Source organism: Lentilactobacillus laojiaonis, from assembly GCF_020616595.1.
In the GTDB taxonomy this organism is placed as follows: Bacteria; Bacillota; Bacilli; order Lactobacillales; family Lactobacillaceae; genus Lentilactobacillus; species Lentilactobacillus laojiaonis.
The window spans coordinates 346,029-461,371 of sequence record NZ_CP085278.1 but is presented as its reverse complement, the minus strand read 5'-3'; the positions used below and the strand labels follow the sequence as shown (position 1 = coordinate 461,371).

Annotated in this window: 104 protein-coding genes, 13 tRNA genes, 3 rRNA genes, 1 riboswitch and 1 other annotated feature (2 of these 122 cut by a window edge); of the genes, 30 read left to right on the top strand and 90 right to left on the bottom strand. The window is 32.8% G+C overall.

All coding sequences use genetic code 11. The annotated features are described in order from the left end of the window. The 4 genes in view from murC to LHL71_RS02415 are tightly spaced (at most 34 nt apart) and all read right to left on the bottom strand, a layout consistent with a single transcriptional unit that may run on beyond the window. On the bottom strand, positions 1–1,076 hold the 5' portion of the coding sequence (gene murC, locus LHL71_RS02430) for a UDP-N-acetylmuramate--L-alanine ligase (RefSeq protein ID WP_227361435.1). Its footprint begins 244 nt before the window's first position; only the first 1,076 of its 1,320 coding nucleotides appear in the window; its start codon is at positions 1,074–1,076; its stop codon lies off the left edge, out of view. Positions 1,077–1,103: 27 nt separating this feature from the next. Continuing rightward, positions 1,104–3,185, bottom strand: coding sequence for a DNA translocase FtsK (locus tag LHL71_RS02425; RefSeq protein ID WP_227361434.1), 2,082 nt, complete (start codon positions 3,183–3,185; stop codon positions 1,104–1,106). A gap of 17 nt (positions 3,186–3,202) precedes the next feature. After that, a complete protein-coding gene (gene ytpR, locus LHL71_RS02420; protein ID WP_227361433.1) occupies positions 3,203–3,844 on the bottom strand; it encodes a YtpR family tRNA-binding protein in 642 nt (213 codons plus the stop codon). Positions 3,845–3,878: 34 nt separating this feature from the next. Continuing rightward, positions 3,879–4,199: a thioredoxin family protein gene (locus LHL71_RS02415; protein WP_227361432.1), complete on the bottom strand. Its 321-nt coding sequence runs from the start codon at positions 4,197–4,199 to the stop codon at positions 3,879–3,881. A 126-nt stretch (positions 4,200–4,325) separates the two neighbouring features. On the opposite strand from LHL71_RS02415, the gene LHL71_RS02410 reads away from it, so the two are divergent. After that, entirely contained in the window at positions 4,326–4,637 is a 312-nt protein-coding gene (locus LHL71_RS02410; protein WP_227361431.1) for a hypothetical protein, read from the top strand. Here the strand turns inward: LHL71_RS02410 and trmB are convergent. The 3 genes from trmB to LHL71_RS02395 form a co-directional block, all read right to left on the bottom strand. After that, positions 4,621–5,268 carry a tRNA (guanosine(46)-N7)-methyltransferase TrmB gene (trmB, locus tag LHL71_RS02405; protein WP_227361430.1) on the bottom strand — a complete coding sequence of 216 codons (648 nt, stop codon included), beginning with the start codon at positions 5,266–5,268 and terminating at the stop codon, positions 4,621–4,623. The genes LHL71_RS02410 and trmB overlap by 17 nt on opposite strands. 63 nt (positions 5,269–5,331) lie before the next feature. Next, complete coding sequence (locus tag LHL71_RS02400) at positions 5,332–6,555, bottom strand: ABC transporter permease (RefSeq protein WP_227361429.1); 1,224 nt, start codon at positions 6,553–6,555, stop codon at positions 5,332–5,334. Between the two features lie 3 nt (positions 6,556–6,558). After that, positions 6,559–7,290: an ABC transporter ATP-binding protein gene (locus LHL71_RS02395; RefSeq protein ID WP_227361428.1), complete on the bottom strand. Its 732-nt coding sequence runs from the start codon at positions 7,288–7,290 to the stop codon at positions 6,559–6,561. Between the two features lie 130 nt (positions 7,291–7,420). On the opposite strand from LHL71_RS02395, the gene LHL71_RS02390 reads away from it, so the two are divergent. The 3 genes from LHL71_RS02390 to LHL71_RS02380 all read left to right on the top strand — a co-directional run bounded on the left by LHL71_RS02390 (position 7,421) and on the right by LHL71_RS02380 (position 9,210). After that, the gene (locus LHL71_RS02390) at positions 7,421–7,852 is read left to right on the top strand and encodes an HIT family protein (protein ID WP_227361600.1); all 432 of its coding nucleotides are present in this window, start codon (positions 7,421–7,423) and stop codon (positions 7,850–7,852) included. Between the two features lies 1 nt (position 7,853). Beyond that, the gene (locus LHL71_RS02385; protein WP_227361427.1) at positions 7,854–8,168 is read left to right on the top strand and encodes a hypothetical protein; all 315 of its coding nucleotides are present in this window, start codon (positions 7,854–7,856) and stop codon (positions 8,166–8,168) included. 136 nt (positions 8,169–8,304) lie between these two features. Further along, positions 8,305–9,210 carry a peptidylprolyl isomerase PrsA gene (locus LHL71_RS02380; protein ID WP_227361426.1) on the top strand — a complete coding sequence of 302 codons (906 nt, stop codon included), beginning with the start codon at positions 8,305–8,307 and terminating at the stop codon, positions 9,208–9,210. A gap of 23 nt (positions 9,211–9,233) precedes the next feature. Here the strand turns inward: LHL71_RS02380 and LHL71_RS02375 are convergent, their stop codons facing one another. From LHL71_RS02375 to LHL71_RS02355, 5 genes are all read right to left on the bottom strand, one after another. Continuing rightward, entirely contained in the window at positions 9,234–11,771 is a 2,538-nt protein-coding gene (locus tag LHL71_RS02375) for an AAA family ATPase (protein ID WP_227361425.1), read from the bottom strand. Then, positions 11,761–12,990 (bottom strand): metallophosphoesterase family protein, encoded by a 1,230-nt coding sequence (locus LHL71_RS02370; protein ID WP_227361424.1) that lies wholly within the window; start codon positions 12,988–12,990, stop codon positions 11,761–11,763. Before LHL71_RS02370 ends, LHL71_RS02375 begins: the two co-directional genes overlap by 11 nt. 95 nt (positions 12,991–13,085) lie before the next feature. Further along, entirely contained in the window at positions 13,086–13,430 is a 345-nt protein-coding gene (locus LHL71_RS02365; RefSeq protein ID WP_227361423.1) for a YlbF family regulator, read from the bottom strand. Positions 13,431–13,487: 57 nt separating this feature from the next. Beyond that, positions 13,488–15,617: a PBP1A family penicillin-binding protein gene (locus LHL71_RS02360; RefSeq protein WP_227361422.1), complete on the bottom strand. Its 2,130-nt coding sequence runs from the start codon at positions 15,615–15,617 to the stop codon at positions 13,488–13,490. A gap of 105 nt (positions 15,618–15,722) precedes the next feature. Further along, on the bottom strand, positions 15,723–16,184 hold the full coding sequence (locus tag LHL71_RS02355; protein WP_227361421.1) for a MarR family transcriptional regulator: 462 nt from the start codon (positions 16,182–16,184) through the stop codon (positions 15,723–15,725). A 93-nt stretch (positions 16,185–16,277) separates the two neighbouring features. On the opposite strand from LHL71_RS02355, the gene LHL71_RS02350 reads away from it, so the two are divergent. Further along, complete coding sequence (locus LHL71_RS02350; RefSeq protein WP_227361420.1) at positions 16,278–16,868, top strand: NAD(P)H-dependent oxidoreductase; 591 nt, start codon at positions 16,278–16,280, stop codon at positions 16,866–16,868. Positions 16,869–16,897: 29 nt separating this feature from the next. Here the strand turns inward: LHL71_RS02350 and argS are convergent, their stop codons facing one another. Together argS and LHL71_RS02340 are read right to left on the bottom strand one after the other, a co-directional pair. Then, positions 16,898–18,589 (bottom strand): arginine--tRNA ligase, encoded by a 1,692-nt coding sequence (gene argS / locus LHL71_RS02345; RefSeq protein ID WP_227361419.1) that lies wholly within the window; start codon positions 18,587–18,589, stop codon positions 16,898–16,900. A 240-nt stretch (positions 18,590–18,829) separates the two neighbouring features. Continuing rightward, positions 18,830–18,900 (bottom strand) — tRNA-Gly (locus LHL71_RS02340). Between the two features lie 136 nt (positions 18,901–19,036). Here LHL71_RS02340 and LHL71_RS06470 point away from each other — a divergent pair. Then, positions 19,037–19,375 (top strand): DUF1516 family protein, encoded by a 339-nt coding sequence (locus tag LHL71_RS06470; RefSeq protein WP_227361418.1) that lies wholly within the window; start codon positions 19,037–19,039, stop codon positions 19,373–19,375. Between the two features lie 17 nt (positions 19,376–19,392). Here LHL71_RS06470 and LHL71_RS02330 read toward each other — a convergent pair whose 3' ends face one another. Genes LHL71_RS02330 through asnB form a run of 4 tightly spaced genes read right to left on the bottom strand, consistent with a single transcriptional unit; the run spans position 19,393 to position 24,818 of the window. Then, positions 19,393–20,100, bottom strand: coding sequence for an aspartate/glutamate racemase family protein (locus tag LHL71_RS02330; RefSeq protein ID WP_227361417.1), 708 nt, complete (start codon positions 20,098–20,100; stop codon positions 19,393–19,395). An 11-nt stretch (positions 20,101–20,111) separates the two neighbouring features. After that, a complete protein-coding gene (locus tag LHL71_RS02325; RefSeq protein ID WP_283812382.1) occupies positions 20,112–21,362 on the bottom strand; it encodes a carboxylate--amine ligase in 1,251 nt (416 codons plus the stop codon). Between the two features lie 2 nt (positions 21,363–21,364). Continuing rightward, a complete protein-coding gene (locus LHL71_RS02320) occupies positions 21,365–22,900 on the bottom strand; it encodes a UDP-N-acetylmuramoyl-L-alanyl-D-glutamate--2,6-diaminopimelate ligase (RefSeq protein WP_227361416.1) in 1,536 nt (511 codons plus the stop codon). A gap of 37 nt (positions 22,901–22,937) precedes the next feature. Then, on the bottom strand, positions 22,938–24,818 hold the full coding sequence (asnB, locus tag LHL71_RS02315) for an asparagine synthase (glutamine-hydrolyzing) (protein ID WP_227361415.1): 1,881 nt from the start codon (positions 24,816–24,818) through the stop codon (positions 22,938–22,940). A gap of 231 nt (positions 24,819–25,049) precedes the next feature. Here asnB and LHL71_RS02310 point away from each other — a divergent pair, with 231 nt between their 5' ends. The 3 genes from LHL71_RS02310 to LHL71_RS02300 all read left to right on the top strand — a co-directional run bounded on the left by LHL71_RS02310 (position 25,050) and on the right by LHL71_RS02300 (position 26,961). Next, positions 25,050–25,286: a hypothetical protein gene (locus LHL71_RS02310; protein ID WP_227361414.1), complete on the top strand. Its 237-nt coding sequence runs from the start codon at positions 25,050–25,052 to the stop codon at positions 25,284–25,286. Positions 25,287–25,361: 75 nt separating this feature from the next. Beyond that, complete coding sequence (locus LHL71_RS02305) at positions 25,362–26,198, top strand: TMEM175 family protein (protein WP_227361413.1); 837 nt, start codon at positions 25,362–25,364, stop codon at positions 26,196–26,198. A gap of 130 nt (positions 26,199–26,328) precedes the next feature. Next, entirely contained in the window at positions 26,329–26,961 is a 633-nt protein-coding gene (locus LHL71_RS02300; protein ID WP_227361412.1) for a DUF3862 domain-containing protein, read from the top strand. Between the two features lie 783 nt (positions 26,962–27,744). Here LHL71_RS02300 and LHL71_RS02295 read toward each other — a convergent pair. Next, positions 27,745–28,188, bottom strand: a complete 444-nt coding sequence (locus tag LHL71_RS02295) for a MerR family transcriptional regulator (RefSeq protein ID WP_227361411.1) — start codon at positions 28,186–28,188, stop codon at positions 27,745–27,747. Between the two features lie 110 nt (positions 28,189–28,298). Between LHL71_RS02295 and LHL71_RS02290 the strand changes: the two genes are divergently transcribed. Continuing rightward, on the top strand, positions 28,299–29,318 hold the full coding sequence (locus tag LHL71_RS02290; RefSeq protein ID WP_347339035.1) for an NAD-dependent epimerase/dehydratase family protein: 1,020 nt from the start codon (positions 28,299–28,301) through the stop codon (positions 29,316–29,318). Positions 29,319–29,881: 563 nt separating this feature from the next. Here LHL71_RS02290 and LHL71_RS06465 read toward each other — a convergent pair. The 6 genes from LHL71_RS06465 to LHL71_RS02260 all read right to left on the bottom strand — a co-directional run bounded on the left by LHL71_RS06465 (position 29,882) and on the right by LHL71_RS02260 (position 35,300). After that, positions 29,882–30,487 carry an aggregation-promoting factor C-terminal-like domain-containing protein gene (locus LHL71_RS06465; RefSeq protein ID WP_227361409.1) on the bottom strand — a complete coding sequence of 202 codons (606 nt, stop codon included), beginning with the start codon at positions 30,485–30,487 and terminating at the stop codon, positions 29,882–29,884. Between the two features lie 146 nt (positions 30,488–30,633). Next, positions 30,634–31,299, bottom strand: coding sequence for a DUF2238 domain-containing protein (locus LHL71_RS02280; RefSeq protein WP_227361408.1), 666 nt, complete (start codon positions 31,297–31,299; stop codon positions 30,634–30,636). 107 nt (positions 31,300–31,406) lie between these two features. Further along, positions 31,407–32,411, bottom strand: coding sequence for a DUF1002 domain-containing protein (locus tag LHL71_RS02275; protein WP_227361407.1), 1,005 nt, complete (start codon positions 32,409–32,411; stop codon positions 31,407–31,409). A gap of 86 nt (positions 32,412–32,497) precedes the next feature. Then, positions 32,498–33,202 (bottom strand): CPBP family intramembrane glutamic endopeptidase, encoded by a 705-nt coding sequence (locus LHL71_RS02270; RefSeq protein WP_227361406.1) that lies wholly within the window; start codon positions 33,200–33,202, stop codon positions 32,498–32,500. Positions 33,203–33,231: 29 nt separating this feature from the next. Then, positions 33,232–35,067 (bottom strand): S53 family peptidase, encoded by a 1,836-nt coding sequence (locus LHL71_RS02265; protein ID WP_227361405.1) that lies wholly within the window; start codon positions 35,065–35,067, stop codon positions 33,232–33,234. Positions 35,068–35,084: 17 nt separating this feature from the next. Then, positions 35,085–35,300, bottom strand: a complete 216-nt coding sequence (locus LHL71_RS02260; protein WP_227361404.1) for a hypothetical protein — start codon at positions 35,298–35,300, stop codon at positions 35,085–35,087. Between the two features lie 145 nt (positions 35,301–35,445). On the opposite strand from LHL71_RS02260, the gene mscL reads away from it, so the two are divergent. The 3 genes from mscL (at position 35,446) to pgmB (ending at position 39,379) form a co-directional block, all read left to right on the top strand. Continuing rightward, positions 35,446–35,826 carry a large-conductance mechanosensitive channel protein MscL gene (gene mscL, locus LHL71_RS02255; protein WP_227361403.1) on the top strand — a complete coding sequence of 127 codons (381 nt, stop codon included), beginning with the start codon at positions 35,446–35,448 and terminating at the stop codon, positions 35,824–35,826. Positions 35,827–35,978: 152 nt separating this feature from the next. Next, entirely contained in the window at positions 35,979–38,693 is a 2,715-nt protein-coding gene (locus LHL71_RS02250; RefSeq protein ID WP_227361402.1) for a glycoside hydrolase family 65 protein, read from the top strand. Positions 38,694–38,707: 14 nt separating this feature from the next. After that, the gene (gene pgmB / locus LHL71_RS02245; protein WP_227361401.1) at positions 38,708–39,379 is read left to right on the top strand and encodes a beta-phosphoglucomutase; all 672 of its coding nucleotides are present in this window, start codon (positions 38,708–38,710) and stop codon (positions 39,377–39,379) included. A gap of 41 nt (positions 39,380–39,420) precedes the next feature. Here the strand turns inward: pgmB and LHL71_RS02240 are convergent, their stop codons facing one another. Then, a complete protein-coding gene (locus LHL71_RS02240; RefSeq protein WP_227361400.1) occupies positions 39,421–40,197 on the bottom strand; it encodes a Cof-type HAD-IIB family hydrolase in 777 nt (258 codons plus the stop codon). A gap of 163 nt (positions 40,198–40,360) precedes the next feature. Here LHL71_RS02240 and LHL71_RS02235 point away from each other — a divergent pair, with 163 nt between their 5' ends. After that, positions 40,361–40,993 (top strand): deoxynucleoside kinase, encoded by a 633-nt coding sequence (locus LHL71_RS02235; protein ID WP_227361399.1) that lies wholly within the window; start codon positions 40,361–40,363, stop codon positions 40,991–40,993. A gap of 39 nt (positions 40,994–41,032) precedes the next feature. Here the strand turns inward: LHL71_RS02235 and LHL71_RS02230 are convergent, their stop codons facing one another. Continuing rightward, positions 41,033–41,491 carry a universal stress protein gene (locus LHL71_RS02230; protein WP_227361398.1) on the bottom strand — a complete coding sequence of 153 codons (459 nt, stop codon included), beginning with the start codon at positions 41,489–41,491 and terminating at the stop codon, positions 41,033–41,035. 27 nt (positions 41,492–41,518) lie between these two features. Continuing rightward, complete coding sequence (pepV, locus tag LHL71_RS02225; RefSeq protein WP_227361397.1) at positions 41,519–42,922, bottom strand: dipeptidase PepV; 1,404 nt, start codon at positions 42,920–42,922, stop codon at positions 41,519–41,521. Between the two features lie 117 nt (positions 42,923–43,039). On the opposite strand from pepV, the gene LHL71_RS02220 reads away from it, so the two are divergent. After that, entirely contained in the window at positions 43,040–43,873 is an 834-nt protein-coding gene (locus LHL71_RS02220) for an NAD(P)H-hydrate dehydratase (protein ID WP_227361396.1), read from the top strand. 19 nt (positions 43,874–43,892) lie between these two features. On the opposite strand, the gene LHL71_RS02215 is transcribed toward LHL71_RS02220, so the two are convergent. Continuing rightward, positions 43,893–45,545: a putative polysaccharide biosynthesis protein gene (locus LHL71_RS02215; RefSeq protein WP_227361395.1), complete on the bottom strand. Its 1,653-nt coding sequence runs from the start codon at positions 45,543–45,545 to the stop codon at positions 43,893–43,895. Between the two features lie 202 nt (positions 45,546–45,747). On the opposite strand from LHL71_RS02215, the gene LHL71_RS02210 reads away from it, so the two are divergent. Together LHL71_RS02210 and LHL71_RS02205 are read left to right on the top strand one after the other, a co-directional pair. Continuing rightward, a complete protein-coding gene (locus tag LHL71_RS02210) occupies positions 45,748–46,788 on the top strand; it encodes an acyltransferase family protein (RefSeq protein WP_227361394.1) in 1,041 nt (346 codons plus the stop codon). Further along, on the top strand, positions 46,781–47,701 hold the full coding sequence (locus LHL71_RS02205; protein WP_227361393.1) for an alpha/beta hydrolase: 921 nt from the start codon (positions 46,781–46,783) through the stop codon (positions 47,699–47,701). Before LHL71_RS02210 ends, LHL71_RS02205 begins: the two co-directional genes overlap by 8 nt. A 41-nt stretch (positions 47,702–47,742) precedes the next feature. On the opposite strand, the gene leuS is transcribed toward LHL71_RS02205, so the two are convergent. From leuS to metK, 3 genes are all read right to left on the bottom strand, one after another. Next, positions 47,743–50,163 (bottom strand): leucine--tRNA ligase, encoded by a 2,421-nt coding sequence (gene leuS / locus LHL71_RS02200; protein ID WP_227361392.1) that lies wholly within the window; start codon positions 50,161–50,163, stop codon positions 47,743–47,745. 62 nt (positions 50,164–50,225) lie between these two features. After that, positions 50,226–50,431: a binding site (T-box leader), on the bottom strand. Between the two features lie 96 nt (positions 50,432–50,527). Beyond that, on the bottom strand, positions 50,528–52,003 hold the full coding sequence (locus LHL71_RS02195) for an MDR family MFS transporter (RefSeq protein WP_227361391.1): 1,476 nt from the start codon (positions 52,001–52,003) through the stop codon (positions 50,528–50,530). Between the two features lie 50 nt (positions 52,004–52,053). After that, positions 52,054–53,244 (bottom strand): methionine adenosyltransferase, encoded by a 1,191-nt coding sequence (gene metK, locus LHL71_RS02190; RefSeq protein ID WP_227361390.1) that lies wholly within the window; start codon positions 53,242–53,244, stop codon positions 52,054–52,056. Then, positions 53,242–53,325: riboswitch (SMK box riboswitch) on the bottom strand. It overlaps the preceding gene by 3 nt. Before the next feature lie 205 nt (positions 53,326–53,530). On the opposite strand from metK, the gene LHL71_RS02185 reads away from it, so the two are divergent. After that, positions 53,531–53,878 carry a hypothetical protein gene (locus LHL71_RS02185; protein WP_227361389.1) on the top strand — a complete coding sequence of 116 codons (348 nt, stop codon included), beginning with the start codon at positions 53,531–53,533 and terminating at the stop codon, positions 53,876–53,878. Between the two features lie 84 nt (positions 53,879–53,962). Then, entirely contained in the window at positions 53,963–54,961 is a 999-nt protein-coding gene (locus LHL71_RS02180; protein WP_227361388.1) for a hypothetical protein, read from the top strand. Positions 54,962–55,188: 227 nt separating this feature from the next. Here the strand turns inward: LHL71_RS02180 and LHL71_RS02175 are convergent. The 14 genes from LHL71_RS02175 to LHL71_RS02110 form a co-directional block, all read right to left on the bottom strand. Beyond that, positions 55,189–55,271: transfer RNA gene (locus LHL71_RS02175), tRNA-Leu, on the bottom strand. Between the two features lie 26 nt (positions 55,272–55,297). Beyond that, positions 55,298–55,368, bottom strand: a tRNA-Cys gene (locus tag LHL71_RS02170). Between the two features lie 26 nt (positions 55,369–55,394). After that, positions 55,395–55,467, bottom strand: a tRNA-His gene (locus LHL71_RS02165). 22 nt (positions 55,468–55,489) lie between these two features. Further along, positions 55,490–55,560, bottom strand: a tRNA-Trp gene (locus tag LHL71_RS02160). A gap of 1 nt (position 55,561) precedes the next feature. Then, positions 55,562–55,647 (bottom strand) — tRNA-Tyr (locus LHL71_RS02155). A gap of 5 nt (positions 55,648–55,652) precedes the next feature. Continuing rightward, positions 55,653–55,725 (bottom strand) — tRNA-Phe (locus LHL71_RS02150). Positions 55,726–55,783: 58 nt separating this feature from the next. Continuing rightward, positions 55,784–55,858, bottom strand: a tRNA-Asp gene (locus LHL71_RS02145). A 12-nt stretch (positions 55,859–55,870) separates the two neighbouring features. After that, positions 55,871–55,943, bottom strand: a tRNA-Val gene (locus LHL71_RS02140). 4 nt (positions 55,944–55,947) lie between these two features. Further along, a tRNA-Glu gene (locus LHL71_RS02135) sits at positions 55,948–56,019 on the bottom strand. Between the two features lie 19 nt (positions 56,020–56,038). Beyond that, a tRNA-Ser gene (locus tag LHL71_RS02130) sits at positions 56,039–56,130 on the bottom strand. Positions 56,131–56,143: 13 nt separating this feature from the next. Then, a tRNA-Asn gene (locus LHL71_RS02125) sits at positions 56,144–56,216 on the bottom strand. A gap of 6 nt (positions 56,217–56,222) precedes the next feature. Then, a 5S ribosomal RNA gene (gene rrf / locus LHL71_RS02120) occupies positions 56,223–56,339 on the bottom strand. 81 nt (positions 56,340–56,420) lie between these two features. Next, positions 56,421–59,341 (bottom strand): 23S ribosomal RNA (locus LHL71_RS02115). Between the two features lie 213 nt (positions 59,342–59,554). Continuing rightward, a 16S ribosomal RNA gene (locus tag LHL71_RS02110) occupies positions 59,555–61,127 on the bottom strand. Together the 16S, 23S and 5S rRNA genes with 11 tRNA genes alongside form the textbook arrangement of a ribosomal RNA operon. A 473-nt stretch (positions 61,128–61,600) precedes the next feature. On the opposite strand from LHL71_RS02110, the gene LHL71_RS02105 reads away from it, so the two are divergent. Next, the gene (locus LHL71_RS02105) at positions 61,601–62,239 is read left to right on the top strand and encodes a VTT domain-containing protein (protein WP_227361387.1); all 639 of its coding nucleotides are present in this window, start codon (positions 61,601–61,603) and stop codon (positions 62,237–62,239) included. 251 nt (positions 62,240–62,490) lie between these two features. Here the strand turns inward: LHL71_RS02105 and LHL71_RS02100 are convergent. Further along, positions 62,491–62,578 (bottom strand) — tRNA-Ser (locus tag LHL71_RS02100). Between the two features lie 62 nt (positions 62,579–62,640). Between LHL71_RS02100 and LHL71_RS02095 the strand changes: the two genes are divergently transcribed. Beyond that, entirely contained in the window at positions 62,641–62,961 is a 321-nt protein-coding gene (locus LHL71_RS02095) for a magnetosome magnetite crystal formation protein family (protein ID WP_227361386.1), read from the top strand. 46 nt (positions 62,962–63,007) lie between these two features. Here LHL71_RS02095 and LHL71_RS02090 read toward each other — a convergent pair whose 3' ends face one another. The 3 genes from LHL71_RS02090 to rnz all read right to left on the bottom strand — a co-directional run bounded on the left by LHL71_RS02090 (position 63,008) and on the right by rnz (position 66,867). Next, complete coding sequence (locus LHL71_RS02090) at positions 63,008–63,526, bottom strand: adenine phosphoribosyltransferase (RefSeq protein WP_227361385.1); 519 nt, start codon at positions 63,524–63,526, stop codon at positions 63,008–63,010. 3 nt (positions 63,527–63,529) lie between these two features. Continuing rightward, a complete protein-coding gene (recJ, locus tag LHL71_RS02085; RefSeq protein ID WP_227361384.1) occupies positions 63,530–65,863 on the bottom strand; it encodes a single-stranded-DNA-specific exonuclease RecJ in 2,334 nt (777 codons plus the stop codon). Positions 65,864–65,931: 68 nt separating this feature from the next. Further along, positions 65,932–66,867, bottom strand: coding sequence for a ribonuclease Z (rnz, locus tag LHL71_RS02080; RefSeq protein ID WP_227361383.1), 936 nt, complete (start codon positions 66,865–66,867; stop codon positions 65,932–65,934). 105 nt (positions 66,868–66,972) lie between these two features. Here rnz and LHL71_RS02075 point away from each other — a divergent pair, with 105 nt between their 5' ends. Next, on the top strand, positions 66,973–67,245 hold the full coding sequence (locus LHL71_RS02075) for a hypothetical protein (protein ID WP_227361382.1): 273 nt from the start codon (positions 66,973–66,975) through the stop codon (positions 67,243–67,245). Positions 67,246–67,262: 17 nt separating this feature from the next. Continuing rightward, complete coding sequence (locus LHL71_RS02070) at positions 67,263–68,060, top strand: hypothetical protein (protein ID WP_227361381.1); 798 nt, start codon at positions 67,263–67,265, stop codon at positions 68,058–68,060. Between the two features lie 24 nt (positions 68,061–68,084). Here LHL71_RS02070 and LHL71_RS02065 read toward each other — a convergent pair whose 3' ends face one another. From LHL71_RS02065 to uvrC, 3 genes are all read right to left on the bottom strand, one after another. Further along, positions 68,085–69,881, bottom strand: coding sequence for an acyltransferase family protein (locus tag LHL71_RS02065; protein ID WP_347339036.1), 1,797 nt, complete (start codon positions 69,879–69,881; stop codon positions 68,085–68,087). 150 nt (positions 69,882–70,031) lie between these two features. Beyond that, a complete protein-coding gene (obgE, locus tag LHL71_RS02060; RefSeq protein ID WP_227361379.1) occupies positions 70,032–71,336 on the bottom strand; it encodes a GTPase ObgE in 1,305 nt (434 codons plus the stop codon). Between the two features lie 128 nt (positions 71,337–71,464). Continuing rightward, the gene (gene uvrC, locus LHL71_RS02055; RefSeq protein ID WP_227361378.1) at positions 71,465–73,279 is read right to left on the bottom strand and encodes an excinuclease ABC subunit UvrC; all 1,815 of its coding nucleotides are present in this window, start codon (positions 73,277–73,279) and stop codon (positions 71,465–71,467) included. Positions 73,280–73,412: 133 nt separating this feature from the next. Between uvrC and LHL71_RS02050 the strand changes: the two genes are divergently transcribed. Next, a complete protein-coding gene (locus LHL71_RS02050; protein ID WP_227361377.1) occupies positions 73,413–73,577 on the top strand; it encodes an SPJ_0845 family protein in 165 nt (54 codons plus the stop codon). Between the two features lie 30 nt (positions 73,578–73,607). Here LHL71_RS02050 and yihA read toward each other — a convergent pair whose 3' ends face one another. The 7 genes from yihA to rpsO form a co-directional block, all read right to left on the bottom strand. Further along, complete coding sequence (yihA, locus tag LHL71_RS02045; protein ID WP_227361376.1) at positions 73,608–74,192, bottom strand: ribosome biogenesis GTP-binding protein YihA/YsxC; 585 nt, start codon at positions 74,190–74,192, stop codon at positions 73,608–73,610. A gap of 64 nt (positions 74,193–74,256) precedes the next feature. After that, positions 74,257–75,504 (bottom strand): ATP-dependent Clp protease ATP-binding subunit ClpX, encoded by a 1,248-nt coding sequence (clpX, locus tag LHL71_RS02040; protein ID WP_227361375.1) that lies wholly within the window; start codon positions 75,502–75,504, stop codon positions 74,257–74,259. A gap of 158 nt (positions 75,505–75,662) precedes the next feature. Beyond that, positions 75,663–76,958, bottom strand: coding sequence for a trigger factor (gene tig, locus LHL71_RS02035; protein WP_227361374.1), 1,296 nt, complete (start codon positions 76,956–76,958; stop codon positions 75,663–75,665). A 166-nt stretch (positions 76,959–77,124) separates the two neighbouring features. Continuing rightward, entirely contained in the window at positions 77,125–78,312 is a 1,188-nt protein-coding gene (gene tuf / locus LHL71_RS02030; protein WP_227361373.1) for an elongation factor Tu, read from the bottom strand. Positions 78,313–78,488: 176 nt separating this feature from the next. Continuing rightward, a complete protein-coding gene (locus LHL71_RS02025) occupies positions 78,489–79,388 on the bottom strand; it encodes a hypothetical protein (RefSeq protein WP_227361372.1) in 900 nt (299 codons plus the stop codon). A 57-nt stretch (positions 79,389–79,445) separates the two neighbouring features. Beyond that, positions 79,446–81,149: a ribonuclease J gene (locus tag LHL71_RS02020; RefSeq protein ID WP_227361371.1), complete on the bottom strand. Its 1,704-nt coding sequence runs from the start codon at positions 81,147–81,149 to the stop codon at positions 79,446–79,448. 143 nt (positions 81,150–81,292) lie between these two features. Further along, on the bottom strand, positions 81,293–81,562 hold the full coding sequence (rpsO, locus tag LHL71_RS02015) for a 30S ribosomal protein S15 (protein WP_227361370.1): 270 nt from the start codon (positions 81,560–81,562) through the stop codon (positions 81,293–81,295). Between the two features lie 233 nt (positions 81,563–81,795). Between rpsO and rpsT the strand changes: the two genes are divergently transcribed. After that, a complete protein-coding gene (rpsT, locus tag LHL71_RS02010; protein ID WP_227361369.1) occupies positions 81,796–82,050 on the top strand; it encodes a 30S ribosomal protein S20 in 255 nt (84 codons plus the stop codon). Between the two features lie 46 nt (positions 82,051–82,096). On the opposite strand, the gene holA is transcribed toward rpsT, so the two are convergent. The 11 genes from holA to LHL71_RS01955 all read right to left on the bottom strand — a co-directional run bounded on the left by holA (position 82,097) and on the right by LHL71_RS01955 (position 92,764). After that, a complete protein-coding gene (gene holA / locus LHL71_RS02005) occupies positions 82,097–83,122 on the bottom strand; it encodes a DNA polymerase III subunit delta (protein ID WP_227361368.1) in 1,026 nt (341 codons plus the stop codon). A 127-nt stretch (positions 83,123–83,249) separates the two neighbouring features. Further along, positions 83,250–85,349 (bottom strand): DNA internalization-related competence protein ComEC/Rec2, encoded by a 2,100-nt coding sequence (locus LHL71_RS02000; RefSeq protein ID WP_227361367.1) that lies wholly within the window; start codon positions 85,347–85,349, stop codon positions 83,250–83,252. Then, a complete protein-coding gene (locus LHL71_RS01995; RefSeq protein WP_227361366.1) occupies positions 85,349–86,059 on the bottom strand; it encodes a helix-hairpin-helix domain-containing protein in 711 nt (236 codons plus the stop codon). The genes LHL71_RS02000 and LHL71_RS01995 overlap by 1 nt, the downstream gene beginning before the upstream one ends. Before the next feature lie 58 nt (positions 86,060–86,117). Next, on the bottom strand, positions 86,118–87,155 hold the full coding sequence (locus LHL71_RS01990; RefSeq protein WP_227361365.1) for a SepM family pheromone-processing serine protease: 1,038 nt from the start codon (positions 87,153–87,155) through the stop codon (positions 86,118–86,120). Continuing rightward, complete coding sequence (gene coaD / locus LHL71_RS01985) at positions 87,152–87,634, bottom strand: pantetheine-phosphate adenylyltransferase (RefSeq protein WP_227361364.1); 483 nt, start codon at positions 87,632–87,634, stop codon at positions 87,152–87,154. The genes LHL71_RS01990 and coaD overlap by 4 nt, the downstream gene beginning before the upstream one ends. Then, entirely contained in the window at positions 87,627–88,190 is a 564-nt protein-coding gene (gene rsmD, locus LHL71_RS01980; protein ID WP_227361363.1) for a 16S rRNA (guanine(966)-N(2))-methyltransferase RsmD, read from the bottom strand. The genes coaD and rsmD overlap by 8 nt, the downstream gene beginning before the upstream one ends. A 12-nt stretch (positions 88,191–88,202) precedes the next feature. Then, positions 88,203–88,481: a YlbG family protein gene (locus LHL71_RS01975; RefSeq protein ID WP_227361362.1), complete on the bottom strand. Its 279-nt coding sequence runs from the start codon at positions 88,479–88,481 to the stop codon at positions 88,203–88,205. 28 nt (positions 88,482–88,509) lie between these two features. Next, positions 88,510–89,661, bottom strand: coding sequence for an FtsW/RodA/SpoVE family cell cycle protein (locus tag LHL71_RS01970; RefSeq protein WP_227361361.1), 1,152 nt, complete (start codon positions 89,659–89,661; stop codon positions 88,510–88,512). A 111-nt stretch (positions 89,662–89,772) separates the two neighbouring features. Then, a complete protein-coding gene (gene typA / locus LHL71_RS01965) occupies positions 89,773–91,611 on the bottom strand; it encodes a translational GTPase TypA (RefSeq protein WP_227361360.1) in 1,839 nt (612 codons plus the stop codon). 93 nt (positions 91,612–91,704) lie between these two features. Further along, positions 91,705–92,475: an inositol monophosphatase family protein gene (locus LHL71_RS01960; RefSeq protein ID WP_227361359.1), complete on the bottom strand. Its 771-nt coding sequence runs from the start codon at positions 92,473–92,475 to the stop codon at positions 91,705–91,707. 13 nt (positions 92,476–92,488) lie between these two features. After that, a complete protein-coding gene (locus LHL71_RS01955; RefSeq protein WP_227361358.1) occupies positions 92,489–92,764 on the bottom strand; it encodes a UPF0223 family protein in 276 nt (91 codons plus the stop codon). A 166-nt stretch (positions 92,765–92,930) separates the two neighbouring features. On the opposite strand from LHL71_RS01955, the gene def reads away from it, so the two are divergent. Further along, positions 92,931–93,491, top strand: coding sequence for a peptide deformylase (gene def, locus LHL71_RS01950; RefSeq protein WP_227361357.1), 561 nt, complete (start codon positions 92,931–92,933; stop codon positions 93,489–93,491). 32 nt (positions 93,492–93,523) lie between these two features. Here the strand turns inward: def and LHL71_RS01945 are convergent, their stop codons facing one another. Then, positions 93,524–93,997 carry a hypothetical protein gene (locus LHL71_RS01945; protein WP_227361356.1) on the bottom strand — a complete coding sequence of 158 codons (474 nt, stop codon included), beginning with the start codon at positions 93,995–93,997 and terminating at the stop codon, positions 93,524–93,526. A 186-nt stretch (positions 93,998–94,183) separates the two neighbouring features. On the opposite strand from LHL71_RS01945, the gene LHL71_RS01940 reads away from it, so the two are divergent. The 4 genes from LHL71_RS01940 to LHL71_RS01925 are packed head-to-tail and all read left to right on the top strand — an operon-like array spanning position 94,184 to position 98,066. Next, complete coding sequence (locus LHL71_RS01940) at positions 94,184–94,402, top strand: DNA-directed RNA polymerase subunit epsilon (protein WP_227361355.1); 219 nt, start codon at positions 94,184–94,186, stop codon at positions 94,400–94,402. Next, positions 94,402–96,099 carry a ribonuclease J1 gene (gene rnjA / locus LHL71_RS01935; RefSeq protein WP_227361354.1) on the top strand — a complete coding sequence of 566 codons (1,698 nt, stop codon included), beginning with the start codon at positions 94,402–94,404 and terminating at the stop codon, positions 96,097–96,099. Before LHL71_RS01940 ends, rnjA begins: the two co-directional genes overlap by 1 nt. A gap of 58 nt (positions 96,100–96,157) precedes the next feature. After that, on the top strand, positions 96,158–97,111 hold the full coding sequence (locus tag LHL71_RS01930; RefSeq protein ID WP_227361353.1) for a diacylglycerol/lipid kinase family protein: 954 nt from the start codon (positions 96,158–96,160) through the stop codon (positions 97,109–97,111). Between the two features lie 25 nt (positions 97,112–97,136). Next, positions 97,137–98,066: an ADP-ribosylglycohydrolase family protein gene (locus LHL71_RS01925; RefSeq protein WP_227361352.1), complete on the top strand. Its 930-nt coding sequence runs from the start codon at positions 97,137–97,139 to the stop codon at positions 98,064–98,066. Between the two features lie 36 nt (positions 98,067–98,102). On the opposite strand, the gene LHL71_RS01920 is transcribed toward LHL71_RS01925, so the two are convergent. The 18 genes from LHL71_RS01920 to LHL71_RS01835 all read right to left on the bottom strand — a co-directional run. Further along, entirely contained in the window at positions 98,103–98,312 is a 210-nt protein-coding gene (locus LHL71_RS01920) for a hypothetical protein (protein ID WP_227361351.1), read from the bottom strand. Positions 98,313–98,404: 92 nt separating this feature from the next. Beyond that, a complete protein-coding gene (gene rbsD, locus LHL71_RS01915) occupies positions 98,405–98,800 on the bottom strand; it encodes a D-ribose pyranase (protein WP_227361350.1) in 396 nt (131 codons plus the stop codon). Positions 98,801–98,813: 13 nt separating this feature from the next. Next, on the bottom strand, positions 98,814–99,734 hold the full coding sequence (rbsK, locus tag LHL71_RS01910; protein ID WP_227361349.1) for a ribokinase: 921 nt from the start codon (positions 99,732–99,734) through the stop codon (positions 98,814–98,816). A 93-nt stretch (positions 99,735–99,827) separates the two neighbouring features. Beyond that, complete coding sequence (rbsR, locus tag LHL71_RS01905; RefSeq protein WP_227361348.1) at positions 99,828–100,838, bottom strand: ribose utilization transcriptional repressor RbsR; 1,011 nt, start codon at positions 100,836–100,838, stop codon at positions 99,828–99,830. Between the two features lie 91 nt (positions 100,839–100,929). Continuing rightward, the gene (locus tag LHL71_RS01900; RefSeq protein WP_227361347.1) at positions 100,930–101,919 is read right to left on the bottom strand and encodes an aldo/keto reductase; all 990 of its coding nucleotides are present in this window, start codon (positions 101,917–101,919) and stop codon (positions 100,930–100,932) included. Between the two features lie 33 nt (positions 101,920–101,952). After that, positions 101,953–102,918 (bottom strand): ribose-phosphate diphosphokinase, encoded by a 966-nt coding sequence (locus LHL71_RS01895; protein WP_227361346.1) that lies wholly within the window; start codon positions 102,916–102,918, stop codon positions 101,953–101,955. A gap of 75 nt (positions 102,919–102,993) precedes the next feature. Beyond that, positions 102,994–105,441, bottom strand: a complete 2,448-nt coding sequence (gene recD2 / locus LHL71_RS01890; RefSeq protein WP_227361345.1) for an SF1B family DNA helicase RecD2 — start codon at positions 105,439–105,441, stop codon at positions 102,994–102,996. Positions 105,442–105,452: 11 nt separating this feature from the next. Beyond that, positions 105,453–106,166, bottom strand: coding sequence for a tetratricopeptide repeat protein (locus tag LHL71_RS01885; RefSeq protein WP_227361344.1), 714 nt, complete (start codon positions 106,164–106,166; stop codon positions 105,453–105,455). A gap of 9 nt (positions 106,167–106,175) precedes the next feature. Next, entirely contained in the window at positions 106,176–106,835 is a 660-nt protein-coding gene (locus LHL71_RS01880; protein WP_227361343.1) for a histidine phosphatase family protein, read from the bottom strand. Positions 106,836–106,933: 98 nt separating this feature from the next. Further along, entirely contained in the window at positions 106,934–108,058 is a 1,125-nt protein-coding gene (mnmA, locus tag LHL71_RS01875) for a tRNA 2-thiouridine(34) synthase MnmA (RefSeq protein WP_227361342.1), read from the bottom strand. A gap of 157 nt (positions 108,059–108,215) precedes the next feature. Beyond that, the gene (locus tag LHL71_RS01870) at positions 108,216–108,560 is read right to left on the bottom strand and encodes a DUF1831 domain-containing protein (RefSeq protein WP_227361341.1); all 345 of its coding nucleotides are present in this window, start codon (positions 108,558–108,560) and stop codon (positions 108,216–108,218) included. Between the two features lie 17 nt (positions 108,561–108,577). After that, positions 108,578–109,729 carry a cysteine desulfurase family protein gene (locus tag LHL71_RS01865; RefSeq protein ID WP_227361340.1) on the bottom strand — a complete coding sequence of 384 codons (1,152 nt, stop codon included), beginning with the start codon at positions 109,727–109,729 and terminating at the stop codon, positions 108,578–108,580. A 182-nt stretch (positions 109,730–109,911) separates the two neighbouring features. Next, positions 109,912–110,604, bottom strand: coding sequence for a 5'-methylthioadenosine/adenosylhomocysteine nucleosidase (locus LHL71_RS01860; protein WP_227361339.1), 693 nt, complete (start codon positions 110,602–110,604; stop codon positions 109,912–109,914). 15 nt (positions 110,605–110,619) lie between these two features. Continuing rightward, entirely contained in the window at positions 110,620–110,910 is a 291-nt protein-coding gene (locus LHL71_RS01855; RefSeq protein ID WP_227361338.1) for a hypothetical protein, read from the bottom strand. Between the two features lie 8 nt (positions 110,911–110,918). Continuing rightward, on the bottom strand, positions 110,919–111,461 hold the full coding sequence (locus LHL71_RS01850) for an NUDIX hydrolase (RefSeq protein ID WP_227361337.1): 543 nt from the start codon (positions 111,459–111,461) through the stop codon (positions 110,919–110,921). An 85-nt stretch (positions 111,462–111,546) separates the two neighbouring features. Next, positions 111,547–111,753, bottom strand: a complete 207-nt coding sequence (locus LHL71_RS01845; RefSeq protein ID WP_227361336.1) for a cold-shock protein — start codon at positions 111,751–111,753, stop codon at positions 111,547–111,549. A 63-nt stretch (positions 111,754–111,816) separates the two neighbouring features. After that, a complete protein-coding gene (gene ileS / locus LHL71_RS01840; RefSeq protein ID WP_227361335.1) occupies positions 111,817–114,618 on the bottom strand; it encodes an isoleucine--tRNA ligase in 2,802 nt (933 codons plus the stop codon). A 227-nt stretch (positions 114,619–114,845) separates the two neighbouring features. Continuing rightward, positions 114,846–115,343: the 3' portion of a DivIVA domain-containing protein gene (locus LHL71_RS01835; RefSeq protein ID WP_227361334.1), read on the bottom strand. Its footprint extends 144 nt past the window's final position; 498 of the gene's 642 nt are visible here — the last part of the coding sequence; the start codon falls outside the window, past its right edge; its stop codon occupies positions 114,846–114,848.

Here is a 115,343-nt window from a genome sequence, read left to right as displayed (position 1 = left end):
ACAAATCCGTCCATTAAAGCTAATGTTCTACTAAAAGTGTGTGGTTGAAATACTGCAACGATCTTTTTATCTGGATATTCTTGTCTAGCCGCATCCAACGTTGCTTTAATTTCTGATGGATGATGAGCATAATCATCAATAATGGTTATATCTTTGACTTTTTTCTCAGAAAAACGACGTTTAACACCCTTAAAGGTTAATAACTCTGATTTAATCTTTTCAATATCAACATGTTCAAAATAAGACACCGCAATGACTGCGAGCGCATTTAAAACACTATGTTCACCAAACAAAGGAATACTAAATTCTCCCAAGTCTTTTCCTTTATATACAACGTTAAATTTAGATCCATTGGTAGTTCTTTGAACATTGATAGCTCTAAAATCATCAGTTTCATTCAATCCATAATAGTAAATGGGAGCACTAGATGTTAATTTTCTTAAGTTCTTATCGTCACCCCAAGCAACAATACCTTTTTTTACTTGATTGGCAAAAGTTTGGAAGGCACTTACTACATCGGCTTCATCTTTATAGTAATCAGGATGATCAAAATCAATATTGGTCATAATTGCATAGTCTGGTGATGTGGCTACAAAATGACGGCGGTATTCATCAGCTTCATAAACAAAGAATTTAGCATCTGGGACACCTTTTCCAGTACCATCACCGATTAAATAATCAGTTGCTGAAACACCGCTTAAGACATGTGCTAACAAACCAGTAGTACTAGTTTTACCATGTGTTCCAGCAATTCCAATGCTAATTGTATTTTGAATTAGTTTTCCCAAAAATTCATGATATCTATAGACAGTTAGACCCATTTCACGAGCCTTTTTGATTTCGGGATGATCATCGTTAAATGAATTTCCGGCAATGACAATTTGGCCTTCTTTAATATTGCTCTCATTAAATGGCAAAATAGTAATTCCGGCATCTTCAAGTCCTTTTTGGGTAAAAGAATATTTTTCAATATCTGATCCTTGAACCTTGTCTCCACGATCATTTAGGATGAGTGCCATGGCACTCATACCAGTTCCTTTAATTCCAACAAAATGATAAATTTTATCACTATCCATAATTTACTACCTCACTATTATTTATTTTTAATCGTTAGTTTCGGATTTTTCTCTGTAATAAACCTCACGGGGTTTTGAACCATGTTGACTTGAAATATAGTTATGATTTTCTAAGTCATCAATTATGTTTGCTGCGCGATTATAACCAATTGAAAAATGTCGTTGTAATTTTGAGGTAGAGATACTATCTAATTCTGAAATAAAATCCAAAACCTCCGGCATCAATTCATCAGTGTTCTTGGTTTGAATAATATTTTGCTTCAATGAATCTGGAGTGAATTGGTAATGAGGTTTACCTTGCTGTTTTACAAAACTAACAACATTTTCTAATTCTTGATTAGTTACATAAGCACCTTGTAATCTTGTTGGTTGACTATCTCCATTACCAAGATACAACATATCTCCACGACCAAGCAATCTTTCAGCTCCCGAAGAATCCAAGATGGTTCTAGAATCAACCTGGCTTGAAACCATAAAGGCAATTCTAGTAGGAATATTATTTTTAATTGTACCGGTTACGATATCAACACTAGGTCTTTGAGTTGCAACAATTAAGTGAATTCCAGCTGCTCGTGCTTTTTGAGTTATCCTAACTATGTAGTCCTGAACTTCACTAGAAGCGACCATCATTAAATCGGCTAACTCATCAATAATCACTAAAATATATGGCATCTTTAGACCATACTCTTGTTTTTCTTCTGCTAATTTATTAAATTGCTCAATATTTCTAACTCCTGCTGCCGAAAGCTTTTCATAGCGCTGATCCATTTCTACGGTTAACCATTTTAAGGCAGCGGCAGCTTCATTAGGATCAGAAATTACTGGAGATAACAGATGAGGAATTTCATCATACGGTGCTAATTCTACTGCTTTAGGATCAATTAAAATTAATTTTAATTCTGCAGGAGTAGCTTTGTAAAGCAATGAAACTAGGAGACTGTTAATGAAGACACTCTTACCAGAACCAGTTGCTCCTGCAATTAATCCATGGGGCATCTTTCTGATATCAGTAACTCTTGGATTACCTGAAATATCTACTCCCACAGCTGTTGATAATGGTGAAGCATTATCTATAAAGTTCTTAGAATTCAAAATTTCAGATAAATTAACCGGGCGCGGATTAGGATTAGGAATTTCAATCCCTACCGTACTTTTACCAGGAATTGGTGCTTCGATTCTGATGTCTTTAGCAGCTAATGCTAATTTTAAATCATCGGTTAAGTTAGTGATTCGATTAACCTTTACTCCTAAAGCCAGTTTAATTTGAAATTGAGTAACCGTGGGACCATTAGTAAAATCAACCACTTCAGCATCAATATGGAAGGCTTCCAAAGTTTGATTTAAAACATCAATCTGATGTTCAATCCAATTATCTAAGGAATCGTCATCCTCTTGATTAGGTTCGCTCAATAAACTGATTGGCGGAAATTTATACTGAGCCTTTTTATTGAAAATTTCATCATTTCTAGGATTAACCAATTCTGGTTCCTTAAAATCAGAATCGTCAGTTTTAACCTCTTCCACCAATTTATTTTCACTAATGCTTGATTCAATTGAAGTATCTTCAATGGTTTCGATAACATCTTCAGCAGAATCTTTATGATCTTTTAAATAGGTGTCTTGATCGTCTAAATCTACCTTATTTTCTTCTGATTTATTAATGTGATTAGTAGCTTGTGGTATAAATACCTCGGTTGGCAAATCATTTTTAATATAATTTGCTTCTTCTAACTCACCTACTGGATCAACAATCTCATCTTCTTCAATTTTTGAAATATCATCATTATCATCTTCATAACTTATAAGGATTAAGTCATCCGTGTTTACTTTTAATTTTTTAATTAATTTAGCGTAAAAACTTGTTCGACTAACACTTTGGCGCACAAAAAAATTGTCACTATATTCTTTTGGTTTTTTAGGGTGCTCTTTAGGCTCAAATTTTTTTACACGATTAGCAAAAGAATTAGCTATTTTGCTAATTGGTTGAAGTGCAGCATTTTCTGATTTATGAGAATAATCTTTTTTAGCAGCCTCATTTTTATTATTATGTGATTTTGGCCTCTTCTTGCCATGTAGTCTAAAATACGCTGGCCCATCATAATTTTTCATATTGTCACCCTAAATTTTTAATTGAATAAATTTTGTGCTTTATCGAAATCAAATGATTGTCCAATTTCTTGAAAATCATTTGGTAATATCAATGCTCCTGGTACTTGAGGAGCGTTTTTAAGTTTTAATTCTCTACCCGAAACAATCATTCCATCACTTTTTACACCGCGTAATTTACCAGGCCAAATAATTAATCCATCCGGCATCATAGCACCAACCTTAGCAACAACTACCTTAATGTCAGCCTGCATATTTGGTGAACCACTAACGATTTGTAATTCTTGACCATCATCCACTTGGGTATGCGTAATTTTAAGATGATCTGAGTCAGGATGATCCTCAATGGATTTTACATAACCCACAACAAATTTGGGATCATTATCAGCAACAATATCTGCACTAAATCCATTTTTAGTTAATTGGTCATTTAACTTAGAAACTTCCTCTTCTGAGAGATTGACTTGTCCATTTTCACTAGTAATTTCAGGAATAATTTTACTAATATTAAAAATATTGTATCCGAGTGTTTGATTAGTGTCTTCATCAAAAATTCTAACAATGTCGCCTTTAGTTTCCACTGCTTGAGTTTCAACATCAGGATTCATTACTAAAATTAATGTATCTTTTGTACTTTTAGGGTTATAACTTGCAATTAGCATTGACTAAAAATCCTTCCAAAATTAATAATTAAAATTATAAGTTGTTTATAAAATCTTCAACTTGTGCTTTAGTTTTTCGATCTTTATTAACATATCTTCCAATTTCCTTACCATTTTCAAAAGCAATAAAGCTTGGTATTCCGAAGATATTAAATTCGATTGCTAAATCCATATTATCATCACGATCTACTTCGATAAATTTATAGTCCTTAAATTCTTCTTCGATTTCTGGCATGAATGGTTTAATAAAACGACAGTCTGGACACCATCCGGCAGTGAAAAATAACATGGTTTTACCGCTACTAATTTCCTGAGTAAGTTGTTCCATAGTTGTTTCTTTAGATAAAGTTTGCATAATAGTATCCCTCTCTTTATTTTATTATTCTTGTTTATATATATTATAACTCATATAGTTATTAAATCATTTTTATTGAAAAAGTTTTATAATATAAAATATATCTATCATTTAGGAGGTAATAACATGAAAAAACATAAGCTTATTTGGGGTATTGCTCTGGGCTTAGTAACTTCTCAAATTATTCACCAAAATAATAAACACAAACAAAAAATTTTATATAACCAAATCCTAAATAACGCCAAAAAGCAATTTAGTGATAATAACGTCTCAATAGTTGGTAGTTGGATTGAAGAATCTCCAATTGTTACCGACGATACCATGCTCTGCAAAGGTGGATTAATACTAAACGATCACGGTCAACAATCTACCATCGAATTCGTTAGTGACATGATGGATCAAAAAGTTGTTAAATATTCCGTTAAGAAGCCTCATTAAATCTAGCAATTAATTTATAAATAGGACCTTTTTTGCTAAATTTTTGTTCATACTCAGTTTCTACATTTTCTTCATTTTCAGGAGATTTATGCAAATCTAGCGAAACGTATTCAAATTTCATTCCATAATTATTTAAACTGGTTAATGAATATTCAAATAGTCCCCGATTATCAGTTTTAAATTCAATGTTTCCGTCATCTGATAAGACTTCTTTATAAGTATCCAAAAATCTTGGTGAAGTTAATCTACGTTTAGCATGACGTTTTTTAGGCCATGGATCTGAAAAGTTTAAAAATAGCTTAGCAACTTCTTTAGGATAAAAAATTTCGTTAATGTCACCACCATCGGTGATAACTAATTGAAGATTAGGTAGTGGATCGTTTAATAGTTTCTTTAATGCAACAGCAATTACTGAACGTTGAATTTCTACACCAATAAAATTAATATGTGGATTACGTTTAGCCATTTCAATAATAAATTGGCCTTTTCCCGTTCCTACTTCCACATATAATGGTTGTTGTTTTTCAAATCGTTCTTGCCATTTTCCTAAATATTTTTTAGGTTCATCGGTAACATATTTTTCGTTGTCACTAATAAATTGATCTGCCCAAGGTTTTTTTCTAATTCGCATAATTGCACTCCTATATTTATAAATATTAAAGGATGAATCATTTGATTCATCCTTTTACTTTAATTATCTATTAAATTCGCTTTTTTTAATTCTTCGAGGTAAGTATATTTTTAAGAAGATAAATAACTCAATTGCTTCACCAAATACCACTCCCAGAATTGTATTAACATTTTTATAGTTTGCTATTCCAACTATGATTCCAAATATTATAGCAGTAGTTACCAACATCCAACCGATAACTGTTTGAAAGCTTTTAATTTGATTTTTTTGATTAATTGGATAGATATGAACAAAGACATTATCATAAAAATGAAAATAAAAAGGAATTAATTGAAAACCGATTAAATAGATGAAAAGTAAACATAAGATTATCGGTAAAATCTTACCGGTTACTAATAACAATAAGATTCCGCCAATAATAGTTAGTCTACGATATAAACCACTCATCTCATTATCACGGATAATTCCATGAGAGTAAAGATACAAATACGTATTTTGTGGAATAAGTTTAATTTTCTTCAAAATTAAATCTAAAAATTTTCTTCTTTTAATGGATCCAGAGATCATTGGTACATCTGTAAATAAATTGAAGAACTGATAAATCCCATGCATCCGAGCTTCTTCGGTATCAATTATCTTTCTCCAATTCAATGGATTATACTTAGCTGTATTTTTCTTAAAAGCCAATAATACACACACTACTATCGACACCGCTAAGCCAATATATACATTTAAATAAATTGAAATTCCCAATACTATAACGGGGATTATCCACCTAATCATTACTTTACTTAGATACCATTTATCTTGTACTTGAAAGCTACTAATATAATCATAATCTAACCAACTAATTTTCAAGGTAACCATTAAGATTAAAAAACTAATAATTTCAAGCGAGTTAAAACCTAAAGAAAGTTCAATAATTGGTAACAAAATAACCGTAATGATTAATTGAATCCCCGAGGCCATAATAGCACTGTATTGAAAGGCTCTAGATAAATAGGAATGCATCTGTCCTTCTCTAGGAATTAAAAAAACATAGTCCGGTCGTTTAACTAGTGTAGCCAATCTACCCAGCTGAATGCCAAATACTAAAACAATTAGTATCAACAACGGCTGCCAAGTATGGTTAGGCTGAAGAGTTTTCAACGCATTAGAATAATAATATCCAGCTCCCCCAATAAAAAAGATTAGAGCTAACATAAAATAATCATTAAACACGTATCTTAAATACCTAAACAGTTCCCTAGCGTGATTTCCCAAACGTTGTTTAAAAAAAGTACTCATAATTTATTCGCCACCTTTTGCAAGGGATAAATAAATATCGTTTAAAGACTCACCAGCATCTGGAAAGGCATTACGTAATTCATCGATATTTCCTTCCATTCGGACATGGCCGTCATGCAATAAAACAAAACGATCACAGAATTTTTCAGCTGTGTCTAAAACGTGGGTTGACATTAAAATGCTTTTACCTTCACGCTTCTTTTTATCAATTAAGTTAAGTAAGTCGTCAACGGCTAGTGGATCGAGTCCCAAAAATGGTTCATCAATCACATATAGATCAGCGTCAGTAATAAATGCACAGACGATCATAACTTTTTGACGCATTCCTTTAGAAAAATTATCTGGAAACCAATCTAGCTTATTTTCTAATCTAAACATTTTTAATAATTCATTAGCCTTATTCCAAGCTAAATCAACATCTAGGTTATAAGCCATAATTGTCATTTCAATATGTTCTTTTAAAGTTAATTCTTTATAAACAATTGGAGATTCAGGAATGTATGCAATTTGTTTTTTATAACCGTCAACATCCTCATTGATGGTTAGGTCATTAATCTTAATTGAACCTGAAAAAGGTTTTAAGAGACCGATTATGTGATTAATGGTTGTTGACTTACCAGCACCATTTAGACCAATTAAGCCAACTAGTTCGCCATCCTTAATATCAAAATTCACATTTTTTAAAACTGGAACTTGAGAATATCCTCCTACTAAATCTGTTACTTTTAAAGTCATTTTTTTCACATCACATTCGTTATAAATTTACTTTGCAATTATAACACAACTCTAAAGTTAGCTAAAATTAGCTCGTTTTAATGTTATAATTAACATATTATTTTTATGTCTAATCAAGAAAGAAGGAAAAATTTTGGATAACTGCATTTTTTGTAAAATTATTAATGATGAAGTCCCTAGCTACAAAGTTTATGAAGATGATTTAGTACTAGCCTTTTTAGATTTATCTCAGACTACACCGGGACATACTTTGGTAGTTCCCAAAAAACACGTTTCAAACATTTATGAGTATGATGAAAAACTAGCCAGTGAAGTTTTTGCTAGAATTCCTAAAATTGCTCGTGCAATTCAAGCATCTAATCCTAACATCAAAGGAATGCACATTTTAAGTAATAACGGCGAAGTAGCTTACCAATCTGTTTTCCATTCTCACTTCCACTTAATTCCACGCTATACTGATAACGATTCATTTAAAATTACTTTTAAAGATAATTCAGGAAAATACTTACCAACCGATTTAAGTGAAATCCAAAAATCAATTCAAGAAAGTTTTGGTGAATAAAATGAAATCATTCTTGAAACTAGTTGGCCTATCATCAGCAGGCCTAGCTGTATATCTATATTCCAAAAAAGAAACTCCACAAGAGTTTTTCAATAATTTAAAAAATGAATTCTTAGTAAAAAAAGAGCAAGTTTACTCAGTAAAAGATGCAAAAGAAAATTTTACTAATTCCCTCGCTAATTTTAAGCAACAATTACCAGCTATCAATAAAGTTAGCAATGAATTGAAGCGAGATATTGACGAATTCACTTTTATGATTGAACCTAGAATCGAAGAGATCAATAAATATATTGAAGATTTGAATAAAAAAATTTAATTAGTTTATGAATTTTTACTTAAGAAATCAAATATTTACTTAAGTTATTAATTCAATTCTGAAAATGATATGGTTTATGTTATTATTTACTCATGACAAACTGTGTCTAAAATTTAAGAATAGGATGTGTTATTTTATGAAAAAATGGCTAGTTGGTTTAGCCGGCGTATTCATGAGTTTAACTTTAGTGGCCTGTGGTAGTAAAACTGTTGCTACAACTAACGGCGGTAAAGTTACTCAAAGCGAATACTATAGCAGCATGAAAAAGACCTCAAATGGTAAACAAGTTTTACAACAAATGATTTTAAATAAAGTATTAGAAAAGCAATTCGGTGATAAAGTAAAATCATCTGACGTTAACAACGAATTGAATACTTACAAGAAACAATATGGTTCATCATTTAAAACTGTTCTTCAACAAAATGGAATGACTGAATCAAGTCTTAAAAAAGACATTCGTTCTAACTTATTATTAAAACAAGCTGTTAAAGCAAATACTAAGTTCTCAGATGCTGATTTAAAGAAACAATTTAAATCATACCAACCTAAAGTTACTGTTAACCAAATTTTAGTAGCTAAGGAATCAACTGCTCAAACTGTTATTGATAAATTAAATGATGGTGACAGTTTCTCAAGTCTTGCTAAAAAATACTCAACTGATACTGCAACCAAAAACAAAGGTGGCCGTATTGATGCCTTTGACAATACTAACACTACTTTAGATTCTAACTTTAGAAAAGCCGCTTTTGAATTAAAGAATGGCGAATATACTAAGAAACCAGTTAAAACTCAATATGGTTATGAAGTAATTCAAATGGTAAACCATCCTGACAAAGGTAAATGGGAAGACCACAAAGATGAATTAAAAGACCAAATTGTTGATTCTAAAATGAGCGATAGCACTTACTTAAAATCTGTTGTAACTAAAGTTCTTAAAAAAGGTGACGTTACTATCGAAGATAACGACCTTAAGAATGTTCTTTCAGATTACTTATCATCAAGCTCATCAGACACAACTGCAACTACTTCAAATAACCAATAAACTTATAAAAAATCCGTTACTGATTAATCAGTAACGGATTTTTTGTTTTGATTACTTAAATCAATAATTGATTTAATATCAGATCCTAAAATTTTATTATTAGCAGTCACATATATAATTTGATTAGTTTTTGAAATATCATTAATCAACTCTAAAGCGGATGATTTTCTTTGGATATCAAAATTAACCAAGCCATCATCGATAATAATCGGAAATTGATATATTTTACTAAATTCTACAGCTAGCGCCAAAATTAAAGCTAGATATAATTGTTCTAAAGTTCCTCTTGATAGTTCATTAATTAGAAATTGTTCGTCGTTGTTATTATAAACCCTAATTTTATCTTCAAATTTAACGTATTGATATTTTTGATTGGTTAAAATTCTAAAATAGCGTTCCGCTAATTTTGATATTTTAGGAAAGCGATTCTGACTAGCTAAATCTAAAAAGCAATTAATTAATTTAACATTTAGTTGTAATGCTAATAATTGTTTAATATTTTGCATAATTTCAGTTTTTAAATTTTCAAGAGTTTGTCTAAGTTCAAGACTTTTTCCGCTATTAGTTAATTCAGTGATTTTTAAGCTCGCTTCTGCCTGTTGCTGATTTAAATCACTAAGTAACTTCTGCAATTCAGATAATCGGCTTTGGGTTACATCAATTTTATAATTCCAATCAGTTGCCTGAATAGCATCGACATCTTGTCCTTTAAGCTGCTGCTTTAAGATATTTTTTTCATTTAATCTTGATTCTATAGCTTGCTGGTTAACATATTCTTTTAAAAATTCATCAACCGAAAATTGTTTTCTATCGTTTAAAAACTCTTTAATTTGTTGATTTATTGTTTGAATTGCGCTTTTTTTAGTATTAATCTTTAGCTTTAATTCACTAATTTCAACTTCATTACGCTGATTACGATCATTTCTGAGGATTAGTTGATTTACAATGTCGGTTAACTGATTCATATTATTTACACTAACCTTCAAATATGAGCTAAAGAATGACCACTTAGCAGTATAATTTTTCAATTGATCGCGTAACTTTGATACTTGCTGTTGATTTCTAAGCAACTTTTCATTCAAATCATCTAATTGTTTTAGCTTTTCTTGTACTAGTAACCACTCGTTTTGAGGATAATTTGTTAAATTCCCATGTTGAGCTATCAATTTTAATCTAGCATTATTTTTTTTGAATTGTCTAACTCGTTGCTTGTTCGGATTCTTAACCATGACTATGCCAATTAAAGCTAAGTATAAAATTATTAATGTTGCAGAGGTGATTACTAAATTCATTATATAAGGTTTAAAGAAAATAGCTAAACCAAGTGGAATTAACGCCACAATCGGTAAGAATACATAGTTTTCAACAGATAAATATTTTGAAAAATTGTTATTTAAATTTTCTGCCGAATCAGTCTGCGAAATAATTTCTTTAAAACTTGCAATATCGGTTTCAGTTAATTTAACTGGAACTTGCTTATGATTTTCTTTTATAAAAGAATTTTTAAGCTGGCTAATTTTATTCTTAGATTCCGCTATTTCATTATTGAGTTTCTCAAGTTTAGCACGATTAGCTAGCTGAGCATCTAAATCACTCATCAATTCTCTAATTTGATTTTGATTTGCTCGATAAAATTCGATATCAGGGTTTTTATCAAATTCTTTTAATTTAGTAATTTGGTCAGTTAATCCCGTTAGCTCATGCTCATTTAAATTCCTATTCTGTACTAAAGCATCTAAGGATTGTTTATCCTCGATAGAAAATCCTGTTTGGATATTATCATCATTTAAGGACTTTAATTCATTAAATCGTTGAACTACGGGTAATAAGTGTTGATAATTCTTATACTCTACTAATAATTTATTTTGATTATTAATCTGATCATTTAAATCACTAACTTTAACTTTATTTTCATCATAATTAGTTTTGATTTGTTGGTACTCTGAATAGTTATTATTAAATTTATCAAGTTCCAATTTTTGCGTTTGATAACGATTTAATTGTTTATTAATAATTCTAGTAGTACCTTTAGGAGCATATAGATTTTCAATTTCCTTATTAAATTTTTTACTCAATTCAATCCATTGACTAGAAGAGGTCAAGCCAATTTGATGAATTTTATTTTGTAATTCCTCACTAGATAACTTATATAGTGTATTTAATTCATATTCACCAAAATAAAAAATTCGATCATAAATTTTTCGATCAATCGGGTCGATCATCTTTAAAAAATCAGCTTTAGTTAAACTTTCTCCTGTAGTTTCATCAAAAAACTGAATTTTCCCTCCCCTAGTTCCTTTGGTCCGAATTAGTTTATAAAGTTTCCCTGACTCTTCAAAAACAATTTCTCCACCATAAGGACTACCATTTTTAGGAATATATTGTCCATGAGTAGCTTGAACCTTAGTTTGGAAACCAAAAATCATTGATTTTATAAAATCCAAAATCGTACTTTTACCTGCTTCATTGGGGCCATAAATTACTTGCATTGATGAATTAAACTCAAATTTTTGATCGCTCCATTTACCATACCCGTAAATATTAATGGATTTAATTATCAATTGTTCCATTCTCCTGTTCTAACAAATTTTCTTGCATCTTTAAATCAGCTATTTGCTTAATATCTTCCAAATTTTCAGATTTGCTTAGTTCTTCCTTAATAAATGGATATTGATTAAAAGTAAATCCCAATTCTAGGATACTTTCATCGGTGATAATTTGTTGCTGGGCCTCACTATAAAATTCTTGGTCAATCTTATTAAGCGTAAGCTGATCAGAAGGTATAAATTTAATATCAATTATCCAAGCATGTAATCTATTCCAATCATTTTGCATGGCTAAATGTAAACGACTAATTAATTCATCATTTTCTATCATTTTAGCCAATTCAGGATTAAATTTTTCAGTTACATTTAATCTTATTAAGGTTAATTTATTTAACTCCAGTTGTTCGATTTGAACTAAAATATCATCAATATAACGATTTAGATTTTTAAATTTATGATTAATTTCCAAAGTACTCCAATTAACAGTACTTGCTTCAATAAATTTAGGAACTAGCTGATTACTTTGATTTGACTCAACTAACAAAAAGCCTTTTTCGCCAGATTCATTGATATGTCTACCTTGAAGATTACCTGAGTAGTTAATCGTATGGTTAGAATTTAATGATTGGCGTTTATGAATATGCCCTAGTGCCCAGTAATCATAATTTTTACTAGTCAGCTCAGTAATTGAAAATGGAGCATATTTTTCTTCATTCGTATTAATTCCTTCCAAACTACCATGTAATAAACCAATATACCAATCGGCATTCCCTTGTTTTGAAGGATAGTCCATGATAATTCGTTCGTGAGTCCATCTATTTAAAAAACTAAATCCAACCAATTTAACTTTAGTACCATCATTCAAATTTAGTGAGAGCTCTTGGACATCATTATTAAATAAATGAACATTATTAGGATAATGGTTTTCTAAATCAGTTTTCCCGTAATCATGATTTCCTAAAATCATATATACCGGGATATTTTGTTGATTTAATTTTAACAATTGTTCATACAAGAAAATCCTAACCTGAGTATCTTGATTGATACTATCCAACGTATCACCTGCGAATAAAATAAAATCAACTTTTTCATGAATAGCTGTATTAATTAACTTTTCAAACGCCTTTTGCGTTGATGATTTAATTAATTGCCAAATTTCATTGGGTAATTCATTACTTTTTAAGCCTAAGAACGGACTTCCTAAATGGATGTCTGCTGCATGAATAAACTTCATTTTTAATCTCTTTTCGTTAACATAGTGGGTATTTTTATACAATAAAAAAACCGAGCTAGTATCATAATATACTAACTCGGCTTTTTAGTTAAGAACTAGTTTGAATATAAATCAGAAATTGGTTTAGTTACCACTTGGTTAACTTTACCTAATACTTCGTTTAAAGATTGTTCAGCTTTCATTAATGCTTGAATTGTATTTGATTGATTCATTTGACTTGCTAAATCTTGGGCATTTTTTAATTCATCTTCTGCCGGTTCAATTCCTTGCATTTGTTTTTTTTGAATACCAAATTGTAATTCTTGAAAATCTCTAAATAGATCAAAAGATTTACGATCGGCTTTCATATCATTATAGGCTGATTGTAAGTCTTCAAATACAGAAGTCTTAATTAATTCCTTTTGCAATTCATTTGCTGTGTCCATTAATTTGTCTGCCATTATTGTCACCTCATGTTTAGATTTAGTTCTTTTACAATATTACCATACTTTTATGGCTTATTGTCCAAATAAACTTTTTGCTTTATCAATAACCTGCTCAGCTTTTTGTTTGATACTGCTAGTTCCTTCAGAGAGGTCATCTGTATATTCACTCGCCTTATTTTGTAAATCATCCCAGAAAGAAGTTTTGGTTTTAGTTTTGCTAATGGTTTGGGCATCTTTTACCTTAAATTGAGTATTACTAGTATATGGAAGCATTGTTTGCATTTCATTTCTAAATAATGGTCCAACCGATACTCCACTAAGATTTTCTAAATAGTGCGTGCTATCTGAGCTATCAAAGCCTTCCCAAGTTGCTACTACTAAATCGGGAGTATAACCTATAATCCATTTATCTTTAGTGGCTTGTCCAGAACTAGTACTATCAGCTTCAGTACTTCCGGTTTTTCCGGCAATTGAATAGTTATACGGCTTAGCACTTGTTCCCGTACCATTATCAAATACTCCTAGCATCATACTAGTCATCTTATCAGCCACATCTTTGGAAATAATACGACTCTTATCTGAGTCAGTATCATCCGTATCAACTACCGTGTTACCATTAGAATCCACAATCTTACGAATATAGTGCGGATCGGTCTTCACCCCTTCATTAGCAAAAGCTGTGTAAGCTCCGGCCATTTGTTGAGGTGAAAAGCCAGTCGAAATTCCTCCCAATGCTAACGCTAAGTTATTATCATCTTCAGTTACTGGTAGTCCAAAATTCTTAACCGACTGATATCCCTTATTAACTCCAATTTGATTTAACAACCAAACTGCGGGTGCATTCATACTTTGAGCTAAGGCCTCATACATTGGTACTTCTCCTTGATAAACATTATTGTAGTTTTTAGGAGTATATTTATTTTTTCCATAAGACCGTTTCTCATCAGAGAGTTTAGAGGTAATATTGTACCCCGATTCAAGTGCCGGTGCATAAACAGCAATAGGCTTAATTGTAGATCCTGGTTGGCGTTTCATTTGAGTGGCTCGGTTATAGCCTCTAAATACATGTTCTCCACGTCCTCCAACAACGGCAGCTACTCCACCATTACTTGGATTAACTGCTATTGAGGCCGCTTGAACTTTAGTACCATCACTAGCATTAGCTGGGAATAAGCTATCATTATCAAAATTATTTTGCATTGCGGATTGTTGGGCTTGATTTAAATTAGTATAAATTTTATAACCTTTATTCATAATTTCAGATTCAGTTAACCCATACTTGTTAATTGCTTCATCTATAACTGCATCAAAATAATAGGGATAATTGTAACCATCTTTAGCCACATAATTATCAGCTAACACTATCTCTTGTGATTTATAATAATCAGCTTGAGCTTGGGTAATTTTTTTATTTTCAACCATTAGTTGTAATACCATATTACGACGTTCTTTAGCCTCTGTAGGATGATCGATTGGGTTATAGGTCCCTGGAGAAGTTAACATTCCGGCTAATACAGCTGCATTAGGAACCGATAATTCACTCGCATTCGTTCCAAAATATTTTTCTGAAGCATCTTGAACTCCCCAGACTCCATTGCCAAAATAAGCATTATTTAAATACATGTTCAATATAGAATCTTTAGAATAGTCATTTTCTACTTGAATTGATAAAAATAATTCTTTTAATTTTCGGCTAAAAGTTTGTTCTTGTGATAAATAGGCATTTTTAACTAATTGTTGAGTTAAAGTACTACCCCCACCACTGATATAATCGCGATGTAAAATTTTATTTTTTACCAGTAAATAGAAGGCTCGCATTAACCCTTTAACTGAAAAGCCATATTCATGATAAAAATTACGATCTTCTGTAGATAAAACTGCATTTGGAATATTTTTTGAGATCTGATTTAATTTTACATAAGTTCCCTTTTGGGCATACAGTTCACCAGCATTTTTATCACTGACATCATATATTTTAGTTGTCTGAGATAAAGATGATTCTAAATTCTTTACGTCTGCGGTTTTAGCTTGATAAGTTAAAACTGTACTTAAAATTAAAATTAATCCAAGAATTGCAATTATTAACCATTTAGTAAGATGAAATTTTCCCCAATAAAAACGGAAATATTTTTTAAAGATTGCAAATTGAGGATTAAACCACTTTTTAAATGATTTATATTTCTCATTTAGATACTTTTTCATATTGGGTCTCCTTTTAATAATCAAAAGTAATTGTATCATACCCATATCATCTAAAATTATTTATCAAAGAGTTTTTAAATCCCTTAAGTGTTATTTAATAAATAATTAATCGATAGAATTAATTGCTTGTAAAAATTGTTTTACGATTAACAGATCATGTTCACTGAATTGAGACATTTTACTATTAATGTTTTTATTGATTTCTTCATGATATTTCTGATGCAGTTCATATAAGTGTTGACCTGTCGGTAATAGCTTAACATAGGTAGTTTTTTTATTATCCGGTTGATGGTATTTATCTACTAAATTATTTTTGGCCAATTTATTAATAATTTTTGATATTGTTCCTTGCCGAATACTTGTAAAATCAGCATAATCACTTAATCTAGTTCCTGGATTATTGTGAATTAGGTCAAGCATATCCAAGTCATTCAACGTTAGTTTTTTAATAATATTCTTTAATTGTTCCGAACTATTTTTTAAATACCAATTGATTGTATAATCATCAATTTCCCGATTTTTATACCTAAGTAATTCATTTTGAAGCTCTACATAAATTTCTTTCATTTTATATTCCTCCGAATATATATTGACAAACTGTACAAATTCTCATACTATATATTATATTCCATGGAATAAATTTTTAATAGAGGGTATTTTATGAAAACAGTTATTGTATTCGATCATCCATATACTATTAAGGCTAGCCGTAACGAACCACATTTTAGAAGCTACTGTGCTGCCGTTGCCCAAAGAATAATAGATATAGCCAATCAAAATCGGGACTCAGTCGATATTATCGATTTACATCAAGATAATTTTGATCCCGTTATGCATAAAGCAGACCTGGAAAATTGGCGGAAAAAACTACCGATTAGTGAGATTACTGAAGATTATTATCGTCGTTTAGCCTCAGCCGATCGAATTATTTTTATTTTCCCAATTTGGTGGGAAGTTATGCCCGCTATGACTAAGGGATTTTTAGATAAGGTGTTTAGTAAAAATCACCGAGTAGATTCTTCCCCCCACATGTTACCTAACAATCCTCAAATTTTTATTTTTACCGTTTCTGGAACGCCAACAATGCTTTATAAACTAATTTTTGGAAATCCAATTAGCAAGGTCCTTAAGCGCGGTACATTTAATAAATTAGGATTGCATAAATTTTCTTGGCACAATTTTAACCCAGAGCATAAATCAATGACCAAACGTCAAAAATTATTAGATAATTTAAATAAATATCTAAAATAAAAAGACTTCCACCAATGGAAGTCTTTTTATTACATTTCATCAGGAGCTTCAACACCTAATAGACTTAAAGCTTCTTTTAATACAATAGAAACTGATTTAACTAAGGCTAATCTAGCTGGTAATTCTTGATCTTCAACTAAAATTTTAGAATGTGCATAATATTTATTAAATGCTTTGGCTAAACGAATTGAGTATTTAGCAATTTCAGATGGTTCAAAATCTTTACATGCGCTTTGAATAACTTTAGGGAAATCATGTAAAATTCGTAAAGTTTCCCAAGCATTAGCATCATTAATTAACATATCAGAATTATTGTAGTTAGTATTATTAGCTTTTCTTAAAATACTTTCTGCACGTGCGTGTGAATATTGAACATATGGTCCAGTTTCACCTTCAAATCGAAGTTGATCTTCAAGAACAAAGTCAATATTATTGGTACGTTCATTTTTTAAGTCACCAAAAATAATAGCTCCAACCCCAACTTGACGAGCAATCTCATCTTTGTTTGCTAAATCAGGATTTTTCTCATTAATTTGTTTGCCAGCTAATTCAATTGCTGCATCCAATACTTCATCAAGTAAAATAATTCGACCTGATCGGGTAGACAATTTTTTACCATTAACTGTAATCAATCCAAATGGAATATGGTGTAAGTTTTCGGCTGATTTAACTCCCATTTCCTTCAAAACGGCTTTTAATTGTTCAAAATAATAAGTTTGTTCTGAACCAACTACATATAAATTAAGAGCTGGATTATAAGTTTTATCACGATATAAAGCCGTTGCGATGTCTCGAGTAATATATAAAGTTGCGCCATCACTCTTCAAAATTAGAGCTGGATTTAAACCATATTTTTCAAGGTCAACCACACTAGCTCCCTGTGATTCATGAAGTAAGTCTTTTTCCTTTAAGATATTGATTCCCTTATCCATCTTATCGTTATAAAAGGCTTCACCATTGTAAGTATCAAATCCTACTCCCAACTTTTTATATACACTGTTGAATTCTTTAAGTGATTCTTCTCTAAACCACTTCCAAAGATAAGTGGCTTCTTCATCACCATCTTCTAGTTTTCTAAACCAATCACGAGCTTCATCATCAAGTTCAGGATTTTCTTGATCTTCTTTATGGAATCGAACATAGTATTTAACTAAATTATCAATTGGGTTTTCACGTACTTCTTCTTCGCTACCCCATTTTTTGTAACCAACAATTAGCTTGCCAAATTGAGTACCCCAATCTCCAAGGTGATTGTCTTTAATTGGGTTGTAACCATTCTTAGTTAAAATTTTTGCAATGGAATTACCAATTACAGTTGAACGTAAATGACCCATTGACATAGGTTTGGCAATGTTAGGTGATGACATATCAATCGGTACATTACCACCTTTACCATTATCATTTTGACCATAAGCAGCCCCTTCAGCAATGATTGTTGTTAAAACATCACGACCAAAGTTAGGCTTGTTTAAGAAGAAATTAATATATGCTCCCTTAACTTCAACTTTTTCATAGTTAGTAGCATCAATTTTGTTAACTAAATCTTCGGCAATTTTATTAGGAGCCATATGCATAGATTTGGCTAAAACAAAAGTTGGAAAAGCCAAATCTCCCATACTAAGATCTTTAGGGCGCTCTAATTTTTCATAAATAACTGCTGATGATAATTCATCATTTAGTGCGTTCATAATTGAATTGGTTACTTGTGCTCTGTAATCCATAAAAAGTTCCTCCAAATAATTTAAAATAAAAAAAGCCCCTTACAATAAACATTGTAAGAGACGAGATTTTTCCCGCGGTACCACTCTAGTTGATATTATCTATCCGCTTAAATATTAACATTGTTAGATTAATAAGTGCGATTCACTGGCTAAACTCCCTATCTCACATCATCATAGAGTCGCTTTAAATTTAGTTATCAGCTACTATTCTTATTAATTGATACATATTTTAAACATCAAAGCGGGTGACGGGAATCGGACCCGCGACCCAAGCTTGGGAAGCTTGCATTTTACCACTGAACTACACCCGCTTGATAAATTATATTGTATCACGAGTTTTTAATTTAGCCTATAATTTTTAATATTTTAATTAAATAATCATCCTTTATGCATTAAATTCAGTGGCTATTATATAATTAACTAAAATAATAAAGCGGGTGAACCTGCATGTGGATAATTTTTAACTATTTTAGCTGGGCTCTGCTATGTATTTCCTATATTTTTAGTCTTACTCAATCAGTTTCTAAATACATAACACGTTCCATAATTATGTGTCGGCTAGCTTTTGGCTTAATCATTATTAGCCAAACTGTAATTAGTTTTCGAACTTTTAATCACCATTTAATTGCAATTATCATTGGTTGGGCTTGTTCACTAATTTTAATATACCTTATCGAATCATCTTTCTTAAAACGACAATATCTTAGATTTAACGTTTGGAGGTTATTTATAACGATTATCTTAATCATTGTAAATCTTATTATTCAAACTAAAATTGATTTATAAAAAACACTCTAGCCACGCTAGAGTGTTTTTTGTTTTGCTAATTCAATTGTTTTTTCGGCTAGAACTGTTTGAGCATCTAAAACATTATATTCATGATCTCCAGCTCGTTCTTGAGCTACAGATAACTCCGTACATCCTAAAATAACAACATCCGCATCAAGTTCTTCAGTCATTGCTCTTAAGATTTCATGGTATAAATTACCGTCAACTCGGTTATTCATTTTAATGTTATCGTAAATTAATTCCATAGTTTGATCGGCAATTTTTTCAGTTGGTTTAACCAAATCATAGCCAGCAGCTAATATCTCTTTATCATAAATTTTATCATGCAAAGTTCCCCTAGTTGCAATTAAACCAATCTTCTTAGCATTTGGATACTTATTTTTAATATCTTCCACCGTTAGTCTTGGCATGTGTAAAATTGGAATCGAAGTAATTGCTTGTAAATCATCATAAAAATAATGTGCAGTATTACAAGGAATTACAAAAAAATCTGGATTCAATTTACTCTGTCGCTTAATATCCTCAGCTAACGGGATAAAAGGATTGGGTTGACTATGATCTAAAATATAATTAGTCCGGTCTGGAATGGTTGCATGATTTACCAAAATATAATCTAAATAGTCTTGATCTTTATTAGCTGGAGTCTTGGCATTTAAAATGTGAATAAAAGTTTCAGTTGCTTCAGTTCCCATTCCACCAATAATAGTAAAAAAATTATTCATAAAATCATCTCTTATTTTTCTGTAAAGTACTTTTTAAAATTCTTAGCATAGTTATGCATCATCCAATAGTATAGAGCAGTTCTTTTAATATTCTTATCTTGTGAATATCTAAAAGTATCACCATAACGGCCATTTTGAATTAATTTATTTGCAACTTTCTTAATTGGATTATCTTTAGCATATTTTTTAAATACACTAGGAGTAACCCCTAACCATAAATAATAGTCATCTTCATTTTTATTAGCATAGACGGTATCTTGGTCCTTTAAAGAATCAAAAACATAGTCTTGGATAACCCAATCAGCTAATTTATAACCATTTAGCGTAACAAAAAAGCTACTTCTACCTTGGCGTAAATTAATTTCAAATAACTTAAATTTATTATCTCGATAATCATATTTCATATCAAAGTTGGCATATCCCGTAAAATTAATTTCCTCAAGGAATTTTTGAATTTGATCATAAATTACTTGATTATATTCAGGCATAATTGCTACATAGTTACCAATTGCTGATGGTGCAGGATCTTCTAAAATTGGATGACCTAAACACATCATTTTAACTTTATGATTCTTATCCACATAAGCGTTTAAGACGCGCATGTTGCTATCATCGCCAGGAATAAAATCTTGTAATATCAAATCAGAAGTATATCCATTATCGTAAATTTTTCCTACGATATCTTGAAATTCAGCTTCATCATGGATAGTAAAGGCTTTTTTACGACCTTCAAAGTATATATCTAGCCATTCCACACTATTAGCGGGTTTTAATGCTACTGGATAATCAAATGGTTGCTCGATTTTATCATTAGAATCATACATTTCTTTAGTGATAATTTTAGTACTTGGATAAGGCAATCCATATTTATCACAGATTTTATAGAAGTTTTCCTTATCATTAAGCTGTTTGATTAAATCGTAATCAATATAAGGACAAATAAAAACATCTTCTAATTCTGCTTTATGTCTAGAAATTAATTCCGCATATCCATCACCACATCCAATTAATACAACTGGTTCATCGTGGTCTTGGTAACGTTTTTTAATATCACGCATAGCCTCAATCCATTGAGGATCTTCACTAAATCCTGGTATTAATTCTAGATCAATGATATTACTAAATCGAGTTGGTGCTAGTTCAATTTCAGCGAAAGCTTTTACTTTTTTCCCATATACTTCATATAATGAGCGTGCCATTCCATACACATTAAAGTCGCTTCCTAATAAAATTGGAGTAAATTGAACATTTTGTTCATTCATAATTAAAGTCCTTTCACTACCTGTTGAACAATGACTGAGTCACTTTCATAAGGTACATCTTGCGAATTAATCTTTTGGTACGGATCATGCCCTTTACCGGCAATAATCACAATATCCTCGGGATTACTATTTTTAATAGTATTAATAATTGCGGTCTTTCGGTCTTCGATATATGAAACCCTTACATTTTCGCTAATATTATCAGCAATTTGTTGAGCAATATCTTTAGGATCTTCAGTGGCTGGATCATCCATAGTTAATACAGCTTGATCACCAAATTCACTAATTGCTTTACCTAATCCTTCACGACGATCCTCACCTTTATCGCCAGCACTTCCAGTAACTACAATTATTTTACCATCATGTTTAGTTTGATTACTTAAATATTCTAATAGAGAGTGCATACTTGCATAGTTATGGGCATAGTCTACATAAACATTAGCATGATTTTTAACTGTATAACTTTCCATTCTACCAGGAACAATTGTTGATGAAAGACCGGCTTCTATGTCTTCAGTAGTACTACCTGATAAAGCTGAAGTAATTGCAGCAGCCACTGCATTACTTTCATTATAATCCCCAGGAAGATTAATATCATATATTCCATCAATATTTAGTGCTTTTCCCTTTTCGGTCACTGCACTAATTTTAATTTGACTTTCATTTAAGTTATCTACCAATGATTCAAATTGGATATCCACAGGTAAATCCTCGGAATTTTGATAACCCTTTCTAGCATATAGATAAACATCATCTAATGGAGAAGTTGCTTTTGCTGCTCCATAAACATCCTTTAAATAGTCTGTTTCTGCATTAATTACACAAACTTTAGAATTAACTAATAACTGTTCTTTACAATGCAAGTAATCGGCAAATGTGGGATGCTCATTTTTTCCAATATGATCTGGAGAAATGTTTAAAAATACCCCAATATCATATTTTAAATTATAAACACGATCCTTCTTATATGCTTGCGATGAAACTTCCATCACTAATTTAGACATTTTATTATTCACCGATTTGTACATATTAGTAAATAAATCCAAAGATTCAGGAGTTGTCAAACTTGACTTTGTAGCATCTTCAGGTTTGGGACCAACTACAGTATTAATTGTTGAAAATAGAGCGGTATGATCTTTAGAAGTATTTTCTAAAATACTTTTGGTAAAGTAAGCCGAAGTAGTCTTTCCCTTAGTCCCAGTATAAGCAATAATCTTTAAATTATTTTCCGGAAAGCCAAAAAAAGCCGCACTAATTAGCGACATTGTTTTTTGGACATTTTTAACAATAATTCCCGGGATAGTAGCATTTTTATATTTAACTTCTGATATATATCCCAAAGCACCTAATTTAATTGCATCAATTAAATATGATTCTTTGAAATTACCCTTACAAAAAAACAAGTCATTTTTTGAAACATTTTTAGAATTATAAGTGATTCCGGTAAAGCTGTCAGAATTATTTTCAAATTCATTATCAACTAATAAATCATGTTCATTTAGCAGTTCTAAAATTGATTCAACATTGATTCGAGGCATATAAATCACTCTTTCCCATATAAAAATTAGTTGTTAATTAGATTTGTGTTCTTTTAACAAGTTCTACAGTCTTTGCAGAAGTGTCTTCTGGGAAATAAACTTGATACCACAAAATAAAGGTATAAATGGTGAAGATTTTTTGCATATTTGACTTACCATTAGCATGTTCTTCTAGAATATTGTCTAATTCTTTAGTGTTAAAGAATTTTTCAGCAGTATCCGAATGGAAAGCTTCTACAATTCTTTCGTGGTATTTAGGTTCATTAATCCAGCTAGCAATTGGTGATGGGAATCCCATCTTTTCTTTTAAAGCTGTTTTTTGTGGTAATTGACGTTGAGCTGCAGTACGAAGAGAAATTTTAGTTTCATCTGGAGTAATTCTTGTCTTAACTGGCATTGTAGCAGCAAAGGCAGCAACTTCTTTATCAACTAAAGGAGTACGGACTTCTAAAGAGTTAGCCATACTCATACGATCAGCCTTGTGTAAGATATCAAATGGTAACCAAGTGTTAATATCGAAATATTGCATTTGAGTCATTTCATCCTTACCGGCAACTTCATCAAAAATGTGTTTAGTATATTTACCTGAATCCATATTTAAGTTGGGATCTTTTAGTACACGACTACGATCATCGTAATTAAATACATAGTTAACACGATAATAACGTTCGCTTAGAGGTTGAGCTCCACGTACTAAGAAACGGCGACCATGGAATCTAGGCATTTTACTTGCTACTTTAGCTAAACCTTTTCTAATTGGTTTAGGAACAAATTTTTGATATCTTTCAAATGGAATAGCTTCTAGGTAAGTATTGTAGCCACCAAAGAATTCATCAGCACCTTCACCAGATAATGCAACCTTAACATTTTCAGCAGTGGTCTTAGTTAAATAGTAAAGTTGAACCGCAGATGGATTTGAAAGTGGTTCATCCATGTAATACATCATAGTTGGTAAGATGTCGAAATAATCGTCACCATTCATATAAATTTGTGTATTCTTTTGACCAATTTCTTCAGCAAATTCAGTTGACCAACTTAATTCACTATATTTAGAATTTTTAAATCCTAATGAGAATGATTGAATTGGTTTTAATTTAGATGCTTCATTCAATACATAACTTGAGTCAATCCCACTTGATAAGAAACTACCAACTTCCACGTCAGCAATCATGTGAGCATCTACTGAATCATCAACTAATTTTTCAATCTTATCAGCATCTTCTTCAATAGTTTGATTTTCATCAATATGATCATAATTAAACTTAAAGTAATGGTGAGTTTCAGTCTTACCATCTTTATGAATAAAGTATTGTCCTGGAAGTAATTTATAAACATCTTTGAACATAGTTTCTTTAGATGGAATAAATTCAAAACTTAAGTGAATTGGTAGTAAGTCTAAATTAACTCGTTTATTAAAGTTAGGGTGTTCCAAAAAGGCTTTAATTTCTGAAGCCCATAAGAATGTATCTCCATCATCATAATAATATAATGGCTTAATTCCGAAATGATCACGGGCCCCAAATACTTCGTTTTTCTTGCTGTCATAGATAACAAAAGCATACATTCCACGAAGTTTTTGTAGTAAGTCAGCTCCCCATTGTTCATAACCATAAATTAGGACTTCTGAATCAACGTTAGTTTTAAAGTTGTAACCTAAATCAATAAGTTCGCTTCTAATTTCTTGATAATTATAGATTTCACCGTTAAAAGTAAGTACTTTGGTTTCGTCTTCGTTATACATTGGTTGTCTACCATGTGCTAAATCAATGATAGATAATCTTCTAAATCCCATTGAAACATTATCATCTGAGAAATAAGCTTGGTCATCTGGACCACGGTGTTTGATACGGTCTGCCATATCGTTAATAGTTCCAGCTGGAACATCTTTTTGATTAACATAGCCAACAAATCCACACATATTAAGTACTCCCTTTTTATTATTAATAATTTTATTGTTTTTTATTTAATGTTAATAAATCATAACTTACATAAGTTTATCAGATAAATCGTGCATGTACCAGTATATAGGGTATTTAATGTCCAACCTAAACCTTATTTTAATAATTACGTTTTATTTAAGGCTTAAATTTTAAAAATAAGTAAATGTAAGTTATAATTTAATTATTAATAAGTGAAAGGAATGGTTTTTATGGATGAAGCAGTATTTTTCAATCCCCAAAACTCTATTGGTAATTTTCACGATCATAACGAAGCCGTACAATCTGCAAAAATTTATAAATTAAATAATCAAGATGAAAGTATTTTTGTAGTTAATGATGATAATCACGACTATCAAATTTTTCTAGGTGATGATATCATCACTCACCCATCAAAAAATCAACAAAGTATCAATGAAAAGGAATATATAATTTCAGATAAATTTTAAAAGAAGTTGCTAAAGGTAACTTCTTTTTTACTTTAGTTATAAAATATAATTCTAACTTTAATTAGGAGTGATAATTTGAAAGAAAAATTAAAAGAACGGTTAGCGACTCTAAGTGATGGAATCATTGCGATTATTCTAACCATTATGGTATTAGAATTACCTATCAAAACCATTAACGGAACGGTTGATTACTTACAGTTGTCAATCGCAATTGGCATTTACTTTGTCAGTTTTTGCTTTGTAGCCAATATCTGGTATCAGCATACAGTTTTATTTAATAACCTTGATTCCGTTACTAATAAAATTGTAATTCTTGACTTAATCCTATTATTTATTCTGTCATTAATTCCCACTTTTACCAAACTTATTACTGAAGATACTGACAAAATCAGTGTAACTATTTATGGAATCTTAAGTGTCGTAATTACTATGTTATTTAATTACATGGTTGATACACTTACTAAGACCAAATACAATAGCGATGAAGATGTCCGAAAAATATTCACTAATATCTATGGACGTAACAATGGAATAATTATATTAGTTTACTTAATAGCTATTATATTGGGAATATTTTATCCTAAAATTGCCTTAGTTCTATATTTTATTATTCCAATAAAATCATTCTTTAACCATGTTGGCGAAAATGAAGAATTCCAAAACATTTCAGAAATGAATCAAAATGGTAGAAGTTTTTATTTACAAATGAGTCGTGAAGATCAAATGAAATACCGTTCGATTTTAATCAAATACTTTAGAAATCTACGCAAAACTAATAATCCCGAAGAACAAACTCGTCTTTGGAATGAATTCGCTCAAAGTATGAAACAAAACTTTAATGTTTCTGAAGAACAATTGCATCAATGGATAGATAGTGAAAAGCGTCGCAGAGTTAACTATCGTCATCAATAAAAAAGGACATAAGCAAATGCTTATGTCCTTTTTTGAACAAATTTTGACTAATATTTTTTACTAAGTTGTAAAATTATATAATAAAATCATTCCATAATAATTATGCGAATAATTAAGGAGATTATCGATAATGAAAAAAATAGCTTCCCTAATAATGACTCTATCGTTGCTTATAATTTTAGTGGCTTGTGGAACTACCAAAGTGTCGAACAATGATCATAAATCATCCAATAATAGTGAATCTAGTGAACCAAAAACTGAAAAAGTAAAAAATTCCAAACAAATCACTAATCATGACTATAATTTAATTCAAATCGGCTCCGTTAGAGATGGTAAAGGCGGAACCGGTAAATCTGAAGTTATTAAGCAATTTGGTAATCCACAAACAGAAAATAAGACTAATCTTCCAGGAACTTCAGCTAAAGCCCCTCAATACAGTTGGAAAAATATTTCTAAATCATTCAAAGTTCGTGCGGTAGCCGTAACTTTTATTAACAATAAAGCAGTCGGAAAAGCTTATCTTTCTGATTTTGGAAAAGATAATAAAGTTACCCCTATTAAAAAAATTAATAAATATAAAAAAGGTGCTAGTTACTATACCATCCTAAAGGATCTAGGTAAGCCAAATGCTGAATCTATTAGTGGCGTTGGTAAAGAATCAGGTAAAAATTTAACCTATGTTGTTAATAAAAAGAATGACTCTGTTAGTCTAGTATTTATAAACGATAAATTAATTTCAAAATCTGAAGCCACCTTAGGATAAAGATAATAAAAAACCCGTTAGCTGAATGCTAACGGGTTTTTCTATTATAAACATGGATACAAAAAAACAGACATTTCAGTTCATTTACAAAACCAACAACGACGATGATTTTTAGGAAATAAGGAAATGTCCTTATGAATAATACCACCAAATTATTGCTCGGAATTGAAGATTCAAATATTATGATCAACACAAGCGTACGAAGAACGATACGATGAGCTTTGAATTTATGGACAGTAAAACCCATGAATTAATCAATCTTTCATCTTCTCAAAAATTCATCACTTGATTTGCTACTTTAATATCATCAACTCACTAAACCGCGATTTTAACCAAATTAGAGCCCGGACCATGAAAAAATTCAAGCCTTTCTATCGAGAATGTCATATGTTAAAACGTTATTGGAAGTTGATATTAATACCAACCAATCAATCATCGTGATTGGAACAACTATAACGCCGCCTTCTGGGAAACAAAAGATTATTCAGAAGAAATGGGAAAAGTACTAACCACCTTTGATGAAATTCACCATACCTTCACTCATTCCTATTTGGATGGTGCCTTTGAGGGCGCCAATAATAAAACGTAATGGTTTTAGATTCCGAAACTTCTTCAGATTAAAATTCATATTTTGTATTTCTTTAGAATACATACAAAAGACCTAATAACTAAGTGATCATAACTTTAAAGTCAGCTCCACCAATAACAATTAGCAAAGAGTCCATAAACTGGAATTTTCCATGTTTACGAGTCTTTTTTTACGTGTGCCTCTACCTCTTAACTTTATACAATAAACGGATTGGGTAACTGATTTTCGATTTTATCTTGTCCAGCTCGTCGGAAGTCAGCGCCAATAATCTCTACAGCGTCATCTCTTGAATAACGGTCGATTTTACGATCAATCTCTTTTAAATTAATATCTAAGATTCTTTGCTTTTCAAGTACTCGATTTTTTTGAACCTGTAATAACTTTCGACGTTGTTCAATAGTCTTTGGCCCTTGCATCACTAAAGTAATATATTCTTTGATATCACCCAATGGCATATCCGTATTTTTTAAACAAATAATTGTTTTAATCAGGCCAAAATCTGCGCGAGTAAAAATTCTGCGCCCATTTGCGTCTTTAGCAACAAATGGCAATAATCCTTGTTTATCATAGTACCGAATCGTTGAGATTGGAAGATCAAAATATTCCGCTATTATTTTGATTGAATATGTTTTTTGCATTTTTTCTCCTTTTACTTGACCTAAACTATGGTTTAGGATATAAAGTCTAAATTAAATCAACTTAATAAAAATTTCAAGGAGAAAAAATAATCATGACAAAAAAGGTACTTGTGACCGGTGGCACAGGATTTCTGGCTAATCATTTAATCGCTCAACTTTTACAGCAAGGTTATGATGTTAAAACTACTGTTCGTAACCTAGCAAAACAAGATCAAATTAAAACGACTTTAAAACAAAGTCACGTTGAGAATCTGTCCAACCTATCATTTATTGCAGCTGACTTAATGAGCGATGACAATTGGGATGAAGCGATGGCCGATCGTGACTATGTCTTTAGTGTGGCTTCCCCAGTATTTTTTGAACGTCCAAAAAGCGAAGTAGATGCAATCAAATCTGCCGTTGAAGGAATTACTCGTATCATTCATGCAGCCCAACGCAATCAAATCAAACGCATCGTGATGACATCCAATTTTGGTGCCGTTGGATTTTCACGACTTAGCGATGACTTGAAAGCCACAACTGAAAGAGATTGGACAAAAGAAGATCAAGTTGGTCTATCGATATACGAAAAATCAAAGTTGATCGCAGAAAAGACAGCCTGGAAATTAATCAATCGTCCAGATAACCAAGTAGAATTTGTCACCGTTAATCCAGTCGCGATCTTTGGACCACTAATGTCGGGCCATGCTTCTGGTAGTTTTGATGTGATTACTAATATCCTAAACGGAAAAATGCGATTGATCCCAAACATTGAGCTAAATATTGTCGATGTAAGAGATGTGGCAGACATTGAAATTCTGGCCATGTTTTCCGATCAAGCAAATGGTCAACGTTTTATCGCTTCTGCTAACGGAAAAATTTCGATGCCTGAAATTGCAAAACTGATTCGCTCGAAGCGTCCTCAGTTTGCAAAAAAAATAAGTCGTTTAATCTTTCCTAATTGGTTATTGAAACTTGCATCATATGTAAACTCTGATGCTAAAGAAGGTCGTTTATTACTAAAAATGAATCGTAACGTTAGTAATCACAAAGCAAAAGAGTACCTAGATTGGCATCCTTTAAATACAAATGAAGAAATAATTCTGGCATCAGTTGACAGTTTAGTTCATTTTGGTCTCATCACCGAATAATAAAAAACACCAAGCGTATTTGCTTGGTGTTTTTTATTAACCCTGAGTTGAATTATGAAAATGACTTAGAGCAGTTCAGGAAATTCATTTAACTTTTTCATATCAACATCACTAATTGTAAAATCAAGTTGCGTATTATCCTTCGATGTGGTCTTTATGAGTAGCTTTTGACAATGGTAAAACATCATTTTAAATACAGAAGCGTAATGTTAGTTGAGTAACGCTAACCTGGTATTTCTTATCCATCGCTTCCATCTTAGGATTGGCCAACAAATCACCAGTTACTAAAGGAGAATATGCTCCAATCACCATATCAATTGTTCAGATAAAATGAGAAAAGTACTAGTCATTTTAGAAAAACATCATGATTAAATTCAACATACCTTCACTCATTCCTATTCAAATGGTGCACGATTTTGGATTTTAAAACTTCTTCAGATTTAGAATTCGTGCTTTATATATCTTTAGAATACATACAAAAAAGTTCTGATCACTAAGTGACCAGAACTTTGAAGTCAGCTCCACCAACAACAGTTGGCAAAGATCCGTTTTTTATTATCTTTTTAATACCAGTGGTGTGATTGCCAAAAACGTTTTGCGTTTACCCAAGATCCATATCTTGAAGTAACATAGTTTTGGGCTACTTTTTCTTGATTAGCAGCACTAAGATTACCGTGTAAGTAAGCTAGGTTTAATTGATACTTACCATAACAAACTCCATTTCTGGCTGAATATGAACCACCAGATTCGCGTTTAGCAATCCATGCTCGAGCTGAGGCCTCAGCTGATGATAGACTAGGAACAATACTCTTTTTACTTAAATATCCATGCCATACCCATCCATAAGCTGTCTTGCTTTTATTATGAACATAGTAATAAAGGTATGTAGTACCATTATTCTTAATATAAGCTTTCTTAGTGGCTACCCAAGTAGTATGTGGATAACTCTTTAAAGAATGAGTTTTTTTACTAAATTTAAACTTTTTGCTACTAACCATATTAAATTTATAAGTAGCACCTTTTGAAGTTTTATTTTTATATTCAACATTTTTCATTGAAGCAGTTTTAATTATTTCTGCACTATTAGATGCCGATGCCATTTTAACCATGGTAGTTGACATTGTAAAAGTTGCAGCAATTGATAAAATAATTTTTGCAAATTTATGCATTAGTTACATCCCTCTAATTTATTTTTACCTATTCAACAATAATCATTATAGCTAATGAATATTATCAACAAATTTCAGAAATAATATAAATCAAAGACACCATGTAACATTTGTAATAATTTACAAAATAAATAGTTATACTAAATTTACTTAGCTGTGAACGTTAATTGTTTAATTAAATTAGGTTTTAATTTCAACATTGTATAACCGATTATGGCCATTAACAATGAGCCCAAGATGTCCATAATAATATCAGTCATCGTGTCATACAAAACTGGGCGTCCGATCAAAAATTTTCCATATAAAAAGTATCTCTGCAAATTTAAATTAAACAATCCATCCATAGTAAATTCATATATTTCCCAAAAAGCCCCAATTGTTACTCCAAATGTAAAGGAAAACATACTGATTAATAAAGGGGCATGTTTGGAAGCATTTTTTACCTTACTTAATGCACTAAAAATGCTAAAGCCTAATGCTGAGAATAGCATCATTGAAATAAAATGTTCATATTTATCCCAATAAATTACGCGATAATAAAATCTTAATCCGGATCCCAATAAACTAGCCATATATATAAATATATAAAATAAAATCAATTCAACCTCAGGAAAATAAAATTTTCCAATTCTTTCAATTATATAGGGAATTAATGTAATTATAATTCCTAATAGCATCTCTAATAAAAGCAATTTTTCATTATGAAAAAATGAATATTTTTTTATAAAATACCAATAACCAAAATATCCTAAATAAATCAGCATTGAAATAATGTTAATTACACATAAATAAAAGCTAAACCTTTTATGCATTTTGATCCCCCTAACTTTTATATTAAGTGTACTGTAACTTATTAATATTGAGAGTAAAAATGCTTAATAAAAAATACCTACTTAATTATCTAAGTAGGTATTTTTTATTAAAATAGATTTTTAAAGAAACTAACAATTGCATCCCAGATATTTTGAAGCGCACCCTTAGCTTTTTTAGCATCATCACTATTAGCAAAATCTTTTAAATCGGCCATTTTATCACCAACTGAGTTTTGCAAACTATCAGCAACGTTTTTAGCATTACTTACATATGATTTAGTATTTGATACCGGAGCGGCTTGAACCCCACTTAAGGCTACTACAATGTTGTTAATAGTAGTATTTGAAGTTTCATCCTTAATTCCTTGCTTTTCTAAAGCATCGTCTAACATTTTTTTGATGTCATCTTTAGTTGCTAATTGATCATCAGACTGTTTTTGTTTGGCTAGGTCGGCAGAAACATTTCCTACTGCTGACATTAATTTTCCAGGATATTTATCGTTATCCTTATTTTCATTAATTGCCGTTTGAGTAGCATCTAAAACCGAGTTAGCGGCCTGAGTGTTTTGTTGATCTAAAGTTAAACCGTCATTTGCTAGGGCTTTATAAACTCCAGTTAATGCCGATTCTCCGGAAACTGATTTATCAGCAGTAACCGTAATAATAACATCCTTTACTCCCGCCATGGTAGCAACCATTGCATATTGTTGCGAAGTTACTTCAGTTATATTGTTGCTACCGTCATAATTTTCAATATTAACTTTAACTCCCGTTCCCGGATCAGCTGGTGCTAGAGATACACAACTAATCATGCTAGCATCGGTAGTTCCACTATTATTAATATATTTAGCATAATCACTACCTGTAGCGGTTAATTCTTTATAATTTGATTTAACCCCTAAGGCATCATTAATTTTATCCTTATCTTCACTGGCTAATCCAGATCCATAAACTACATAGGCTTGAGATAAAGCTTTTGTTTGAACTGATTGTGTTTCACTGCTTGAAACATTATCGGAACTTGTAGTAGTTTGGTCAGCTAAAACGGCCTTGCTTCCAGAAACGACTAACAAACTCATGGCAAGCGTTAAGATTATTTTATTTAATTTCATGAAAAAAGCCCCTCTCTTTTCGATTAGGGCTATTTTATCATTGATAAAATCATTATTTACAAATTACTATTTAATTTTAACTTTATTTAATTGTTTAATATCTGAATTATCATCATTAACATTGCAAAAGCGTTATTTAAGAAATGCATTCCGATTGATACTTTAATATTTTTTGATTTTTTATAAGCATACGCCAAAATAGCGCCTAACGTACCGTAAGTTATAAAATTAATTAAATTTAAATCATGCATATGAAGCAATGAGAATAATACTCCACTAGCAATAATCGGTTCCCAAAAATCATTAGGTGCAAAAAAGGCATTCATAAAGTAGCCTCTAAATATTAATTCCTCTAAAATTGGCGAGGCAAATATACTTGTAATTACCATTAAGACTAAAGTAAGATGGCTGCTACCAACCACTTGCTGAATAATTTGATTATTGGCAGTTTGTTGCTGTCTATATAATAAATTATTTAAAAGTCCAAAAACCATTTCTGCGCCAAAAAATATTAAAACCCATTCAAACATTAAAAGAATATCATGCCTATTTATTTTTTTATAGGGATACGGGTTAACCTTTTGGAAAACTTTATACGCAATCCAAATCGCTAAACTAAATCCTAATAAATAAATAACTGCTAATAAAAATGATACCAAGCCGTTGAACTTTTTAACAGTTAATAATTCAACTGGTAGTTGGACTAAAAACACCATCAAAATAAGAGCTAGCATAATTAATACACGGATGTTAAACTGTCGGTTTCGAAAATTAATTTTTTCTAGTTTCAATTTTTCCCCTCCGTTACACTAATATTCAATTAGTTAAAAGCCTTATCTAATAAGCTAAAATTAACCGTCCCTAATCCTGTTGCCTGATTATATAACTTTCCTGGTTGTCCGGTAAAGTAAAGATTAGTATTATTATTTCGATCGTTCAATGCATGGAATGGTGAATTTGAACGCTTAGCAAATTTGTAAATTTGTGGGTTCCAAAATCCTAAACGAGTTTGGTTACTTTGTGAAAGGACCGTACTAGCAGCAGCCATCTGTGGCGCAGTAACACTAGTTCCTCCCACGATATACCAATTTCCTTTAGAACCAGAGCTAATATAAGCACTATATCCAGTATTAGGATCTGCATTGGCTGATAAATCAGGAACATTTCGTCCATTTGCTTTACCACTTTTTTGCTGTGGTTTGCTTAGAAGTGTTAATTTACCTTTAGAAATGTTCCATAGTTTTGTGGCATCATAAGTTCCCACTCCACTAAATCCGCGTTGATATTTAGGTGTTGAATTATATTTACTAAATCCACCACCGCCGCCTGCAAAATAGCTACTTAAGAATTGATATTGGGAATAAAAATGTTGGTGATTATAATTAGAATACAAAAATTCATTACCCCAAGCCCGTTCTTTTGTAACTGAATAATTCTTTTTATTTACTCGATAGGTTTTAGGTAAAGTAGTTCCTCCCACTGAGGTAACATAAGCTGAGTTAGCTGGGGTATCAACAGCTAATCCACTAGAAGATCCATCTAAAATTCCATCGTAGGCCCCATTATCACCACTAGCAGCAAAAGTGCTTATTCCTTGTATAGCGGCCTGTTGGAACAATATATTTAAAATTTGATTGTATTTTTTAGGAGTCACTCCTAATTTAATATCTTTAGCCACACGAGATTCACTTTGACCCCAGCTAATCGATAAAGTATCAACTTTATTCTCAGAATTAGCACTAGCGATGGAATTAACCATTCCTATGATTGATGACTGTCCGATGTAAGTTCGAATGTTAGCTTTAGGTGCTACTGCCCCAGCTTGTTCTACATCCATTGTAGACTCGTCTGATCCATCCCAACTTCCCTTATAACCATCGGTTCGATATACACTAATTCGCTTACTTTTAGCTGGAATATTTTCACTTTTCCAATATGTATAAGCATCACTTGGATGATAATTAGCAAAAGTAATAATTCCAATGGTTTTACCTTTTCCTGTATAGTTTTTAGCATACAATGAATCTAAATCATACAATTTAGCAAATTTTTGGGGCGAGTTAGTAGTGCTCAAACTATTAGTAGAACGTTTGATAAAGGATGAGGGATTCATTTTGGCATCATTTTTTTGAGCGTAATTGTTAAATGACACATATGTAGACATCCCTACCAACGAATAAATACTAGAATTTAGTTTGCCAGGTAATTTAGGTGTTTTACTAGGTTTTTGATAAGTTAAAGTACTAGTTTTTACATTTACTAACTTAGTGTTAAAAGCTTTATTTATATTCTTAGTCGAACCATTCACCCGCATAATTAAATTGCCACTATAAACTTTAGTTTTTAAATGGTATTTGGTTAAATAACGTTGAATGGCTTTGACCTTGCTATTACTTTGTCCATATTTGCTAGCGAATTGTTTGGGGGTTAAAAACTTATGATATGACTTGCTACCAGAATTAACCGTCTGATAAGCCATACTGCCCATTGCCGATGGATTTTTTGATTTTAAAACTATATCAATTGATTGATTCTTGTTATTGGACACATTATTTACCTTAGTTTTGGCATAAGCATAATCCATTTGACCTAAGCCACTAAACAAAAATGCCCCCAAACCAATTGAAGCTAGTTTAACTACCTGATTAAATTTCATTATTTTACCTTCTTAATTTATTCATCTTCTTGTTCTTGATCCTTTTTACTATCAAGATTAAAAATTCCGATTACTATAATTGGAGTTACTACTATTCTAAAAATAATTACAGCCAAAAACCAAATTGCAAAAAATAATTGATAACTAGGGTTTAAATTTAATGTAAGGTAAAAAGCAACACTAAAAATAATAATTGTAATTAGGGATACTGTAAAAATAATCTTTTTCTTCATAACTTCTCCATTTCTGATTGATCTTATCATAGCATATTAATTGCATTTACTTGTAAGAAAACCCTATTACTTATTGTTTATTTGGATAAATAATAGTTTAATAGAAGTAAAGTGTAACAAATTAATCTGAAAGGATAAAGTCTATATGTTCAAAGAGTTTAAAGAATTCATATCTAAGGGAAACGTAATTGATCTAGCAGTTGGTGTAATTATTGGAGGCGCCTTTACTTCTATTGTTACATCATTAACCACTAACTTAATCAATCCACTTATTGGAATATTTATTGGAAAAATCGATCTTTCTAATCTCTCCCTTTCAATTGGAAAGGCTACCTTTAAATATGGAGCTTTCTTAAATTCAGTAATTAACTTTTTAATAATTGCATTTGTTGTATTCTTATTAGTTAAAACTATCAACAAATTCATCCGTAAATCTAAAGATGAAGAAGTCGCTGAAACTTTAGATCAAACCGAAGTATTATTAACTGAAATTAGAGACATGATGAAATCTAATCAATCCAAATAAAAAGGATACTATCTTAATTGATAGTATCCTTTTTATTTTACTAATTAGGAAAGTCTAATTAATTGCTAACCAAAATTACTTGATTTACTATGGTTACTAAAGAAGTAATATATCATCTTTTTCAAATATATGCTTAGGAAAGAGGTTTCGTTATGAAGACAATTGCGATTAAGTCCCATGATGGAAAATTGGAAGTAAATTACTCAAAAAATTCCAATAAACCACCTTTTAGAACCTATGTAATAACTTATAATTCTAATTTATCTATTGGTGATAACTTGGAAAATATTAAATCAGCAATTACTGGTTTATCAGTAGATGCTGCTATTATTGATAATTCATTGAATTACACTTTTTCCGATGCCATTATTGGTATTAATCATCAAAAAATTGATGTCGGTCTTGCAATCACCAATATGCTTAACATTCCCGTAGTTAACGAAAATCGCATTAACGAAATTGGATTGCAACAAGCTGTTGATGAAAAAACTGAATATCTAAAATGGCATTTAGATTATTATGGTCAATATGCCGGTAAGCGTAATTATGGTCAAGAAGCCATGTTAACTATTGGTAATGGTTTCTTTGGTTTACGTGGTGCATATGTTGAATCACACGCTGATCAAGATAATTATCCTGGTATGTACATCGCCGGAGTATTTAATCAACTTACTACCAATATTAATGGTCGCGATGTAGTTAATGAAGATTTAGTTAACTTACCTAATAGTCAATTTATTACATTTGGCGTTGACCACCAAACTCCATTTTCTGTAGCTAAAGAAGATGTTCAAGATACTTACCGTAGTTTAGATCTTAAAAATGGGGTCCTAACTACCGCAATGAACATCCAACTCTCTACCGGCCATATTCTTGAAGTTAAAGCTACTAAAGTGGCAAACATGACTAATTGGCATCGATACTCAATTAGATACGAGGTTAAACCCATTAACTTTTCTGGTAATCTTCAAATTTACTCGGAAATTGATGGAAGCGTAATTAATGGAAATGTTGAACGTTATCAAGACTTCGATCAACACCATTTAGATATCACTAATATGTCTGCTGAAAATAACCAAATGTCATTAAGTGGGCAAACTAAAACATCACACGTTAAGTTTGCTATTAATACCAATTTGACTAGCTCTAATTTAGATCTTGACGATAAAATCATTTCATCTACTGAAGATCAAAAAGTTAAACAAGTTCTAAATATTGAGGTAAAGGAAGGTCAAGTTTATCAATTTGATAAAAACGTAGTAATTTTTACTAGTCGTGAAGATCGTGGAGATCTAGAACACGATTCTCAAGTTGAATTAACTAAGTCTTCATTCGATGATACCAAAAAAGATAGTGTGAACTTCTGGAAAAATATTTGGGATACTTCAGATATTCAAATTGGAAATGATATTACTAGTCAAAAATTAACTCGAGTTAACATCTATCATCTATTCGTTACCGGAGCTGCCTTACGTGAAGATAATTTAGATGCTTCGGTTGGTGCTCGTGGATTACATGGCGAGGCCTATCGTGGACATATTTTTTGGGATAATATGTTTGCCCTACCTTACTATACGCTCCACTATCCAAAGATTACTAAGCAAGCAATCTTGTACCGTTATAATCGTTTAGATGCTGCTAGAAAGTATGCCCAATCTGATGGTCGCCAGGGATCTATGTTTCCTTGGCAATCAGGAATGTACGGTGATGAACAATCTCAATTTGTTCACTTAAACCCTGTTAATAATTCCTGGGATCCAGATAACAGTCGTTTGCAAAGACACGTTTCAATTTCAGTTGCCTTTAACGTTTTATCATATTTCCACCTTACGAATGACCAAGATTTCATGAATCAATATGGATTGGAAATATTGCTTTCGATTAGTAAATTCTGGGAAAGCTTAGCTGAATTTAATGAAGATACTGGAAGATACGACATTAAACACGTCATGGGACCTGACGAATTTCATGAACACTATCCCAACTCCGATGAACGTGGGTTAGTAAATAATGCTTATACTAATATGATGGTCTCTTGGTTATTTGTTAAAGTAGCCGAGCTTATTAAAAAAGTCGATAAATCAGTCTTACAACAAGCTGCTCAAAAAGCCGATTTTACAAAAGATACTCTTGAAAAAATGGATGATATTAGCAAGAAATTAACGCTTGATATTAATGAAGATGGTATCATTGGCCAATTCCAAGGTTACTTTAAATTATCTAAGCTTAACTTTGATGCCTATCGTAAAAAATATGGCGATATTTCAAGAATTGATCGAATTTTAAAGGGTGAAGGCAAATCACCAGATGCCTACCAAGTTGCCAAACAAGCCGATACTCTAATGGCATATTATGAACTTACAATTCCAGAAGTAGAAACAATTTATAAGAGTTTAGGATATCAATTACCTACTGGATACTTTGCTAAAAACTTGCATTACTATCTAGATCGTACGACTCACGGATCTACCCTTTCTAGAATTGTATATTCCGTATTAGACGAAATGAATAACAATATGGATCAATCTTGGCAACTATTCTCAACTGCCCTACTATCAGATTATTATGATATCCAAGGTGGTACTACTGCCGAAGGAATTCACTTAGGTGTAATGGGAGCATCTCTCCAAATTGAAACTAGAAATTATGGTGGGGTAAATATGAATCAAGATATTGTTCGTATTAACCCACATCTACCAAAACATTGGACCCGACTAGCCTTTAAGCAAAACTTTAAAGGAACTTGGTACCAATACGAAATTACACAAGATCAAATTAATGTAACAACTGATAACAACTCTAAAGTAGAAATTTTAGGTAAAGAATACTCAACTACTAGTGGAAAAACATTAACTGTTAAATACTAAAGGAGTGACTAATTATGGTAAAATTTTCAGATATTAAAGGGTTTATTTTTGATCTAGATGGAGTTATTACTGATACTTCCGTTTACCACACCGAAGCCTGGCACCAACTTGCTGACAAAGTAGGAACTCCTTGGACTCAAGACTTAGAAGATGGTCTTAAAGGCATTAGCCGTATGGACTCATTAAACATGATCTTGGATGCCGGTGGTGTTAGCAACAATTACACTGAAGAAGAAAAGGTTTCTCTTGCTAACGAAAAAAATGATCGTTATTTATCATTAGTTAATAAAATGACCCCAGATAATATTTTACCTGGTATCAAAGAATTTTTAGATTCACTAGTAAGTAATGGTTACTCAATTTCACTAGCCTCAGCTTCTAAAAATTCACCCACAGTACTATCAAAATTGGGACTTACTAAATATTTTAGCAACGTTGTTGATCCTGCTTCCCTAACTAATGGAAAACCCGATCCAGAGATTTATCAAAAAGGAGCACAAATTCTTGACCTCAAACCAGAACAATGTATCGGTATCGAGGATGCTGAGTCAGGAATTGAATCAATCAATGGTGCCGGTGAAACTTCAGTTGGGATTGGATCACGCGATACCCTTAAAGATGCTGATATTTTATTTGCTACTACTAAAGATTTAACCTTAGATAATATTAAAAAAGCAATGAACTAGACAAAATAAAAAAAGCCATTCAATTAATTGAATGGCTTTTTTTATTTGATTAATCCGTAATGTCTTAATCCATTAGGAATTCCATCATCCATGTTTGAGGTAGTAACAAAATCAGCTTTTTCTTTATTGATTTTATTACCATTCCCCATGCTAACAGGATAATCAACTTCATCAAACATCTCTAAATCATTTAATTGGTCCCCAAAAGCATAGGTTGGAATATTTTGCATTCCAGTAGCATTAACTAGAGCTTTAATCCCACTTTGTTTGGAAATTCCCCACTTCATAGTATCTAATGCTTTAGGATTATTACGAACTACTGATAATTTTCCTTTAAAAGCATCTTGATACAATTTATCTTTATCGGTATTAAAAATATTAATAAAGTTAACTTCATTTGTCATATAAAATGAAGGATCAACATTAGCTTTTAATCTTAACAATTTGTAATTTTCACGAGTTAATTTGTTAGCCTTGGTAATGGCAAATGTTTCATTGTTGTAGAAACCAATTGCATCCCCATCCCCTTGTTTTTCGGCAAAATCAATTAAGTCTTCGATAATCGATTTACTAATTGATTCAGCCTTAAGTTTTTTACCCTCATATTGGATATAACTACCATTAGCACTAACCACGGTATTAATACCAGTTGCTTTTAATACGTAATTAATTTCAAAGATGTTACGTCCAGTTGAAATGATTGGAAGAATATTATTTTCTTTCAATTGTTGAATTGCATCAATGTTTGCTTGAGGAACATTTTTATCATTATCAAGTAGTGTTCCATCTAAGTCAAAAAATACAAGTGCTCTGTACATTTTAAATCACCCCACCGTTATTTTATAACTAAGTTTATTGTACTATATAAGCAACTTAGCCTACCAAAATTTGGCTCAACAATTAACTTAAATAATACATGTAGTATGTCTGCAAATTATGTTACACTATATATTGTTAAATTTTAGAAAAGAAGGGGTCATCATGGTGATAATTACTGCAGGAATGATTGGCGTTGGAAAGACTACACTTACTGGAAAAATTGCCGAGCATCTAGGAACCACCGCATATTTCGAACCAGTCGGAGATAATCCGGTTTTACCATTATATTATTCAAATCCTAAACAATATGGATTTTTACTTCAAATCTATTTTTTAAATAAACGATTTGCAATGATCAAACAAGCACTTTCAGATGATAATAATGTATTGGATCGTTCAATTTATGAAGATGCATTATTTACTAGAGAAAATAACTCTGAAGGTAATATTACTGATACTGAGTTAGCAGTTTATTTAAAATTACTTGATAACATGATGAATGAATTAGAGGAGCTACCTAAAAAAGGTCCTGATTTGTTAGTATATGCAGATAGTGATTTTGATACAATTCAATATCGTATCAAAAAACGCGGTCGTGATTATGAACAATTTGATGATAATCCCGGTCTTAAAAACTATTACTATAAAATGTGGTCTGCTTATAAACAATGGTATGAAGATTATGATGTAAGTCCTAAAATTAAAATTGATCTTCAAAAATACGATCTTTCCGATCAGAAAAATGTTGATATTGTGTTACAACAAATTGATGATGCCCTTTTAAAAATTCGTTAATAAAAAAGCCTAGAGAATAAATATTCTCTAGGCTTTTTCTTATTTATGAACAACTAAAACATCTACCAAGGCATGAGCAATTATGAACTCTGCAGTTGAACCTAATGACAGTCTTGAAATAACATTATTTACACCAGTTGCACCAATAAAAATGGCATCAATCTGATTTTCTTCAACTATCTTAGTAGCTAATTCAACTTTTGGATTACCATAACTAACTAAAGTATTTGCTTCAACTCCCGCTTCTTTGGCTCGATTTAGATACTTGTTTAACATATTTTCAGTTCGTTCTTTAATTTCTTCAATATTGTTTACAGTAACACTTCCAAAACCTACTGAAGCCGGTTTAATTGATCCTAAAATATCTCGTTCATTAATTACCGAAGCAATTAATAGTTTAGATTTATTTTCTTTAGCGACCTTAATTGCCTTATTAAGGGCTAGTTCAGAAATTTCAGAACCGTCAATCCCAACCAAAATATTTGTATACTTAGTCATTTGGATCATAACGCTCACCTCTAAAATTTATTTAGTTGCTAATTCGAAGATACCTTGGCCATAGATTGCCATAGCTTTTAATAAATCATCAACTGGTTGAAATTCATTAGCTTGGTGCATACTATCTTCAGTCCATGGGAATAAGGCTCCAAAGGCAACCCCACGCTTCATTAATCTAGCATAAGTTCCACCACCAACAACTTCTGGCTTAGCATCCATAATGCCAGTTTGTTCTTTGTATACATTAACTAAAGTTTCTACAATTGGATCAGTTGGATCCACATAGTGAGGTTCCATATTTGAAATTTGGACAGTTTTTCCGTTAAGGGCTTGAGCTGCTTTTTGGAGTTTATCTAAAATATTATCTGGTGTCGTGCCTTTAGGATAACGATAATTAGTATTAATAAAGCCTCCATTTTGTTGATCAAATTTCATTAAACCAACATTCATAGTTAAATCGCCCATTACGTCATCAACATAGTTACTTCCTAAAGCATTAGCACGAGAATCATCATGTAAATATTTAGTAATAAATCTTAAGAAATCAGCTGCGGCATCACCAAAATTAAATTGATTTAAATAGCTTGCTAAATAAGTACCCGCATTAATTCCGTTTTTAGGTTCCATTCCATGAGCTTGCTTACCAATCACGTGTAACTTAGCAGTTTTGCCATCAGTTTCTACTTCACCATTAACTGGACTTTGGTTTAAGAATTCAGAGAAGTTATTAGCAATTTCTTGAATATTATCACTAATTACAACCGCTGTAGCTTCCCCAGGTACCATATTTTCTCTCAAACCAGAATCAAATGATTCCAGAGCAAAATTGTTACCATTTGAATTACCAAAGGTAGTTTCAAATGAAGCATTCCCCTTTTCACCATTTATAACTGGGAATTCAGCATCTGGTGAAAATCCAAAAGTAGGTTCAGGTTCTACTTCAAAGTAATGTTTCATACCAGTCCAATTACTTTCTTCATCAGTACCTACAATTAATCTAATTTTTAAATTAGGCTTAACTCCACTATCTTTAAGCATTTTTAAACCATAATATGCTGCTAGACCGGGACCCTTATCATCAGAGGTTCCACGTCCATAAGCAATTCCATCTTTAATGGTTAATTCAAAAGGATTAGTGTTCCAGCCATTACCTGCTGGCATAACATCAGCATGGGACTGAATAGCTAAAGTTTGATCTCCTTCACCATATTCAATGTATCCAACGATGTTATCAATATTTTTAACTGTAAAGCCATCTCTTTTACCGAATGATAAGAATTTTTCCATAGCTTTAGTTGGGCCTTCGCCTAAAGGATATTCGTCAGTTTTATGTTCAACATCACGAACACTTTCAATTGCAATTAATTCTGATAAATCGGCTAAGTAATCTTCGCGATAAGCATTTGCTTTATCTTGCCATTTATTTGTCATAGATGTACCTACTTCCTTTAAGTTTAATTTATCTGTATTTTATCACAGGTAGCATAGAACATTCACTTAAAAAATCCACATAGTGATATACTTATAGGCGTTAGGAGGAGATTATTAGTGAAAATTTTATCTGATGATATCTTATATCAAACAATTGTTAATAGAGATCCCGATAGTTATAAGGGAAATTACGGTAAAGTAACCTTAATTGGAGGCAATGATAATTATGGAGGCGCCATTATTATGGCCAGTCTAGCCACTATTAATGCTGGTGCAGGTTTAGTAACTACAGCAACAACCTATCATAATTTGTCTAGTTTACATAACCATTGTCTAGAAGCAATGTTTATCGATATTTCTGATCAACTACAAGTAATTGAATCCATAAAAAAGTCTAACGTAGTTTTAATTGGTCCTGGATTAGGAACTGATCAAATGAGTTTAGAAATTTTAAAAGTAGTACTAGCCACTATTTCAGAATCACAAACTCTAATCATTGACGGATCTGCAATTACGCTCATGGCTAAATACCAATTATCTTTGCCAGAAAAGAGTACCAACATTCTAACTCCCCATCAAATGGAATGGCAGAGGTTTTCTAAAATACCAATTGACCAGCAAACAACTGAAAACAATCAAAAATATGTCAGTCAACTTAATGCGATTGTCATTGTTAAATCCCATCATAGTGAAATTTACTATCAAGATCAGGCATTTAAACTTATGCTAGGAAATCCCGGCCAAGCTATTGGCGGTATGGGAGATACCTTAGCGGGGATAATTGCTGGATTTACAGCTCAATTTCAAAATAAATTAGACGCTACTCTGGCTGGTGTTTATATCCATAGCCTAATTGCTGATGACATTGCTAAAAATAACTATATTGTATTACCACATTTAATAAGTGAAAAATTACCTCAATATATGTACAAATATAAAAAAAATCAGTAGGACTTATCCTACTGATTTTTTATTTAATGTGTAATTTTTTTCTAAGACTTTGGCTACGAGGACCAATAATTGAATCAGCCACTCTACCCTTAAGAACAAGATATAAATAAAGATATCCTGCAATAATTACAGCTACCGCAGTTACAATTAAACTACCAATTCGACTGTAAGGATTAGTAAATAATCCTAATACAAAATTACCAAAGTAAACTAATGCTAAAGCAACTATGTACATGATAGCTGAATAGGTCGTAATTTTCGCAAATCCATTGGAAAGGGCCTTTCGGTCGAAACCAAATTGGCGATTTAGCGATATGATAATTAGACCATTAGCCACTATTAGACCAATCGCAGTAGCTAATAAAGCTCCAAAGGCTCCTAAGAAGTAAACACATGGCCATTGAGCAATTAACTTAACAATCGTTCCAATTATAAAATAGCGAACCGCTTTTTTATTTTGTGATAATCCCTGCATGACAGCAGATGTAACCACAAATAATCCCATTGGCACGGACACAATTGATGAAAATGATAAAATATTTGCTCCCAATGCTTGTTGAGCATTACCATAGAACAAACGGTTTAATGGTCCGGCAATGGCTGCCATCCCTAAAGCGGCAGGAATCATAACAAACATAAACAACATCAAGACGTTGGAATTTTGTTCTTTAACTTCGTGTTTGTCTCCTTTAGTAATCGCAACTGAAAGCAATGGTACGGCTGTTATAGCTAAGGCTGAAGCCAATGAAATAGTAATCATAATTAACTTATTAGCATTAACTGCAAACATAGCATACAAATCATTTAAAATCGTGTTGGAATAGTTAGTAGCTTGGTGCATAATATTAAAAAATGTATATTGATCAATTAGTTGGAAGATAGTAATTCCTGCACCTAAAATGATAAATGGAACGGCTTGTACGATAATTTCACGATAAAGTTCTTTAGGTTCCACATGAATCTCATTATTACTGTTTGCTACTAAAGAATTAAAGTAATTCTTTCTTCTTAAATAGTAAACTCCCAATATTAATAGACCAGCTACCGCCCCAATGAATGCTGCAAAAGTAGATTGGGCCACTGCGGTAATCCAACTTCCGTGAAATACTTGCATAATTAAGTATGCCGTAACTAACATATAAATTACTCGAGCCAATTGTTCAACAAACTGAGAAATTGCTGATGGCGCCATTTGTTGATATCCTTGAAAATAACCTCTGGTTAAACTCATAGTTGGAATAATCAAAATTGCCCATGATAATGAATGTAAGACCGGAATAACTTTGTCATTTCCACCATCTAACCAAGGAGCTCCAAAGTATAAAATTAGCGCACAAATTATTCCCGTGGCCGCGGCTAAAACTAAACCACGTTTGTATAATCTTACCCCGACCCCGTATTCGTTTAATGCATTATAGTGAGCCACTTGTTTAGCAATTGCTGAGGGAATTCCGGCAATTGCCGCTATTAAGAAGAAACTATAAATATTATATCCAAATCCATATAACGCATTTCCTCTTAAAAAGTATGAACCAAACCAGATACTCCACGGAATGATATAAATTGCTCCTAAAAATCTAGAAAAAATACTACCTGCTGTCATCCAAGCTGACCCAGATAACATTTGAGATTTCGAGCTTGAATTAGTATTACTTTTTGTTTCGTCCTCCATTTTCGCTCCCACTTTCATAAATCTTTTACACAAACAATAATTTTAATTAAAAAAATAAGCAATTACAATACACACAACCACTTGTTAAGCATTATTTAATATCATTTGTCATGTTTTTTTAATCATAATTTAATATAAAAATTTGCATCCTTCTTATAGAATTAATATATTGATATCATTATAAATGTTTGGGGGCTAGATTGTGGCAAAAAAGCGTATTGCTTGGATAGATATTGCAAAAGGACTGGGAATTATTGCAGTAGCTATCGGACATGCTTTAGAAACGCATGGAACTTTGTATCACTTTTTATATTGGTGGCATATGCCAATCTTTTTCATTGCTGCCGGGTTTTTCTTAAAGCCAGTTGTTAATAATGATTGGGCAACCTATCTAAAAAAACACATTGTTCCATTGTTAAAATCATATTTTATATTCGGGGTATTATTAATAACCTTTGGGTATGTAAGTGGGCTTCACTCGCTGGGATACACTCTGAGGTACTTTTTAAAACTACTTTATGGTGGTACTCGGTTAAACTTATATCTTAGCGTATTTTGGTATATGAATGTGTTTATAATTGCAAGTATTGTGGTAACCTTCATAATTACTTATGTTAAATCTCGTCAAAAGCTAATTATAATTGGATTTCTTACGGTTATTACCGGAGTTAGTTATAAGCACTTAGAATTACCTTTCATCCCTTCGGATTGGAACATGCCATGGGATTTTGATGTTTCATTACTTGCAATATTCTTCATGTTATTTGGTAATTTATATTTTGCTCAGATTAAAGAAGCTATTAGGAAATTTAACATTATAATTCCAATTACTTTAATTATTCTGTTATTGATCTATGGTCAAAACTCAGGAATTTTTAACTTCGGATTCTTTATGAAATCTCATATAATCCATGCTTCTCAACCAATCTCGCCTACCTTGGCGGTTACTACTATTCCAATTATGTCTAGTATAGTAATTTTTAGTCTAAGCTCATTAATTTCTCGTTCGTTACCAATTATAACTTGGATACTTACAACCCTGGGTAAAAATACACTATTCATTATGTATTTGCACAAAGCAATCTTAGACATTACACAACGACTAGGTGTTGATTCTATTGTTTTAAGATTATTTATTGCCATAATTGTTCCTTGCTTGCTATCATTATTATATAATTATGTTGTTAAAAAAATTAAACTACGTAATTCAAATAATAAGGTGGTAGAAGAAAATTATGTCTAAACCAAATAAATCCACCATAGGACAAGTTCTTTACTTCGTCCTAGGTGGATTTTTTTTACTTTTAATCGGATATCATCTAGCTAATGGAGTTATCAAAGATTATCAAAAATCACAAAATTATATTAACTCACCCACACCAACCATTTTTTTACATGGTTGGGTTAGTAGTTATCATGCTGAAACCAGATTTGCTGGGGCCAGCGAAAGAGCCAATGCTGCATCCAGCTCAATGGTCATTGCTGTTCATCGCAATGGAAAAATTAAAATATTTGGTCATATTAATAAGTATTCACGTAATCCCATTATTCGTGTAAACTTTATCAACCACCGAGCTGGTGAATATATGTATAGCCGTTGGCTAGTTAATATAACTAAAATTTTAAAAGAACAGTATCACGTAAAGAATATTAACTTAGTTGGACATTCGATGGGCGCCTATGCTGCTATCAACTATTGTCTAACTAATGGTAATGATCCTAAACTACCAAAAGTAAATAAGGTAGTAGTAATCGCTGGACCATACGATGGAATTGTTAATATGCATAAACGAAATCAGCCAAAACATAGAAATCACTTAGCCAAGTTATGGGACGATCACTATAATGAAAATACTCTCGATAAAATTGGTAAACCTACAATTATCCATCCTGAATATCAATATTTATTAGATAAACAAAATAACTTTCCTAAACAAATTGAAGTCTTAAACATTTATGGTAACTTAGAAAATGGAACTAATTCGGATGGAGTAATAACTACTACTTCCGCCCTATCTTTAGGGTACCTAATAAAGGACCGCGCTAAAGTTTATCAAACTGTCTTAGTTAAAGGAAAGCAAGCACAGCATACGGCTTTACACCAAGATAATCCGGTAGTTAATAAAGCCTTAATTAAATTTTTATGGAAAGATTAAAAAAGGTCCCTACTAATTAAATTTAGTAGGGACCTTTTAGTTTAACCAACCACGATATTAATAATCTTGTTTGGAATTACAATTACTTTTTTAATTTCTTTATTATCGACATATTCTTTTACTTTTTCATCATTTACGGCAATATCTTGAATTGTTGCTTTATCCGCATCTTTAGAAACAGTAATATGTCCACGGACTTTTCCGTTAACTTGAACTACTAATTCAGAGGTACTTTCAACCATTTTTGATTCATCGTAGGTTGGCCATTGTTCATAAGCGATGGAATTTGTATGACCTAAGCGACTCCATAACTCTTCTGAGATATGTGGAGCGATTGGTGATAATAATTTAACAAAACCATCAATATATTCTTGTGGTAATGACTTAGCTTTATAAGCATCATTAACGAACACCATCATTTGTGAAATGGCTACATTAAAATGCAATTGTTCATAATCGCTAGTAACTGTTTTAACCGTTTGGTTATAAATCTTATCTAAACTACCATCATTTTCAGCAGTAATCTTAGGATTCAATTTATTATCATCGGTAACCACTAAACGCCAAACTCGATCTAGCCAACGTCTCGAACCGGCAATTCCTTCCGTATTCCATGGTTTAGCAGCATCCAAAGGACCCATAAACATTTCATAAAGTCTTAAGGTATCTGCACCATATTCGGAAACAATATCATCAGGATTAATTACATTACCTTTTGATTTTGACATTTTTTCATGGTTAGTTCCAAGAATCATTCCTTGGTTAACTAATTTATGAATTGGTTCTTTAGTTGGTACTACCCCAATATCATATAGGAATTTATGCCAGAAACGAGCATAAAGTAAGTGAAGCACAGCGTGTTCGGCTCCCCCAACATATAGATCGACATCTAACCAATATTTTAAGCGTTCTGGATCAGCAAGCATTTCATCATTATCAGGATCAATATATCTTAAGAAGTACCATGAACTACCAGCCCATTGTGGCATAGTATTGGTTTCACGTTTACCCTTTCGACCATTTTCATCAACTACATTAACCCAATCTTCAAGATTAGCTAACGGACTTTCTCCAGTACCGGATGGTTCAATGTTATCAGTTTCCGGTAACATTAGAGGTAGTTGATCTTCAGGGACTAAGGTAGTTTCACCATCTTCCCAATGGATAACTGGGATTGGTTCACCCCAATAACGTTGGCGACTAAAGATCCAATCTCTTAATCTAAAGTTAGTTTTTTGGTGACCAACCTTATGACTTTCTAACCATTCAAGAGCAGCTTTGATGGCAGTAGGTTTATCCATTCCATCCATAAATTCAGAATTAATGTGTTTACCATTACCGGTAAAGGCTGCTTCTTCAAGATTACCGCCTTCAATAACTGGCAAGATTGGTAAATTAAACTTCTTAGCAAATTCATAATCGCGATCATCATGGGCAGGAACAGCCATAATGGCACCCGTTCCATATGATGAAAGAACATAATCTCCAATCCAAATTGGGATTAATTCACCATTTATTGGATTAGTAGCATATGCACCAGTAAATACTCCGCTCTTATCTTTATTTAAATCAGTTCTTTCAAGGTCGGACTTTCTGGAAACTTCTTCTTTATATTTATTTACAATTTCTTTTTGTTCGTCAGTGGTAATTTGATCTACTAAATCATGTTCTGGTGATAATACTAAATAGCTAACCCCAAACATAGTATCTGGGCGAGTAGTAAATACTTCAATTTTTTTATCTTCAGCATTATCAACTTTAAAGAATACACTTGCTCCTTTAGAACGACCAATCCAGTTTCTTTGCATTTCTTTAATGCTTTCTGGCCAGTCTAGATCATCAAGATCATCAATCAAGCGATCAGCATACTCAGTAATTTTTAACACCCATTGGCGCATTGGTACTCGATAAACAGGATAACCACCACGTTCGGTTTTACCATCAATAACTTCTTCGTTAGAAACTACAGTCCCACCCATAAAATCAGGAGCCCAGTTAACCATAATTTCATCTTCATAGGCTAGGCCTTTTTTATAAAGTTGCTCAAAAATCCATTGAGTCCACTTATAGTATTTTGGATCAGTAGTGTTGATTTCACGATCCCAATCATATGAAAACCCCAAAGATTTAATTTGGCGTCTGAAGTTATCAATATTTTCAACAGTAAAATCTTTCGGGTTATGACCAGTCTTTAATGCATATTGTTCAGCAGGAAGTCCAAAGGCATCCCAACCAATTGGATGCAATACATTCTTACCTTGCATTCGTTTAAATCTAGCCATAATATCAGTTGCAGTGTATCCTTCAGGATGACCTACGTGAAGTCCCTGACCTGATGGATATGGAAACATATCTAGTACATAGTACTTATCTTTTGATTGATCGTTAGTGGTTTTAAAGGTTTTATTTTTTTCCCAATAATCTTGCCACTTTTTTTCAATATCAATATGATCGTATGCCATATCATTACCTACTTTCCTTTAATTAACAAAAAAATCCTATAAAAAGTAAACCAATTTACTTTTTATAGGACGAATTACATCGCGGTACCACCTATTTTCTCAATTAAGAGCGCTTAATTATCAATAACGGTGATATAACCGGATTAACCTACTTTTATATTTAGTCAATCGCTTAACGATGAGTTCATAACCCTTAAATCTAAGTTCGCATTGGCCACTTAGTTTCTGAAAAATAAGAATTACTAATAATTCGTCTCTACGCTTTGTTTAATTATATTTTCATATAATTTTAGCAAACAAAATTAATAAAAGCAAATTGATTTTGGCTAATAAAAAAGCACCCACAATTTTGTGAGTGCTGAAATTAATCAATTTTTTGGTGTTTATTTTTACGATCAAAGAAATTAATCAAGTATGCCAAAACAATTAAAATAATAGCTAATAAAAATACATTATGAATTCCGCTATATAAAATATTTCTTAACTGTGGTAATAATTTTTCAGGCAATTCTTTAGCTGTTTGCGGATTAATTAATTTATTAATCATGGAAACCTTAGTACCTTCGTGTTGATTAACTCCTCTTAAAATCGAAGTATTCATCACAATTCCAAATACTGACATCATTAAAGATTGTCCCAAAGTACGACTCAAGGTATTAAAGGATGAAGCTACCCCAACTTGATTAGGTTCAACCTCGTTTTGAACGGAAATCGTTGAAGTAGTGATCGTAATTCCAAAACCAGTACCACAGATGGCCGCAATTCCTAAGAAAGTAATAAATGGTACATTAGCTGGAAGTAAGATCATTAAAATAGCACCTATTAATATAAATCCTAAGCTAATATTCATAATCTGGTAAGGCGATAATTTAGCTAGCAACTTCCCAGCGATAAATGAACCTACAATCCACATCAAAGAACTAGGTGTTACTGCAAATCCGGCTAATGAAGCTTTTAATCCCAATATTCCTTGAGTCCAATCTGGTAAGTAAACTTCAAAACCAATTAAAAATCCACTAACTAATGCAGCAATGGCATTTTGAACAACAAAGGTACGATTACTGAATAAATTCATTGGAATGATTGGATCATCAACCACCATTTCATGACGTATAAATCCTACCAAACTAGCAATAGAAATTAATAAACATCCAGCAATGATTTTCCAATTAATAGGACTTTGTCCAATTAATTGGAAGGCATACATTATCGATAATAAGGCAACAGTTAATAATGTCATACCCCATATATCAATTTTACTTTTTACCTTATTAGGAGTTTCATGCAAGAAAACTATAACCATAAGCATTACAATTAATCCCACTGGTAAATTAATCATAAAAATCCAATGCCAACTAAAATTATCAACAATAAATCCACCAATTAATGGTGCAGCTATTGAAGCAATTCCCCAAGCGGAACTATTTAATCCCATAATTTGAGCACGTTTCTCAATAGAATACATATCCGCTATAATCGTATTGGAAATTGGCATAATCGAACCAGCCCCAATACCTTGAATAGCTCGACAAATAATTAAAATTACCATTGAATTAGATAATCCTGATAAAACTGAACCGATGATAAAAATTGATATTCCTAATAGGAACATTGGTTTACGGCCAATTTGATCAGCTAATTTTCCATAAATCGGTGTAGCAATGGCATTTGTCAAAAGAAAAATAGAAAATACCCAATTCATCAATGAAACTCCATGTAAATCTCCAACAATCGTTGGCATAGCAGTTGAAACAATGGTTCCCTCAATCGCACTCATAAATGTAGCAATAAATAAGGCGATAGTAACCAATTTAGTATTACTTGAACTTTTACTATTCATTATTAACTCCTAAAAACTACAAAACGCCCTTGATAATCAAGGGACGTTCTTTATTTATTAAAATACTGGTTTAATTCAGAAACTTTATCAGTGTGTTCCCATGGTAAATCGACATCAGTACGGCCAAAATGACCGTATGCGGCAGTTTTTTTATAAATTGGTTTTCTTAGATCAAGCATTTCAATAATTCCGGCTGGACGCAAGTCAAAGATTCGGCGAACCGCTTTGACTAATTCAGCTTCAGAAACCTTGCTAGTTCCAAATGTATCAATTGATACAGAAACTGGTTCAGCTACACCAATAGCATAAGCAATTTGGATTTCAGCTCGTTTAGCCAATCCAGCAGCTACAATATTTTTAGCAATATATCTAGCAGCGTAACTAGCTGACCGATCAACTTTGGTAGCATCTTTACCTGAAAAGGCCCCACCACCATGGTGAGCAAATCCACCATAAGTATCTACGATAATTTTACGTCCAGTTAATCCGGCATCCCCTTGAGGACCACCAATTACAAAACGTCCGGTAGGATTAATTAAATATTTAGTATTTTCATCCAGTAAATCATTTGGAATTACTGGCTTGATAATATCATTAATTACATCTTCTTTAATTTGCTTTAAAGTAGCATCTTCAGAATGTTGGGTACTAATAACTACAGTATCCACACGTAAAGGTTTTTTATTATCATCATATTCAACGGTCACTTCAGCTTTAGCATCTGGTCCTAAATATGATAAATTACCACTCTTACGTAACTCGGCTTGCTTCTTCATTAAAGCATGTGATAAAGCAATTGGTAATGGCATAAATTCAGGAGTTTCATCAATAGCATATCCGAACATTAGTCCCTGATCACCGGCACCGATTTGGTCTAATGGATCTTCAGCACCATCACGTTTTTCAAGAGCATCATCCACCCCTTGAGCAATATCAGGTGATTGTTCATCAATAGCAACTAAAACAGCACAGTTATCACCATCAAATCCATATTTACCATCGGTATAACCGATTTCTTTAATAGTGTTTCTAACTATCTTTTGGATATCAACATAAGCGGTAGTTGAAATTTCACCAAAAACTAGTACTAGTCCTGTAGTTACTGAGGTCTCACAAGCAACTCGGGCTTGAGGATCTTGTGCTAAAATTGCATCCAAAATTGCATCACTAATTTGATCAGCAATCTTATCTGGATGTCCTTCTGAAACTGATTCCGAAGTAAATAAATGTCTTTCTTGCATTTAAATTCCCCCTATATATTTTTTAGGTTACAAGGATTCTTCAATATAATATGAAGCCTATCGGGATAACTCATAACTTTACTATCGTACCATACCTAATTTTGTTTTTAAAGCAGACATTTAAATTACTAAGCTTTTTACTTGACTTTTTTAACGTTATCTTAATTAATATTATTATTTTTTAAACTAGATTAATTTTAAGCAAAGAAGTACTTTATCATAGCTATTTAAAGTTTATTGATGATAGACTATTTTAGTTAACAAATTTAAGGAATGGTGAATTTTAGTGAAAATCAGAATAATTGGTGATATTCGTACCGGTAATTTACAACCCAGTCTTACAGGAAACCCAATTGTGGATGACGCCTTAATAAAAAATTTTTGTAATAAATTACAATCTGAATGCTGTAACAACAATATTCTGTTAGAAATTGTTATAGATCACCAATTTAATGGTGATCCTCAGGACGACATAATTATTATTGACCAAAATATATTTAAGTTATTTAATGATAAAGATTTTTCTGATAAGGTCATTCCGATTGATCGAAATGACTTACTTTGGGGAAATACAGATAATTCCCTTTCAAAACTTAATCAATTAAACTATTGTCTACTTCAAAAAGCCGAATAAAAGGACCCTATCATTTGTATAGGGTCCTTTTATTCGGCTTTAAATTTAAAATGTTTTATACTATAAATTATGGAGGTGTCTATAATGGATGATTTTAATGAGTATCAACAATATGCTGATGAAATTAAAAAATATAATTTAAATAGTGTTACTAAATTTATTGAAGTAATTTTTATGGCAATTAATTTCATAGTTATTTTTGCAAATATGAATTTTAGGATTCCGATTTTAACTATGAGCCTTTGTATTTTAGGATCTCTTAGCGGAATTTATCTTATAGTCCAATTTATTAGATTACTACATACTGACTTTACTAATAAATCTGTATCTATTGCTAATTCACTTAATGCAATAATTTTAATTAATATTGCCATAATTTCTATGTTTATAATTATTGTATTTTATTTATTTTTAATGAGTAAAACTATTAAAATTCCTTATGTAGATGGTTTAGCTAAAAATCTTTTTTTTAATAACTGCACATGGGTGGTATATGTTTTACAAGTATACTATGATTTTGCTTTTTTCTTAATTTTCGTTCCCAAAATTAGTTATAAAGCTGACAATATTGTTAATATCGTAAAAAATAATAACTACCTTCATTTTTTATCAAGCAATGATATTACTAAAGAAAATAATATTATTTTTATTAACCAAAATAGATATAAACATTTTAAAAAACAATATATTCCAATAACAGAAAATATACGAAACTTACATGTTAATAATTTATTGAAATTATCAAAATCATCAGTTAACCAACTAGAATTAATATGTAACAAAAAAATTACTACTTTGTCTACCCCTATTCTAACTATTTTAAGTTCCATTGCAGTTATATCAGCGCTATTCGAAATAATTAGAAAATATATATTTTCCAACGTATTTAATTTAGCAAGGAAAATATTTAGTGTTGAATTTGATAATCAATTAATAGATATTTTTGTAAGTATAATATATATATTAATGGTTATAATAGTAATTACAACTTTTATTATTTTCCTAATTAACAAGGAAGAAGTACCAACCTATCAATATATTCTTTCAATCATTGAACAAGCTCGCCAAGAAAATAACAATTGATATATTAAATAAAAAGCACTGCTATTAACTTAGCAGTGCTTTTTATTGGATAGGTCCTATTTTAGAAAAAATTTTAATTTAAATTATATTGATTATTATGATTTAGATAATAGTAGTTTTTAATATTAATACCAATTTTTTCATAAAACAAAAAAGAGCTAAATGTTATTATATTAACATTTAGCTCTTAACATGAATAATTTATATAAGCAATCTTTCGTCTACTATACCGGAGGTGGGGTTCGAACCCACACGTCCTAGGGACACTGGATTTTGAGTCCAGCGCGTCTGCCAATTCCGCCACTCCGGCAAAAACTATAAATTAAATATAGTAAAAGGCGGTAGACGGATTTGAACCGACGATAAAGGTTTTGCAGACCTCTGCCTTACCACTTGGCTATACCGCCATACAAAATAATTACTATAAAAAAAGGGCGGTAGATGGGAATCGAACCCACGCGTGTCGGTACCACAAACCGATGTGTTAACCACTTCACCACTACCGCCATAATATTATTATTAATGAAACAGGGATAGTAGGAATTGAACCCACATCGACGGTTTTGGAGACCGTAGTTCTACCATTAAACTATATCCCTATGGTGGAGGGGAGTGGATTCGAACCACCGAACCCGAAGGAGTGGATTTACAGTCCACCGCGTTTAGCCAGACTTCGCTACCCCTCCATTAATGGCGCGGGACAGAATCGAACTGCCGACACATGGAGCTTCAATCCATTGCTCTACCAACTGAGCTACCGAGCCATTTGCTACCACCAATAATAATATTAATGTTGTGTATTAAATTTTTGATACATAACAACGGTCCGTACGAGACTCGAACTCGTGATCTCCTGCGTGACAGGCAGGCGTCCTAAACCAACTAGACCAACGGACCAAAATGTCATAATGGAGGATACAGGGATCGAACCTGTGACCTCCTGCTTGTAAGGCAGATGCTCTCCCAGCTGAGCTAATCCTCCAAAATGACCCGTACGGGATTCGAACCCATGTTACCGCCGTGAAAGGGCGGTGTCTTAACCACTTGACCAACGGGTCATACATTTAAAAGTCAATACGGAGAGTAAGGGATTCGAACCCTTGAAACAAGCTTTAACTCGTTTACATCATTTCCAATGATGCTCCTTCGGCCATCTCGGACAACTCTCCATTTAACAATTAACTCCGGCAGGCGGGCTCGAACCGTCGACAACCTGATTAACAGTCAGGTGCTCTACCAACTGAGCTATGCCGGAATAAAAGCATGGCAACTTCCTACCCTCGCAGGGGGCGATCCCCCAACTACTATCGGCGTTCAGAAGCTTAACTACTGTGTTCGGCATGGGAACAGGTGTATCCTTCTGGCTATCGCCACCACACTATATATCTAGAAAGAACTTCGTTCTCTCAAAACTAGCTAATATTAATTTTTCTGCATTGAGAACACCAAATCAACTCTATTGGTTAAGTCCTCGACCGATTAGTATTGGTCCGCTCCACGTATCACTACGCTTCCACTTCCAACCTATCTACCTGATCATCTCTCAGGGGTCTTACTTCCATAAAGGAATGGGAAATCTCATCTTGAGGCGAGTTTCACACTTAGATGCTTTCAGCGTTTATCTCATCCATACATAGCTACCCAGCGATGCTCCTGGCGGAACAACTGGTACACCAGCGGTATGTCCATTCCGGTCCTCTCGTACTAGGAACAGCTCCTCTCAAATTTCCTGCGCCCGCGACGGATAGGGACCGAACTGTCTCACGACGTTCTGAACCCAGCTCGCGTACCGCTTTAATGGGCGAACAGCCCAACCCTTGGGACCGACTACAGCCCCAGGATGCGATGAGCCGACATCGAGGTGCCAAACCTCCCCGTCGATGTGGACTCTTGGGGGAGATAAGCCTGTTATCCCCAGGGTAGCTTTTATCCGTTGAGCGATGGCCCTTCCATACGGTACCACCGGATCACTAAGCCCGACTTTCGTCCCTGCTCGACCTGTCTGTCTCGCAGTCAAGCTCCCTTCTGCCTTTACACTCTGCGAATGATTTCCAACCATTCTGAGGGAACCTTTGGGCGCCTCCGTTACTATTTGGGAGGCGACCGCCCCAGTCAAACTGCCCACCTGACACTGTCTCCCACCACGCTAAGTGGTGCGGGTTAGAGTGTCCACACAGCTAGGGTAGTATCCCACCAACGCCTCCACCGAGACTAGCGTCCCGGCTTCAATGGCTCCTACCTATCCTGTACAAGCTGTATCAACACCCAATATCAAGCTACAGTAAAGCTCCATGGGGTCTTTCCGTCCTGTCGCGGGTAACCTGCTTCTTCACAGGTATCTTAATTTCACCGAGTCTCTCGTTGAGACAGTGCCCAGATCGTTACGCCTTTCGTGCGGGTCGGAACTTACCCGACAAGGAATTTCGCTACCTTAGGACCGTTATAGTTACGGCCGCCGTTTACTGGGGCTTCATTTCTGGGCTTCGCATTAAATGCTAACTCATCCACTTAACCTTCCAGCACCGGGCAGGCGTCAGCCCCTATACGTCATCTTACGATTTTGCAGAAACCTGTGTTTTTGATAAACAGTCGCCTGGGCCTCTTCACTGCGGCTGTCCTTGCGGACAGCACCCCTTCTTCCGAAGTTACGGGGTCATTTTGCCGAGTTCCTTAACGAGAGTTCACTCGCTCACCTTAGGATACTCTCCTCGACTACCTGTGTCGGTTTGCGGTACGGGTAGTTAATCACTAACTAGAAGCTTTTCTCGGCAGTGTGACGTCAATTGCTTCCCTACTTTATTTCGGTCCTCATCACAACTTGTCAACCCGGTTAAAAGCATTTGACTCTTAACCTGACTTATTGCTTGAACACACATTTCCAGCCGTGTGCACAATTTAGCCTCCTGCGTCCCTCCATCGCTCAAACATGATTAACTAGTACAGGAATCTCAACCTGTTGTCCATCGCCTACGCCTCTTGGCCTCGGCTTAGGTCCCGACTTACCCTGGGAGGACGAGCCTTCCCCAGGAAACCTTAGTCGTTCGGTGGATCAGATTCTCACTGATCTTTCGCTACTCATACCGGCATTCTCACTTCTAAGCGCTCCACTAGTCCTTACGGTCTAGCTTCATTGCCCTTAGAACGCTCTCCTATCACATGAACAAAGTTCATGTCCACAGTCTCGGTAATATGCTTAGCCCCGGTAAATTTTCGGCGCGGAATCACTCGACTAGTGAGCTATTACGCACTCTTTAAATGGTGGCTGCTTCTGAGCCAACATCCTAGTTGTCTAAGCAACTCCACATCCTTTTCCACTTAGCATATATTTAGGGACCTTAACTGGTGGTCTGGGCTGTTCCCCTTTCGACGATGGATCTTATCACTCACCGTCTGACTCCCGGACATAAATCAATGGTATTCGGAGTTTATCTGAGCTCAGTAATCCATGACGGACCCCTTACCCAAACAGTGGCTCTACCTCCATGATTCTAATTCCGAGGCTAGCCCTAAAGCTATTTCGGAGAGAACCAGCTATCTCCAAGTTCGTTTGGAATTTCACCGCTACCCACACCTCATCCCAGCACTTTTCAACGTACACGGGTTCGGCCCTCCAGTGCGTTTTACCGCACCTTCAGCCTGGACATGGGTAGATCACCTGGTTTCGGGTCTACAGCAACATACTTATTCGCCCTATTAAGACTCGCTTTCGCTGCGGCTCCGGCTTTTCACCTTAACCTTGCATGTTACCGTAACTCGCCGGTTCATTCTACAAAAGGCACGCTATCACCCATTAACGGGCTCTAACTGCTTGTAGGCACATGGTTTCAGGAACTATTTCACTCCCCTTCCGGGGTGCTTTTCACCTTTCCCTCACGGTACTGGTTCACTATCGGTCACTAGGGAGTATTTAGCCTTGGGAGATGGTCCTCCCGGATTCCGACGGAGTTTCACGTGTTCCGCCGTACTCAGGATCCTGAACTGAGAGTTATCGATTTCGCCTACAAGGCTATCACTTTCTTTGGCCAACCTTCCCAGGTTGTTCAGCTATCAATAACTTTGGTAACTCAAATGTTCAGTCCTACAACCCCAATGAGCAAGCTCATTGGTTTGGGCTGTTCCCCGTTCGCTCGCCGCTACTTAGGGAATCGAATTTTCTTTCTCTTCCTGTGGGTACTTAGATGTTTCAGTTCCCCACGTCTACCTCTACTTAACTATGTATTCATTAAGTAGTAACAATCGACTAAGATTGCTGGGTTTCCCCATTCGGAAATCTCCGGATCAAAGCTTACGTACAGCTCCCCGAAGCATATCGGTGTTAGTTCCGTCCTTCATCGGCTCCTAGTGCCAAGGCATCCACCATGCGCCCTTTATAACTTAACCTCACAACCTACGGTTGTGCATTAGTTATTGAGTATTTGCGATTTTTTCTTGTTAAAAACTCAAAATTACGCGGTGTTCTCGGTTTAATTATATTTATTATAATTACTACAGAAAAATTAATATTATCTAGTTTTCAAAGAACCAAGTTTGAGAGTAGACCTCTCAAAACTAAACAAAGTTTCGATTAATGTGCAGGCTTCCTTTATTCCTTAGAAAGGAGGTGATCCAGCCGCAGGTTCTCCTACGGCTACCTTGTTACGACTTCACCCTAATCATCTGTCCCACCTTAGGCGGCTGGCCCCAAAAGGTTACCTCACCGACTTTGGGTGTTACAAACTCTCATGGTGTGACGGGCGGTGTGTACAAGGCCCGGGAACGTATTCACCGTGGCATGCTGATCCACGATTACTAGCGATTCCGACTTCATGCAGGCGAGTTGCAGCCTGCAATCCGAACTGAGAACGGCTTTAAGAGATTAGCTTAGCCTCGCGACTTCGCGACTCGTTGTACCGTCCATTGTAGCACGTGTGTAGCCCAGGTCATAAGGGGCATGATGACTTGACGTCATCCCCACCTTCCTCCGGTTTGTCACCGGCAGTCTTGCTAGAGTGCCCAACTAAATGCTGGCAACTAACAATAAGGGTTGCGCTCGTTGCGGGACTTAACCCAACATCTCACGACACGAGCTGACGACAGCCATGCACCACCTGTCATTCTGTCCCCGAAGGGAACGCCTCATCTCTGAGGTTGGCAGAAGATGTCAAGACCTGGTAAGGTTCTTCGCGTTGCATCGAATTAAACCACATGCTCCACCGCTTGTGCGGGCCCCCGTCAATTCCTTTGAGTTTCAACCTTGCGGTCGTACTCCCCAGGCGGAGTGCTTAATGCGTTAGCTGCAGCACTGAAGGGCGGAAACCCTCCAACACTTAGCACTCATCGTTTACGGCATGGACTACCAGGGTATCTAATCCTGTTCGCTACCCATGCTTTCGAGCCTCAGCGTCAGTTACAGACCAGACAGCCGCCTTCGCCACTGGTGTTCTTCCATATATCTACGCATTTCACCGCTACACATGGAGTTCCACTGTCCTCTTCTGCACTCAAGTCTCCCAGTTTCCGATGCACTTCTTCGGTTAAGCCGAAGGCTTTCACATCAGACTTAAAAAACCGCCTGCGCTCGCTTTACGCCCAATAAATCCGGACAACGCTTGCCACCTACGTATTACCGCGGCTGCTGGCACGTAGTTAGCCGTGGCTTTCTGGTTGGATACCGTCAAAGCATGATCAGTTACTATCACACCTGTTCTTCTCCAACAACAGAGTTTTACGAGCCGAAACCCTTCTTCACTCACGCGGCGTTGCTCCATCAGACTTTCGTCCATTGTGGAAGATTCCCTACTGCTGCCTCCCGTAGGAGTTTGGGCCGTGTCTCAGTCCCAATGTGGCCGATTACCCTCTCAGGTCGGCTACGCATCATTGCCTTGGTGGGCTATTATCTCACCAACTAGCTAATGCGCCGCGGGTCCATCCTAAAGTGGTAGCAAAACCACCTTTTAAACCGAAACCATGCGGTTTCAGTTGTTATACGGTATTAGCACCTGTTTCCAAGTGTTATCCCCTGCTTTAGGGTAGGTTACCCACGTGTTACTCACCAGTTCGCCACTCGTCCCAATGTTTAAAACGCTCGGTGCAAGCACCAATTGTTTTAAACGAGGACGCGTTCGACTTGCATGTATTAGGCACGCCGCCAGCGTTCGTCCTGAGCCAGGATCAAACTCTCATTTTAAAAATGATTAAGCTTGTAAGCTCATTTTGTTGTTCTATTTACTAGCGAATTGACTTCGCAAATGTTTTGGTCATAAACCGAAATGATTTATGACGCCCTGCACATTTGTTTAATCGAAACTTTGTTCAGTTTTCAAAGATCTACTTCGTTGTCATAACTTATTTATTATCGTTTTGACAACTATTTAATAATAACAGATTCAATTGCTTGCGTCAACAACTTTTTTTAATTTAATTAACTTAATTAATTCAACCAATCAAGTAATCTCTCTCAAGTGATGAACACTGTCATTTGACAACAGAAACTAGTTTATCAAGTTTATCTATGAGGGTCAAGTGTTTTTTTAAATTAATCTATAATTTCTATAATTATAAAAATTATGTTTTCATTAAAGCCAATATATAATGCTTTATATTCTTTATTTAATAATTAATAATATAAGAAATAGTTCAAACTAAAGGAGGAAATTAAGCTTGGGCGTGTTAATAGACTTTGTATTACATATTGATAAACATCTTGTTAATATTGTCAATACATTTGGGGATTGGACTTACTTAATCCTTTTTACAATTATCTTTATTGAAACTGGTGCGGTAATACTTCCCTTTTTACCTGGTGACTCATTATTATTTGCAGGAGCAGCTCTTTCCGCTAATCCAACATATAAATTAAACATATGGATTTTCATTTTAATCTTCTTGATCGCATCCATTTGTGGTGACTCACTTAATTTTTACTTTGGTGAAAAATTTGGAAACTTAATAACTACTCATCCATTTTTTGGTAAATTTATAAAGCAAAAGGATATTGATCGAGCTCGTGGATTTTTTGAAAAACACGGGGCATTGGCAATTTTCCTAGCCAGATTTATGCCAATCATTCGGACTTTTGTTCCATTTGTGGCAGCCGGTAGTAATTTTCCATACTCTAAATTTGCTAAATACAATATTCCAGCCTGTATAACTTGGGTGCTAATCTGCTGTGGAAGTGGATACTTCTTCGGAAACATTCCATTTGTAAAAGAGCATTTTTCATTAGTAATCATTGGTATTGTTATTATTTCTTTAATCCCAGCAATTTTTGGATTTATTAAAGGAAAAATCAGTAAATAGAATTAAAGCTGCTAAATAATTATATTTAGCAGCTTTTTTAAACAAAAAATCTCCTACTTATCATGTAGTAGGAGATTCATAGGGCTATGAGCTAATAGATAGCAATATTTTTTCACTATCTAACTAGCAAAAATATAATAACTTATGTAAAACGTTTTATCAATTTATAAGCTTGTGTTTTTTATAACTAGTAGAATTCGTATGAATAAAATAATACCCCTACTAAATTAGTAGGGGTATTATTTATATTAAGGAGAGTACAGGATTTGAACCTGCGCGCCGATATTAATCGGTTCGCCGGATTTCGAGTCCGGTGCATTACCACTCTGCCAACTCTCCATGCAAATAATTATAACAATTAACCATACCATTGTAAAATAATAATTAAAGGAGTTAATACTATGAAAAATAAAGTTATTAATGCTTTATCATACTTTTCAGTTACTTTTGCACCATTTATCTTTCCGTTCATTGTTTGGCTAGTTAGTCAAAACGAACCAGATATTCATAAAAATGCTAAGAAGGCTTTCTTATTACACCTAGTTCCTATAATCCTAACTATCATTTTATTTATCGTCATTGGAACTACTGGTATAGTTCTACAAAATGCTAATACTACCGGATTCATATTTATAATATTAGTAGCCATTGTCGCCTTAATCGATCTAATTATTTATATCTACAATATTTATCTAGGGATTAAGATTCTAATCACTGATTAATAAAAAAGTTCATTTAGTTATTAGCTAAATGAACTTTTTTATTATATTAGTATTTTAATAGACTTAAAACATCATAATTTTTTAACTTTTCACGGCCATTAAGTTCTGATAATTCAATAATAAATGCCGTTCCAACTACAATTCCGCCTAGTTTTTCAACCAATTCAATTGTAGCCTCAATTGTTCCACCAGTAGCTAATAAATCATCGGTTACTAAAACCCGCTGACCTGGAGTAATGGCATCCTTACGTAGAGATAAAGATGCAGTTCCATATTCTAAATCATACGAAGCAGTGGCTGTAGCACCTGGAAGCTTACCCTCTTTTCGAGCTGGTGAAAAACCAACTCCCAATCCATAAGCTACTGGGCAACCAACAATAAAGCCACGAGCTTCTGGCCCTACAACTACATCTACATTGCGTTCTTTAGCGAATGTAATAATTTCATCAGTGGCTTGGCGATAAGCATCTCCATCTTCTAGTAATGGCGAAATATCTCTAAACAAAATTCCCGGTTCAGGATAGTTATTATAAGTCGCAATATAGTCTTCTAAGTTTAATGACATAATTTAGTTCTCCTTTATTTCAAACTGATAGTTTTGAATAAATGAAAATAATTCACTAGTACTAGGTACCAATAATTCGCGTTCAGTTTGAATTTGTTGCTTTCTTAATTGATAACTCAAAGATTCATCAAGACTTTTCTTTTGAAAATCAGGATTTAAATTCATTAAATGTTGATTATCAATCTTAATAAAGTCTAATTCATCAAATACTTTGATCATAAATATTAACGATTCTTGATAGATGTTAATTTTGTTAGCTACCATAGTAAGGTTATTATGGAGATCAATATCTTTGTAGTTATTTACGAACTTAAATAGTTTAGCATACTGGTTACGATCTGGCATCCCTATTTTAGAAATCATATGTTTTTTATATAACAAAAAGGTGGTTTTAGCGGGTGACAGACTAGTTAAAACTCGCAAAAGATCCTCAGTTTTATCCGGACAATCAACGAAGATTAAATGCTTAATTGCATTTTTATCCGGTAAATTATCATACATTACTGCTAATTGATTTTCTTGATATACACGGTCTTTTAAAATCTCATAGTTATTGCGATTAAAAAATACATACAACCCACTATGATTAAACATTTCGGTATATAGTTGATTAGTTCGCATATCCACATAAGGAATTGCAGGTAATTTTAAATCATCAACCATAATTTGAAGAGAAGTTTTATTTTTCCAAGTATTCTCACCCAATTCGCCCACAATCTGTAATTGATTACTATTAGTTTGGAATTGTTCTAAGTATTTTCCACTTCCAAACGAAATAGCGGCTATTTTTTGAGTTTGACCGATCATTTCAAATTTTAAATGGTCCTTTAACTTACCAATTGCTTTGATTCCTGATAAGTTTTTAAAGTTAAATTCAAAAGTTGGTTTTAAGTTATCTTCTCCAAAAGGAGCTAATAATTTGATTTGTTGAATAAAGTTTTTATCGATTTCACTAATTTTTATCTTCGTAGCAACTGTTAATTTATTTTTTTGAGTTAGATCCACATTTTGATGCACAATCTCTTGATCTAATTGTTTTCTAAGTAGATCTAATTTACTACTATCCAGGGATACACCAATAGCTGAATGATGTCCACCAAATGATACCAATTCATCTCTAATTGGATCAATTGCTTTAAACAAATCAAACTGGTTAATGCTTCTCCCAGAACCTTTGGCAATATTAGTATCTTCATCAATAGATAACACAATAGTTGGTCTATGATATTTATCAACCAATCTACCAGCTACAATTCCTAAAATTCCTTCATGCCATCCCGGACTAGCAACTACGATACAACCACTAACGTCTACATGCTCATCATTTTCAATTTGATCAATCGCTGATTTTAAAACTTGGTCCCCTAGTTCTTTACGCTGAGTGTTTTGATCATCAGCAAATTTAGCTAATTCCTTGGCGCGTTTTTCATCTAGCGTAGATAGCAGTTCCACTCCAACGGAAGCATCTCCCATTCTACCTAACGAATTTAATCGGGGAGCTAAATTAAAGCCAATATCTTGTTCGTTTAAATTTTCAAGATTAATGCCCGCTTTTTTAATTAGACTTAGTAGTCCTAATCTTTGAGTCTGCTTTAAAGCTTTTAATCCATAACTTACTAACACACGATTTTCATCAGTTAAAGAAACTACATCGGCTACGGTGCCAATGACTGCTAATTCAATAAGATCGGCTGGAAATTCTTCCAGCAATGCCCACACAAATTTGAAAGCCACTCCTGCACCAGATAATTGACCGAAAGGATACTGATCGCCAACTCGGGGATGAACTAAAGCATATGCGTTAGGCAATACTTCTGGCATTTCATGATGATCCGTTACAATAACCGAGCATCCCAACTCATTGGCATAATCAATAGCTTCATTTCCAGCTATTCCATTATCTACTGTAATAATCAACTTAGTTCCATTGTTAATTATATTTTCAAAAGCTGATTTATTAGGTCCATAGCCTTCATTAAATCGATTAGGAATATAGTAATTTACTTTAGCGCCAACTTGGCTAAGAGCTTCATACATAATCGTTGTGCTAGTAATTCCATCAGCATCATAATCACCATAAACCGTAATTAATTCATCGTTCATAATAGTCTCTTGAACTTTATCAATGGCCTTATCAACATCATGGAGTAAAAAAGGATCATTAAAATCAGTTAATTTTGGATATAAAAACTTCTCGGCCAACTGCTTAGTGTTATATCCTCGACCAATAAGAATCGAGGCCACCAATGGAGAAAGCTTTAATTCTTCAGCCAACTGTTTCGCTTCATTAGAATAATTATTTATTTTAATATCCCAATCATACTTCGAATCAATCATACACTTCACCTATTATTAATCTGATAGTTTAACTAAAAACTAATTGACTGTCCTATTAATTTATATCGTTATTTTTTAAACGGTATATCTATAACATCAAAATCTTTGACAACTTTAACATCGCTAAATACTTGTTTTGCTTGTTTTTCTAGTTCATTAGCCATTTTGCCAGTATAACGTGCTGAAATGTGATTTAACAACAACTTACCAACTTGAGCTTCACTAGCTAATTTTGCGGCTTGAATATTAGTAGAATGATAATAATTACGTGCTAATTTATTTTCGCCTTTAGCAAAAGTACTTTCATGAACTAAAACATCGGCATCTCTTGCCAATTTAAGGGCATTATTATTTTGTCTAGTATCACCTAAAATAGCAACAATTCGGCCTTTTTGGGCTTTACCGATATAATTTTTTCCGTCAATCACTCGGCCATCATCTAAAGTAACGGTCTCACCATTTTTAATTTTTCCATAAACCGGACCTGCTGGAACCTGATCAGCTTTGAGTTTATCAACCATTAATTCTCCCGGATGATCATGTTCAATCACTCGATATCCATAACTTTGAATTTTATGATCCAATGGTTCTAAATACACACTAAACTTATTATCTTCAAATATTTTTCCAGATTGTCCCTTTTCAAATTCATGGAAGTTAATTTTATAGCCTAATCGACTTTCAGAAACCCGAATACTAGTATTCACAAAATCTCTAATTCCTTTAGGTCCATAGATATCTAAAGGATCATTACCACCTTGAAATGAGCGGCTACTCAACAAACCAGGCAAACCAAAGATATGATCACCATGTAAATGAGTAATAAATATTTTATTGATCTTTCTAGGGCGGATATTAGATCTTAGAATTTGATGTTGGGTACCTTCTCCAACGTCAAATAGCCAAACTGCATTTATTTCATCTAATAAACGTAAGGCTAAACTTGAAACATTTCGAAACTTACCTGGAGATCCGGCTCCAGTACCTAAAAATTCAATTTGCATTAGTTATTTTTCCTTATACTTTATATCAAAATTAATTTATCCATAATTTAGAATTACTTTTCAATTGTAGCATAAATTAGATACAATAAATAAGGAGGATTTCAAATGAACCTAAGTGAGTTTAAGCAAGCAAGCGCAGAATTACCTGCCACCTTGCGAATTTTATTACCAAATAATGATTACCTCATACCGGTAAATGGTCTACAAGAAGAAAGTGCCGGAATTGTTTTAATTTCTAATTCCAATAAGCCAGCAATGAACTTGCAACATTTTCTTCAAGCTAGTAATACATACGATCATTCACTGGCTTTATTAACCAACAACCAAAAAATAGTTTTTGGTTTTCGCGTAATTGATCATGCCATCATTTTATATTAATTCTAGGGGGAATAATTATGAAAATAAAAAAACTAGTTGTTATGGGAATCTTATTAAGCTCTATAGGGGGATTATCGGGTTGTAAAAAACAATCAGCCCAGATTAGCGATCATGTTAAAGAAAATCAAACCACTAAAGCAGCAAGTACCCCAAAGCAAAAAGTAAATTCAAATAACACAAATAATAAGACTATCCAAAATTCCAATGCAACCTCTAGTTCTAGCGATCATATTAGTAATAAACCAAAATCATTTCAATACAAAATCCCTAAAATCGACATTGCCAATAAGAATTACGTAAAAAGTGGACCTTTAGTTAAGAAGAAACAGTTCAGTTACGATGAATTCGGAACCAAAACCGAGGTAAGCAAAATAAATAATCGTCGCCACCAAGCCATTAAAAATGGTAAATTAGAATATAAAATTTTAAATGCTAAATTAATGAATAATACCGTCACTTCCGACAAAGCTAAAGATGCCGTTAAAACCACCTTCAATTTAAATGCAGTTAATAATCACTATCAAACAATTATTATTAATTACCAAATTACTAATCAGCATTCTCAAAGTATTAATTTGAATGGTGTTCAACGACTATCTTATGGTTCTACTAATATTATGAATAATTACTTATTAGATTCCGGGGCAGGACATACTATCTTACCTAAGACCACCCAAAAATTCACGATTGCTGCTTTTATTTTACCCAATACCAAATCGGCATCAATATTAAACTTATTTACCGGAAACACTTATTCTCAAAATGGACGTATTATTGACCGAGCCTCTAAAAAACCGCTTAAGATTACCATATAAATAAAAAGCGTTGAGATTATAATCTCAACGCTTTTTATTTATATAATTACTAATTTGGGTCGCCACTAAATGTGTATAATTAATCGTCCCCAACTTATTAAGATGTAGTTGGTCTTTTAAAAACCAATTAGCATGGGACGCACTTGTCGTATGCCAATCAATTATGTGTACATTTTTATGTTGCTCAGCAATTTGATTAATTGAAGCATTCAATCGATTTTCATTGCTTTTATTAGGTAAATGGTAATTAACCCAAAAAATAGTTTGATCTTTACCAATATATTGAACCAATTGTTCCATTTGGTTTTTAGAACATGCTTTACTATTACCTAAATCTACTAAAACAATTCCTGATAAATGTTGTTCAACTCTCAAATGCTGTAGTTCAGTTTTAATTTTAGTCATTTGATAATCAATTGAAGCCGAAATATAGACCTTTTGAAAAACATTTTGTAAATCCGTTCCGTTATTAACTAGAATTGAATCGCCAATGGCCGTAATCGGAATTTCAGCAACATTTAAATATTGTTGTTTAGTAAGACCATACTTTCTTGCTTCCATAAATTGTGACACAGTTAATTTTCTATCACTAGTAATTTTAGTTTGTTGTTGATTAGTAAGTGCTAAAATATTGCGTGAATTTAGTGTGTTCTGCTGTTTATTTAAAGCTAATTTTAAATTATTTTTATATTCATAATTAGGTACTCTTATCGTCATCCCATAATTACAAATTACAAATATTAAAACAGTTAACAAAATCCATAAAAACTTCAATTTATGCTTATTATCAAATTTTAAAATATTTTTTGCCAACTGTTTTAATTGATAATATCGAATTTTACGCAATGGATTTTCAATACATCGGTAAGATATTTCACTAACTATCGCTATTAATATCAATATAATTAAAGATGAAATTACAGGATGGACAGCATAATCTTTAACTCGACTTTCATAAAACACAATAATCGGTAGTTGATAAAGAAAAATTCCATAACTCCTAGTCCCTAACCAAGTAAAAATCGGATTAGTTAACCAACGGTTAATATTAGATCCGGGATGAACACAGGTCGCAATTAAGGCAGTAGCTAAAACACTCATTAAAAACATTAAGCCATGATATACGGACGCACTCTGCCCATTTACATTAAATAATAAGCCAATCATTAACCCTAGTGAAATTATGCCAATCCAGTTCAGCAACCACCTAGATCCATTAGTAATTTTTGTTTTTAAATGAGTTGATGGCCAAACAATTGCTAATAATGATCCTAATACTATAGAGAACAATCTAGTATCGGTTCCCAAATATACTCGATCAATTGTACTAGTTCCAGAATAAAGCATTCCCATTAATACTGCTGATCCAATGCTAATTCCCAACAACAATGTACTGATCACTCGTTTATTTTTTATAACCACAACTAGTCCAGTTAACAATATGGGCCAGATTAAGTAATACTGGCCAATTACTGATAGTGACCACAAATCACTAAAAGGAGAGGTAAGTTTCAAGCTAAAATAATTTTGACTATGTCCAATCCCCCACCAATTATTTAAAAATGCTAAGTTAGTAAAAATAGCTGATTTTAAATTAACTAAGAAGTTTTTCTGAAATAACGTTATGTAGGCACCAGTAGTTATCAACATAACTACTAATGCTGGATACAACCTTTTAAATCTTCTAAAGTAAAATCCAGTAAAATATATTTTACCGTTTTGTTCCCATTCTTGAATTAACAGATCGGTAATTAAATAACCAGCTAGCGCAAAAAATATCGTAATTCCCATATATCCACCCGCTATTCGGTTAGGGAACAGACGATAGGCGACTAAACTAATTACCGATAATGCTCTAATACCATTAAATCCAGTAATATAGCGATTGTTTTTTAAACGTTTGCCACTTCCAGAGTGACTTACATCATAAACGATATCACCATCCCCTTTATGTCACGCTATAAAAAGTAATTAATCAACAAACGTAAAGCTGAAATCTAAGATAGCTACAGTATCACCATCTTTTGCCCCAGCCTTGCGTAATGCATCATCGATTCCCATACCTTTCATTTGACGAGCAAAGCGTAACATACTTTGATCATGGGTAGTATCAGTCATCTTGAATAGTTTTTCAATCTTATCACCACTAATAATCCACATATTATATTCTTGGTCATAATCAATTGAGAAGTCAGGAGTATTACTATCCTCGTATTCATAATTAACATTATCATCATCACTACCAAATTGGACAAATGATGGGGTTTCTTCTAATAAAGTAGCGGTCTGTCTAATTAATTCGTTTAGTCCTTGATGTGTAACTGATGAAATTGGCATTACTAAAGGTAGTTCTTGACCATCTGGTAAATTAGCTTGAAGTTTTTCTTTAAACTCGGCTAATTTTTCTTCGGCTCCTGGAAGGTCCATCTTACTTGGAACAATAATTTGTGGTCTTAGTAATAAATCGGGATCATACTCGCCCAATTCATTATTTATAGTTACATAGTCTTCATAAGGATCACTTTCATCAATTCCAGACATGTCGATTAAATGTAAAATTACTCGAGTACGTTCAACGTGACGTAAAAATTGAATTCCTAAACCGACCCCTTGAGAAGCTCCTTCGATTAGTCCAGGTAAATCAGCCATAACAAAATCACGACCATCATCTAATCTAACCATCCCTAAATTGGGAACTAATGTTGTAAAGTGATATTCAGCAATTTTAGGTTTAGCACTAGTAGTTGCTGATAGTAAAGTTGATTTTCCTGCTGAGGGATAACCAACTAATCCAACATCCGCTAAAACTCTTAATTCTAATTGAATATCTAATTCTTCTCCAGGTTCTCCATTTTCAGCAATTTCCGGAGCTGGATTATTGGGACTAGCAAAATGGATGTTACCGCGGCCACCGCGGCCACCTTTGGCGATAACTAATTCATCATCTACATCGACTAAATCACCTAAAGACTTCCCAGTATTTTGGTCAATAATAGTGGTTCCTTCAGGCACGGGAATAATTAGGTCTTCAGCTCCCCGACCAGTCATTGATTTATTACCACCATTACCACCATTAGCAGCCTTAAATTTACGATGATATCTAAAATCCATCAAGGTGCTCATTCCTGAATCCACTTTAAAGATAATGTTACCACCACGACCACCATCACCACCGGCGGGGCCACCGTTTGGAACATACTTTTCGCGTCTAAATGCTACCATTCCATTTCCACCGTTTCCGGCTTTAACATGAATCTTCACTTGATCAACAAACATATTATTTCTCCATATTTAAATTCTCTAATTATTATTAATTTTATTTATAATTTAAGCATCACATTTTAAAGTATACCTAGATATTAGATATAGGTCAAAGCAAACTGAAAAAGAAGACTAAATAATAATTACCTAGTCTTCTTTTGCTGTTCTTCTTCAACTTTGTTTAATGAAAATTTTATAGTCTTAGCAACCTTATCCGATATTCCTAGTTCTTTAATATCTTGAGTACTAGCCTCAGAAATATGTTTCAAGGAACCGAAATTCTTTAGTAACTTATTTCTAGTTTTAGGTCCGACTCCTGGAATACCATCTAATCTTGAACTAAGCGAATTTTTGTTATGAACTTTTCGATGAAAAGTAATAGCAAATCGATGAACTTCATCTTGAATCCTTTGTAATAAGTAAAATCCTTGACTCTTAGGATCTAAGATTAATCTGGTATCATCTTCACCAAATAATAAGTCCGCCGTTTGATGGTGATCATTCTTTACCATTCCACCAACAGGTATTTCCAAACCTAATTCATTTTCTAAAACATCTTTAGCCGCATCCATTTGGATTTTTCCACCATCCATCAAAATTAGATCAGGCAATTCCGCATGTTCTTTTAACAGCCTAGTGTATCTTCTACGAATAACTTCTTTAGTACTCTCCACTTCATCTGCATGGTTAATGACCGTAGTTAATTTATATTTTCGGTATAAATTTTTATTGGGTTGGCCATCCACAAACACTACCATTGCTGAAACGGGGTCGACCCCTTGGATATGGGAATGATCAAACGCTTCAATTTTATGGACGGGAGCAATATTCATGGCATCCGTAAGTTCCTTCATGGCGCCTGTAGTTTTTTGTTCATCTAGCTCTAGTAATCTAAACTTTTCATCTAAAACCAGCTTAGCATTCTTACCCGCCATTTCTAATAAGTCCCGTTTTTGTCCTCGCTTGGGAACTCGTACCGGAACTTCTTCCACTAGATCACTTAAAATATCCGTTGGAATAGATTCTGGAACTAAAATTTCTTTGGGTAATAATTGATTTTTTTGTTTATAAAATTGCGTAATAAAGCTGACCATCTCTTCTTGTGCATCATTAATAATCGGAAATACTCGTTTTTCGCGTTTCATTAATCTAGCTTGGCGAATAAAGAATATTTGAATTGACAACCATCCTTTATCCACATAGAAATTAAATATATCACGTGGGGTATTATCATTTGAAATGATTTTTTGTTTCTCTACCGTCATTTCAATGTATTTAATTTGATCACGAATTTCAGCAGCTCGTTCAAATTCCATTTTGCTTGCTGATAACTGCATTCGTTTGATAAGCATTTTTTTGGCACTTGCCACATTACCGTTTAAAAATGATTTTATTTTCTTAATTTGCTTATCATATTCTTCTTTAGGAACTTCTTTAAAACAGGCTCCTAAGCATTGTCCCATATGATAATAAAGACATGGACGATTTTGAAATCCATTACATCTTCTCAAAGGATAGACCTTTTGCAAGAAGTTAATGGTTTCCTCAGCAGCATAAACATTAGGATATGGGCCAAAATAATATCCCCCATCCTTTTTTAAGGTATTAACAATTTTTAATTGGGGATCGCGTTCATTGGTGATCTTAATATAGGGATATCCCCCATTACCTTGTTTTAGTTTAATATTAAAGTAAGGTCGATGCTTTTGGATTAACGTAATTTCTAATAAGAAAGCTTCTTTATCCGTCGAAGTAATGATAGTCTCAAAATCGACAATTTCAGAAACTAATCGAGCAGTTTTACCTACATGGCTACTTTTAAAATAAGAGCGGACACGATTCTTTAAATTTTTAGCTTTGCCCACATAAATAATTTTTCCATTAATATTTTTCATCAAATAGCAACCCGGTAAATCTGGTAATAGAGTTAACTTATGTTCAATATGTTCTGATGCCAATTTTACACCTCATTTACTAATTAAATATTAGAAATTATACACCGAATATACGTTCGTTTCAAACTATGTTAAAATATAACCAATAACTCAATCTAAGTTATTATAACACTCATCAACGGAGGAATAATAATCCATGGCACTTAAGATTAATCGTAAAGATGATTTGGATGCAATGTTTGGAAAGTTTTCAGATATGGACATTGATGATCCAAAACGTGATAAATTTTTAAAGCATTCTAAAAAAGCTACTGTCAAAGAAAAAACTCAAAGTAATAAAGATAAGGCTATTGAAGAATAAAAAAATCGTTGCGAATTCGCAACGATTTTTTTATTTCGTAATATTATCAATCCAGTCCCATACTTGATCCTTACCCGATTTAGTTAAAGAAGAAAACATAATTAGTTTATCTTCTCCACTTAGATCTAGAGTCTTTTTAATTAGACTTTCTTGTTTGTTCCATTTTCCTTTAGCAATCTTATCCATCTTGGTAGCTACCACTAAAGTTGGAATTTCATAATACTTAAGCCACTCATGCATTTGAACATCATCATCACTAGGTGCATGACGACCATCTACTAGAGTAATAACTCCCTTTAATTGATCACGAGATGATAAGTAGGTTTCAATCATTTGTCCCCACTTTTCTCGTTCACTTCTAGAAACTTTTGCGTAACCATAACCAGGAACATCAACAAAATAAAGTTGATCTTCAATGTTATAGAAATTTAAAGTCTGAGTCTTACCAGGTTGACTTGAAGTTCTAGCAAAGCTTCTACGATTAATTAATGTATTAGTTAATGATGATTTACCTACATTAGATCGACCAACTAAAGCAATTTCTGGCCATTTAGTTTTAGGATATTGTTTTGGATCAACTGCACTAATTGTTAAATCTACGTTATGAACGTCCATCTAATTCTCCTCAATAAATAAAAAAACCTCATGCCTTTATTAAAAGGACATCAAGGATTTTTTATTAAATACCTTTTAATACCAATTTTGGATCTTTATGATCAGTAACTGTTTCAGGAGTAATAATAACCTTTTCTACATCATCCCTACTTGGTAACTCGAACATAATATTTTGCATGACATCTTCAATAATAGATCTTAATCCACGAGCCCCTGTATTTCTAGAAATTGCTAAATTAGCCATTTCTTTTAGTGCTTTAGGCATAAATTCTAATTCGACACCATCTAATGATAATAATTTAGTATATTGCTTAACTAATGCATTTCTAGGTTCAGTCAAAATTCTAACTAGATCGTCTTCAGTTAACTTGTCTAAAGCCGTTAAAATTGGAAGTCGTCCAATAAATTCAGGAATTAAACCAAACTTAAGTAAATCTTCTGGAATAACTGCTTGCATAATATTATTATCATTTAATTCTGGAGCTTTATCCGAGTTAGTTCCAAATCCAATTACTTTATCACCCAAACGATTTTTAACAATTCGTTCAATTCCATCAAATGCTCCACCAACTATAAATAAGATATTGGTGGTATCAATTTGAATTAATTCTTGTTGAGGGTGTTTTCGACCACCTTGAGGCGGCACACTAGCAATTGTACCTTCTAGGATTTTTAATAAAGCTTGTTGAACCCCTTCACCAGAAACATCTCGAGTAATCGAAACATTTTCGGATTTTTTAGCTATTTTATCAATTTCATCAATGTAAATAATTCCTCGTTGAGCACGTTCAACATCAAAATCTGCACTTTGAAGTAATTTCAATAAAATATTTTCAACATCTTCACCAACATACCCTGCTTCAGTAAGTGTAGTTGCATCAGCAATCGCAAACGGCACATTAAGGGTCTTAGCAAGTGTTTGAGCTAAATAGGTTTTACCAGATCCAGTAGGCCCAATTAAACATATGTTACTTTTTTGTAATTCTAGATCATCTTCTTCCATATGATCCATCTCATTAATTCGTTTATAGTGATTATAAACAGCAACTGATAAAGTACGTTTGGCATTTGACTGACCGATAACGTATCCATCTAATGCTTTCATCAATTCTGCAGGAGTTGGTACCTCTAAAGGATCAACATTTGCATTTTGATTAACACTTAATTCTTCATCGATTATTTCTTTGCATAAATCGATACATTCATTACAAATATATACACCGGGACCAGCAACAATTTTCTTTACTTGATCTTGTGTTTTACCACAAAATGAACAAGTGATTGGTCCGTTAGTTTCATCATCATCAAACACTATGATTTCCTCCTCGATTACTACTAGAATTGAATAATAAGCAAGTCACCTACTATAATTTTTTCTATTACATAATCGTATTACTTTAGCACAATCAATTAAATTATTCAAATGAGTAAAAAGACCCGTTTAAAAACGGATCTTTTTTTAATGATTATTTAGTTAGCTTTTTTAGCATCTTGTTTTGCTGAATCAACGATTAAATCAACTGCATTCTTAATTGCAATATCATGTTTTAGCATATCATCAGTTAATGCATTACGTACGGCAGTTTCTTCCATACCATATTGTTGAGCTAATTCTTTTACTTCGTTAGTAACATCTTCTTCAGAAGGTTTGATATCTTCTGCATCAACAATTGCTTCAAGAACTAAGTTAGTTTTAACTCGACGTTCTGCATCATCAGCAAATTGTTTCTTCAAATCATCTGGATTAGTACCAGTTAATTGGAAGTACATGTCTGGGTTAATACCTTGTTGTTGCATTCCAGCAAGATATTGATCCATTTGGCGTTGAATATCTTCATCAATCATTGATTGAGGAACTTCTTTAATTTCAGCATTATCAACTGCTTCAGTTAAAGCTGCATCTTCAATTGCATCATGAGCTTCTGATTTTTTAGTTTCTTTGATTTGTTCTTTAGTCTTGTTTTTTAATTCTTCAAGTGAGTCAACATCTTCGTCAACATCCTTAGCGAATTCGTCATCAAGTTCTGGTAATTCTTTACCTTTAACTTCATGAATAGCAACTTTGAATGTAGCTTCTTTACCAGCTAATTCTTCTGCTTGATAGTCATCTGGAAATGTAACTACAACGTCAACATCATCACCAGCTTTGTGACCAACTAATTGATCTTCAAAGCCAGGGATAAATGAATTTGAGCCTAATTCTAATGAATAGTTATCAGCTTTTCCACCATCAAATTGTTTACCATCTAAGTAACCATCAAAATCGATAACTACAGTATCGCCATTTTCAGCTGCACTATCTTTAAGAACTAATTCAGCTTGTTGTTGACGTAATTGTTCAAGTTTTTCATCGATATCTTTTTGATATACTCGTGTATTTTGCTTAGGAACACTTAATCCTTTATATTCACCAAGTTTTACTTCTGGTTTTACAGTAACGATAGCTTTAATAACCCAAGCTTTTCCTTTTTCCATTGATTCAACGTTAATTTCAGGTTGAGCAACGGGATCAATTGAAGCTTCACTAACAGCTGCTGAATATGCATCAGGTAAAAGAATATTTAATGCATCTTGGTACAATGCTTCTTCACCATACATTTTTTCAAATACTTGACGAGAAACTTTACCTTTACGGAAACCAGGTACAGTAATATTCTTTTTAACCTTTTGGAAAGCTTGATTTAAACTTTCACTAATTTTATCAGTGTCAATTTCGAATGTTAATTCTCCATCATTGACACCTTTCTTTTCCCATTTTGCAGACATTTTTTTCCCTCCGAGACGAAAAGATATTTTTACAATTCTTCATTGCATAACACTAATAGTTTACCGTAAGCTAAGACAAATGTAAATTGTTTCCTGAATATTAAAGCAAATAAAAAAAGCCAATCGAATAAATTCGATTAGCTTTTTTATGAAATAAACTAAAAAATTAGTCTAAGATTTCACCAACAACACCGGCACCAACAGTGTGACCACCTTCACGGATGGTAAATTTAGTACCTTTTTCAATGGCAACTGGTTTACTCATTTCAACGTTAAATTCAACGTTATCACCAGGCATAACCATTTCAACGCCTTCTGGTAATTCAATTACACCAGTAACGTCAGTTGTGTGGAAGTAGAATTGAGGACGGTAGTTTGAGAAGAATGGAGTGTGACGTCCACCTTCATCTTTAGATAAGATATAAACTTGTCCACTGAATTTTTCGTGAGTTTGGATTGAACCTGGAGCAGCAAGTACTTGTCCACGAACAACTTGGTCACGATCAACACCACGAAGAAGTACACCAACGTTATCGCCGGCTTGACCTTCGTCAAGTGTTTTACGGAACATTTCCAAACCAGTAACAGTAGTTTTCAATACGTCTTCAACTAAACCAACGATTTCAACTTCGTCACCAACTTTAACAACACCACGGTCAATACGACCAGATGCAACAGTACCACGACCAGTGATAGTAAATACATCTTCAACAGGCATCATAAATGGTTTGCTTTCGTCACGTTCTGGAGTTGGGATGTAATCATCAACAATATCCATTAAGTTAAGAATAACTTTTTCTTGTTCTTCGTCACCTTCAAGAGCTTTAAGAGCTGAACCACGAACAACTGGAATATCATCTCCAGGGTATTCGTATTGTGAAAGTAATTCACGAACTTCCATTTCAACTAAGTCAGTTAATTCATCATCATCAACTAAATCAGTTTTGTTTAAGAATACAACGATGTAGTCAACACCAACTTGGTGAGCAAGTAAGATATGTTCACGAGTTTGTGGCATAGGACCATCAGTTGCGGCAACAACTAAAATAGCACCATCCATTTGTGCGGCACCAGTGATCATGTTTTTGATGTAATCAGCATGTCCTGGGGCATCAATATGTGCATAGTGACGGTTTTCAGTTTCGTATTCAACGTGGGCAGTGTTGATAGTTATACCACGTTCACGTTCTTCTGGAGCTGCATCGATATCAGCATAATCTTCAGCTTTAGCTAAACCTTTAGAAGCTAAAACTTTAGTAATAGCTGCAGTTAAAGTAGTTTTCCCGTGATCAATATGGCCAATAGTACCGATATTAACGTGGGGCTTTGTTCTTTCATAATGTTCTTTTGCCATTAATGAAACCTCCTGTTATTTAAAAGAATTGATATGAACAATTCATAGAATTCTTATTTTCCATTATACAACATCTTCAATAAAACAAAAAGTCCAATCCGTCTTTATGAAGAATCCTTAAATATTATATCTATTGTTTATTTGTTTGTAAATAAAATATTTTCTATATTAGTAAATTAATTAAAAAAATTAAATTCCATTTCATTGATACGACTGATTTTATTTAAAATAGTATCTTGATCTGGCGATATGTTAAAATTTGTCTCTCCATATAATTTTTCTAAACATGCATCTAGCCAAATTATTGGTTCATTTAAAATATCATCAATTTTTGGAAACATTAACATAATTTGGAAGTTCAATTCCATCATTATCTGTTGATATTTAATAGGATCATCATTTCCAAAACGATTATAAATCATGTCAGCTGTCTTAAGATAGTTAGAATTTTGAAATGGATCACTTAAGTCAGCTAAATTAACCTCAATATTTTTATCAATATATAATAATTCAATTTTTTCCGAAATATTTGAATTCATTAATTGTAATAAAATACTAGTTTTATAAAATTGATTTAAATACGCATCTTTTAAACTAACTTTGGCAGCCGTTAAATAATTAGCTGCTGGTAATTTTAAAGCCGATTCTAAAATTTGACTTTTTTGATCATTAGAAAACATCGATATGTGGGCCAGCTGTTTTTCTAATTCAACTAACTTATTATCCTTTTGATAATCTAACTCCGCCTTTTGAATTATTTTTTTAAACGTTAAATTATTTTGACTATATTCACGAGCCACCATGAATTTTTTTTGATCAAGATAATAATTTATAATTTTACTTTTTAAACTATCGTCTTTTTGATATGCATCCTTAAATTCATTAATATAAATTTCAACTTCTGTTGATCTATTTAAATTAAGTAAAGATTTTATAATCAATTTATTTAGTTCCAAGCTTGGTTGATCCTCATATAAAAGTTGAAATTTATCAAATGCTGCTTGGTAATCTTCTTTTTGATAGTCCTCCATTGCATTTTTAAAAACTAATTCATCGGCATGCTTTTTAAATTTCATTATTCCTCCCAGAAGGCAAATAAAAACAGTCAATCAAAATGATTAACCGTTTTTACATTATTTTTTAGATTTATTAGAGCGCTTATGATGTTGGTTAACTTCCATAATAACCGGCAAGATTACTGGGCGACGTTTAGTTTGTTCGTATAAGAAATCATTTAAACTTTCGCGAACGTCTTGCTTGAGATTACCCCAATCAAATTCTTTATTATCTAAATTATTTTGAACTGCATTTTCAATAATTTCAGATGCTTCTTGCATTAAGTCTTTATTAGCCTTTACATAAACAAATCCACGAGAAGTTAATTTAGGACTAGCAATGATTTTTTTCTTTTTACGATCAATAGTAATAACCGCTACAAAGATTCCATCTTCGGATAATACTTTACGATCACGTAAAACAATATTTCCAATATCACCAATTCCAATTCCATCGATCATAGTATCAGCAACCGGAACACTATCTGTAATAGTCATTTCATTTTCAGAAATAGAAATAACATCACCTTTATTAGGAATTAAAATTTGTTCATTACTTAATCCAACTTCTTTAGCTAAATTATAATGAGAATCTAATAAACGATACTCTCCTTGTACCGGAATTAGATATTTAGGATGCAATATATTTAATAGTAATTGTAAATCGCTTTGACTAGCATCACCAGATGAATTCATTTCATCGGAAATCATTCTAACTTCAGCACCAGCTCGATAAACTAAATCTCTAGTCTTAGCTAAGGTTGTTTCCATACCAGTTGAAGGGGTAGTAGTAATAAAGACTAAATCATTTTTATCAATATTAATATCGCTTTGTTCTTTATTAGCCATTCTTTGAATTGCTTTAATTGGTTCACCCATGCGACCAGTTTGAACAATTACGGTTTTTTCAGGATCAATTTCATTTAATTCATTAAGAGTTTCAATTAATAAATCATCCTTAGGTAAGGTTAATTCATTTAATTTCATAGCAGTTCTGACAATTTTTTCTAAATCATGACCTGCTAAGTAAACTCTGCGGTCAGTAGCTGCAGCTGCATTAAAGACTTGTTGCATTCTAATAATGTTAGAAGCCACACTACCGACAATAATACGGCTATGGTGATAATTAAAGGTATCGTAAATATAATCACCAATTGTCTTCTCAGTTACACTGGGTGCAGGATTTTCTGCATTGCTAGAATCACTTAGTAATGCTAATACCCCTTCAGTTCCCAATTGAGTTAGTTGACCATAGTCAGTTTGATATTCTTTTTTAGCTGTTTGGTCAAACTTGAAATCACCAGTATAAGCAATAATTCCATCACTAGTATGAATTGCAATTCCCATTGATCCAGGAATTGAATGTGTAGTTTTGAAAAATGTAATTTTAATTCCATTTCCAAAATCAATTTCACTACTTGGTTTAATTATATGAAAATCATCATAATCTTTTAAAGCATCATTTCCAGCAATACCAATTTTAGCTAATTCAATTGTCATTTCTGAACCAAATACTGGTACATTAATGTCTCTTAAGAAGTAAGGAAGTGCTCCAAGAGCATCAGCATGCCCATGAGTTAAAAATACTCCAACAATTCGATCCTTATTTTCTAATAAATAGCTAAAATCTGGAATTACTACATCGATTCCTAGTAATTCATTTTCGGGATATTTTAATCCACAATCTAGAATATAAATTTCACTGTTAATTTCCACAGCATACATATTTTTACCATTTTCGCGGACACCGCCAAAGGCAATAACTTTGATTTCGTTATTCATATTTCACCTCAAAATTAAATTTAGTTTCTTTATTTAACGTTCGTTTTTAGCTTCTTATAGTGTACCATACTTTACAAAGCAAACTAAATAATTCATTTAAAATGAAAATAAAAAAAGCTTACCAAAATGGTAAGCTTCATTTATTAACGACGTAATCCTAAACTCTTGATTAAATCACGGTAACGTTGAACATCAGTTTTACGTAAGTAAGCTAATAAGTTACGACGGTGACCGATTTTTTTCATTAATCCACGTTGTGAGTGGAAATCTTTTTTGTGATTACGCATGTGTTCATTAATTTCATTAATGTCAGCAGTTAATACGGCAACTTGTACTTCAGTTGATCCAGTATCGCCTTCGTGACGTGCATATTTCTTAATAATATCGTTTTTTTCTTGTTGAGTTAATGCCATAACATTTTACCACCTTATATTTTTATAATCCTATAACTGAGTCAAAGACAGTGGCATCTAAAAACTAAGTAATAGGTATGCATTTATATGCATTTTCTAGTTTACTATAAATGAATTTAATTAACAATAGTATTCTTAACTTTCAGATTAACTTGCATTAACGTTAGTGGTTTTGTATAATGGAATTTGTTGAAATTTGAATTTTATTTAATGCATAAGCCGGAGGTGAAACCATGCCAATCATCAAATCTGCCATCGAACGTGTTAAAACTAACGAAAAAGCTAACCGTCGTAACTCAGAACAACGTAGTACTATGAGAACTGCTGTTAAGAAGTTTGAAAAAGCTCAAGCAGCCGGTGCAACTGATGCAGCTCAATTATACACTAACGCAATTAGTGCAATTGATCATGCAAAATCAAAAGGATTAATTAAAGCTAACAAAGCATCACGTGAAAAATCACGTCTTACTTCAAAATTAGCTAAATAATACTTAAGAACTAAAAAAATCCCACTAGTTAACTAGTGGGATTTTTTTAGTTCTTCGAGTTAGTAAATTTAAACATAAATAATTCAAATAATAGTTCTGGGGATTGATTGCTTGTCTTAAGTGACTTTTCAATTTCAACTAAACCTACATACGCTTTTTCTAAACTTTCGTATTTAAACCGTTTAATTGTTTTTAATGCTAAAGTTATACGATATGGATGAACCTTTAGCACACTAGCCAAGCTCCCCTGTGAATATCCATGATTTGATAAAATCATAGTTTGAATTAATAACCTAAATTGTTGAATTAAAACTGCGTTAATTTTTAATGGATCTTCTTTATTAGATAGTAGATCCTTATAAATCTCATTTGCTTTGGTAATTCTTTGTTCTAAAACTACATTAACTAAATCAAACACATTTTGTTCCATTGATTGACTTACAAGGCCTTTGACTGCCTCAATATTTATTTCTCGAGATTTTGAACTATATAAAAATAATTTGGGTAATTCATTCATAATTTTGGATAAATTTCCACTTGTTAATATAAATAGCTCATTTAAAGCATCATTAGTAATTGTAAAATCTTCTTTTGAAATTTCTTGCAAAATAATATTTTTTATTTGCGATTCTGTCATTTTATTAATCTCAACAACTTTTGCATTTTGCTTTAATAGTTTAGTAAGCTTTTTTCTAGAATCTAACTTTGGATAACTCGCAAAAATCAAAAAGATCGTTGATTCCTGGGGGTGACTTAAATATTCATATAAATCATCCAAATTATGTTCAATTTTATTTTTAACTTTCTGGCCAGCTAAAAAATATGGATTAGTAATAATAACCAATCTTCGATCACCAAAAAATGATATGGAATTAGCATCATTAAGTGCCTCACCAATTGGAGTATCTTCCATGTCATACACCCCAACATTCATTGATAGTTCTTCTTCTGGAATTTTACTAATAAATAATTTTTTTATTTCATCAGAAAGGTATTTCTGATCTCCTAATATTAAATAAACGGGGGCTAGTTGATTGTGATCAATTTCATCTTTTAATTGTTGATAGTCCATAAAATCCTCTTTACTTTGTTTTTTTAAAAATACCATACTGATTGTTTTTATAAAGGTATTGAATCATCCCTGATTTCTGGGTATTTAAAATCCTAATATGTAACTGATTCAGTGTATCAATAGTTGGCTAATTAGGATGATGATATCGATTGTTTTTACCAGCAGATATGATTCCGTAAGCCGGATTAACCTGTCTCACAAATTTTGGATTTGAAGAAGTCTTACTGCCGTGATGACCAACTTTTAATACATCTGTTTTTAAATTGGGATACTTATTAAGTATTTGTAATTCTCCCTTTTGATCAAGATCACCCATAAATAACCAATTTAATTGACCAAAATTTCCGCCTAACACCATCGAGTCTTTATTTTCACCCAATCCGGAAGTAAATGGATGATAAATTTTTAAAGGCATTTTATTAATCATATAAGTATCATTTACCGGTAATACCTTGGTGTTAGATGACAACTTAGTTATTCTATTTTTAAATGCCTGATTTTTTTGCATCCCCATCGGAATTACTAAATTATTAATTTTCATTTTATCAATAAATGCAACTACATCTCCAGAATGGTCAGCGTCTTGATGACTTAAACATAAATTATCAATTTGCCGAATACCAATACTTTTCAAATAATTTATTGATGTAAAATTAGCATTATAGCTTTGGTAACCCTTAGTCCACTTTTCATTGGTAAATTTCAGTTTTCCACCGGTGTCAATTATTGTAACATTTCTATTAAACGGAGTTCGAATTAAAAAGCTATCTCCCTGACCTACATCAAAAGTGGTTACTTCTCCGGTAACGGGATAATGAATAAAAATATAAGTGCCAAAATAGACTAAAAATAAGCAAATTACATACTTGGACTTGTCAAATAATATAATTAATAGCGTTAAAGTTATTAATACGCAAATAATCACTAAACAGGGCTTGCCAAAAACAATCTCTCCAGGTAAACTGCTAATTTCGTTAAGAGTATCATTAAATAGCTTTAAAGGATACTCCAAAATAATTAATTTGCTGATATTAATATTCGCTAATAATATACTAACAAATAAATATGGAAATACTACTTTTTCAAAAAATGGCATTAAAATAATTGTAATCATTAAGCCTAAGATGTGCCATTCATATATATTAAATATTATAAGTGGTAACGTTAATAAATTTAGACAAATTGTTTGCTTAAAATAATTTTTTTCTCCAGTCACTAATAATCCGAATGATAATAAGTAGCTTAGCTGATTAGAGAATAATAGTAATGCTGTCGGCAATATTAATAAATTAATAATTAGTGTGAGACTCCAAGCATCTACTTTAGATAGACCATAACCAAGTTGCCTAGAAATTATTAGAATTAAAGCCATTACAGTTGCTCTAAAAAGACCTGGTGACTCTCCGGCAAAAATATAATAAATTAATAAAAATAGCACTTGTAAGAGACTACTAAGTAAATTATTACATTTACTTAGTATTTTTTTTAATAAATTCAAAAAATAATAAACATGAAACCCTGAAATGCTAAAAAGATGTAATAGACCTAGTTTTTTTATTCCGACTAACTCATCATAAAAATCTGGTTCCTTTACGCCGACAATTAAACCCTTGCAATAAGTCCTCATTGTTGGTGGTAATTTTTGGCACCAATGATTAAACTTCCTTCGGAATTTAGTGATTTTTTCAATAATTCCTATAGAGGGTGTTTTTTTAACTTGATAGATTTTTGTAATTTTTAGTGATTGAAAAATTTTTTGACGATAAAAATATTGTTTTAAGTTAAATTGATTAACATTAGTAGGTTCATCAATAGAATTTAATTTCCCTTCAATATGCATTATAAACGGATCATTTGATAATTCGACTAATTCTTTTTGTGACTTATTCTCAAAAAACCCATAAAAGTTTATATTATGTCCTCGAATACGAACTTTTCCACTAAAACTATTTCCATTTATCTTAATATTATTAGGATTAACTCTAATGATGCTAATCAGGGATTCGTTACTTAATTTATCATTTTTTTGATTATTATATGCTCCGATTGAGATACCTAGTAATATTAACCCTATCGCACACGTTAAATAAAGCATTCGATATTTAAGCATTACAATCCTAAAAATAACTAGCAATACTCCTAGTAATCCTAATACTAAATGTCCATAAATGGTTAATGTCACCATCAATAATAATAAGGCCACTAATATCCACGTATTTTTTATCATTATACACAAATCAAACTTTTTAAATTTGCTAAAGTTTTTTCGCCAAAACCAGGAACCTCTTTTAATTCATCAACTGTTCTAAATTTTCCATGTGATTTACGATATGAAATAATTTGGCTAGCCTTCTTCTCACCAATACCATTTAATTCCATAAGCTTTTCAGCATTAGCAGTATTTAAATTAACTTTAGAACTATCAGTTGCATTAGTACTTTCTCCACCTTCAGAATTACTTTTATTGGTTCCACTATTTAAGTTGCTAAACTGCGTAAGACTACTTTTAACTTCTCCTTTAATAGGTACATATATAATTTGTTGATCAGTTAATTTTTGAGCCAAATTAATATGCTGTTTGTCTGCCGAGGAACTAAATCCACCGGCTAGTTTAATGGCATCAATTGATCGCATACCCATTTTGACTTGGTATACTCCTGGAGAATTTACCGCACCCTTAACATCTACATAAACAATTTTGCTATTGTCGTTAGAATTATCACCAGAATTATTTTTTACAACACCATCTGAACCGGATGAATTAGCCATAGTTTTAGTAATCGTTGCCTGGTCATTTCTTACTGGTTGCTGAGATTTTTTATTTAACATTCCCATTATCAATATACCAAACAAAATAATTACCACTAACATCCCTAATAGGATTTTATAAAGGTGGTCCTCTATAAAATCCTTAACTTCATCTATAAAATTGTTCAATATTCTTCACTCCTTTAATACTAAATACGAAAAAACGAGACTAATTAATTTAGTCTCGTTAGCTAAGTTTATTAATCGCATCTTTAAAAGAAGTTACTGGAATTACTTTCATAGTGGGTGCATATTTGCTAGCAGTTTCTTTAGCAAGCTGGTAATTAGTTTTATGGTCTGGTTCTAATTTTAGAACGCTTTTACTTGGCTTAACATAGGGGGCTAAAAATACAGTAGCTCCATTTTTATAGGCTGCTATAATTTTTTTATCAATTCCTCCAATTTCACCAACTTGGCCATCCTTATTAATAGTTCCAGTTCCGGCAACAACTCGATTTTTTCGAATATTTTTTTGTGTTAGTTGTTCATAAACTTGTAAAGTAAACATCAGTCCGCCCGATGGTCCACCAACATTACCCGGATTTACCTTAACCGGTACTGAAGGATGAATCTTAAAATAATCAGTTAAGGTAATTCCCAAGCCATAATTACCATTAACCAATTTAGTTAATGCTCCCGTTGCTGTTTTTATTTGGTTATTGCGTATAAATTGAATTTTAACTTTTTGTGATTTCTTAAGATTATTAATGTAATTTACATATCCTAAAGAATTATTAAAGTGATGGTTATCAATCTTAGTAATTACATCACCCACTTTTAATATGGAATTAAATTTAGAGGATTTTGCGATATCTAAAACATAAATCCCTTGATAATGTGTACTAATTTTATAATTGGCCGCCTTAAAAGCCGTATATATTGCCGTATTTATAGAGCTTTGCATATAGTATTTTTGAACTTTTTCATATGAGTCATCATCCTGTCCTGGACTCATAATTTCATCAGCTTTTTCAACGGTATAAACTGGATTCACCTTAGCAATCAAATAACTTAAAGGATGAGCCCTAGACAAACTAACTGAAGTTAGTAAAAATTTTCCATTATATTTATCTGGATGGTTTTTAATTTTAACAATTTTTGAAATTTCCGAAGCATCACCAGGTCCTTCCAAAAAACTATTCATTGGATAAAATAAAAGTACCATAACTCCTATTAATGTCACCACTAAGGCGGAATATCTAATTAAAATTCTTTTATTTTTCATAATAAATTGAATTCCTTAGTTAAGTTTTTAGCAACTAATTTGGTTACTAGGCCATCCAAATTACCATGGTAGCGAGCAATTTCCTTAATCATACTAGATGAATAAGATCTATATTTAAGATTAGAAGGTAAAAAGATCGTTTTAATTTGTGGAGCTTGGGTTTGGTTTAAATCTGAAATTGCTAATTCATAATCTAAATCCGTTCCGTTTCTAATGCCTCTTAATAAGGCATCTACTTGAAGTTCATTGGCCAACTGTGCAGTCAATTTATCTTCAGTAATAATTTTTACATTGGGTAAATTTTTGACAGCATCTTCAATAAAATTTCTACGATCGTTTATCGAAAAAGTGTATTGTTTTTTCGTATTGTTACCCACTGAAATATATACCAATTCAAATATTGAACTGGCTTCCTTAATCACTTCCAAATGGCCATTAGTAATCGGATCAAAACTTCCGGCATATAATACCTTAGTCATTTAACTCACCTTCATATCGATAGATAAATAAATTGGTTAACCCATATTCTTTAAATTTAATCAGTTTACAATTTAAATATTCACTTGGTAATTCAACGGTATTATCAGTTTCACATACAATCGTAGCCGATGAATTTAATAGACTTAAATTAATTAATTCATCAATATCTTTTAACATTCTTTGATCCTTATACGGTGGATCTAAAAATACCATATCAAATTTCAATTCACCACTTAATTTTTGTAAAACTCGTTTAGAATCACCCTTCATAACCATAAATTTATCAGTATTATGGGTTTTTTCAATATTACTATTAATTGTCTTAATCGCCTGAAATTGACGATCAATTAATACTGCTTTATCCATTCCCCTAGATACTGCTTCAATGCCTACTGCTCCTGATCCTGCATACATATCTAAGAAAACGCCACCGTCAAAATATGGTCCAATCATACTAAACAATGATTCTTTAACTTTATCAGTTGTTGGTCGAGTTAAATTACTCTTTACCGAATCTAATCTTATTCCACCAAATTCTCCTGAAACTATTCGCATTTCTTAACCTCATCAATCTTCTAGATCAACTTTAAATATAGATTCTTCAGTATTTAAAGCTAATATTTTATCTTCTAAAGTATTAATTTTTGATATAACCACATGTTTTACATATCTCTGACTTGATATATTTTTAATGGTTTCTTCGGTTTTCTCATCTTGGTCTATATACAACATTGCATAACGCATCTTTTTAGAAACATACGTTACTGAGCCAAAATTCTTTAAATTTTTAACTTGTTTAATTGAGTATAAATATACAATTAAACCCTGTTTGTCACGTATCTTCAAATCCATGATTTCTCCTTTACTAGCTTAATTAAGACTGTCGTTTTTGTCTTCGGCTAATATTTAACACCGTTCCAATACTTAATGAAAGGGTGATAATACTTGATCCTCCATAACTAATGAACGGAAAAGTAACCCCGGTAATTGGAATTAAGCCAATTACCCCACCAAAATTAAAAAATACTTGGATAGTTAAATAAGCAGCAACTCCATAACAAATTAGGCTTTGATACGTACTAGTATTTCGAATTCCCAACAATAAAATTCTTAAGATTAATATAGCCATTAAAGCTAAGACAATAAGAACAAATATCATTCCTAATTCTTCACTCATAATTGAAATAATAAAATCAGTGTTGGGCTCTGGCAAATATCCAGTTTTTTGAATACTATTACCTAATCCCTTACCAAAAATTCCACCATTACTAATAGCATAATAAGAGTTAATTAGTTGTTGTCCAGACCCATTCTCAAATTTAAATGGATTAGAAAATGAGACAATTCGCTGTAGTCCATACCAATTACTTTTACTTAAATTAGAACTAGATACAATAAACAATCCAAATGCAATCGCTGAAATGCCTAAGCCAATAATTGTCGCAGATTTTTTCCACGATACCCCGTTTGCTAAAATCATAGTTAAGGCAATTATAAAACATATTGTCGCATTACCCGTATCCGGTTGAATAAGGATTAATAGTATTAATATAATTACTTGGCAATAGGTTTTTATAATAGGATTGTTACGCAAACTAAATATTTTCCCATATTCCAAAATTTCGTCTTCATTTCGAGAAATTACATCTGCTAAATATATGATAATAAAGTACTTTATAAATTCAGCCGGCTGAATATTAATTGGTCCCAGTTGGATCCATCCCGCAGCCCCATTAATTGATTTACCAACAACTCTCAATCCAATTAACACAGCTAAAAACAAACCCCAACCTAGATTTAGTGCAACCATATTTTGTAATTTAGATAGCTTTATCCTAGTCATTATAAAAACAATTACTAAACTTACTACCACAAACATACTTTGTTTAATTAAGTAACTAGTGGGAGACCCACCGTTTTGTGTTCCGATATTTGCACTCGCTGAATATACCATGATTATTCCAATTGTACATAACACTATGTATGGAATAAATATTAAATAATCAATATTTTTTAATCGCGTCATTCCAATAACTCCTAAAATTAAATTAAACACTAGATAATTCATTATATCATAGCAAAATTGCACAAAATAAAAAGCAAAGAACTTTTAAAAGTTCTTTGCTTTTTTAATTTATTATCCGTTATGACGACGGCGTTTGGCTTCTTTTTCACGAGTATTAGTATCAAGTGTTTTCTTACGAAGACGAACAAAGTGTGGAGTAATTTCACACAATTCATCTTCATTAATGAATTCAAGTGATTCTTCAAGTGAGAAATGAGTAGGTGTCTTGATTCTAGCCATATCATCTGAACCAGAAGCACGAACGTTAGTAAGGTTTTTACCCTTAGTAATATTAACTGAAATGTCATTTTCACGACTATTTTCACCAACAATCATACCTTCATAAACATCAGTACCTGGATCGATAAGTAAAGTACCACGACTTTCAAGACCCATCATAGCATAGGTAGTTGATTTACCAGCGTTCATAGATACTAAAGTACCTTTTTTACGTCCTGGATTCCAGTTTTTAATAACTGGCATGTATTTTTCAAAAGTATGGTTCATGATTCCGTATCCACGAGTAATTGATAAGAATTCAGCAGAATAACCAATTAAACCACGTGATGGTGCTAGGAAGGTTAAACGAGTTTGACCATTACCAACACTTTCCATGTTTTGCATTTCAGCTTTACGTTGTGCAAGAGTATCAATAATTGAACCAGTATATTCATCTGGAGTATCAATTTGAACAGATTCAAAAGGTTCTGATAAAACTCCATCAATATCTTTATAAATAACTTCAGGACGTGAAGCTTGTAATTCAAAGCCTTCACGACGAAGAGTTTCAATTAAGATTGAAAGATGTAGTTCCCCACGACCAGAAACGATCCAAGAACCAGGAATATCAGTATCTTCAACACGTAATGAAACATCAGTGTGTAATTCACGTTTCAAACGTTCGCTTAATTGTCTAGCGGTAACAAATTTACCATCTTGACCAGCAAACGGTGAAGTATTAGTACCAAAAGTCATTTGTAAGGTTGGTTCATCAATACGAAGAATTGGTAAACCTTCTGGGTTAGATGGATCAGTAACAGTTTCACCAACACTAATTTCATCCATACCTGATAAGGCAATTAAATCTCCGGCTTTAGCTTCTTGAATATCTTCTTTCTTTAATCCAAAGAATCCCATAAGTTTAGTTACACGGAAGTTTTGAGTTGAGCCATCAAGTTTCAATACGCTAACGCTATCTCCAACTTTAATAGTTCCTCTAAATATACGACCAATACCGATACGACCAACGAAATCATTATAATCAAGCATAGCAACTTGGAATTGTAATGGTTCGTCAGAATTATCAATTGGTGCAGGAATTTTATCAACAATTGTATCAAAAATTGGTTTCATAGTATGTTCTTGAGTACTTAAATCAGAATCATAACTAGAAGTTCCGTTCATTGCTGAAGCGTAAATAACTGGGAAATCTAGTTGATCTTCATCAGCACCTAATTCAATAAATAAATCAAGAACTTCATCAACTACTTCTTCAGGTCTTGAGCCAGGACGGTCAACTTTATTAATAACTACGATTGGAGTTAAGTGTTGATCTAAAGCCTTTTTCAAAACAAAACGAGTTTGAGGCATAGTTCCTTCGAAAGCATCAACGACAAGTAAAACACCGTCAACCATTCGCATGATACGTTCAACTTCACCACCAAAATCGGCATGTCCTGGGGTATCTAAAATATTAATTTGTTTTTCGCCATATCGAACAGCAGTATTCTTTGAAAGAATGGTAATACCACGTTCTTTTTCTAAATCATTAGAATCTAGGGCACGGTCTTCGATTTGTACGTGTTCATCTAATGTATCAGATTGTTTTAATAATTCATTAACCAAAGTAGTTTTACCGTGGTCAACGTGAGCAATAATGGCAATGTTACGGATGTCATCTCTTGTTTTCAAGTTGTCTGCTTCCTTTCGGTTTTAAAATTCACTTTTTTTATTCGTTAAATAGAACTACCACATAAAAAAACTGTGACCGTGGCCACAGCTTGATTATCCTTTCAAAATTGAAAGAATATCGCGATGTGTATTTTTAGTTGAAATTAACACTAGATTCGATGATATCATATCTATGGGTTCACCGTCAATATTAGTTATTATTAGTCCTAACGGTTGACCACAAGCTAATCCAGCAGCAATGTCCCAAGGCTTTAAGTAAGAAATATAGCCTACCAATTCGCCTTTAATTACTGAAATTATATCTAAACCAGCGCTTCCATATATTCGCATACCTAATGATTGTTTAGCAATTGCTTGCATTTTAAAAACATCGTTGAGTACTAAAGGACCACTTAACCCAACTAACCCTTCACTTAGATGCGTATCAACTGGTGGAGCCAGTAACTTATCATTATTAAATACTCCTATGCTACGACCGCCAGAAATTAATTCATCTTTCATTACATTATATATATATCCAAGTTCGGCATTTCCATCAATATATAATGAAATCATCATGGCAAAGTGATTTCCTTGTTTTACAAAATTCATGGTCCCATCAATCGGATCAACTATCCACACATGACCATCTAAACTAGTCACGTGGTCACCAAAACCTTCTTCTCCCATAATCTTTGCATCTGGGTCAAATTCTCTAATTTTATTTACTAAAAAATTTTCATTTTGTTTATCAATATTAGTTACTAAATCTTTGTTACTGGTTTTAGTATTCACAACAATTTTTTGGTGCATTTGACTAAGCACGTTACTACGCGCTTCTTTTAGCCATTTTTTTACTTCAACATCAACTAGTTTTAAATCCAAATTAAGTCAACTCCTATAGTTTAACCATCTTATTACCCTGTTGTGCTAATTTGATGACCTGATATGGTTCATACGAAGATTCATTTTTAAACTGTTTTTCCAATTGCTTTTGCTCCATCTTACTAGGTACGACTTGCCGGTAATCGTTATATGCTGATTTAACTGCACTAGCTAGCACACCATCTTTGTTCTCATAAGCTAATTCCACTTGTTGGAAAAATTTAATTACTGTATTTATTTCATCGATATTCCAATCACTCATTATTGGATATTGATAATTCTCATTCAATTTGAATACCTCATTTGTCTTTTATTAATTTTAATTATAAACTAAAAAAGCTAATATTAATAATAGGTAGCTAAATTAGTGATATATAAATATTTTAATCTTTTGGATTAGTATTTTTTATATAATTAAGATAAAATGATTACAAAGAAGTTTGGAGGAAATTTTTGTGTTTTTAATGAAAGATATTGTTAGAGATGGCGATCCCGTCTTAAGAAAGCGAGCAGAAAATGTTCAATTTCCACTTAGCGATGAAGATAAAAAATTAGCAGAAGATTTAATGGAATACTTGGTAGTTAGTCAAGATCCCGAATTATGTGAAAAATATAATCTTAGAGCCGGAGTTGGTTTAGCTGCTCCTCAAGTTGGTGTATCAAAAATGATGGCCTCAGTATTGGTACCTGCTGAAGATGAAAACGATGAACCAGTTTTTAAAGACGTTATTATCAACCCCGTAATCGTTTCAAATTCCGTTCAAAAAGGTGCCCTTACTGAAGGAGAAGGCTGTTTATCTGTTGATAAAGATATTCCTGGTTACGTACCACGATCAGCTAGAATAACTTTAAAATATACTGATGTCGATGGTAAAGATCACAAAATTAGATTAAAAAATTATCCAGCAATTGTTTGCCAACATGAAATTGATCACCTACATGGTACTCTATTTTATGACCATATTGATAAAGACGATCCATTTAGTAGAACTGATGATGAAATCTTTATTTATTAATAAAAAGCGAATGAATTAATTCATTCGCTTTTTTATTTTAATTTATTTAAGTCTTCTACATATTCAATGGTCTTTCGATTATTTAAATAAGCTACGTCAAAATGAATCAATCCTTCTCTTTGCCATGTATCCGTAACTTTGAATATTGACTGACTGCCAATATTCATTAAACTAGTAGCGCTATATTCCGATAAGCCATCATCCAACATAGTCTTAAATTCTTCCATTTCTATATTAATGTTATTCTCCGGAATAACAAACTCAAAAACCAGCATTCCCTTTCCCCAAGCATCCGCAACCATCGAGTCATTTAACTGAGATTGAGTTATTGTCACCATATCATTTTGATTTAACTTTACCAATGTTTTATTAACTGCTAGTTTTACAATTTCTGTAGCAATTAATTTACGCCGTCTTTCTGGAAGCTTAATTATAAAATAATTAAACAACTTAAAAAGTATGAATGCTAATAAAAATCCAATCAACATTTCAAAAATTAGATTCATACATCTCACCTTCTTTAAATAAATTTTATCATTTATTAGTTTTATTCCATAATATAGTAACTTTATATACTTATTTTTTATATTATGGTAAACTACTTTTATTAGTTGTTTGCTAACAACCACTTGTTCGTAATGAAATTGGAATAACAATTTCTAAAAAAATTAATTAAAAGGAGTATTTATTTTATGATTTATAAAGTTTTATATCAACCAAATATGAAACAAACCCCACGTCGCGAAACTACTCAATCTCTTTACATGGAAGCTAACAGTGAAGTTGAGGCTCGCGAAATTATCCGTAAGAACCATGACTACAATATTGAATTTATCGAACCACTAGAAGGTAACCATCTAGAATACGAGCAAAAAAATCCTGATTTTAAAATAACGGAGTTTAATAAATAATGAAAAAACTAAACGTCAAGAATAATGAAGCTGCAATCTATGGCGTTGGTGGTTTAGGAGAAATTGGTAAAAACACTTATGGTATTCAATTTCAAGATGAAATTATTTTAATCGATGCTGGTATTAAGTTTCCAGAAGATGAATTATTAGGTGTAGACTACGTAATTCCAGATTATCAATATATCGTTGATAACAAGGATAAAATCAAAGCTTTAGTAATCACTCACGGACACGAAGATCATATCGGTGGTGTCCCTTACCTAATTAAAGCCTTGAACGTTCCAATTTATGCTGGGCCATTAGCCATTGCACTTATAAAAAATAAATTAGAAGAACATGGTTTATTAAATTCGGTTGAATTACACGAAATTAATGAAAGTACCGTTCTTAAATTTAGAAAAACAAAGGTCTCGTTTTTCAGAACTACTCACTCAATCCCTGATACATTAGGAATTGCTGTGCATACTCCGGTTGGTGTAATTGTAGAAACTGGGGACTTTAAATTTGATTTAACTCCAGTTACTAATACCCCACCAGATTTACAGGCTATGGCTAAACTAGGTGCTGAAGGTGTTTTATGTTTAATGTCTGACAGTACTAATGCTGAACGCCCGGTATGGACTAAATCTGAAAAATGGGTTGCTAATTCTATTGAAAGAATTTTTGATAAGGTTGAAGAACGAATTATCTTCGCTACCTTCGCATCAAATATATCACGTATTAAAACTGCGTGCGAAAATGCTTTAGCACATCACCGTAAAATCGCAGTATTTGGTCGTAGTATGGAAGCTGCCATTGTAAATGGTCGTGAACTAGGATATCTAGATATTCCTGAGGATGCTTTTGTTGATAGCTCTCAATTACAATCACTTCCGGCTAATAAAACGATGATTTTATGTACTGGTTCGCAAGGTGAACCAATGGCTGCCTTATCAAGAATCGCTAATGGAACTCACCGTCAAATTTCTATCCAACCTGGTGATACTGTTATCTTTTCAAGTAACCCAATTCCAGGAAATACCACTAGTGTAAATAGTGTTATTAATAAACTAGAAGAAGCTGGAGCTACAGTTATTCATGGTAAAGTTAATAATATCCATACTTCTGGACACGGTGGACAAGAAGAACAAAAACTAATGCTTAGATTAATGAAACCTAAGTTCTTTATGCCAATTCATGGTGAATATCGAATGCTTAAAATTCATACTGAATTAGCTGCCCAATGTGGTGTACCTCTAGAAAATAGTTTTATTATGCAAAACGGTGATGTTTTAGCACTTTCTAAGGATACTGCCCGAGTAGCAGGACATTTCCAAGCTGGCGATGTTTACATTGATGGTAATGGAATTGGAGATATTGGTAACGTAGTTTTACGTGACCGTCAATTATTGTCCGAAGAAGGAATTGTAGTTGTAGTAGCCACTATTAATCTTAATAATCAAGAAATTCAATCTGGACCTGATATTTTATCTAGAGGTTTTGTATACATGCGAGAATCTGGTGAATTATTGGATGAAGGCCGTCGATTAGTATTTAAGACTATACGTAAAGCCATGCGCAATAAAAAAGTCACGGAATCATCAATTCGTACTGCAATTATCGATGACTTACAAGAATTTTTATATAATAAAACTGAACGCCACCCTGTAATTTTGCCAATGCTGATTATGAACGACAGCAGCAATCATAAAGGGTAGTTTTCAAAGAACTATGAATTAAATTTCATAGTCCTTTTTTTATATCTGGAGGTATATTTTGTTAAACAAATACTTTATAATACTAAATGAATACGCTGGATCTGGAAGAGTCAAGGTAACTTGGCAGGATATCAAAGAAATTCTAGATAGCAAAAAAATAAATTACGTAGTTTATTCTACCCAGTATCCTCAGCATGCCACTGAATTGGCTCGCGAAATAATTACAGCATTACCAGAAAAGTTGAATTTTCGCCCTATAATTTTAGCTATCGGTGGCGATGGCACCCTGCATGAAGTTCTTAATGGTTGCGTTAATTATTATCGGGAAAATCCGAATGGTGTACCGGTTCCCCTATCCTATATTCCATTGGGTACTGGGAATGATTTCGCCAGAGGCGCAGGAATCCCCAATAAATGGTTAACCGCATTAACTAATATTTTAAACTGTAAATCTGAGAAATTGATTACTATCGGATCCTACACTAACCATTTTGATAATTCTACTGGGTATTTTTTAAATAATTTTGGAATTGGTTTTGATGCTAGTATTGTAAAAGTTACCAATCATTCTAAGGTAAAATCTAATAAAAGAACCAATAAATTTAGTTATATTCTAAATACTTTAAAAGTTTTCAAACAATTTAAATCGTTTGAAATTGACATTTCGGTGGATAATCATACCCATCACTTTAATAATGCTTATTTAGCAACTATTTCTAATCACCCTTATTTTGGCGGCGGAGTTAAGATTCTTCCCCCTGCTTCTATAACTGATAACAACTTAGATATGATTATTATTGAAAAACCAAAATTTTGGCAACTGATTTACTTACTACTTACCATTCCCTTTGGAAAGCATCTAAATGCTAAGTTTGTAAATCACTTTCATAGTTCTAAAGTCAATGTTAAAACTAAATTACCACAAACAATTCAAATTGATGGTGAGGATCAAAGTAATCAATCATTAAATTTAACTTTTACTACTACTCATTATCCATTTTGGATTGAATAACTACTTAATAACATAGAGGTTAAAAATGCTTTCTACAAAATACCTATTACTTCAACCCACACTTGCATCAGCAATTGGCGAATCATTGGAATTTTCTAGTAAAATAGATCATACTAATCCTAATTCAATTACCGGTTTAAATGATGATTTAGTAATCGGAAGTTGGTCAAAAGAAACGTCTTTAAAACTAGCATCGTTATCTAGTCTGGCTTACGGGTTCTCACTAAATGACTTAATGCTAAGATATACTAATTGGCTGAAATTTGGCGACTATACTCCCTTTGGTAAGACATTTCAAGTGGATGATACTATTAGAAGTTCTATTAATAAATTTAACCATGGTGTAGACCCCTTAAAGTGTGGCGGTGATGTAAACGACAATAGTGGATTAATTAGAATCACTCCCATAGCGTTCTTTCTAATTAATAAGTATCAAGATAAATATGCATATAATGATGAAGTTGCTGAGACTATTCATAGTTTTACTAAGGTAACTCATTGCAACCCACTTAGTTCAATAACTGCTGGTATCTACATTAATGTAGTTGCTAAGTTATTCATTGATCCAACCAAGCAGTCAATCAAGCGTGGAATTAACGAAGCACTTAACTATTATAAAACTAAGCCAATTTTTAATACGTTAACCCACTGTTTTGAACATCTTAGGGATGATGCCTTCTTTAAACTTCCCTATGAGCAAGTTAATGCATCTGATAATGCAATTGATACTTTAAATGCTGTTTTTTGGTGTATTTTTAACTCCGATAAATATCTTATAGCAGTTAAACGAGCAATTAATTTTGGTGACCATACTGTTATTACAACTCTAACCTCTATGATTGGTTCCGTGTTATACAGTCCTGTATATTTTCCACATAAGTGGATTGAACAATTGAACGGTAGAAGTCTAATCAATCAAATTGTGCATAATGCCCTTATCTCTAATAACTTCTAAAAAAGAGGACTACGCCTACTGGCATAGTCCTCCTTTTTAATCTTCTGAAGCTTCTACAGCTGCTAAAATATCTGCTAATCTTTTACATTCAACTACTAGATCTCCCATTTCCCCACTAAATTGTGGAAAAAATACTTCAGTTTTATTATTATCTGGTTTGGGTGTGATTACTTCTTTTTTACGTAATTCATCTAATTTAGCAGCAGCTTCATTGTATTCATTAATAATTTCTTCTTTATTGCTCATTGTTTCCACCTCTATAAATCATCTGGCTTTTTTCTATACAAGCAATATAACACTCTTAATACTGTTTGTTAACCGTATTTAAAAATTCAATTCTAAAAAGTTACGCCACTTTCTAAAATGATATTAGAAAATGCAGACATTTCACCAGTACGAATAAAGGCATGTGTTTTTGCTAAATCTGCTTTTAATTGAGTATGAGGTACAAATTCTATTTCTACGTCTGGCATAATATCTTTAATTGCTTGTAACTGATCAGGATTATCAGTTTTAATTTCATTAGCTAAATAAATTTTTTGTACCTTTAATTCAGTTAACACGTTAGATAAAACTTCGGTAAAACTTGGTAGTTGCTCAGAAACTGCTAAATCAATTTTTTTAGTTCCCATTGGTACTGGCATACCAGCATCTCCAATTGATAGCCAATCCATATGACCCATATTTGCAATTTCACTAGCGATTTCAGAATTAATTACGCCGGATTTTTTCATTTAAATTCTCCTATTACTCGTTAATATTATTCATAATTTGTTCTTTGGTTGGAATGGATGGTAAAGCCCCCAATCCTTGAACTGTAATTGATGAAGCTTTTTGTGCATAAATTAATGCATCTTTTATGTTTGATAAATCTTTATTTAATTGTGAGGTTAATGCACCAATAAAGGTATCACCAGCAGCAGTTGTATCAACCGCTTTAACTTTAAATGCTGGAACAAATCCTTCTTCTTCATCAGTTGAGAAGAAAGCACCTCGGTCACCTACAGTAATGATTAAATTACTTGCACCCATTTCTTTAAATTTCTTAGCATTTAAACTCATGGTGTTTTCATCTAGAACTTCAATTCCTGTAAGGGTAGCACTTTCAGTTTCATTAGGAATAATTAAATCCGTTACTGATAAGATTTCTGGGATAATTTTTGCGGCAGGTGCTGGATTTAAAATCGTAACTGCTCCGGCTGCTTTTGCTTTCTTAAATACTTCTAAAGTTACCTCTTGTGGAGTTTCAAATTGGGCAATAACAAAATCGGTATCTTTTAATAGTTCATCAGCTTGGTTTACACAATCAATCGTCATTGATTGGTTAGCGCCACCATATACCATAATACTATTTTGTCCTACTTCATTTAATAAGATAACAGCTGACCCAGTTCCTTCATCATCAACAATATTAATATGATCGGTATTAACATTATTATCTTTTAATGTTTTAATCATTAACTGTCCGGCCTGATCATTACCAACTTGACCAATAAAACTAGTTGTTGCACCTGAACGTACTGAAGCAATGGCTTGATTAGCTCCCTTACCACCAGCTGAATTTGTTTTGCTTTTCGCTGTAATGGTTTCACCAGGTTTTGGCATTTCTTCTACATGTAATGTTGTATCAACGTTTAGGCTTCCTAAAACCACAACTTTATTTGTCATAAATAAACTCCTTAATGTTTATAAATTGATTCAATTAAAACCTTACACTCAACATAATATCAAAGATAGTCATAATAAACAACGCCAAAAAAATTATTTCACAATGTTTTTTACACTATCACGATCCATTAAAGTTACTGGTAAAATAACTTTCTGTGGTCGTAAATTTTTATTATTAATTCTTTTAATAATTAAGTCTGTGGCTTTTAAACCCAGTTCAAACGAAGGTTGATGTACCGTCGTTAATTTTGGCGACATATAGGTTGCCAAATCAATATCATCATATCCAATAACTGATATATCATCCGGAATTTTTTTACCCGCTTCTTTTAGACCACGATATATTCCTAATGCCAATTCATCATTAATTGTAAATACAGCAGTTATATCTAAGTCAAGTAAATCCTTAGCTATTTCGTAGCCACCCTCTTTAGATAATTCTGCTTCAATAATGTTTTCAGGACTTATTTCAATTCCATATTTCAATAATCCATTTTTAAATCCAGATTCTCGATTAACTACATTAGCTGCAGGATCTTTTACGGTAACTAAGGCAATCTTAGTATGCCCACTTTTAACTAATTTTTCTGCTGCTAAATTACCACCTTCCGTATCCATTACGTCAATTTGATCACCAACTAATAGGGGATCTTGATTAACTAATAAATATGGTAAATCGTTTTGATTTAAAAGGTTATCTATATAATCTAGATCTGAAAGTGCAGCTGTGATGATCATCCCATCAGCTGCTCTACGAATCGACTCTGTTAAATACTGAGTCTCTACATCTAAATTATTATTGGTACCAAATATCAACGGCATATAATTATTTCTGATAGCTGATGCCTGCACGCCTTTTAAGAATTTGGCATAGTAGGGATTTCCAACATCCGGAACAATAATTCCAATGGTCCTTCCGTTTTTCTTTATTAAACTTTGAGCATTGTAATCTGGGACGTACCCCATATCACGCTGTAATTGCTTAACTTTTTCAACGGTCTTATCACTAAAACGTTTTTCCTTACCGTTTAAAATTTGAGAAACTGTCGTTACTGAAACTCCCGCTTTTCGCGCTAAATCAGTAATGGTCACTTTTTTATTCATTAGATTCTCCTATTTGATTACTAATAACAATATAAGTATAACAAATAAAAAAACATTAGTTAACATAATTTTCATGTTAACTAATGTTTTTTTATTTTTTCACAATATCATTAATTTTATCAAGTTCATCTTGAGTAAAGTTCAAGTTATCTAATGCCTTCAAATTATCCTCTAAATGATCAACCGTTGAAGCCCCAGTTACTACACTAACTACAGTTGGGTCACTAAGTAACCAAGCCAAACTCATTTGAGCTAAAGTTTGGTTACGATTTTTAGCTAATTCATTTAATTCATTTAATTTTGAGACAATTTGATCCGAGCCATGATTCAAGACAAATGAATTACTCCAATGTAGTTTTACATCATCTGGAATACCATTTAGATATTTGTTGGTTAAAATTCCTTCAGCTAATGGACCATAGGCCACTAAAGCATCGTTATTTTCCTTTAAAACATCTAATAAGCCATCGTCTTTTACTTCTTGATTCAATAGGTTGTAAGAAGCTTGGTTAACGACAAATGGAGTATGCATGTCTTTAAAGTACTTGATAATTTCTTCAGTTTGTTTAGCATCATAGTTTGAAATACCTACATATAATGCTTTACCTGAACGCACGATACCATCTAATGCAGCGGCAGTTTCTTCCAAACTAGTATTTGGATCAAAACGATGACTGTAATAAATATCAACATAATCTAATCCCATACGTTTAAGACTAATGTCTAAAGCATTAACTAAAGTTTTCTTGGATGAAAATTGTCCATAGGGTCCAGGCCACATATTAAACCCAGCTTTAGTAGTAATCACTAATTCATCACGGTATGGTTTAAGATCAGCATTGTAAACTTCACCAAACATTCTTTCAGCTGCCCCAGTAGATGGACCATAGTTATTTGCCAAGTCAAAACTAAAAATTCCGGAATCAAAAGCCTTTAACATAACTTTTTCGCTATCAGCGAAATTAGCAGTATCTCCAAAACTATGCCACATACCAAAAGAAAGTGCTGGTAGTTGTAGTCCCGAATTTCCCGCTCTTCTTATAGTTGCATTCTCATATCGATTATCATTAGCTTTATACATAATATTTATCCCCTTCAAAAACTTATTTTTAATCTATTCGTCGTGACCGAATAGTTTACCAACTGATTCTTGATTATGGATCAAAGTAATAGCTGTTCCAAACAATTTACCTACTGACACAATTTCTAATTTAGAGAAACGTTTGTCTTCAGGAATGTCAATTGAATTAGTAACGATAGTTTTCTTAATTGGTGAATTTTCTAGTCTTTGAGCTGCATCTCCTGAAAATACTGCATGAGTAGCTACATTATAAATTTCAGTGGCACCAGCATCTTTAAGAGTTTCGGCCGAAATTTGTGTTTTGATAGCCGTATCAATTAAGTCATCAATAATAATTGCACGTTTATTTTTTACGTTACCAATCACTGTTTCCGGAATGGTATTGATATTTTCTGGATCACGATTATCAATAATTGCAATTGGTGCGTGCAATAATTCAGCAAATCTTCTAGCTCTAGAAACACTGGCATGGTCCGGTGAAACTACTACTAAATCTTCAGTAATTCCATTTTCAATAAAGTAGTTAGCTAATAAAGTATCGGCTTTTAAATGATCGACTGGAATATCAAAGAATCCCTGAATTTGATCAGCATGTAAATCTAGGGCAATTACTCGATCAACTCCATCCATTTCTAAAAATGAAGCAATTAATTTGGCAGTAATTGGCTCTCTAGAACGAGCTTTACGATCAGATCTAGAATATCCGTAATATGGAATTACTACATTGATAGAGCCAGCACTAGCTCTTCTTAAAGCATCTACCATAATAAGTAACTGCATTAAGTTAGTATTTACTGGGTCGGAAACTGATTGAATTACATATACTTCGTCCCCACGGATACTTTCATCAATACTAATTTTAATTTCATCATCACTAAATCTTTTAACGGTTGCTTTTCCGAGTTCAACTCCAACTTCCTTACTGATTTCCTCAGCTAATGGTTGATTGGAATTTAATGAAAAGATTTTAATTTTTGGTTTAGACTTCAACTCGGTCATACGTTCCTCCAAATTTCTTTATTTATAAAAATAATACCACAATTTATCAATTATTTTATGAATTACTGTTAAAAATTATGCAAAATCATTGGGACTTAGATTATCCATCCCAATCATTGGATCAATTTGATTACTAAGAATCAATTTTTCTGATAATACATCTGGTTTTATGGGTTGTTGCTCGATTACGTTTTTCGATTCTTCTTTAGCTTGTGGTTTTACAAAAATATTTGCATAATCCTTAGCATGAATAACCGACTTTAGTCTTTGAATTAAAGTTGTTTTACGATTTATAGCCGCCGTATTAACACAAGTTTGATAAGCTTCTAATTCCCCAATCATTATCAAAAAATCTTTAGCCCTAGTTATAGCGGTATATAAAAGATTTTTTTGTAACATCCGGGAATGCTTCATAACTAATGGTAAAATTACCATTTTAAATTCACTACCCTGAGCCTTATGAATTGAAGTGCAGTAAGCCAAAGTAAATTGATTCCATTCATTTTTAGAATAGGTAACTTCGGTCTCATCAAAATCAATGGTAATTTGAGTTACTTTTGACTGTTTTTTAGGAATTTCCATTCCGACAATTACTCCAATATCACCATTAAAAACATTCTTATCTGGAGTATTAATTAATTGTAAAACCTTATCCCCTATATGATAAGTATGGTTTCTAATGGTTACTTCTTTATTAACCGTTTTATCTTTTAACCAAATGTTTTGGGAAACCTGATTTAACTCATCAATTCCGGCGCCTCCTTTATACATCGGTGAAAGCACTTGAACATCCATTTCGTTAAAGTTTTTTTGTTGGGCTCTAGAAACAATTTGGTTAATCACCCCGGGGATTTGGCTTTCATGACAGGGAATAAAAGAACGATCTGGTTGGTTAACTGTAAAATCAGCTGGTAAATGATCATCATGAATGGCATGGGCCAACTGAACAATAGTTGACTGGGCTTCTTGTCGGTGGATAGTACTTAATTGTTGAACTGGAATTTTACTAGAAGCCAGTAGATCATGAAAAACTTGACCTGGTCCTACTGAAGGTAATTGATCTTGATCCCCTACCAAAATCACTTGCATTTGATTAGGAACTGCTTGGATCAAGGCTTTAAATAACGAGGTATCCACCATTGACATCTCATCAATGATCATTAATTTTCCATTTAGATCACGATTAGAACTAGTTTCATCATTTTCACTACCGTGACCATTCAAGCCCAAAAGTCGATGAATGGTACTAGCCGGTAAGCCGGTTGAATCAGCCATATTTTTAGCTGCTCGGCCGGTAGGCGCGGCCAATACAATCGGAAATGGAGTATCTTTATAAGCATTAATGTCTAAAGAATAATCATTTAATTTAGCATACGTATTAACTATTCCATTAATAATGGTAGTTTTACCCGTCCCAGGACCACCAGTTAGAGCAAAAATTGGTGAGTTAATGGCGCTTATGATTGCTTCAGTTTGTGAATCATCATAGACGATTCCGTTTTGCTTTTCGATAACTCGCATCTTTTTTAAAATTGCTTCGCGATCATGTTGCTTTTGTTCCTGATTTACAATTAAACGATTAATATGTTCAGCAATCTGCCACTCATCTTTAAATAAGTTATCTGGATAAATATGATCGTCTTCAATGGCTACTTTACCTTCTTTAACTAGCAAGGTTAGTTGTTCGGCTAATTTTTCACCACTAAGAGGTATTTCACCAACCACATCTAGCAATTTAGTAACTAACGTAGTTAAGGGACCGGTAGTCGTATAAATATCTCCATTTTGGGAGCATAAAGTATCAATGGCATACAAAATTCCAGCCTGTATTCTTTTAGGATCATCAAATTTAAATCCCAAGTTTCTAGCAATACTATCAGCTTTTTTAAAGCTAATTCCATCAATATCCTCAACTAATTTATAAGGATTTTGTTGGATAATAGTAATTGTATCTGCTTGGTATTTTTGATAAATGTTGGATGCTAAAAGATTGGAGAAACCATAGGAATTTAGTCCAATAATAATTTCTTCTACACTATCATTCATATTTAAGTTATCAATAATAACTTTTTGTTGCTTTTTACTTAGCCCCAATTGTGACAATACACTTGCATCATCATTAATAATCATTAAGGCATCTTCACCTAAACCATCAACAATTTTTTTAGCCGTTTGTTTGCCAATTCCGGGAAAATGATCTCCAGAAAGATATTTAATTACTCCTTCTTCAGTAGTAACCATTTGAGATTTATAATTAGTCGCTTGAAATTGGTAACCGTATCTTGGATGTTGGACTAATTTACCATCAAAATGGTAACTACTATCTTCTAAAATTTCGCCAAAATTTCCGGTGACCACAATTTCATCTTCGTTCCAATCCAAATTAGTATCTGAGACAGCCACTAAAATTACCTTATAGAAACTATCTGGACTACTAAAAAAAATTGCTTTAGCTTGGCCATCAATGTATGGCGATTCATTATTAGAATTATCTAAGTCAAATAAAGATTCTTGATTAGCCAATTTAATATCTCCTAATTATCTTTGTGTTCGTTAGTTTTAATAAATGTTTCAATATCAGCCAATTTTTGTTGGCTATTTTTAAAGTACTGGGGATCAGATTGCTTAGCAATTTCAAAATAGTGGTTGTAAGGTTCACCGTTAACCATTGCCACAAGTCCTCGATTAAAGTTAGCCATCCCATTAGTTTTATCAACTGATATAACTTGGTCATAAAAGTTGCCGGCTTGGCTAAAATTACCACTAGCCAATAAATTATCAGCCACTAATAAATTAGTTTCAATATCTTTGGGGCGTTTACCTTGAACATATAGAGCAAAGACTAATGCGCGATTACTATCACCTTTAGCCATATAACTTTGCGCAATCATCATAAAGGCATCGGTTTTTAGATTTTCATCATTAATTAACTGAAATTGTGCAATGGCTTTATCGTATTCATCAGCGGCATAATATACGTTTCCTAAGCCATAGACTAGTTTATCATGAACTAATTTATCTTGATTACCAAATAAGCCTAAAGCCTTTAATAAAAGTTCTTCGGCTTGTTCATAATTTTTTAAATCCAACAATAAAGTAGCTAATTCATAATAGTGTAAATAATTATCCGGATCCTTATCAATTTGTAAAACTAATTTATGAACTGCTTCAGTTACTTTTTGTTCCTCTTGATCGCGTTGCTGCATATATTTTTCATGATTATTTTTAATTTGATTTTTATTCGTCATTTTTTCTTCCTAAATTGTGTCCGTTTCATCTTTCGTTCGTTTTAAATAACTAACATCATTCCATAATGACAGTTTAAAAGTTTCCCCACCATTTATAGTTTCTAAAATCGTAGTACTGGTATTAGAAAGACCCCCGCGTTTTCTCAAATCACTTAGAGGAACTCCTAATAATGAGTTAATTTCTGCATTTAAGGCGGCTCCATGACTTACAATAATAACATTGGCATCTGGAGTACTATTTTTAACAATATCTTTAATAGCCGGAGTCATTCGTTGAATAACATCATTAAAATTTTCTCCGCCAATTGCTGAATTATCATATAAATCAGGATGATTTCTAAAGTTATCAAATTCATCAGGAAACTGTTTCTTCACATCTGTAAACCGCATGCCTTCCATTTTACCCAAATGAAATTCTTCTAAATCTTGCATATAAGTAATGGGTGGTTCACTAGATAAATAGCTAGCTAGCTTTTCAGCAGTAACTTTAGCTCGCTTAATAGGACTCGCATAGATATGTTCAAACTTGATGTTTTGTAAGAATTCACCTAATTGTTCAATTTCTTGGTAACTAGACGGTAACAGTTCGGAATCTCCACCTGCTCCTTGATAACGGCTTTCCAGGTTCCATTCAGTTTTACCATGTCGAATAAAATATAATTTTACCATTTCTAATTACCTCACTTCTTTTATCTAATCTATTATGCCAGTATCTAATTAGAAATTCAAAGTAAAAAAGACTAACGAAAATCGTTAGTCTTTTTTTATTATACATATTGTAGCATCTTATCGTTTTTATAAGCCGCATCGATCATGGCTGATCCTAGACATTCTTTGCCATCGTAAAATACAACCGCTTGTCCAGGAGTAATTGATCTAGCAGGATCATCAAAAATTACTCGAACATTTTTACCATCATCACTAAGTGATACAGTAGCTCCAACATCTTTTTGGCGATAACGAGTTTTTACGGTACAGTGGAATTCTTGTCCGCGATCTAAATCGTTTACCCAGAAAATATCGGAAGCATCTAGATAATCAGCGTATAGAAGTTCGTTTTCAAATCCCTTACCAACATATAAAATATTTTGGCTAAGGTCCTTACCAACTACAAACCATGGTTGGTTATCAATACCGTCCCCACCAATACCAAGGCCCTTTCTTTGGCCAATGGTATAGTACATTAAACCAGCATGTTCACCTTTGATTTCGCCATCAACCGTCATCATTTTACCAGGAGTTGCAGGTAAATAATGTCCTAGGAATTCACGGAAATTCTTTTCGCCAATAAAGCAAATTCCAACAGAATCTTTCTTATCAGCAGTAGCTAAACCAGCTTTTTTAGCAATTTCACGAACTTCTGGTTTAGTAATATTACCGATTGGGAACATAACCCGATCTAATTGGTCAGCTGATAATTGACTTAAGAAGTAAGTTTGATCTTTATTTAAATCATTACTACGTAATAAATGATTATGACCATTTTCATCACGAGTCAATTGAGCATAATGACCAGTAGCAATATAGTCAGCGCCTAATTCAAGAGCATAGTCTAGAAAGGCTTTAAATTTAATTTCTTTGTTACAAATTACGTCTGGATCAGGAGTACGGCCCTTCTTGTATTCATCTAAGAAATACGTGAATACGCGGTCCCAATACTCTTTTTCAAAATTAACTGAATAATAAGGGATACCAATTTCATTGGCTACCTTAGCAACATCTTTATAGTCCTCAGTTGCGGTACAAACACCATTTTCATCAGTGTCATCCCAGTTCTTCATAAATACACCAATAACATCATAACCTTGTTGCTTTAATAAGTAGGCTACAACTGACGAATCAACTCCGCCACTCATTCCAACAACCACTCGGGTATTACTGTTATCTGTCATATAATCACCATCATTTCAATTAGATTCTGGAGAATCTCGATTTGAAGGTCGCATTTTCCAGTAATCTATATGATAACTCATTTCTATAAGGATTTCCATAGCTTCTGGTTACAAAAAATAAGAGAGTGACTTTCGCTATAAAATCACTCTCTTAAAATTACTTAACTATTAAAATATCTCGATCGATTAAATTTTTAATAATGTATTCATATTGTTGCACCATTCCGGCTTTTTTAGGATCCGAAAAAATATTCATGCTTTGTAAGCCATTAGCTGTAGTAACAGCTAATTTAAAGCCTGTTAAATCTTGATTAACCATAATTTTAACCTTAGGACTGTTAGCTTGATATGGTGAAGTTGGGTCTAAATTACGTTCCAAGCTAAAATTACCCGTTTTAGTCTTTTGGAATCCCACATCCATTAAAGCATATTTTTTTATTTTAGGGCTAATTTCATAGGTATTTTGATCACCCGTTACAGTAACTATTTTACCAAATGCCATATAATCACCTTCAAATTTTATTTTTTAAGACGTTTGATGGTCTTATCTAATGAATTAATCAATCGATCTAAGTCATCGCGAGTAGTGTATTTACCAAAACTAATTCGAATTGATTCAGCAATACGAGGACTAGCTTCTCCAAACATGGCTGTTAATACATGAGATGGTTCAATACTTCCAGCAGTACATGCAGATCCACCAGATACGGCTACTTTATCTAAATCTAAATTAGTTTGTAATACATAGGTTGAAATTCCCTTAAACCAAATGTTTAAAATATGATTTAGGTTATTTTCTTCAATTTTACCATTAATTTCAAAATCGATATCGCGTTTTTTTAATTCGTTAACTATATAATTTTTAAATTCAAAATATTTAGTTTGACGAGTTTGTTTTTCTTCGTTAGTAATTAAAGTAACAGCTTTCGCAAACCCAGCAATTGCCGGTACATTTTCCGTACCCGCACGACGTTTTTCTTCTTGCTGACCACCCTTAATAAGACTAGGAAAATTAATTCCTTCTTTTTTATATAAAAATCCTACTGCTTTGGGACCATTAATCTTGTGTGCTGAAGTTGATAACATATCAATATGATCTCTTTGAACATCTATGTCCAAAAGTCCATAAGCTTGGACCGCATCAGTATGGAACCAAGCTTGATGGTCTTTTAAAATTTCACCAATTTCATGAATGGGCATAATTGAACCAACTTCATTATTGCCACTCATAATTGTTACTAAGATCGTATCGTCCCTTAGTACCTTTTTAAAATCATCAAGTGAAATATTACCAAATTCATCAACTGATAAATAGGTAACTTCGTAACCCATTTGTTCCAAAAATTTTAGTGGTTGTAAAACTGCTTCGTGTTCAATTTCAGTAGTAATAATGTGTTTACCTAAATCGCTTCTAGCTATCGCCGTTTGCATAATAGCTGTATTATCACTTTCACTGCCACCACTAGTAAAGATAATTTCATCATCATCTGCATTAATGCTATTAGCAATGATGCTTCGTGAATTCTCTAATAGTGATTTGGCTTCTCTACCTAAACCATAGAGTGTAGATGCATTTCCATAAACGGTTTTATATTTTTCGGTCATAAAATCGTAAACTTCACCATCAATTTTTGTCGTTGCTGCATTATCTAAATAGATTTCATCTACCATAAACTTCTTACCCTTCTATAATCAAAATTATTATTCAAAATATATTTCTGGTAGCATCTCGATTTGAAGGTCGCACTTACCCAGTATTATACATAATAACGCATTTTTATTTATATTACCAGATTGCCTAATTACAAAAAATAAGTGAGTAACCTTAGTTACTCACTTATTTTATAGATTAATTATTCAGCTTTTTCAAAAAAGTTTAGTAGCATTTGAGCAGAGCGTTTGCCGGCTTCGATGATGAATTCATCAAAGTTACTATCAGCATCTTCATCTCCAACATCTGACATAGCACGGATAACTACATACGGTACATCATTGTTATAGGCAACTTGGCCAACCGCTGCTCCTTCCATTTCAGAACATTGGGCATCTGGGAAATTAGTTTTAATTTGTTCAATTACTTTAGAATCTGCAATAAATTGATCTCCAGTAACAATTAAACCTGGTTGGGTATTTAAACCACTATCCTTAGCCGCATCAATAATTTGTTCTTCTAATTCTCTAGCAGCTGGGAATCTTGCTGGGCAACCTGGTAATTGACCAATTTCATAACCAGCTGCCGTAACATCAACGTCATGATAAGCAGTTTCGGTTGAAACTACTACATCACCAATAGATAAACCTTCGCCAATTCCACCTGCTGATCCAGAATTAATTAAAGCATCTACTTCAAAATCATTGATTAAAGTTGAAGCAGTAATTCCTGCTTGAACTTTACCAATTCCAGATTTAACTAGTACTACTTTATTGTTAGACAAAGTTCCTTGATAAAATTCCATTTTACCAATTGTCTTAACTGATTGATTTTTTAAATTATCCTTTAAAATTGCAATTTCTTCATCCATTGCACAAATTATTCCGTATGTCATATAATGCTCCTTTGTTTAATTCACGAAAAACAATACTAAATATACAATAATAATCAAAACCGTCAAAATTACTAACATGGCATTTAGCTTTGAATTAGTTGTTTTCCATTTTTTACTTTTAAAATTAAATTTATCTTCGGGGTTTTCCCTAAGCCAGCTACGCCTTTGTTCTCCATGTTCCTTAGCGTACTCCTGCTCTACTTGTACTCGCTTTTTATCACGCTCTAAAAAATCTTTATCATCTGATTGAGAAATTTTTTTACGATATGCTTCTCTAGTTAATGGTTTGCCATCCTTATCATTCACACTAAGACCTACCTTTGAGTTAATTGCCAATACCAAATTGCCATAATGGTTTTGGCATCATCAATTTCACCTGATTTAATCATATCCAAAGCTTCTGGCAATGTCTTTTCTTGAATTTCTAGAAATTCACCTGCATCCCTCGGTAATTCTTGATTAACTGAAGTAAGATCAGTTGCCAAATATAATTTCATATACTCGTCACTAAATCCGGCAGTTGTATAAAAACCGGTAATTTCTTGTACTTTTTTTGGAATTACACGAATTTCTTCATTTAACTCTCTAATTACTGCATCTTCATAAGAATTGTCACGATCATCTAATTTCCCCGCTGGAATTTCAATGGTCGTTTTAGCAATTGGTGCCCGCCACTGCTTTTCTAAAACAATTTTGTTATCACTAGTAATTACTAAAATTCCGACTGCATTAGCGTGATGAACTACATCTCGATGAGAAACTTGTCCATTAGGCAATTTCACTGTTTGATTTTCAACATTAATAATCGCACCATCATAAATTGGTTTTCTATCTATGACATGTTCTTCAAAGTCCATTTAATCACCTTAATCAATAAATTTATTTTAATTGTACCGATTAATCCTAGCAAATGCAATTTTTGACTGGAGAAGTACGATTTTCTTAATCAATTATTTCTGCTTTAGCTGCTTGAGGACCTTTTTTACCTTGAGCTACTACATAAGAAATTTTTTGACCAACTTCAATTTTTGAATTGTCTATTTTGCTAAACGCCGTTTTAAAAAAGAATAAATCTTCATTACCATCATCTTGGATGATAAATCCAAAAGCATTTTTAGCATTATAACTTTTTATAGTTCCTGTTAACATTTTGTATCTCCTTTTATAATTAAAAACTCCCACAGATCAAAAATCTATGAGAGCTTTTATTATTTATTGTTCATCAAAACCTTCAGTAGCTGTTTCTGGATATTCACTTCGAACCACTGCTGCACATCGTGCACAGAAGGTTGGATAAGCACTATCTGAACCAACATCTTCACGAATTAATCGACAACGTTCACAAGTTTCACCATTAGCATGTTCAACTAAAATTTTCATATTATCAAAATCAACACTAGTTTTACCAGCATCTTCAAGATCTAAAAGACTAAATTGAGATACCATTAACACTGTTGGTAAATCAGTATGAAGTGATTCTAATAATTTAATTGTAGCTTCGTCTGCATAAATCGTTAGACTTGCTTCAGATGACTTACCGATTAATTTATTATTTCTAGCTTCTTCAAGGGCTTTTAGCACGTTGCTACGTACATCCATGAAATTACTCCAGTTAGCTAAAATAGTAGTTTCATTTTCAAAATGTTGTACTTTAGGCATTTCAGCTAATTGAACAAATTGTTCAGGTTCTTGCAAGTATTCCCAAATTTCTTCGGTAGTATGTGGCAAGATTGGAGTCATTAATTTAGCTAAGACAACTAAAATTTCATACATAACCGTTTGCATTGAGCGACGTTTGTGACCGTTACTCTTATCAACGTATAAAATATCCTTAGCGAAATCTAGATAAAAGGCTGATAAATCACCAGCAATAAATTCCATTAACTTTTTGTTAAGGGCTAAGAAATCATATTTATTGTAATCATCAGTTACTTCAGAAATGAATTGGTTTAATTTGACCATCATGTACTGATCGACAGTTTCTAATTGATCAAAAGCAACCTTATCATTTTCAACATTGTAATCAGAAGTATTGGCTAATAGGTAACGCATAGTATTTCTGATTTTCTTATATGCATCTGAATTAGTTACAAAATTATCCACTGAAACACGTACATCGGCAGAAGTATCTACTGAAGTTACCCATAAACGGACAATTTCTGCACCCATTTTACTAATGATTTCTTCTGGAGAAATAGTATTACCAAGTGATTTACTCATTTTGTGACCATTTTTATCTAAAGTAAATCCTTGTGATACTACTGATTTATAAGGAGCATGATCAGAAACTGCCACACTAGTAATTAAACTAGAGTTAAACCAGCCACGGTATTGATCAGAACCTTCTAATACTAAATCAGCTGGATATGTTAGGTTAGGACGTTCAGCCAACACTCCTTGGTGAGAAGTACCGGAATCAAACCAAACATCCATAATGTCAGTTTCTTTAGTAAAGATTCCATTTGGTGAATGAGGACTAGTAAAGTTAGCTGGTAATAGATCTTTAGCTTCTTTTTCAAACCAAATATCTGAACCATATTTACCAAATAAATCAGCTACATGTTCAATGGTTTCTGGTGTAATAATAGCTTCACCATCTTCACCATAAAAGATTGGTAGTGGCACTCCCCATACACGTTGACGAGAAATTACCCAATCACCACGATCTTTAATCATGTTTGAAAGACGTTTTTTACCCCATTCAGGTGAAAAACTAACGTCTGATAAGGCATCTAAAATTGGTTGGCGAATTTTATCTACTGAAGCAAACCATTGAGGAGTTGCACGATAGATAACTGGTTTTTTAGTACGCCAATCAAATGGATAACTATGTTCATATGGCATGTAGTAAAGTAAAGCATTAGCGGCTTTTAATTTATCTAGAGCAATTTGGTTTGCATCTTCATAAAATACTCCAGCAAAATCTTTACCGGCTTCATCGGTCATGTAACCTTTTTCATCTACGGGTACCAAAATGTCTAATCCATATTGTTGACCAACCATAAAATCATCTTCCCCTAAACCAGGAGCGGTATGAACTAAACCAGTACCTGATTCTAAGGTAACGAAATCGCCAAGCATTGTAACTAATTTACGATCAGCATAAAACGGATGTTGAGCAATTACATTTTCAAGATCAGAGCCTTTAACAACTTTTAAAGTTTCTACATCTTCCCAACCAAACATTTCAGTAGCATTACTTAATAAGTCAGTGGCTACAACAAATTTACGGTCATCGTTTTTAGGTTTAACTACTGAGTAATCGAAGTCGGCCCCAATAGTAATTCCTTCTGAAGCTGGAATAGTCCATGGAGTAGTTGTCCAAACTACCATGTAAGTATCATTTTCATCTAAGATACCCTTACCATCAATAACTTTTTCACCATAAAATGCTGAAGGAGAAGTTACATCATGATATTCAATTTCAGCTTCTGCCAGTGCAGATTCAGAAGACCATGACCAATAAACTGGTTTCTTACCTTTATAGATTAGTCCACGATTAGCCATTGCACCAAAAACACGAACTTCAGCAGCTTCAAATTCTGGTAATAAAGTTAAATAAGGGTTATCCCAATCAGCTGAAATTCCCAAACGTTTAAATTCAGCTTTTTGCTTATCAACTTGATCAAGTGCGTATTGATGACATAATTTTCTAAACTCATTGGTAGTCATAGTTTTGCGGTCATATCCCGCTTTTTTCAATTGTTGTTCAATTGGTAGTCCATGAGTATCCCATCCAGGAACAAATGGTGATCTAAAACCATTCATTGATTTGAAACGTACAATAATATCTTTAGAAATCTTGTTCATGGCGTGACCCATGTGGATATCCCCATTAGCATATGGTGGACCATCATGTAAAACAAAAGTTGGTTTACCTTCGTTTAATTTTTGTCTTTGTTGATACAATTCATTATCTGACCATTGTTTTTGGCGATCAACTTCTTTAACTGGTAAATTACCGCGCATTTTAAACTTAGTTTTACCTAAGCTTAGGGTATCTTTTACTCGCATAAAGTTCTCCTTTTAAATATTTATTAATTGAAACAAAAAAAGATCTCATCCCAGGGACGAAATCTTCGTGGTACCACCCATTTTCAGAATTAATTAAAATTCTCTCAAATTGTTATTGATTAAAAATGAGATGATAAATCATAAATTAAGGGACTGTCAATCTTTCACCATCATTGACTCGCTAAAGTATTAATTAATAATTCTTGTTCTCATATCAATTAGATATTTTATTTTTGACCTTCCGGATAAATCACTACTGCTTCAAGATTTTTTTCCGGCTTCTTTGATTCTTTTTTTGATTTTACGCTATCGTTATTAGAATTGTCAAGATCGCCAACAATCTTTTCAATTTCTGAATAACTGATGGTTGAATTATCATCCAATAATTCATCCCAATCAGAACCTTTAATCACTTCTAACTGACTTTCAAGCATAACTTGAAGGCGTTGTCTAAATACACGAGTATTTTTTCTTAAATCATCAGTTTCAATGGCTAATTTCTTAGACTTCTTAGAAGTTTCATCGATCATCTTTTTAGCCTTTTCGTTGGCACTATTAATGATATCAGCAGATTCCTTATTAGCCTCACGAATAATAATATCGGCTTCTTTTTGAGAATTTGATTTAACTTTATCAGCAGCTTCTTGAGCAACTAAAATTGATTGATTTAAAGAGTCTTTTAAATCATTAAAGTATTTTAGTTTATCTTCTGATTCATGTAATTT

What these genes read in the sequence shown, in the direction of transcription:
- LHL71_RS02320 (WP_227361416.1), bottom strand. Translation starts at nt 22,900, where the DNA reads ATGCCTCGAATCAATGTTGAATCAATTTTAGAACTGCTAAATGAACAT.
- rpsT (WP_227361369.1), top strand. Translation starts at nt 81,796, where the DNA reads ATGCCAATCATCAAATCTGCCATCGAACGTGTTAAAACTAACGAAAAA.
- LHL71_RS01945 (WP_227361356.1), bottom strand. Translation starts at nt 93,997, where the DNA reads ATGAATCTAATTTTTGAAATGTTGATTGGATTTTTATTAGCATTCATA.
- LHL71_RS02050 (WP_227361377.1), top strand. Translation starts at nt 73,413, where the DNA reads ATGGCACTTAAGATTAATCGTAAAGATGATTTGGATGCAATGTTTGGA.
- LHL71_RS02260 (WP_227361404.1), bottom strand. Translation starts at nt 35,300, where the DNA reads ATGAAGAAAAAGATTATTTTTACAGTATCCCTAATTACAATTATTATT.
- tuf (WP_227361373.1), bottom strand. Translation starts at nt 78,312, where the DNA reads ATGGCAAAAGAACATTATGAAAGAACAAAGCCCCACGTTAATATCGGT.
- ileS (WP_227361335.1), bottom strand. Translation starts at nt 114,618, where the DNA reads ATGCGAGTAAAAGATACCCTAAGCTTAGGTAAAACTAAGTTTAAAATG.
- LHL71_RS02000 (WP_227361367.1), bottom strand. Translation starts at nt 85,349, where the DNA reads ATGATAAAAAATACGTGGATATTAGTGGCCTTATTATTATTGATGGTG.
- LHL71_RS02360 (WP_227361422.1), bottom strand. Translation starts at nt 15,617, where the DNA reads ATGAAAAAGTATCTAAATGAGAAATATAAATCATTTAAAAAGTGGTTT.
- holA (WP_227361368.1), bottom strand. Translation starts at nt 83,122, where the DNA reads ATGGACTATCAACAATTAAAAGATGAAATTGATCACAATCAACTAGCC.
- tig (WP_227361374.1), bottom strand. Translation starts at nt 76,958, where the DNA reads ATGTCTGCAAAATGGGAAAAGAAAGGTGTCAATGATGGAGAATTAACA.
- LHL71_RS01850 (WP_227361337.1), bottom strand. Translation starts at nt 111,461, where the DNA reads ATGGACTTTGAAGAACATGTCATAGATAGAAAACCAATTTATGATGGT.
- LHL71_RS02400 (WP_227361429.1), bottom strand. Translation starts at nt 6,555, where the DNA reads ATGAGTACTTTTTTTAAACAACGTTTGGGAAATCACGCTAGGGAACTG.
- LHL71_RS02300 (WP_227361412.1), top strand. Translation starts at nt 26,329, where the DNA reads ATGAAAAAAATAGCTTCCCTAATAATGACTCTATCGTTGCTTATAATT.
- LHL71_RS01880 (WP_227361343.1), bottom strand. Translation starts at nt 106,835, where the DNA reads ATGGTAAAATTATATTTTATTCGACATGGTAAAACTGAATGGAACCTG.
- mnmA (WP_227361342.1), bottom strand. Translation starts at nt 108,058, where the DNA reads ATGACAGATAACAGTAATACCCGAGTGGTTGTTGGAATGAGTGGCGGA.
- LHL71_RS02020 (WP_227361371.1), bottom strand. Translation starts at nt 81,149, where the DNA reads ATGAATAACGAAATCAAAGTTATTGCCTTTGGCGGTGTCCGCGAAAAT.
- LHL71_RS02325 (WP_283812382.1), bottom strand. Translation starts at nt 21,362, where the DNA reads ATGAATGAACAAAATGTTCAATTTACTCCAATTTTATTAGGAAGCGAC.
- LHL71_RS06470 (WP_227361418.1), top strand. Translation starts at nt 19,037, where the DNA reads ATGTGGATAATTTTTAACTATTTTAGCTGGGCTCTGCTATGTATTTCC.
- LHL71_RS02365 (WP_227361423.1), bottom strand. Translation starts at nt 13,430, where the DNA reads ATGGCAGACAAATTAATGGACACAGCAAATGAATTGCAAAAGGAATTA.
- LHL71_RS02275 (WP_227361407.1), bottom strand. Translation starts at nt 32,411, where the DNA reads ATGAAATTAAATAAAATAATCTTAACGCTTGCCATGAGTTTGTTAGTC.
- LHL71_RS02415 (WP_227361432.1), bottom strand. Translation starts at nt 4,199, where the DNA reads ATGCAAACTTTATCTAAAGAAACAACTATGGAACAACTTACTCAGGAA.
- LHL71_RS01925 (WP_227361352.1), top strand. Translation starts at nt 97,137, where the DNA reads ATGCTTTCTACAAAATACCTATTACTTCAACCCACACTTGCATCAGCA.
- trmB (WP_227361430.1), bottom strand. Translation starts at nt 5,268, where the DNA reads ATGCGAATTAGAAAAAAACCTTGGGCAGATCAATTTATTAGTGACAAC.
- LHL71_RS01870 (WP_227361341.1), bottom strand. Translation starts at nt 108,560, where the DNA reads ATGGCATTTGGTAAAATAGTTACTGTAACGGGTGATCAAAATACCTAT.
- LHL71_RS02410 (WP_227361431.1), top strand. Translation starts at nt 4,326, where the DNA reads ATGAAAAAACATAAGCTTATTTGGGGTATTGCTCTGGGCTTAGTAACT.
- rnz (WP_227361383.1), bottom strand. Translation starts at nt 66,867, where the DNA reads ATGCAAATTGAATTTTTAGGTACTGGAGCCGGATCTCCAGGTAAGTTT.
- LHL71_RS02095 (WP_227361386.1), top strand. Translation starts at nt 62,641, where the DNA reads ATGAAAAATAAAGTTATTAATGCTTTATCATACTTTTCAGTTACTTTT.
- LHL71_RS02240 (WP_227361400.1), bottom strand. Translation starts at nt 40,197, where the DNA reads ATGTACAGAGCACTTGTATTTTTTGACTTAGATGGAACACTACTTGAT.
- ytpR (WP_227361433.1), bottom strand. Translation starts at nt 3,844, where the DNA reads ATGCTAATTGCAAGTTATAACCCTAAAAGTACAAAAGATACATTAATT.
- pepV (WP_227361397.1), bottom strand. Translation starts at nt 42,922, where the DNA reads ATGACAAATAAATGGCAAGATAAAGCAAATGCTTATCGCGAAGATTAC.
- LHL71_RS02205 (WP_227361393.1), top strand. Translation starts at nt 46,781, where the DNA reads ATGTCTAAACCAAATAAATCCACCATAGGACAAGTTCTTTACTTCGTC.
- LHL71_RS02180 (WP_227361388.1), top strand. Translation starts at nt 53,963, where the DNA reads ATGGATGATTTTAATGAGTATCAACAATATGCTGATGAAATTAAAAAA.
- LHL71_RS02380 (WP_227361426.1), top strand. Translation starts at nt 8,305, where the DNA reads ATGAAAAAATGGCTAGTTGGTTTAGCCGGCGTATTCATGAGTTTAACT.
- LHL71_RS01970 (WP_227361361.1), bottom strand. Translation starts at nt 89,661, where the DNA reads ATGACGCGATTAAAAAATATTGATTATTTAATATTTATTCCATACATA.
- LHL71_RS02250 (WP_227361402.1), top strand. Translation starts at nt 35,979, where the DNA reads ATGAAGACAATTGCGATTAAGTCCCATGATGGAAAATTGGAAGTAAAT.
- LHL71_RS02425 (WP_227361434.1), bottom strand. Translation starts at nt 3,185, where the DNA reads ATGAAAAATTATGATGGGCCAGCGTATTTTAGACTACATGGCAAGAAG.
- asnB (WP_227361415.1), bottom strand. Translation starts at nt 24,818, where the DNA reads ATGTGTGGATTTGTTGGCTATGTTAATCAAAAAGATGTTCCAGCTGGA.
- rnjA (WP_227361354.1), top strand. Translation starts at nt 94,402, where the DNA reads ATGAAAAAACTAAACGTCAAGAATAATGAAGCTGCAATCTATGGCGTT.
- LHL71_RS01895 (WP_227361346.1), bottom strand. Translation starts at nt 102,918, where the DNA reads ATGACCGAGTTGAAGTCTAAACCAAAAATTAAAATCTTTTCATTAAAT.
- yihA (WP_227361376.1), bottom strand. Translation starts at nt 74,192, where the DNA reads ATGGACGTTCATAACGTAGATTTAACAATTAGTGCAGTTGATCCAAAA.
- LHL71_RS02395 (WP_227361428.1), bottom strand. Translation starts at nt 7,290, where the DNA reads ATGACTTTAAAAGTAACAGATTTAGTAGGAGGATATTCTCAAGTTCCA.
- LHL71_RS01885 (WP_227361344.1), bottom strand. Translation starts at nt 106,166, where the DNA reads ATGACGAATAAAAATCAAATTAAAAATAATCATGAAAAATATATGCAG.
- LHL71_RS01845 (WP_227361336.1), bottom strand. Translation starts at nt 111,753, where the DNA reads ATGTTAACAGGAACTATAAAAAGTTATAATGCTAAAAATGCTTTTGGA.
- LHL71_RS01940 (WP_227361355.1), top strand. Translation starts at nt 94,184, where the DNA reads ATGATTTATAAAGTTTTATATCAACCAAATATGAAACAAACCCCACGT.
- leuS (WP_227361392.1), bottom strand. Translation starts at nt 50,163, where the DNA reads ATGGCATACGATCATATTGATATTGAAAAAAAGTGGCAAGATTATTGG.
- LHL71_RS02075 (WP_227361382.1), top strand. Translation starts at nt 66,973, where the DNA reads ATGAACCTAAGTGAGTTTAAGCAAGCAAGCGCAGAATTACCTGCCACC.
- LHL71_RS02310 (WP_227361414.1), top strand. Translation starts at nt 25,050, where the DNA reads ATGGATGAAGCAGTATTTTTCAATCCCCAAAACTCTATTGGTAATTTT.
- rsmD (WP_227361363.1), bottom strand. Translation starts at nt 88,190, where the DNA reads ATGCGAATAGTTTCAGGAGAATTTGGTGGAATAAGATTAGATTCGGTA.
- coaD (WP_227361364.1), bottom strand. Translation starts at nt 87,634, where the DNA reads ATGACTAAGGTATTATATGCCGGAAGTTTTGATCCGATTACTAATGGC.
- LHL71_RS02355 (WP_227361421.1), bottom strand. Translation starts at nt 16,184, where the DNA reads ATGAAAGAAATTTATGTAGAGCTTCAAAATGAATTACTTAGGTATAAA.
- mscL (WP_227361403.1), top strand. Translation starts at nt 35,446, where the DNA reads ATGTTCAAAGAGTTTAAAGAATTCATATCTAAGGGAAACGTAATTGAT.
- rpsO (WP_227361370.1), bottom strand. Translation starts at nt 81,562, where the DNA reads ATGGCATTAACTCAACAAGAAAAAAACGATATTATTAAGAAATATGCA.
- argS (WP_227361419.1), bottom strand. Translation starts at nt 18,589, where the DNA reads ATGGATTACAGAGCACAAGTAACCAATTCAATTATGAACGCACTAAAT.
- pgmB (WP_227361401.1), top strand. Translation starts at nt 38,708, where the DNA reads ATGGTAAAATTTTCAGATATTAAAGGGTTTATTTTTGATCTAGATGGA.
- LHL71_RS02385 (WP_227361427.1), top strand. Translation starts at nt 7,854, where the DNA reads ATGAAATCATTCTTGAAACTAGTTGGCCTATCATCAGCAGGCCTAGCT.
- LHL71_RS01990 (WP_227361365.1), bottom strand. Translation starts at nt 87,155, where the DNA reads ATGAAAAATAAAAGAATTTTAATTAGATATTCCGCCTTAGTGGTGACA.
- LHL71_RS02025 (WP_227361372.1), bottom strand. Translation starts at nt 79,388, where the DNA reads ATGAAATTTAAAAAGCATGCCGATGAATTAGTTTTTAAAAATGCAATG.
- LHL71_RS02235 (WP_227361399.1), top strand. Translation starts at nt 40,361, where the DNA reads ATGGTGATAATTACTGCAGGAATGATTGGCGTTGGAAAGACTACACTT.
- LHL71_RS01920 (WP_227361351.1), bottom strand. Translation starts at nt 98,312, where the DNA reads ATGAGCAATAAAGAAGAAATTATTAATGAATACAATGAAGCTGCTGCT.
- LHL71_RS06465 (WP_227361409.1), bottom strand. Translation starts at nt 30,487, where the DNA reads ATGCATAAATTTGCAAAAATTATTTTATCAATTGCTGCAACTTTTACA.
- LHL71_RS01860 (WP_227361339.1), bottom strand. Translation starts at nt 110,604, where the DNA reads ATGACATACGGAATAATTTGTGCAATGGATGAAGAAATTGCAATTTTA.
- LHL71_RS02295 (WP_227361411.1), bottom strand. Translation starts at nt 28,188, where the DNA reads ATGCAAAAAACATATTCAATCAAAATAATAGCGGAATATTTTGATCTT.
- rbsR (WP_227361348.1), bottom strand. Translation starts at nt 100,838, where the DNA reads ATGAATAAAAAAGTGACCATTACTGATTTAGCGCGAAAAGCGGGAGTT.
- LHL71_RS02330 (WP_227361417.1), bottom strand. Translation starts at nt 20,100, where the DNA reads ATGAATAATTTTTTTACTATTATTGGTGGAATGGGAACTGAAGCAACT.
- LHL71_RS02070 (WP_227361381.1), top strand. Translation starts at nt 67,263, where the DNA reads ATGAAAATAAAAAAACTAGTTGTTATGGGAATCTTATTAAGCTCTATA.
- recJ (WP_227361384.1), bottom strand. Translation starts at nt 65,863, where the DNA reads ATGATTGATTCGAAGTATGATTGGGATATTAAAATAAATAATTATTCT.
- LHL71_RS02350 (WP_227361420.1), top strand. Translation starts at nt 16,278, where the DNA reads ATGAAAACAGTTATTGTATTCGATCATCCATATACTATTAAGGCTAGC.
- LHL71_RS02090 (WP_227361385.1), bottom strand. Translation starts at nt 63,526, where the DNA reads ATGTCATTAAACTTAGAAGACTATATTGCGACTTATAATAACTATCCT.
- rbsD (WP_227361350.1), bottom strand. Translation starts at nt 98,800, where the DNA reads ATGAAAAAATCCGGCGTAATTAATTCTGAAATCGCTAGTGAAATTGCA.
- LHL71_RS01865 (WP_227361340.1), bottom strand. Translation starts at nt 109,729, where the DNA reads ATGGTAGATGAAATCTATTTAGATAATGCAGCAACGACAAAAATTGAT.
- LHL71_RS02280 (WP_227361408.1), bottom strand. Translation starts at nt 31,299, where the DNA reads ATGCATAAAAGGTTTAGCTTTTATTTATGTGTAATTAACATTATTTCA.
- LHL71_RS02195 (WP_227361391.1), bottom strand. Translation starts at nt 52,003, where the DNA reads ATGAATAGTAAAAGTTCAAGTAATACTAAATTGGTTACTATCGCCTTA.
- LHL71_RS02215 (WP_227361395.1), bottom strand. Translation starts at nt 45,545, where the DNA reads ATGGAGGACGAAACAAAAAGTAATACTAATTCAAGCTCGAAATCTCAA.
- LHL71_RS02265 (WP_227361405.1), bottom strand. Translation starts at nt 35,067, where the DNA reads ATGAAATTTAATCAGGTAGTTAAACTAGCTTCAATTGGTTTGGGGGCA.
- LHL71_RS01900 (WP_227361347.1), bottom strand. Translation starts at nt 101,919, where the DNA reads ATGTATAAAGCTAATGATAATCGATATGAGAATGCAACTATAAGAAGA.
- rbsK (WP_227361349.1), bottom strand. Translation starts at nt 99,734, where the DNA reads ATGACAAATAAAGTTGTGGTTTTAGGAAGCCTAAACGTTGATACAACA.
- metK (WP_227361390.1), bottom strand. Translation starts at nt 53,244, where the DNA reads ATGCAAGAAAGACATTTATTTACTTCGGAATCAGTTTCAGAAGGACAT.
- obgE (WP_227361379.1), bottom strand. Translation starts at nt 71,336, where the DNA reads ATGTTTGTTGATCAAGTGAAGATTCATGTTAAAGCCGGAAACGGTGGA.
- LHL71_RS02370 (WP_227361424.1), bottom strand. Translation starts at nt 12,990, where the DNA reads ATGAAGTTTATTCATGCAGCAGACATCCATTTAGGAAGTCCGTTCTTA.
- LHL71_RS02230 (WP_227361398.1), bottom strand. Translation starts at nt 41,491, where the DNA reads ATGACTAAGTATACAAATATTTTGGTTGGGATTGACGGTTCTGAAATT.